Genomic DNA, 113,928 nt, shown 5'->3' on the forward strand with positions numbered 1-113,928 from the left:
GAAAAACAGGCCGCATAAGGTCAGATTGAAAACCCAAGACTCTCCTGAAAATTGGAGGGACGATGGGTCTCAGGTCAGTGGAGCTGACGGATATGATTCTCGGTGAACGAAATAGCTTCGTAAGCACTGAAGATCGTCTCCATCACCTCCGCATAGCCGGCAACCTCTTGCTCGTCGCGTGTCGTAAACGACCCCAAGCGGATGTTTGCCAAAAGCTTTTCGACCTCTCGGTCGGTGAGGCGCGCGCCTTCGATACGTGTGGAGGAACCGACGCTTTCGATCGTGGCCACACGCCGGAGGCTGGACAGCCGCTCGGGCGCGATCCGGCCGATCGCACGCCAAGCACCCTTGAATTCGTCGATTTCGGCGATCAGCGACAGGACTTCGGGCGTGATCCGGACCGGCACCGTATTTAAAAATTCCATTTACTCATCCGTTCCCACCCAATTCCCGAAAAGCTGTTATGCACTATTTGTCCATCCATTTCCATCCAATCTCCGCGGAGAGCTTGTCTGATCTGTTAGTAGTGAGCCAGATGAGTGGCAGTTCGGTTTCCTATGTCATGGACAAGGCACTGGCGACCGAGGACGAGGATTTCCAAGTCTCTGACGTCTCTAAGAGTTCGGATGAGATCAGCGATCTTCCAATTTGCGCTGTCGTTAACCGATCATGCGGGAAGATAACCTTCCATGCACCCTCTCATGTCAACGCCGGAGCAAATTATGGCGAGGCGGCGGAGTAAAACCAGGCCACTTGTGGCGCATGCATGAGACCTCCGGGAGGGCGTAGCCCGAGCGGGGGTCTCATGCATGCGTGGCGATTTTCAAGGAAGGTTTAGCCGGCCTTTCTGGCGCGGCTTTGGGCGAGACGATAGCTGTCGCCGTTCATCTCGAGGATATTGACGTGGTGGGTGATGCGATCGAGAAGAGCGCCGGTCAGACGCTCCGATCCTAAGGTCTCCGTCCATTCATCAAACGGGAGATTGCTGGTGATGAGAGTGGCGCCGCGCTCGTAGCGTTGCGAGATCAGCTCGAACAGCAACTCCGCCCCGGTCTTCGACAACGGCACGAAGCCCAGTTCATCGATGATGAGCAGCTTGTACGCTGCCATCTGCTTCTGGAAGCGCAGCAGACGTCGCTCATCACGCGCCTCGTCATCTCGCTGACCAAGGCAGCCGCTGTTGTGAAGCCGACGGACAGGCCCTTCTGGCAGGCGGCCAAGCCGAGCCCGAGCGCGACATGCGTCTTGCCCGTCCCGCTGGGGCCAAGAGCAATGACGTTCTCGCGGCGCTCGATCCATTCGCATCGCGCCAACTCCAGCACCTGCATCTTGTTCAGCTTGGGTATAGCGGTAAAGTCGAAGCTATCCAGGCTTTTGACGACCGGGAGCTTGGCCGCCTTGATCCGGCGTTCGACCTTGCGCCGGTCCCGCTCGATCATCTCCCGCTCGGCAAGCCGAAAGAGATATCCGACATGATCGACGCCTTCGGTGGCGCATAACCGGGCCAGCTTCTGATACTCGCGCTGGAAGGTCGGCAGCTTCAGGGCCTTGAGATAATGGGCGAGGAGGATGTCGGGTGCTTCGGTGCTCATGCCGCTTCTCCTGCATCAGGCGACAGAAGGCGCATATACGCCTTTGCAGAGGTCTTCTCGCCCGTCGCCCTCGGCAGGTACGGGTAGATCGACAGGTCCAATCGCGGCGGCCGGCGTTCTACGCGGCACACGATCAGATGCTTGACGGCGTCGAAGCCGATCGCGCCGAGCTGGATGGCCTGCTTCACGGCCGCATGCAGGTCGGCAAGGTCGAAGCTCTCCAGAAGACGGAGAACCTGCACATATTCCCGCCGCCCATGTTTTGCCATGCGGCCTTCCATCAGCCGGCGCAGCGTCGCGAACTCGTCCGGCAGATCCCAGCCCTGGAGTGGCGCTGCCTGATCCAGCGCATTGATCTTTTGCTCGATCAGCGGCAGGTAATGGACGGGATCGAAGACGACGTCTTCCCGTTCCCAGCATCGCGGATGACGCGCGATGATCTCGCCGCGGCAGCCGATCACCACCTGATCGATATAGCCCCGGACCCAGACGTCCTGATGGCCGTAGGCTACCGGTACGGAATAGTCGTTCGTTTTGTAGCGCACCAGCGACTGGGCTGTCACAACAGCGCTGGCCTGGTCGCAGGCATCAAACGGCGATGCCGGCAAGGGACGCATGGCCGCAAGATCGCGCTGCAGCCGTTCGCCAATCGTCTCGCTCTCGCCCCGCAGCTTGTCGCGCTGGCGTTTGCGGCACTGCTCTTCCAGAAAAGCATTGAACGCATCCCATGTCGGGAACTGTGGGATCGGTACCATGAAGTTGCGACGGGCATAGCCCACGAGACCCTCGACATTCCCTTTATCGTTGCCCTTTCCCGGACGGCCATAGCGATCCCGGATCAGGTAGTGGGACAGGAAGCCGCTGAACAGCGCTGCCCGCTTGCGTGTGCCGTCGGGCAGGATCTTTGCCACCAGGCAACGGTCGTTGTCATAGACGATCGACTGCGGCACGGCCCCGAAGAACGCAAAGGCGTGGACATGACCATCCACCCAGGCTTCGGCCACTGCCGCCGGATAGGCACGCACATAGCATCCGTCGCTATGAGGAAGATCCAGCACAAAGAAGCGAGCTTTATGCTCGACGCCGCCGATCACCACCGTCGCCTCGCCGAAATCGGCCTGCGCATGGCCCGGTGGATGCGACAACGGCACGAACACCTCCTGGCGGCGTTGATCCCGCTCGCGCATATAATCCTTGATGATCGTGTAGCCGCCCGTGAACCCGCACTCGTCGCGAAGCCGGTCGAACACCCGCTTGGCCGTATGGTGATGCTTGCGCGGCACCTTCAGGTCTCCATCAAGCCAATGTTCGATCGTTGACACAAACGCATCCAGCTTCGGACGCCGGATCGGCGAACGTCGCTGATAGCCGGGCGGTGTAGAATACGACAGCATCTTGGCCACGCTGTCGCGCGATATGTTGAAATGCTTTGCTGCCTGACGCTGCGTCATCCCTTCGGAAACAGCCAGCCGAACCCTCAGATAAAGTTCCACGGTGTAGATCCCCTGTCCCTCCTGCGTTCATTGCAGAAAGGAAATAGGGTGGCCGGATTTTACTCCGCCCGCGGCAGCATTATGCCGCCGCTACCGTGGCCGACTTTTGCACCGCCGCTTTCAGGTCTCCATGCTCTGTTGTTGCTCAACGCCGGTTGGGTGACGCTATCGGCTGTACATTCGGACTGTTCCCAAAGCGCATGGGCCCGCGTGACGGAGTCCAGATTTAGATCCATTGGACCGCATCAGCAGGCCAGCGCCTTGGCTAAAGCCTCGGTGGAGCGGTCCTATACGAACTGAGTTGAACTCATCTTAAAAAAGGAACCGAATGAACGCCGCAATCTACCGCCAGCGGTATCTATAAGACAGGCGTTTCCAACGAACTTGTTTAGGTATCGGCACGGCAATCTCCACGAGCCTCGGCACGGCGCTGGATCGTAGGATCAACAGAGACAAACTTCACGTTTTGAAATGAATGGCCACCGAATGAGTTCCTATTCTGTGCCAGTGCGAGTGTCTCTTCCAGAAAGCCCGTCCCAGACATTGCTCGACGACACACGAATCAAGGAGTTGACAGCATGAAAAATCCAGTTGCATTTTAACATCTCTGCGAGAACACAGCCCTCCGTGCAGGCGATGGCTTGTTATTCTTCGCGACTTGTTCGGCCAGGCCTTCTACTTTCTCTAGTGTTTGTCGGCTAGCATCGAATGGGTAGACTTCGCTGGAATGTCGCTGCTCCCAAGTTTCAATCAGAGCGGCTTATCTCATCCAGCCATGTCGATTTCGATACGGGAGTTGTCGAAGCAGCGTTGATGGGCGATGGCGGCGACACCTATGGCGCATTCATAGGGTTCGAGGCTGAAAAGGCGCACGTCCGGTGCAGGCAGGCCGGGAACGATGCCGGAAGCGACGTCGCGGCGCAGCTCCTCAAGGATGAGAGAAAGAACCGGGCCCAGCGCGCCACCGAGGAAGATCGTCGAAGGGTTGAAGATATTGGCAAGGCTAACGATGCCTAGCGTCAGCCATCCGGCAAGATCGGTAACGGAAGCTACGGCGGTGGGCTCGCCGGAAGCAAACCGCTCGGCCACCTCGGCGGAAAGTGCCTCGAATTGGGCTTCTTCGAGATCGTCCGTTCCCCAATAGGACCGCGCCAATGCGTCGAGCCCGACACGGCTTTCAAGACAACCACGGTGACCGCAACTGCATACGGCGCCGTCACGCGCGATGCGCATGTGGCCAAGCTCGCCTGTCGCGCCGCTCGCACCGCGCAGGAGGCGGCCGTTCATCACCGCCGCGCCGCCACATCCTCGACCTATGACGAGAAAGACCGAGCAACCGGTCTGGAGTTCCGGCATGGTATAGACAGAGCCGAACGCCGCCGCGCCCGCGTCGTTTTCCACGAAACAGGGCCGTCCGATGGCTGCCTGCAACGGCGTCAGGAGATCGACGCCCTTCCAGCCGAGGATCGGCAGATTGATGACAAAACCTTCCAGATTGACAACGCCAGGCACGGTGACACCGACGCCCTGGACGCGGCCGGCATAACGCAGGTCGCGCTCCAGCATCGCGACATGGGCGGCAATCGCGTCCACGACCTCCTCCGGCGTGATCGTTCTGCTGACATGCACATCGGATGTTGCAACACTGCTTGCCGTCAGATCGATCAGCGCATAGCGGAGAATGCCGACACCGATCTCGACGCCGAGAAAGTAAACGGCGCCAGGGTTGAGCGCGAGCGCGACGCCTGGCCGGCCGGCATCACGCGCTGCGCCGCGCATTTTAGCAAGCGGCTGCACCTCACGCACCAGCCCGCGCAGGGTTAGCCCGTTAACGAGCCGCGTCACCGAAGCCGGTGTCACCTCGAGATGACGGGCGATCTCGGCGCGGCTCGCCGACCCACTCAGTCGCAGGAAGCGAAGGATTTGCCGCTCATTGACTTCCTTGGCAAGCGTCTGGTCTGCCATCTCGAAATCCACCACCTCCCGATCTGCGATCCGCATTCCCTCCCTGAAATAATCGCATTTATATCTTTTGTAAAAAATATCTTTTCTGTTCCCAGGAAATCCCCAACGGGGGCTTCCTCGCTTTTCCAGTTTGCTGCCTAAAATATAGGCGTATGCAAATTATGTCAGCTATATTGACGCAATTCATGTTTGGAAGGCTCCGAAGAGATTAACCGTTGACAAGGAGCAACCCTTCATATTTCTTACTTTAAGAAAGATATCTATCCAGGCTCAGGGAGGAGGTTGGATGAGCAAGCTTGCCAGTCTCGAAAACATCGTCATGCAATTCGGCGCCATCCGGGCGCTCGACGGCGTGTCGATCGACATCAACCGCGGCGAAGTGCTAGGCCTTATGGGCGACAACGGCGCCGGCAAATCGACATTGGTGAAAACCATCGCCGGCAATTTCCAGCCCACCTCCGGCCGATACGTCTTCGAGGACCAGGAGGTCCGTCTCTCCGGTCCGGCCGATGCCCGCCGGCATGGCATCGAGGTGGTCTACCAGGATCTGGCGCTCTGCAACAATCTCACAGCCGCAGCCAACGTTTTCCTCGGACGCGAGCCGATGCGGCAGGTCGGGCCGTTCCGCGTGCTCGACAAGAAGCTGATGAACACGCGCTCGGCGGAAATCTTCCAGGAGCTGAAATCCGAGACACGGCCCGCCGATCTCGTCGATCGCATGTCCGGCGGCCAGCGGCAGGCCGTAGCGATCGCCCGTACCCGGCTTTCCAATTCCAAGCTGGTCCTGATGGACGAGCCGACCGCCGCCATCAGCGTGCGGCAGGTGGCCGAGGTGCTGGCACTGATCCGGCGAATGAAGGAACAGGGCCTCTCGGTCATCCTCATCAGCCATCGCATGCCCGATGTTTTCGACGTTTGCGACCGGGTTGTCGTCATGCGGCGCGGCCGCAAGGTCGCCGACAAACGCATAGACCAATCGAGCCCGGAAGAGGTCACCGGCCTCATCACCGGCGCCATCCAGGCCGCTTAAGGAGGAAGGAGAACCATGTCCCAGTCGAACGCCCCCGACATGAATGTCGACCTCCTGAAACGCCACGACCAGTCGCTTTTACGCCGGCTGATGCTGACGCAGGAAATGTGGATCGCGATTGCCATCGTCGTGCTCGGACTGGCCGTGTCGATGATCTCCGGAAAGTTCGCCACGTCCGGTAACCTGATGAACGTCCTGCAAAATGCCTGTTTCATCGGTCTGATGGCGCTGGGCATGACGCCCGTGCTCATCAGCGGCGGGATAGACATTTCCGTTGGCTCGATTTTGGGGCTGAGCGGTGTGACGCTCGGCATCCTGCTGAATGCCGGCGCACCGTTGCCGGTCGGCATCTTCGGGACGCTCGTCGTCGGCCTGGTCTTCGGCGGGCTCAACGGCGCAGTCATAACGCTCGCCAAGTTGCCACCCTTTATCGTGACACTAGCGACACTGTCGATCGGACGAAGTCTTGCGCTCGTCGTCAGCGACAATCAGGTGTTCTACGAGTTCGGCACCGCGACGGAATCGATCCTGGCGCTTGGCGGCGGCTACACGCTCGGCGTTCCGAACGTCGTCTACGCCCTCGTCGTCTTCGTCATCGTGCTGCACTGCCTTCTGACCATGACCCGCTGGGGCCGCTACATCTTTGCCATCGGCGGCAACGAGAGTGCCGCCCGTCTTGCCGGTATCTCGGTCGATGCGATCAAGATCTCGGCCTATGCCTTCAGCGGCCTGATGGCGGCTGTCAGCGCGATCTTCCTCGTCGGCTGGCTTGGCGCGGTCACCAACGCCATCGGCACGGGTTATGAGTTGCAAACCATCGCCTCGACCGTCATCGGCGGCGCGTCCCTGACCGGCGGTTTCGGGACTGCACTCGGTGCCGCGATCGGCGCGATCCTGATCGAGGTGATCCGCAACGCATTGCTGATCGCTGGCGTCAATCCTTTCTGGCAGGGCACCTTCGTTGGCGGCTTCATTCTTGCCGCAGTGCTTCTCGAACGCATTCGGTCGCTGCGCCGCTGACGGCCGCGCCCGCACACAGTCAGGGCGTGGAGGAGTGCCTCGCCGTGAAGAAGAACGTCTTTATCAGCGAACCAAGGAGGAGATACCATGTCGCTGTCAGGAAGCCTGAAATTGACCTTGTCGTCTGCCGCGATCGCGCTTTGCGCCTTTGCCTCGACGGCAAATGCTGCAGACCGGGAATTCGCGCTGGTCTTCAAGGTACTGAACAACGCCTTCAGCCCGCCGATCGACGCCGGCTGCAAGGAAGCCGCCAAGAAGCTCGGCGACGTGACCTGCACCTATGTCGGTCCGACCGAATATGACGAAGCCAAGCAGGTTCAGCTCGCGCAGGACATGATCACCCGCGGCGTCGACGGGCTCGGCATTTCCGCCGGCAACCCGAAGGCGATGGCGCGCATCCTCAAGATGGCGAATGACAAGGGTATCCCGGTCGTCACCTTCGACACCGATGTGCTGCCGGAGGATGCCGGCCTGCGCGCCACCTATATCGGCACCGACAACTACTCCTTCGGCGTGGAACTCGCCAAGAAGGTGCTGGAGAATAAGAAAGAGGGCGGTACGGTCTGCATTCAGTCGGGCGCGCCGGCATCTGAAAACCTGAAGGCGCGCGTTCAGGGCATCCGCGACACGCTCGCCGGTGCCTCGAAGGACAAGCCGGTCGACACGCTCACCGGCCAGAACGGCTGGACCGAGCCGGCAGGTTGCCCGGTCTACAACAATGACGACATCGCGCTTGCCGCCCAGCAGGTTCGCGACGTCATGACCAACCATCCCGACCTCTCCGCCTTCGTTGCGGTTGGCGGGTGGGCGCAGTATGCGCCGCAGGCCTACAAGCAGGCGATGGAGCCGCTGAAGGAACGTCTCGACAAGAAGGATCTCGTCGTGGTCTTCGGCGACAACTTCGGTCCGCAGCTTCCGCTGCTCGCCGAAGGCCTGAGCCACTACAACATCGGCCAGCGTCCCTATGACATGGGCTACGAGACCATCATTGCCCTCGACAAGCTGACCAAGGGCGAAAAGCTCGAGCCGTTCATCCAGACCGGCACCGAGACCTGCACCCCGGCCGATGCGCTGACCACCTGCGGCAAGGTTGCCGCCAAGTAAGTACGCTTCAAAGGGGATGGGCCGGCGGTCAACGTCGGCCCGTTTCATTCCAGACAGGACAGGAACATGAGAACGCTGAAACTGGGCATGGTCGGCGGTGGCAATGGTGCGTTCTTCGGCGCCGCACACCGCGCTGCTGCCGCGATGACGGGACGCTTTTCGCTGGTCGCGGGCGCATTTTCGAGCGATGCGGTGCGCGCACGCGAAAGCGGGAACGATCTCGGACTCGATCCGGATCGCTGCTATGCAGATTTTGAGACGATGGCACAGCGCGAGGCAACCCGCGATGGCATCGACCTCGTCGCTGTGGTAACGCCGAACCACCTGCATGCACCCGCCTGTCGCGCCTTCCTCAGTGCCGGCATCAACATCCTCTGCGACAAGCCGCTGACCGCCACGCTGGATGAGGCGCTCGCGCTCCAGAAGGTGGCCGAGGACAGCACCTCCCTTTTCGGTGTAACCTATACCAATGCCGGCTTCGACATGGTGCGCGAAGCGCGTGCGATCGTGGCGGCCGGCGAGATCGGCGCCGTGCGTCTGGTCCGCGTCGCTTTTCCGCAGGAATGGCTGGCGACCGCAACCGAGGCGACCGGCAACAAACAGGCCGAATGGCGAACCGACCCGGCGAGAAGCGGCGCCGGCAGCCTCGGCGACATCGGCACCCATGCGTTCCATCTTGTCGAATTCGTCACGGGCCTCACGGCAACATCCCTTTCGGCCGAGGTCGATACCTTCGTCGCCGGCCGCCGCGTCGATGACAATGTGACGGCGAAGCTGCGCTTTGGCGGCGGCGCGAAAGGACTGCTCTGGGCAAGCCAGGTGGCGATCGGCGAAACCAACGGGCTCAGGATCGATGTGCACGGCGACAAGGGCTCCCTCGGCTGGACGGTCGAGGCGGCGAACCAGCTGACCTTCGCGCCGCTCGGCGGCCGGCGCATGGTGATCGACCGCGCCTCGCACGGAACTGCCTTCAAGGGACTGATGCCCGCCGGCCATCCCCAAGGATTCATCGAGGCGCTGGCGCGACTCTACATCGACATGGCCGAACAGATCGAGGCGCGCCGTGACGGCCGGGCTCCGGCGGCTGATGCCCTGCTGCTGCCCGGCATCGGTGACGGCGTTCGCGGTTTGCGCTTCGTCGATGCCGCACTTCGCTCGGGCGCCGAAGACGGCCGCTGGACAGATATCTGACGTGAGACTTCTATGACCGGTAACAGTGCTCCCTTCCGCACCTTCATCATGGCACATCCGCGCCTCGTCGAAGACGTCTTCACAAACGCTCATCTCGCCCGGCTTCGTGCGCTGGGCGACGTCGTTATCCACGAGGGCGATGTACTAACCGACGAGGATTTCGAAAGGCATGTCGTGCCGGCCGATGTCGCGATGGGCATTTTCGACATGCCGGCCGAACGGCTGGCGCGCTGCTGCAATCTCAAGGCCTTCGTCAACAGCGAGGGAAACTTCCTGCCCAATATCGACTATCGCCATTGCTTCGAGCACGGCATCCGCGTGCTGTCGGCAAGCCACGTCTTTGCCGAACCGGTCGCCGAGATCGGACTGGCCATGGCTATCGATCTCGGCCGCGGTATCACCGAGGCCGACCGACTAATGCGGGAGGGCAAGGAAGAGTATGGATTTGCGGCCAACCGCAATGCGCTGCCGCTGATGCGTGCGCGGGTCGGGCTGATTGGTTTCGGCGATCTCGCCCGCGCGCTGTTGCCCTTGTTGAAACCGTTTACATCGACGATCGACGTCTACGACCCCTGGGTGCCCGGTCTGTTGATCGAGCAGGCCGGCTGCCGGTCGGTGTCGCTCGACGCGCTGCTTGGCGAGAGCGATTTCGTCTTCGTGCTCGCCGGCGTCACCTCCGACAATGCCGGTTTCCTCGACAGACGCGCGTTCGGGCTGATGAAACAGGGGGCGTGCCTGCTGCTCCTCAGCCGTGCGGCGGTCGCCAACTTCCCCGACATGCTGGAGGCCGCCGCTTCGGGCCGGATCCGGGTTGCGACCGACGTTTTCCCGATCGAACCGGTCGCGGCCGACGACCCGGTGCGACGGACGCCGAACATTATCCTGTCGCCCCACCAGGCCGGCGCAATGGAATCGACGTTGGGCGCCATGGGTGCATCGATCACTGCCGATATCGAGCTGATCGCCCGCGGCCTGCCGCCCGCCGTCTGCAAGGTGGCGCAGCCGGAGACCGCCGTGCGCTTCCGCAGCATGCCTGTGTCGAAGAGCTGATGAACAGGGCCGGTCTTGAAAGCGCCGGCCAGTATTGAAAGGACAAGCTGATGAACGAGGGTAAGCCGCTGCTGAAGGTCGGCATTCTCGGCTGCGGGCCGATCTCGCAGGCGGGGCATTTCGAAAGCGCCGTCAAAGCGCGCAATGTCGAGCTTTACGCCATCTGCGACGTCGCCGACGACCTGCGCGCCCGCATGGCTGCGACCCACGCGCCGAAGAAGGATTTCTCCGACTACGACGAGATGCTCGCAGATCCGGACGTCGAGGCTGTCATCATCGCGACGGCAGACGCCTTCCACGTCGCTGCGGCGGCTAAGGCGCTCGAAGCCGGCAAACATGTGCTGTGCGAAAAGCCGCTCGGCATGACGGTGGAGGATGTGGAGGGTCTTCGCCCCGTCGTCGAGAAAAGCGGCAAGGTCTTCCAGGTCGGCCATATGAAGCGCTACGACGCCGGCCTGCAAAGCGCCAAGACCTTCATCGACGCCGAGATGGGCGAGATGCTCGCACTGAAGGCTTGGTATTGCGATTCGACCCATCGTTATGCCGTCACCGACGCGGTGCAGCCCTACATGATCCGCAGCGCCAATGCGAAGAAGCCGTCGCGCAACCCGAAGGCCGATCTAGAGCAGTATTTCATGCTTGCCCATGGCAGCCACCTGCTCGATACCGCCCGCTATTTCGCGGGCCCGATCGTCGCGGTCGATGCGCGGCTGCGTCAGCGTTTCGGCGCCTATTCCTGGTTTGTCGACGTCGAGTTCGAGAACGGCGCCATGGGCCATCTGGACCTGACGGTTGCCGTGCGCATGGACTGGCACGAGGGCTTCCAGATCTACGGCGAGTACGGCAGCATTCTCGGCAAGACCTACAATCCTTGGCTGTTCAAGAGCAGCGAGGTGGACATCTTCAGCGAAAAGACCGGGGCGACCAGCCGCGTACTCGGCGCCGACGGTCAATTCTACCGGCGCCAGCTGGAGGGCTTTGCAGACACGATCCTTGATGGCGGGCCGCTAACGGGCGCAGGCATTGAGGACGGCATCGCCTCGGTGCGCGCCATGGCGGCAGTGATGCAGTCGGTGCGCGACAAGACGCCGGTAAACCTCGCAGATGCGCAGGGGAGTGTGTGATGCGAGCCGGCATCTTCGCCAAGACATTTGCCGGCACGACGCCGGACGTCGTGCTCGCCGCCGCCCGCGATGCCGGCTATGCGTCGGTTCAGTACAACTTCGCCTGCTCCGGCCTTGGCCCACTGCCGGAGGTCATCCCGGACGCAGTGGTTGCGGCGATCCGGGACGCATCTGCAAAGACCGGCGTCGCCATTGCGGCGATCTCAGCCACCTATAACATGATCCACCCGGATATCGGCACTCGCGACGCGGGACGGCGCAGTTTCGCAGAAATCGCTAGTGTGGCACATGGGGCTGGCTCGAATCTCCTGACCGTCTGCACGGGCAGCCGCGACGCCGCCGACCAGTGGCGCGACCATCCTGACAATCAGGGGACTGAGGCCTGGCAGGACATGATCGCCGAGTTCGGCCATCTGCTCGCGATTGCCGAACGGCACGACGTCTTCGTCGGCGTCGAGCCGGAGCTTGCCAATGTCATCAACTCCGCAGCTCAGGCGCGCCGGCTGATCGACACGATGGCGAGCGAGCGCATCCGCATCGTGCTCGATCCGGCGAACCTCTTCGAGCATGAGGACACGGATACGCGAGACCGCATCATCGACGAGGCGATCGATCTGCTGAAGGATAGCATCGCCATCGCACACGCGAAGGATCGCCATCCGGACGGTTCCTTCGCCACGGCGGGCAAGGGCGTCATCGACTATCCGCGTTACGTGGCCGCGCTGAAGAGGGCAGGATTCGACGGCGACGTGATCACCCACGGGCTTTCGGCGGCGGAAGCACCGGGCGTTGCCGCTTTCCTCGCGCCCCTCTTTGCCCCGGAGGGCCACGGCGCATGAATCCAGCCCGCCATTCCGTCGATGGGGTGAGCCTCGCGGTCTACGAGGAGGGCGAAGGCATGCCCTTCCTTTTCCAGCATGGCCTTTGCGGCGATCAGGCCCAGCCGGGTCAGGTCTTTCCGGAGGATGCCGGCTTTCGTCGCATTACCCTCGAATGCCGTGGCCACGGCGCCTCGGACGCAGGCCCGAAGACGGCCTTTTCGATCGCCACCTTCGCCAGCGACGTTGCCCGCTATCTTGACGCAAGGGGTACCGAGCGGCCGGTGGTGGGCGGCATTTCCATGGGAGCGGCGATCGCGCTCCGGCTTGCCGTGCGCCTGCCAGACCTGGTTCGGGCGCTGGTGATCGCCCGCCCGGCATGGATCTGCGCCGCCAACCCTGAAAACATGGCGCCGAACCGCATTGCCGGCGAGCTTCTCGATCGCTATCCGCCGGACGAGGCACGCCGGCAATATGAAGCGTCACCGCTGGCCGAAGAGCTGGAGCGGACCGGACCGGACAATCTCGCCTCGATCCGCGGCTTCTTCACCCGCGAGCCGATCGACGTCACCGCGGCGCTGCTCAGGGCGATCTCGATGGACGGCCCCGGTGTCACGGAGGCGGAGGTCTCGGCCATCGCCGTGCCGACGCTGGTGATCGGCCATGGGCGCGACGTCGTTCATCCGCTTGGCCATGCGCAGTTGCTCGCGTCGATGATCCCGGGCGCACGGCTGGTGGAAATCACGCCGAAGGCGGACGATGCCAGCGCCTATCGCGCTGATTTCCGTGCCGCACTTGCGGCGTTCCTCAAGGAGCTCTGAGATGCGGCCGCCTTCCGACTGGCTCGAAACCCTGCCCAAGGATCGGCTCATGGCCGAAATGTCGCTGTGGTCGGCCGATCTCGCCAGGCTTGGTGCGGAGATTGCTCGGATCGACCCCTTCACCGACATCTACCATATCGACGTCGCGGACGGCCATTTCTCGCCCGCTTTGCTGTTCTTCCCTGATCTTGTCGCCGTTTGCCGCCGCTGTTCGGCAAAACCGCTGCATATCCATTTGATGGCAGCAGATGCCATCCTCGAGGCCCAGATCCGCCAGTTCGCCGATGCCGGCGTCGATGCGATCAGCATTCATGCGGAGAATGGAAATCTCGAGGCAGGCCTCGACCTCATCGACCGTCTCGGGCTCGTCCCCGGTATCGTGCTGCAATTGCAAACACCAATTGCGGCCGCAGCCTCCTTTATCGAGCGCATCGGCCTGCTGACGCTGCTCGGCACGCGGATAGGGGCCAAGGGCCAGACGCTCGACCCGCAAGCCGAAAGCCGGCTCGGCGAGGCGCGCGCGCTGATCGCGAACCGGAGTGCGGCGGGCCGCATCCTGCTGTGCGCCGACGGCGGCATCCGCGAGCATACGGTGCCAAATCTTGCCCGGGCCGGCGCCCAGACCGTTGTCATGGGCTCGCTTGCCTTCGAGGCGACGGATCTGGTTCAACGCATGGCCTGGCTACACGCGCAACCGGTGGAACGATAAGAGGCCCGCATGAAGGACGATTTCACCATAGGTCTCGATCTCGGCGGCACGCAGGTTCGTGCAGCGCTGGTGCGAGCCGGCAAGGTTCTGGCGCGCACGGCGGTACGGACGGATGTCAGCGGCCCGGACGTGGTGATGCGTCAGTTTGGCGCGCTTGTCGAAGAGGTGTCGCAGGCGGCAGGCGGTGCGCCGATCCGCGCTGTCGGCATGTGCGCGCCGGGCCCGCTCGATACTGTGAGCGGCATTATCGACCATATTCCGACCCTTCCCGGCTGGGAGCAATTCCCCTTGCGCGACCGTCTGTCTGAGATTTTTGGCCTCCCGGCCATTGTCGAGAATGACGGCATCGCCGCCGCCTTCGGCGAATGGCAGCATGGTGCGGCGCGCGGGCTCGATCATCTCGTCTATGTCACGGTCAGCACCGGCATCGGCGGTGGCGTTGTCGTCGATGGCCGGCTGATGCACGGCGCGCGTGGGATGGGCGGCCATGTCGGCCATTTCACATTGGTTGCGGAAGGGCCGGTCTGCTCCTGCGGCCGCGTCGGCTGCTTCGAAGCGGTTGCCGCCGGGACGGCCTTCGGCAAGCGCTCCCGTGCGGCCGCGGCCGGAAATCCTCGCTCCTATCTCGGCAGGATAGCCGCGCGCGAAACGGTCGAGGGTCGCCACGCCGTGGAGGGCGCGCGGGCAGGCGATGCCACCTGCCTCGCCCTCGTTGCCGAGGAGGCAGATTTGCTCGGCTCGGGTTTCGCCAGCCTGCTGCATCTCTACAGCCCGCAAATGATCGTCATGGGCGGCGGCGTATCGGTCGCTTTCGACCTGCTCGAACCCGGCATCCGCGCGCGCATCCGCAAGGACGCCATGGCGCCCTTCCGCGAGGTGCCGGTCGTGCCTGCAATGCTCGGCGACGACGCCGGCCTCGTTGGGGTGGCCGATCTGGCCCTTATCAAGCAGGGCTAGGATAGGCTCGTGCCCAACAGCGGTGAAAAACGCTTGCCGAAACACATCGGCGGGTGCGAACGCCAAGGCACTTTGTGAACTCTGCGACACGACGTGCGGGTAAGCGGCGACTAACAGATCTGCAGACGGAGCACCATCGCGACCGTCTTGCCTCACCACACAGACCTTCCTTTGCTCACTGATTGACTTTCCCCTAAGTAATGGTATTTTTGAGAAAGAGATCGATCTCATTTCCAGGGAGGAGAGAAAATGAGCCGTTTTCGTCGTCTTTTTGCTATTGCCGCGATGTCCACTGTCGCGTTCGCCGCCACTGTCGCTCAGGCGCAGGAAAAGCTGACCGTCGCCTTTATTCCGGGTATCGCATCAGATCCGTTCTTCCTGGCGATGGAGAAGGGTGCGCGTGCCGCCGCTGAAAAGCTCGGTATCGAGCTGATCTGGCAGGGCAGTGCGTCCGAATATTCGCCGCAGAGCCAGTTGCCCTTCGTCGATGCCGCATTGGCGCAGGATATCGACGCCCTCATCCTCGTGCCGACCGACCCGGATTCGTTGCAGCCGAGCGTCCAGCGCGCGGAAGCCGCAGGCATCCCGGTCATCACGGTCGATACGACCGTCACCGACCAGGCCTATCTCACGTCTCACATCACCGGCGACAATGTCGACGGCGGCAGGCAGGCCGCCAAGACGCTTGCCGAGCAGATCGGCGGTGAGGGCAAGGTTTTCATCATGTCCGGTTCGCCGAGCGCCACGACAAACACCCTGCGCGAACAGGGGTTTCGCGAGGAGCTGGCGGCGAACTATCCGAAGATAGAGATCGTCGGGCGTGAATATGCCAACAGCCAGCCGGCGAATGCGACCTCGGCCATCAACACCGTGCTGCTCAACCATCCCGACCTCGTCGGCATCTTCGCCATCGATGGCACGAGCGGTACCGGGGCGGTCGCAGCACTTCGCAACAGCAACGTGGTCGGCAAGGTAAAGCTCGTCGGCTACGACGCCTATAAGGCCCAGGTCGATGCGCTCCAGGAAGGCGTGTTCACCGCGCTCGTCGCCCAGCAACCAGCGAGAGAGGCGGAACTGGCGCTGGAATATGCGAAGGCCAAGGTCACGGGCGAGGGGGCGGACAAGATCGAGAAATCGGTCGTCATCCCGAACGTCGTCATGACCAAGGACAATTTCGCGGAAACCGGCTCGTCCATCTATTCCGACTGAGCTCGGTCCTCCCAGCAAGCAAAAGAAGATGTCACGCGATATGGAAGCGCAAGCCCGGCCGCATTGGCTGAAAACAGTGATGGTGAGGCAGGATGTCATCCTGCTTCTCCTCTTCTGCATCATGATCGCCGCATTCTCGGCGGCAAATCCCCGGTTCTTCTCGATCCGGGCGATGGCCAATGTGTTGCAGGACTTTTCCCCCGTGGTGTTGATGGCGATCGGCCAGACCTTCGTCATCGCCTCGCGTGGCATCGACCTGTCCGTCGGCTCGGTCCTCGGCCTTGCCGGCGTTTCCATGGCGCTGGTCATCCGCGCTGCCAATGAAGGCGGCGTCGATCCGTGGCTGGCGATCACGCTCGGCATGGCGGTGGCGATCGGTGTCGGCGTCGTCGTCGGCTTAATCAACGGCCTGCTGATCACCTATTGCGGGCTCGTTCCCTTCGTCGCCACGCTCGCAACGATGGGCGCGGCAGCCGGCATGAGCCTGGTTTTGACCGGCGGCACGCAGATCGCCGGCGCGCCAAAGGAGGTGATCCTGCTCGGCAACGCCACCTATCTCGGCGCGCTGACGGTGCCGGTCATCGCGGTCTTCGTGATCATCATACTGTCCTGGGCCTTCCTGTCGCGGGCGCGTTTCGGCCGCTGGACCTACGCGATCGGCTCCAACCCCTTTGCCGCGCGCGGTGCCGGCATTTCCGTGGATCGACATCTGATCAAGATCTACCTGATCTCCGGTACCCTTGCAGCACTTGCCGGTGCCTTCGTCTATTTCCGCCTCGGCTCGGGATCGCCCTTGTCGGGTCGCGGCGGGGAGCTCAATGCCATCGCCGCGACCGTGATCGGCGGCGTCAGCCTGCAAGGCGGCACGGGCAAGCTCTCGGGCGTCGTGGTCGGTGCGCTGATCACCACCGCAGTGCTGAGTGGCCTCATCCTGATCGGTGTCCAGCCCAACTGGCAGCAGATCGTCGTCGCCGCGCTGATTGCGCTCGCCGTCGGCGTGCAGGGGCTCGGTGCGAGGGGAGGCCGCCGATGACAGCGCTTTATGAAGTGCGCGGCGTGGGAAAACGCTATGGCGGCGTGGTTGCGCTCGACCACGTGGATTTCGCGTTGAATGCCGGCGAAGTCGTCGGCCTTGTCGGCGACAACGGGGCGGGCAAGTCGACGCTGGTCAAGGTGCTTTCGGGCGCCCATGAGCCGGACAGCGGCGAGATCTATCTCGACGGAGAGCGCCGCAGCTGGAAATCGCCGCACGACGCGCTCGAAGCCGGCATCGAGACGCTCTACCAGGATTCCGGCATCGCGCCGGACCTGACGGTTGCCGCCAACGTCTTTCTCGGGCGCGAGATCCTTCGCAAGGACCTGCTTGGAAGGTTCGGGTTTCTCGACGAGGCGGCGATGCGCAAGCAGGCGCATGCCGAGCTGGAGCGTGTCGGCATCGCGGTGCCGGCGACGAGCCGGCCGGTATCGCGCCTTTCCGGCGGGCAGCGTCAGGCGGTGGCGATAGGCCGGGCGGTCGCCTGGGCCAACAAGGTGATCATCCTCGACGAGCCGACCAACCATCTCGGCGCCCGCCAGGCCGGCGAGGTGCTGGAAGTCATCCGACAAGCCAAAGCCAAGGGGTTCGGCGTCATCTTCATCTCGCACACGCTGCCGCATGTGTTGGATGTGACCGACCGCATCACCGTGCTGCGCCTCGGCCGTGTGGTCGCGGATGCGCCCTCTTCCAGTTTCACGCCTGACAGCCTTTTGAAGGCGATCACCGGCCTTTCGCAAGCCTAGAGGACATTTTCATGCTGCTTCAAGTCGCGCTCGACAAGCCCGAGCATTTCGGAATCCTGCCCGCCCTCAGAGGCGTGGCTGATATCATCGAGGTGGGTACGCCGGTTCTCAAACGCTTCGGCGTGGCCGCGATCACCACGGTGCGCGAACTGTGCCCGGACGTGCCCGTGCTTGCCGACACCAAGACCGTCGATGGCGGCGCCTTCGAGGCCAACATGGTGTTCAGCGCCGGCGCGTCCTTCATGACGGTGCTGTCCTGCGCCTCGCAAGCCACTTTCGAGGCCGTTGGCGCCGTTGCCACCACTTTCGGCGCAAATGTCATCATCGATACGATTACCGAGTCCGGCAAGCCTGTTCTGCTGCGCCCCGATATCTGCCTACCGGAAAGTTTCGCCTATGTTGCCGTGCATTCGCCGACCGACGCACGGCTCGCGGGCGATACCTCGACCAGCCATATCGAAGCCGTCGCGGCCATGCACGCGCGTGGCTTCCGCGTGTCGCTTGCCGGCGGCATCGGCCCGGCGACGCTCGACGCCGTCATCGTGGTCAAACCCGAAATTCTGGTGGTCGGCAGTGCGATCACCGAATCTGACAATCCAGGAAAGGTAGCATCATGGATCAAGGAACGTCTGCCCGAGCCGGAGCTTGGCTGGCCGTGGGACAGGAAATAGCCGAACTGCTTGAGCGCATCGATCCGGCCGCCTTTGCGGCTGTCGTGGAGGCCTTTGGCGATCCCAGCCGGCGATGGTTCTTTTCCGGCCAGGGCCGTTCGGGGCTCGCGGCCCAGATGTCCGCCATGCGCTTCATGCATCTCGGCCGAAACGTGCATTTCGTCGGCGAGGTGACGGGGCCGTCCATCCGCAAGGGCGACGGGCTGCTCATCATCTCTGGGTCCGGCGAGACGCCCGTCAGCCTGAGCTACGCAAAGATCGCAAAGGCCGAGGGCGCCACGGTGGTGACCCTGACGCACAAGCCGAAGGGCTCGCTTTCGCAGATCGCCGACGTCGTCCTGCCGGTGCCGGTCGTGGAGACCGCGCAGTTCGGTGGCAGCCTGTTCGAGCAGACGAGCCTGCTGCTGCTGGATGCCGTGGTGCTGGAAATGGCGCGCGCGCTGCCGGATGCCCATGCCACAATGTCTTACAGGCACACCAATCTCCAGTGAGCGCCGGATGCATTCCATCGTCACGATAGGTGACTGTATCATCGACGAAATCCGCTTCGAGACCGAGGACCCGCGTCGCTTCGCCGGCGGCGCGGGCCTCAATCTCGCGGCCGGCGTCGCAAAGCTGGGCTTACCCTCGACCCTCGTCACGCGGGTGGGGCAGGACCGGGAAGGTTATTATCTCCGGCGCTACGCCCGCGATCGGGCTGTGCGCATCATCAATACGCCCAGCGTCGATCCGACCGGCGTTGTGACCTCGACCCGGAAGAATGGCGAGCCGAGCTATGCTTTCGGCCCCGCAATGTTCCGGCGTCGCATCCTGTTCGACGTGGCAGTGAGCGACGCGCTCGCCGACGCCAGCGTCGTTGCCGTCAACTCATTTCCGTTCGACAATGCCGTACAGGCGGCCGCACTTGCTGCGGCATTCCAAAGTACGCCCCGCATCCGCATCGTCGATCCCAATCCGCGCCCGCGCCTGATCCCGGACATTGCACCCTATCGGCAGGGCTTCGAGGCGCTGCTGCCGACGGCGTCTCTGGTCAAGCTCAGCGATGAGGACGTGCAGGTGCTCTACGATGCGGACTGGCAGAAGGTTGCCTCGCATCTCTTCGAGCTTGGCGCCGAGACGCTGCTCTTTTCACATGGCGCACAGGGTGCTCGGGTGGTCGAGCGATCGGGCCTTGCCGTCCATGTGCCGGTGGTCGAGTTGCCAAGCCCGATCGTCGACACGATGGGGGCAGGCGATGCGACGCTCGCCAGTGTCATCGCATCGCTGGCCCGAAACGGCCGGCCGCAATCCGCGTCGAAGTGGCAGGCCTGCCTTTCTGAGGCCATGGTTGTGGCGGCGGCGACCTGCCGGCAGGCCGGAGCCGAGCTTGTTCTGCCCTAATCGTTTGGTCGGCGATTGCGTCGATATTCCACGCGCAGACGCACTTATGTTGTGCTATCGCAGCCGCAAGCGGCAAGAGGGGGACAGGCATGGCGCAAGCGCCGATCGACAAGGCGGCAAGGCTGATCGACGTTGCCGAACGGGCCAATGTCTCGCGCGCCACCGCTGCGCGCGTGCTCGGTGGGTACGGGCTGGTGACGGAGGTGACGCGTCAGCGCGTCATGGCAGCAGCCAACGAACTAAATTACCGCGTCAACGAATTGGCGCGCTCCATGCGCTCCGGGCGTACGTTGACGATCGGCGTCGTCGTCGCCGATATCGCCAACTCCTTCTTCAACAGCGCGATCCGAGCCATCATTGAAACGGCGTCGCGGGCGGGTTACCAGATCCTCGTTTTGAACACGGATGACGATATCGAGCGCGAGCGCAATGCCGTGCGGGTACTGATTGAGAAGCGAGTGGATGGCCTAATCGTCGTGCCCTCTTCACCGGATGAAATCGACCATCTGCTGGTCGAAAGCGAGCCGGAAGTGCCGGTTGTGCTGCTCGACCGCGACGTCAATTCCAGCAAGATCGATTTTGTGACGACGGACGACTTTGAAGCCGCACATACTGCAATCCTGCAATTTGCCAGCGTTGGCCATAACCGGATCGGGCTGCTTGTCGCGACCGCGAATGTAGAGACTCACAGCAGCACCATGCCAGCGCAGGTCGTGACAACAGTACGCAACCGCGTCTGTGGTGCAGAGATGGCGCTTACCGAATGCGGACTTGAGATTCGGTCGGAGTGGATCCGCTACAGCCAAAGCAATATGGACATTGCGCGTGAGGCGGCGATCAACATTCTCAGCCAAGAGACGAGGCCAACGGCCATTCTGGCAACGAACGAGGAAATGGCGCTTGCCGTGGTATCGGCGGCTGGCGACCTCGGCCTTACCATCGGTGTGGATCTCTCGATCATAGGGTTCGACGATGTTCCTTGGGCGCGTGTTTTCAACCCACCGCTCTCTGTAATACGTCGGCCAGTCGCACAACTGGGTGCGATGGCGGTGGAATTCCTTTTGAAGAAGATTGAAGATCCCACCGTTAGCCGCTCTCAAAAACTACCGGCGGAACTTGTAGCGCGCCGATCAGTCGGGCCACCTCCGTAAGCACGCGAATTGGTGGTCTCGCCACAGGCGGCCGAGAATGCGCGCTTCGGAACTCCGATCCGCGCGAAACATCAGGTCCCTTTTTATTGAGAACATGTCGCGGTAAAGCATCGACGCGCGCTGGATTGTAGCGACATTCCAGGCGCTTGCGGATCAAAAGCGCCACGTTTTACGAATGTGGCGCTGCAAAATCGAGCAGGGGCGCCTCCGCTCCAAGCGATAGTAGCCCAGTCGACGGCACGGGCGCCACGGCCCTTGCCGTCGGCCTCGCCCCCGGCGCATGGCGTTCCCTCGATTTGTCGCTGCCGACGAGTTCGAACACCCGAAACTCCTTTGGCTTCCGTGCGTTACTGGACTGTTACAATGACGGACGGCAGGGGCAGGCATGAATGCAGATTCTGGAGCGACCGATCCGAAAGGGCGCAACGCGGACGCACCTGGCGAAATCCCCGCGCTGGGACTTCGCGATGTGGCATGGCGGCTCTATGACAGCCTCGCCTCTGACCGGATTCTGTTGATCTCAGCCGGCGTGACTTTCTATCTGCTTCTGTCGATCTTTCCCGCCATCAGCGTGTTCGTATCGCTCTATGGGCTGGTCGCCGATCCCGCATCTGTCATCGACCGCTTGTCCTTCTTCGGGTCGGCTATGCCTGAACAGGCATTTGAACTGATCCTTGGGCAATTGCGGAGCCTGACCTCTGCGCCGCCGGCGAGCCTTTCCCTGACATTGCTCGGCAGTCTCGCGATTGCACTTTGGTCCGCCAACGCCGGGCTGAAGGCGCTGTTCGAGGCGATGAACGTCGCCTATGGTGAGAACGAGAAACGCGGCTTGATCCGGCTTAACCTCACCTCCCTTTTCTTCACATTCGCCAGTCTTGCTCTCGTCGTGTTAATCATCACGCTCGCTGGCGTCGTTCCGGCGATCCTGAACTACCTCTGGCTCGGTAGATGGACAGAACTGATCATCCGCCTGGCGCGTTGGCCGCTGCTGCTGGGGTTGATCGGCGCCGCGATCACAGCGCTCTATCGACTTGGACCAAGCCGGGAACCCGCAAAGCTGCGTTGGCTGAGTTGGGGCGCGGTCTTCTCGACTTTCGCTTGGCTTGCTGCCGCCCTCGCCATCACTTTCTATCTCGGGCACATCGCCGACTACAACGCAACCTACGGTGCTCTAGGCGCCTCGATCGGCTTCATGGTCTGGGTCTGGGTATCCGTTATCATCGTCATCCTCGGCGCTGAACTCAACGCCGAACTAGAACACCAGACGGCACGCGACAGCACCACCGGTCCGCCGCAGGAGATGGGTCGCCGCGGGGCGTACATGGCCGACACGATCGGCGAGGAGGCCTGATCAGTTATGAAAGACCAGGACCTTACAATCCGCGCTACCTGTACGGATCTCGTGTATGGATTGAAACAGCATGGGCAAAATCCTCAGGGGGACGATGTTCGTTCCCGGAGGCTTCGGATGGCCCAAGATATCCCAATAGACGACAGTTCCGCGTCCGCCTGATCGATCCGCGCGATGTCGCGCCGATGGTGTCTTGCTGGCCTCCGACGAAGCGCGCATGGTGTCTGGCGGCACCTACTCGATAGCCGCCGGGTACAGCGCCAACATCCTGAGCTGACGAGCGTGCAGGTGCAGTTTTTGTAACTCTAGAACGGCGAGGCCGTCAGCAGCACCGCGACGGGCACGCTGATCACCGATGCGGCTAGCGCTATCATCGATACCGACTTGATCAATTGCGCCCGCCGCGCACGGCCCGCATCCCATTCATACGCCATACTCGTGTCCTCCGGGCGAGCAATGAAGCATTCGCGCCGTCAGGAGTCCAGCCCGCTCTTGCGGCTCCACAGGAGGGGAAAATCGCTATAATCAGGTCCGGCGTTGCGGGCGACGAAACCTACCGGCAGAAGCGGCGTTGTCTGGTCTATGGCAACTCATTCCAAGGTGACGATGGTGAACCAAAGCACGACAACGAGAGACGGTGAGCTGCACAGCATCATCGATGAGAAGTTGACCGCTTTCATGCGCGAGATGCAGGAGGCTGGCTGGGGCGCCGAGGACGTCGCCTTCGCGATTGACGTCGTCTTGAGGGAAAGGTGGATCGATCGGGCCCTGGCGCATCGAGCCGCCCGCGAAGAGCTCCCGAAAGACTTTGTCTCCGATGGAAATGAAGGCTGACCCATCTCGGCGTATTCGAAAGGAATGATCATGGCAACAAGGTTTCAGGTTATCGCGCTGAGCTCGGTGGACCCCTTCGGAGAGGACCGGCGTGACGAGCCGACACTGCTCTACCCCGACGCGTTGAAGACCGCGCAAGCGTTGAAGGCTCAGGGAAAGGCGTTTCGCGTCTTTACAGATGGAGTTTCGACCGATGACCAGTGGCGCGCGTTCCGCGAGCTCGGCGGCGTGGAATAGCTGACGTTCCATCGTTTGAGGTATCAGCCGTGCCCGTACCAGGTATATGTTCCATCGTCCTGGAGGGGCGTGCGCGCATGTCTGCGCTGGAACCGTCTCTCCGCGATCGACGACGCCTTGCCCAGGAGATTGCACAGCCGACGGGTGTCTTCGTCGACCTGGCGAAGAACGTCCTCCAGCACGTTCGCTGCCGTTGTGCGCGTTGGACCGACGTTCGTCGCACAGGCCGGCGTCACGGAGATGCGCGTTCCGACGCGGTCCTGGAACTGGGCGAGGACATGACCGGCGGACGACAGCGCCTCTCGCACGTCGCCGCGTGCCTCCGTGGCGATCACGAGCCTGAAAGCGCTGATGAGAGAAGACTTACTTGCCGGCAGGCAACGCGCGTCGAGAATGTCCTTTCCCGGCCGCTCCAGCCGCAGAAAGTTCAGAAAGGTTTGGACGAGGTCGTGCGCCTTGGCGAGGATTTCGGTGTCCGACCATTTGGTCTCGGGATCGGATGGGTTTCCATATGCTCTGGCCACGCACTGTTCTCCGGTTTCGAACAGGTAATGTCGATGGACAGCAAAAGGTTTCGAGCAGCATGTCGATGCAGATCCGGTCGATCTGGATCGGGCATCCGACTTGTTTGGCTCAAAATGAGCGTTAGCTCTCTCGGAGTGACAACGCGGCGCCAGCAGGCGCAGCGCATTTGGGGTGACAGGTGAAAAGCATCGAGGACTTCGTCGTCTTGCCCGGGGACGTGCACACCCTTTCCGAGGGCGAGAAGCTCCGCCTCTCGGCCGCGCCTATGTCACAATACGGGAAGGCTGGCGAGTGCTGAGAGCTGACCTTCGTCCCGTCGCGAAGCGGGCCACATGACGGAACGGCCGAAACGTGGACGAAGACATCCGTTCCGCCGTTGTCCGGCGTGATGAAGCCAAAGCCCTTGTCTTGGGTGAAAAACTTGACCGTGCCGGTTGGCATGTAAGCCGTCATAGACGGAACGGCGGGAGCGCCGCGCCGACCATATTCGTCGCCGATCTTGATCGCAACCACGCTGCTGATGCGTGCACGGAACAACGATGGCGCAGGTGTGTTTTCATGTCGGCGCCGGCAAACCATTCTCGGGTGCCGTGAGCATCGACGTCGCGGGAGACAAACGCAATGACCGATATACGAGCGAAGGGCTTCGACAGCCCGGCCCAGCTGCGCGAACATCTCGCCGAGCTGGAGGAGGAGAGCCCTGCCGAGGATTCGGGCGTTGCAGACGAGAAACCTATCTCGGCAGAGCAGCAGATTGCAGCCCTTCGGCAGGAATTGGCCGATCTGCGCGCTCGGGTGGCCTTAATTCGAAAGCAGACCGACGGGATGGGTGCGCGGCCTTCGCGAGGTGACGTACACCCATGGCTCAGGGTTCTGGCCACGGCCACCACGACCTATCTCCTCGGCCGGCTCGTGTAGCGTCTCCGTCTCGGCGCGCCCGGCGCGGCAGCCGTGCCGATGATCTCCTCGCAGATCGATCGCAGGATCTGGTGAGGCGCGTCATGGCTGACAAGCTCTCGACCTAAAAGAAGAAGCGGGATTTCAAGCAGGCGCAGGAGCCGAGTGGCTCGACGACCGTCAAATCCTCGAACCGCCTGCGTTTTATCATCCAGAAGTACGACGCCACACGCCTGCATTACGATCTCCGCCTTGAACTGGACGGCGTGTTCAAATCTGTCGATCCTAATCTGCATCTCAACGCAATCAAGGTAAAGACGTGGGATTTCAGGTTGAGGAAAGAAACGTCGCTGGTTCGTATCCGTCCAAGAGCCTTTCGCCCTTCGATAATCAACGTCGAGTGGTTGTCAGCGGATCCGGGTACTTTGCTAGCGCTCGTGGACAAAGGGTATCCTAACTGCTGCGATGGTGACGAAGCCAAGGTAGGATTTCTTGGTCTTGCCATAGAGGGTAGCAACGCGCCGCCAGTTCTTGAGCTTGTTGAAGAGCCGTTCGATCTGGTTGCGCCATTTGTACTTGGCTTTGTCGTGCGGGATCGGCTCGCGCCTGTTGCTTTTTGATGGGATGACAGCCTCGACCCTGGCACTGGCGATTTCGTCGCGAATGGCTTCGGCGTCGTAACCCTTGTCGGCGAGGAAAGCCTCGATCCGATCGGAGATCATGCGGAACAAGGGCGCAAAGCCTTGGGTATCATGCGTTTGCCCGGGTGTCAGGACGAAGCCGAGCGGTCGACCTTTCGCATCGCAGCGGGCATGGATTTTAGTGGTGAAGCCGCCGCGCGATCGACCAAGCGCCTCGGTCTCCTGAGTCCGCTTTTATGCCGCCCGCACAATGATGCGCCCGGACAATTGTGCTGTCGGTCATGTCGGCGCTTCGATCCCGCCCGACCAGTTCAGCCAGAGTTTCGAGCATTGCTTCGAACGCACCGGTCTCGACCCAGCGTCGATATCGGCGGAAGACACTGTACCACTTGCCGTATTCATCAGGCAGGTGTCGCCATTGTGCACCCGTGCGCGCCATCCACATCATGCCTTCGAAATAGCGCCTATTGTCCTGAGCAGGGCGGCATCCGCGTCCTTGCTCGAGGGGAAGAAGCGGGCCGATCACCGCCCACTCCTCGTCCGTCAAACCGATCCGTTCACCCAAGTCTACCTCCAAATGAAAGCCTTGAATCAAAAACCGATCCCACAGTAAGCCTTTGTCCACGAGCGCTAGTAAACAAGCAGCGTCATTATAGTGCTTGCTGGAGCTCTCCGGGCTCTGACTACAACTCGGAATCTCTACCGCACTGTGAATCGCATGAATTTTCTTCTGTGAGCTCAGCTGCTAGAAGCTTCGACGAAAAAGATTGATATGACACCGGCCGAAGGAAGCGTGCTATCGCCAGGCTTCCGACGGAGGTCGCCCGGGAATCCGAGGTTGCAGGAAAGGGGCCGCCGTGAACCATGGCATGGCAAACCTCGACGCCGGTTCCAAACCCGTTGAGGATCAGGCGGCCTGCTTTCCGCTCGAACAGCGGGATGAAGCGGCGGGCTTCCTCATAGTCGCCTTCGTCCGCATGCATCGAGATCGTAAGCTGGCCTTCGAGCGCGGAAACGACCGCCCGCAATTCTCCAACAGTTGCGCACCGCACCACAAGCGTGGCCGCGCCGAAGACCTCTTCGTGTAGTTCCTTATGGGCGAGGAAGTTTGCGGCATCCGTCTCAAAGGCAGCTGCCTGGCCCTGAAAATTGTTGCCCGGAGCACCCTTGGCGATCATTTTGACAAAAGGGTTCGCTTCCAGCGCCTCGATGCCGTCGCGATAGCTCTTGCAAATCCCGGGCGTCAGCATTGTTGCAGCTTGCGACTGCTTCAGCGTGTCCGCCAGAGATGCCGTGAACGCGGCATAGCCGCTGTCCTCCAATACGATGACGAGGCCTGGATTGGTGCAAAACTGGCCTGCGCCCAGCGTCAAGGCGGCCACCAGGTCCCGGCCGATCTCGCCCCCTCGCGCCGCGAGCGCTTTTGGGAAGACAACAACGGGGTTGATGGAACTCATTTCCGCGTAGACTGGAATGGGTTCCGGTCTCGACGCCGCGATTTGCATGAATGCGGTTCCGGCCCGTCGCGAGCCGGTGAAGCCCACGGCCTTGATGCGATGATCGGCGACCAGCGCCTGCGAAATCTGCCGGCCGGTGTCGAATAGCAGCGAGAAGGTGCCTTGCTGCAAGCCGCAGTCTCGAACGGCGTTCTGGACGGCTTGGCCGACCAGTTCGGATGTGCCGGGGTGGGCGGAGTGGGCTTTTACAATGACCGGGCAACCTGCGGCCAGCGCGGAGGCCGTATCGCCTCCCGCGACCGAAAAGGCCAAGGGAAAGTTCGAGGCACCGAACACAGCCACCGGACCGAGCCCGATATGCCGAAGACGGATATCGGGACGGGGCGCCGGCGTGCGTTCGGGAAGCGCCTTGTCGATGCGGATGTCGAGGTATCCGCCGTCGCGGAGCACAGAAGCAAAAAGCCTCAATTGACCGACCGTTCTGCCGCGTTCGCCTTCCACTCTCGCCCGCGGCAGGCCGCTTTCTGCCATGCAGCGTTCTATCAGCTCGTCGCCGATGGCAAGAATGTTATCCGCGATCCGTTCCAGGAAGCGGGCGCGGTCATCCGGGGTCGTCTCCCGGTAGGCGTCGAAAGACGATGCCGCCAATGCGCAGGCATCCTCCAGATCCCCGAGTTCGGCGCCACCAAAACCTGGTTGGAGCCGCTCGCCGGAGGCGGCTTCGACGCCCCAGAGTTGGCTATTTCCGCCGCGACGGTTCTCAAGCCCGATCAGAAGCTCACCGGTGATGGTCATGTAGTCTCCAGATGTTCGGCAATGTCGCGCAGGATAAATCCACGCGTAAACCCTCGCCCGGCATATGGCGGGCGAGGGGCGTCTGCTCGGATGAAATCAAGCGGCCTTCTTGGCGCGCCCCGCGAGAACGGCGATTGCATGTTTCACGGTCGAGACAACGAAATCACGCTCAGCGCCGACGAGCGGCAGCCGGGGAGCGCGGGTCCATTCCGGAGCGCCGTAGACGAGGTTCTCGGCGAGCTTGATGTACTGGACAAGCTTGACATGCGTATCGAGATGGAACGACGGCGTCAGGATCCTGTAAAGGGCGCGCGCTTCGGCATAACGGTCTTCAGCGCAAAGGTTGAAGAGTTCGACACATTCGGCGGGCCAGACATTCGTCATGCCGGAAACCCAGCCGGTCACGCCAAGCGCAGAGCTTTCGACGATCAGGTCGTCGACACCACAGAAGATGCTGAAACGATCGCCGAAAGCCACATACATGTCGGTGACGCGGCGGATGTCGCCGGTCTCTTCCTTGATGCACACGATCTCCGGCACATCGACAAGATCCTTGAGAACATCGACGGTGCAGTCGACGCCGTACGCGATCGGGTTGTTGTAGATCATGATCGGCAGCGACGAGGCGCTGGCGATGCCCTTGTACCATTCGACGGTTTCACGGTTGTCCGTCTTATAGCCAAGGCTCGGGAATACCATGAGGCCCTGCGCTCCGAAGGATTCGTAGAGCTTCGCGTTCTTCTTCGCATTTTCCAGCGTGATTTCGGCGAGGCCGGAAAGGACGGGAACACGACCTTTCACCACATCGACGGCGGCCCGAATGACGGCTTCGCGCTCTTCCATGCTCATCGATGCATTTTCACCGAGCATCGGGAGAACGATAACGCCCGAAACGCCTGATTTCACGAGGCGGTCGATGCTCGCCTTGGTCTGCTCGATATCGACCTTGCCGTCCTGTGTCAGCTTTGTCGTCACTGCCGGAAAAACGCCTGTCCACTTCGCCATAGTCTAACCATCCTGTCCTGTTGGTCTTAAAAGAAAGATTGGATCCAATCTACAATCAAACAATCATGCTGTCCACTCCGCCCTTGAAACTTTTTTTGGCCCGTCAGGTTTCAGGTTGACCACATCAATTATTGGATCCAATCTACATTATGCCATGGCTCTGTTGAGAAGCCATGTCTAGTGCTGAGGCGAGGGAATAGTGCTGTCAAAACAGGTCGCAGTTGTTGGCGCAGGGATTGTCGGTCTCTCGGTGGCATATGCATTGGTCCGGATGGGAGCCAGCGTTACGGTCATCGATCGCGACGCCAATGGTGATAACGCATCCTCGGGCAATGCGGGTGGGGTTGCCGTTACCGAGGTGATGCCGGCGTCGATACCGGGTCTTTGGAAGAAAGTTCCCGGATGGCTCCTGGATCCTCTCGGCCCTTTGGCGGTACGCCCAGGTCATGCGTTTCGGTTGCTTCCATGGCTGGCCGCCTTCGCGCGTGCCGGCCGTTCTGAAGCCTTGCCACGGATTTCCGGGGCACTGGCCTCGATCAATGAGCGTGCCTATGACGATCTCGCCGCTCTGCTTCGCGATGTAGGAATGGCGCAGCACATCAGCCGCACCGGCGCGCTTACCGTCTATGAAAAGCCCGATGGTCTGGCGCGCGATCGGCTGGAGTGGGAGACGAAGCGAGGATGGGGGATCGAAGTGATCGAACTCTCGGCCTCCGAAGTTCGGGAACTCGAACCTGCTCTTGGCCCGCTCGTGGCATGTGGTGTCCTCACGCCTCAATGGGGGCAGATATCCGATCCGAAAGTGGTTTTGGATGGGCTGCGCGCGTGGCTGATATCCCAAGGCGTGACGTTTCTATGCGAGAACGTCGAACGTGTTATCCCCGAGCAAACACGGGTTGTTGCCCACACGGCCAGCAGAGATCTTCAATTCGAGACGCTCGTTATTGCTGCGGGTGCCTGGTCGGCTCAGCTTCTGGCATATCTGGGCGATCGTGTCCTCCTGGAAAGCGAGCGCGGCTACAACACCACCATCAAAGATGCTCCGGTCACGCTAAGGCGTGAGATCATCTTTGCGGACAGGAAGTTCGTGGCGACGCCCTTGAGCAGCGGCCTGCGACTTGGGGGTGCTGCCGAATTCGGCGGGCTCCGTGCCAAGCCGAACATGAAACGATGCCAGGCTCTCCTTACGCTCGCGGCGAAATATCTGCCGGGCATCAAGGGGTGCACGGGGTCGGAGTGGAGTGGGCATAGGCCGGCCACGCCGGATTCTCTGCCTGTGATCGGTCGGTCCTACAGGTCATCGCGCGTCATCTACGCGTTCGGTCACGGGCATCTCGGGCTTACCCAAGCTGCAACGACCGGCAAACTCGTTTCGCAGCTTGTTTCGGGGATGGTGCCATCCATCGATCTTGCGCCGTTTTCTGCCAATCGCTTCGCCATACAAGGGGATCCGCGTCTCAATGACTCGCCATACGTTTTTCTGCATTGACGCCCACACCTGCGGCAACCCTGTGCGCGTTGTCGCCGGGGGAGCGCCCTTTCTCCCGAATGTCTCGATGGCGGAGAAACGGGAACTTTTCCTTCGTGATCACGACTGGGTCCGTCGCGCGCTGATGTTTGAGCCGAGGGGACATGACGTGATGTCCGGGACGATCCTGTATCCGCCCTCCCGCCCCGACTGCGACGTCGGCGTGCTCTTCATAGAAGTGAGCGGCTGCCTTCCAATGTGCGGGCACGGCACGATCGGAACGGTCACCGCCGCACTGGAAACCGGTGTGGTTACGCCCAAGCGAAGCGGCAAGCTGTCACTCGAGACTCCGGCCGGGCGCGTCGATATCGAGTATTCAAAGTCACGCGGCAAGGTCGAGCAGGTGCGGCTTTTCAACGTCGCCAGCTATCTGCATGCGCAAGACGTCGAAATCGACGTCGAAGGCCTTGGAACGTTGACGGTCGATCTTTCCTATGGCGGGAATTTCTATGTCATTGTCGAGCCTCAGGCGAACTGGCCGGGACTTGACCGGATGAGTGCAAGCGAGATCGTCAAGCTCAGCCCGAAGGTTCGCGCTGCAGCGCAGGCAAAGCTTAGTCCGGCCCACCCGGACGATCGGCGTATCACGGGCGTTTCGCATGTCATGTGGTGCGACAAGCCTCGTGATGCCAAGGCGAATGCGCGCAATGCCGTCTTTTACGGGGATAAGGCGATTGATCGGTCACCGTGCGGAACAGGATCGTCGGCAAGAATGGCTCAACTAGTGGCGCGCCAGCGCCTCAATGTCGGCGAAACATTCGTCCATGAAAGCATCATCGGCACGATGTTCAATTGCCGCGTCGAGGCTGCGGCCAATGTGGGGTCTTTCTCCGGCATTCTTCCGAGTGTATCTGGTTGGGCGCGCGTGACGGGGCATAACACGATCTTTGTCGACGACCACGACCCGCTTCGCCATGGCTTCCAGATCGCATGAATCGTCATTCTTCCGGTTTTACCTCCCGCCAGCCGACTTATCCGGGCGGCTTTTCCGGCATCCCAAGGGAAAGCGCGGTTTCGGATGTGCTGGACATTGTCCAGTGGGCGCATGCAAATTACTTCGTCGAAGGCGCCAACGACGCGACGTCGCTGCCCTACGATCGCCGGCCGGTGAAGCAGGGAGACCCATATGACCTTGTTTCCATTGGCGCCGTCGGTTTCGGAATTCTGGCAATCCTGGTCATGGCCTCCAGGCAATGGATTGCGCATCCGGAAGCATGCCGCCGTATCGACAGGATCTTGGACAGCCTTGAGCAGATTCCACGGTTTAAGGGTGCCTTCCCGCATTTCGTTCGGGCGACGACACTGAAGGTCGAGCAATGGATTCCGAGGGACGACGGCGCCGATCTTGTCGAGACGAGCTTGCTGATTCAGGGGCTTATCTGCGCCCGCGAGTTCTTTTCCGGTGATACGCCGCTAGAGCGCGATTTGCGGCAGCGGATCAATCGCGTCTGCGATGCCGTCGATTGGTCTGGTTTCGTTCGCCCCGGTGGCCGGCCGTCCTTGTACTGGCACTGGAGCCCTAAGCACGAATGGCACCTGAACACGCCCATCACGGGCTGGAACGAGGCGCTGATCGCTTACGTGCTGGCGGCAGGTTCCGAATCCTCGCCGATCGATCCGGAAGTTTACCATGTCGGCTGGGCGAACGAAGGCAGGCATCGAAACGGACAGTCCTACTACGGTCATACCCTTCCGGCCGGCATGCCTTATGGCGGGCCGCTCTTCCTGTCGCAATATTCCTTCTGCGCCCTGGACCCTCGAAATCTTCGAGACGACTATGTCGATCATTTGCAGCAGGTCGTCGCGCATGCGCGCATCAATTTCGAGCACTGCAAACGCAATCCGAACGGTCACGTCGGCTATGGCGTGCACGGATGGGGCCTGACGGCTTCTGATGGGCCGTGCGGCTATCTGGTCAGCTGCCCTGAAAACGATCATGGGGTGCTGTCGCCGACTGCTGCTCTTTCGAGTTTCCCCTTTCTCCCGCTGGAAGCCGAAGCGGCCCTTCGTTCATTTCTTTCGTACGAGGATGGCCGGCTCTGGTCGAAATATGGCTTTGCCGATGCGTTTGCCCCAAGTGAGAACTGGATCTCAGCCTGGCATCTCGCGATCAACCAAGGCCCTATCGTCGCGATGATCGAAAACTATAGATCGGGGCTGCTTTGGCGCCTGTTCATGGGCGCTCCCGATGTGCAGCGCGGCCTGCGTCGTCTTGGTTTTCGCGACACGCGCATCTGATCTTTTTCCGGGCTCCATCGCGCTGCGATTTCCCCGAGTCTACACTAGACGCAGCTTTCGGAATATAATAGATTGGATCCAATAATGGCTCATGCTTGTTGGTTTAGCGGGTCGCGCCGTGACAAATAGCGGATGCCACCGGTTTACAACAAAAGGCGACGTCAATCATGCCGGGTGCGGCCAGCCTGACCGGAATTGTTAATTGGGGACATGAAATGCCAACTAAAACATACGATTACATCGTGGTGGGTTCGGGTGCTGCTGGATCGGTCGTCGCCGCACGTCTCGGTGAGGACCGCAACGTCCGGATCCTTGTCCTGGAGGCAGGGCCTCATGACAATTCGATCTACGTGCGCATGCCGGCGGCCATGTCCTATCCGCTGACGGACAAGGCCCGCACCTGGGAATTCGATACCGGGCCGGAAGCCGCACTGAACGGCCGGATGGTGCCGCATATCCGCGGGAAGATGCTGGGCGGCTCCGGCTCGCTCAACGGGATGGTCTACGTTCGTGGCAATCCGCGCGATTTCGATCGCTGGGCTGAGGATGGTTTGACCAACTGGTCCTATGCCCACTGCCTGCCATATTTCAAGAAGCTCGAGAACTACGACAAGGGGGCGAACCAGTATCGTGGCGGCGAGGGGCCGATCGCGATCACCACGCTCAAGGCGGAACTCGAGCCCTTCCAGGCATTTCTCGAGGCCGGACAGCAGGCTGGCCATCCTCTGAATGCGGACTACAATGCCTTCCGTCAGGAAGGCGTGCATGCCTACCAAGCCAATATCGACAACGGCATCAGGGCAAGCGGGGGACGTGCCTATCTTCGGCCGGCGATCAAGCGCGGGAACGTGGAGCTGCAACTCGGTGCGCTGGTTCACAAGGTCCTGTTCGACGGCAAGCGGGCCACCGGCGTGCGCTATGACCAGAAGGGGCAGATTGTCGAAGCGCGCGCGGCGCGGGAGGTCATCCTTGCCGGAGGTGCCTTCAACTCCCCGCAACTGCTTCTTCTGTCCGGCGTCGGCCCCGCCCATGAACTCGCGGAACATGGCATCACGTCGGTGTCGGACTTGCCGGGCGTTGGCAAGAGTCTCCAGGACCACGTCGCCGTCTCCATCAAGTATCGGGCGTCGCGAAAGGGCGTTTCGCCGGCCGTGGACATGAACCTGTTCAAGATGGCGATGATCGGCGCGCAATGGATGTTCCTGCGCAGCGGCCTTGGAACGACAAACCTCTGGGAAGTCGGCTCCTTCTTCAAAAGCAGCGACAGCGTCGATTATGCGAACATCCAGCACGAGTTCCTGCCCATGCTGGGTGAACTCATGCACGGCAAGGTCAATATCGAGGAGGGCTTCCAATATCAGGTCTGCCTCGGCCGGCCGAACAGCAAGGGTGCGGTCACGCTGCTGAGCGGGGATCCTCGCAAACATCCGTCGATCGTGCTCAATTATCTTTCGGACCAAGAAGATCGCCGCAACCTGATCGACGGCGTTCGGCATACGGATGAGATCATTCAGCAGCGTGGCTGGGACAAGATCAGGGGAGAAGCGATTTTCCCCGGTCTGCGCAAGTGGAGCGACGAGGATGTCTTCGCCTGGCTGCAGGAAAATATGGGCACCCAGTACCACCCATGCTCAAGCTGCCGCATGGGCAACGATGACCTGGCCGTCGTCGATGATGAAGGCCGGGTGCATGGTCTTGAAGGCCTTCGCGTAGTGGATGCATCCATCCTGCCGCGGATGACCAACGGCAACCTGCATTGCCCGACGATGATGGTCGCCGAGAAGATTTCGGACCGGATCAAGGGTATTCCGGCTCTTGCGCCGCAGTTCATCGCCTATGAGGGCCAGAAGGAAGCCGCCTGATCGGTCTCGACAGGAAAGTGTCCGCGCAGATGGCGCGGGCACCCGTCGTGACAATAGATTAGGACGCGACCTTCGTGCCGCGGTGTTGAAGGCCGCGGATAACGTCATCGCGGGCATCGGCGATATGCTTCTTGAGAAGTTTTTGCGCGGCGCTGCTGTTGCCATCTGCGAAATATTGGGCAAGCGCGCTGTGTTCCTCCAGGGCCTTCGTCTGTGCCGCCTTGGCGTCGATCTGGAGCCGGAGATACCTGTCAGCGGAATTGTAGAGCGTGGAGAGCACGGACAGAGACCGTGGCCTGTCGGCGGCGTAGGAAAGCGCGATGTGGAATGCCCAGTTCAATTGGCTGAGGATCGCCGGGCTTTCGCCGGCCAGAAGCGCTTTCTCGTAGTCGCGATAGGCGCTCTGGACGCGCTCGACGTCCTCGGGCGTCGCCTTTTCCATCGCTTTGGCGAGGATGAACGGTTCGAAGATCAGGCGCGCCTCGAAAATGTCGACGGCATCTTCCGGCGTAAGCTTAGCCACCACCGCGCCCTTGTGCGTATGGATGACGACGAGGCCTTCCGCCTCCAGCTGAACCAGCGCTTCGCGCACCGGAATGCGGCTGACGCCGACTTCGTCGGCAATCGCTTCCTGACGGATCTGATGACCACCCTCATAGTAGCCGGATATGATCCGGTCACGAAGCAGGTCCAGGACGGACGAGGTAACGGTGCGGCGCTTGATAGAAGGGGAGGCTTTCATCACGGACTCATTTACGATGCTGACCCGTATATTGAATACAAAGCCCTCGTTAAGCAAGCAACCGGCAGGCGGAATTTAGCGGATAGATCGATTTCAACACCGGATCCACACGCAGGACATGCGAAATGGCACATGGGAAGCACTTCCCCGATTGCGCCGACAGGCGGGCTTGTCGGCGCAACTGGATTCGATTTTCGTGGGCGACCTCAAGCGAACCATGTGTCCGACAGGCGGTAGCCTTCCGGGAACGGATCCTCCGGATCCACCCCGTAGTGGCTGACACCCGTAAGCCATGCTCGGCCGGAGACCTGCGGCGTGATGGCCGGGATTGGGCCGGCCGTGCCGGTTTCGAGGATTTCGCAGTCGAATACCGTGTCGAGGATCGAGAGGTGGCGGAATGTCTCGCCGACCGCCAGGTCTCCGCGGGCATGAAGCAGAGCCATGCGGGCTGATGTGCCGGTGCCGCACGGGCAGCGGTCGAGCCGACCTGGCGAGACCACCACGGCGTTCTTCGAAGTTTTCACCCCCCCCAAAACCTGCAGTGGGCCGGCGAATTCGACCTGGTTTATCGTGTGGATCTGCGGATTTTCGGGGTGGATGGACGGCAACTGGCTTGCCGCCGCTGCCTTGATCTTTTCACCCAGGTCCACAAGCAGGCGGGCTTCGCTGCGATCAAGCGTCAGGTTCAGGTCCTCAGCGTTCACGATGCAATAGATCATGCCGCCGTACGCGACATCCACCCGCAGCGTGCCGAGATCCGGGACATCGATCGTCGCGTCGCGGTGCATCACGAACGAGGGGATGTTGCGGAAGGTGATGCGCTTGCACTTGCCGTTCCGGCATTCCGCGGTGACTTCCACGAGGCCCGCAGGCGTGTCGACCCGGACGATCGTTTGTGGCTCGATCATCGGAATCATGCCGGCTTCAAGCGCCACCGTGACCGTGCAGATCAGATTTGAGCCGGACATGGGGACGAAATAGTCCGATTCCATCACGATCATGCCGAGATCGGCGTCGTCGCGGCACGGGGGCGTGATCAGGTTGACTGCGGCGTTGACGCTGCCGCGCGGATCGAAGAGCAGCATGTTTCGAAGCCAGGCGCCATCGCGTTCGAGGTTCTGCATCCGCTCGAACATGGTCTTGCCCTTGGGTGGCAAGACGCCGCCGGTGATCACGCGGCCAACTTCGCCTTCCGCATGGGCGCCTACGACGGTAATAACGCGATCAAGTTGCATGTCTTTCCTCTATTTCAAATGAATGCCGCTGGCGTCCTGAGGTGTCGGCGTGGATCACGGCGCCTTTTTCAGCATATTCAGGCTTTTCGTAACATCGTCTCGTGCGCCGGAAATATGCCGGGCCAGCAGGCGTTGCGCCAGCGCCGCGTCCTGCTGCACGAACGCGGCCGCGATTGCCCGGTGATCTTCAAGCGCGTTTCGCCGGGCCTCGGCATTGTCGATCTGCAAGCGCAGATATCGGTCTGCCGACTTGTAGAGAGATGAGAGGACGGCGAGTGACCGCCATCGTCCCGACGCGCTGGAAAGCGCCTTGTGAAACGCCCAGTTCAATTGGCTGAGTTGGGCTGGAGACGCGTCGTTGGCGACCCCGCGCTCGTATTCGTGCAGCGCTTTTCGCACCCGTTCGATGTCTTCCGCCGTCGCCTTCGTCACAGCCTGACGAAGAATGCTGGGCTCGAGGACGAGGCGCGCCTCGAAGATGTCGATGGCGTCTTCGACGGTCAGTTGGGCGACGACTGCGCCTTTGTGCGTGTGGATCTGCACGAAGCCTTCTGCCTCCAGCTGAACCAGAGCCTCACGGATGGGAATTCGCGACACGCCGAATTCCTCGGCAATGGCTTCCTGGCGGATCTGCTGGCCGCCTGGATAGACCCCTTCGACAATGCGGTCCCTGATCAGTTCAAGGACGGTCGCGGTTACCGTGTGGCGTTTTATGATGGAGGAGTTGGGAGTCATATCTTCAATGCTCAGTGGCTGGGGGATGCTGGCAGCACGACAGACCCGTCGTGGGGCCAGCAGACATGTACGCGGTCACCCACATTCGGTCTGTTCAGACCCGGCGTGTTCTGCACCTGGGCACGAAGCGCTTCTCCCCCGTCGCTGACGAGATGATAGAAGGACCGGCTGCCGGTGAAGAGCACGTCGGTCACGGTCGCCGGGATGGCGTTGTCCCGCGCGGGGTTTTCGGCGAACAGCGAAATCGCTTCCGGGCGCACCGACATGATGGCAGCGCTTTTCGAGGCGATCTGGTTCGTGGGCTGGTAGTGGAAGCTGCCCTCCGCCGACCTGAACGCCCTTTTGCCGGACGCGTCTTCGACGATGGTTCCATGCAGGATATTGGTCTCACCAAGAAACTTGGCGGAGAAAAGACAATTGGGCCGGTTGTACATATCCTGTGGCGTATCGACCTGCACGATCTGCCCGCGGTCGATCAGCACGACGCGGTCCGAAAGGATCATGGCCTCGTCCTGGTCGTGCGTCACATAGATGAAGGTTGCCCCGGTCTCCGCATGGATGCGCTTCATTTCCGTCAGCATGTGTTGCCGGATCTTCAGGTCGAGCGCGGCGAGCGGCTCGTCGAGAAGGAGAACCTTCGGCCCGTTGACGAGTGCGCGTGCAAGCGCAACGCGCTGGCACTGGCCGCCGCTCAGCTCGGTGATGAAGCGCTGTTGCAGGTGATCCATCTGCACGATGCGCAGCATATTGCGGACCCGTTCGCGAACTTCGTCCTTGCCGATGCCCTTTACTTTGAGGCCGTAGGCCACATTCTCGAAGACGTCCAGATGGGGGAAGAGGGCGTAGCGCTGGAAGACCATGTTGACCGGGCGCTTTTCCGGCGGAAGGTTGGAGACGTCCTTTCCGTCGATCTTGAGCGATCCGCTCGTCAGGCTCTCAAAGCCGGCGAAGATGCGCATCAGCGTCGTCTTCCCACAGCCGCTCGGGCCGAGCAGCGTGACGATCTCGCCCTGGGCGATGGAAAGATTGATGTCCTGAAGCGCCTTGAAGCTGCCGAAGGCCTTGTTGCCATCCGTGATTTCGATGATTGGGGACATGGGCGTTTTCCTTCAAGCGACGTCGCGGCTGGAGAGATTTGTCGCGCGTTTCATCGCGGCAATGGCAAGGGCGATGGAAATGATGGCGATGGTAAAAACCATCGCGAGCGTGGAAATCGCGTTGATGAGCGGCGTGACCGTGCGGCGCATCATCGACCAGATGTACATGGGCAGCGTCGTCTCGGTGCCCGATACGAAGGCCGTGACGACGAACTCGTCGAACGAAAGCGCGAAGCTGAGCACGGCACAGGAAATGAGCGTCGGCGCGATGAGGGGGAGGGTGACCCGGCGGAACGTGAGGACCTGGGAGGCGCCGAGGTCGCGCGATGCTTCCTCAAGGTTAGGGTCGAACAAGGCGAGCCTGGCGCGCATGGCGATCATCAGCATTGGAAGCGCCAGGACCACATGGGAGAGCACGATGGTGATCATCGAGAGTTGCACGCCGACCTGGGAAGCGAGCACCAGCAGCGACACGCCGAGGAACAGGCCGGGAAGGGCAATCGGAGTGATGCACAGGATTTCAAGCACGGTGCGGCCCTTGCGCCCCAGCCGCAGCCAGGCGAGCGACGCGGCGGCGCCGAGAAGGAAGGTGATGATCGCCGTCAGCGTCGCGATCCAGAAGCTCCTCCACAAGGCCGAACCGAGCTGCGGGTCCGAGAAGATCTGGGCATACCACCGCACGCTGTAGCCGGTGATGGGAAAGGTGAAGGAGGGGCTCGCGTTGAAACTGAACAGAACGATCAGCGCCAGCGGGATGAGCAGGAACGCCAGGATCAGGTAAACGGTGATGCGGAGGATCATCTACTTGTCCTGCGTTAAGATCGTCGTGCTCTTGCGAGAGCGGGTGAGGCCTGAAGCACGGGCAAGTGCCGTGATGACCAGGTAGATCAGGATCGACAGGGCAAACATGATGAAGGCCTGTGCCGCGCCGAGCGGCCAGTTGCCGGTCTTGCGGAACTGGTCTGCGATGAGGAGGCCGGTGGTCTGGCCCGAGGAACCGCCCACCATCTGCGGCGTCACGTAGTCGCTGGCTGCAAGAATGAAGGTCAGCATGAAGGCACCGATCAGGCCTTGCGCGGCATTGGGTGCTACGACCCTCATGAAGGCGCCGATCGGGCTTGTCCCGAGGTCGCGGGACGCCTCGATCAGCTCCTTCTTGATTTCACTCATCGCGGAAATCACCATCAGGACCGCGAAGGGGAGATAGATATGCACGAGGGTCACGCCCACGGCGAAGGGGCTGAAAAGAAAGGCCTCGATGGGTGTTGTGATTATGCCCAATTGCAGCAGTGCGGCGTTTAGAAGCCCGTTCGTGCCGAGCAGCGTGCGCCACGCATATATCCGCACCAGATAGCTGGAGAACCAGGTGATGAGGATGAGGTAGAAGATCACTTTGGAGCGGGTGACGTAGGTCAGATAGTAGGCGATCGGCAGCGACAGCAGCACCGAGATTGTCGCTGTGACGAGGCCGATAAGCAGCGCGTTGAGCGTGACCTTGAGAAACAGCAGGGACTGTATCGAAGAGAGATAATTCGTCAGGACGAAGTCCGGCACGATACGGAACGAGCTTGCCGTCCAGAAACTATAGGAAAACAGCAGCAGGCTCGGGGCGACGAAGAAAATCACCATATAGGTGACTGCCGGAGCCGCCAGGAACCCGCCCGTTTTTTGTGAACTAACCACCGAAATTTACTCCTGATACCGTTGCATTCCGGGCCACTTCGCAAGACGCAGCCCGGAATGCCGGTGCGCTTACATGCCGGCCTTGAACTGCTGCCAGGCCTGGATCCAGTCGTCGTAGCTGGCCACCTCGCCCTCCGCCTCGACGGGCGGAATGCCGGGAAGCCCCGCGGAGAAGATCTGGTCGATCTTCGAATAGTCGATGCGCTGGCGGGCGGCTTCGTCCAGAAGCTCGACCGCCTTCTTCGAGACCGGGGCCTGGTGGATGCTCATGCAGACATTTGCCTGCACCTGCGGGTCAAGCGACTGGTTGATGAAGGCATGCGCGGTTTCCACATTGTCCGCCGAGACCGGGATGAACCATGCATCGACCCACAGGACCGGGCCTTCTTCGGGAACAGCCATTTTCAGCGGTACGCCCTGCGCGGTGACCTGCTGGATGATCTGCGGGTCTGCCACGACCACGGCGAGCACCTCCTTGGATGCGATGAAGTTCGCGACATCGCCCTGGTTGATGGCGATCAGGCGGGCCTGGTCGCGGAAGGCGACGAAGCCGTCGAACGCGGCCTTCAGCTCATCCTTCGTGAGGGCGGGGTATTTCTCGCCGAAACCGGCCAGCCGGGCAATCAGTGGCCAGTTGCCCGTGGCGTCGTCCATGATGGCGATTTTGCCCTTGAGCTCCGGCTTGAGCAGGTCCTTGTAGGATTTCGGCTCCTCCATCTCGGCGGAGTTGTAGAGGAGCGTGTTGAAGCCCCAGATGTAGGGGGAGCCATAGAGCGTCCCGTCCTTGAACCATGTCGGCTTGTCGAAGAAGACGCTGAACAGGTTGTCGGCGTTGTAGTTCGGGATTTTCGAGACGTCGAGCGGCGAGACGATCTTGATCTGATCGATGTAAAGCTCGCTGTAGGCCTGGTTGTATTCGGCAAGGTCGAGCGGCGGCGGATTGCCGGCGATGAACTTGGTATGCACGTCATCCTGCGACGCGATCGACGTGGTTTCTACGGTGACACCGTTTTCCTCGCGCCACGTCTTGAGCTCGTTCGTCAGGTCATAGCCTTCCCACGCCATGACCTGAAGAGTGCCGCCCGTTGCGGCGGAGGCCGGCGTGGAAAACAGTCTTCCAAAGCTGACCGTCAGGCCGGCGGCTGCGCCACCGATCAGAAGCGCCCGGCGGGCTTCGCTGAAGTTTGGAGTTGCGTATTTCGGTCCCATGATCGTATTCCCCTTGCTTATAGGAGACAATATATTGGATACATTATGAGTGGTGTCAACGGTTTTTTAACGAGACCCTTGCCCCGAAATTTGGCTGGGAACCGCTGCGCACGGCGATTTGGCGGCTCGGCGCCGGGCGGCTTCTGGTGCCTTTGTATGCGAGAAATGAAGATTGGATATAATATAACAATAAGGCAATCCGAAATGCAATAGCTTGGCCCCGGCGGCATTGCTGATGCCGCCGGGATCGGGTTGGTGCTTCTTCAATCGTGCAATTCACGCGCGATCGGCGGCCCGATAACGAAGTCCTTGAAGCGGGCGGTGAAGCCGGCGCGCTGCGGCGAGCAGCACATGACGCCCACCTGTACCGTCTTCGTCGGCGGGAAATAGGCGAGACGGACCGGTGTCCAGGCGCCATTCTCACTGTTGAGATATTGGACCCGGATCGCCTCGCGATGGCGGGTCAGCCGAATGCGGATTCCACCGGGATCGACAGGCACTTGCACCAAAGACCAGTCGGATTGGTTGTTGGTAACGACGACGGAGAAAAACATCCGCCCGTCGGTGAATTCGATGCCGGTCTTGATCCAATGGCTCTCGCTCAGGCGCATCATCAGGCCGGCCTGATCGTAGAGAACCTCATAGTCGCCTTGAACCGTGACCTCGGCGCTGAAATCGCCCTCGACGTCCCGGGACAGGAAATGGCCGTCATCACGCCAGAAATCGTAGAAGGTTTCCCGCCAGTAATCCGTCTTGTCGCCGGTGACGACCTCCAGAGTGCCATACTGGTAAGAGCAGGATGACGGTTCGCTGTACCATTCGAGCTTCATTCCAAACGCATCCATGCGGCTTCTCCTTGTGTTGATGGGGCGGGTAGATGGTTTTGTTCCGGGCAGGTTTATGGGTGGGCCTGTGCCCGCCTGTTGCTGACGAGCAGCATCAGGATGATCGTGCTGCCGTAGATGATCAGTCGCAGCGCCTCGGGCGCCTGCATCAGGGAAAGGACGTTGGAAAGGAGCGTGAGCGCCAACACGCCCACGACGGTGCCGAGATACCTGCCTTCGCCGCCCGTCACCTTCGTGCCCCCGACGACGACTGCGGCGATGCTCGGCAGCAGCATGGGATCGCCCATGGCCTGAAAGGCCTGGCCTGAATAGCCCGAAAGCAGCACGCCCCCAACGGCGGAGCAGAGCCCGGCCCACAGGAAGGCGAAGAAAACCACGGCGCGCGTGCGGATGCCGGCGAGGTAGGCGACACGCGGGCTGCGGCCCATCGCATAAATCCAGGCGCCAAGCGGCGTCAATCTGAGAACCAAAACGAGGATGCCACCGACGAACATCCAGACCAGCGCGGCCACCGGCACGACGTCAAACACGCGCCCGACGGCGAGGTGGCGCATCAGGGGGGAAGCGTTCGTCTGCGGGCTGTAGCCACCTGCATAGACCACAGTCAATCCGAGCAGGATGGCATTGACGCCAAGCGTCCACACCATGGATGGCGCGCGCAGGATGGCAACGCCGAAAGCGTTGAGGCCGCCGATGGCCAGGCCCATTAGCAGGGCGACGGAGATTGCGGTGCCGTCGTTGGTCCAGGCCGCACCGCTGCTGAAAACCCCGCAAGCGAGCATACCGGCCGCGGTTGCGGTCCAGGGCATGGAAAGGTCGATCTCGCCGAGCAGGAGGACCACCATCGCGCCGCTGGCAAGAATGCCCACGAAGGCCGCGATCTGCAGTTGCTGCATGTAGTAATTCACCGAGACGGTCGCCGGATACATGATGCCGATTGCGACGCTCAGCGCGAGAACGAAGAGACAGGCGATCCAGATCGGCCTCTCCACGCGGAAAGCCACGGAAAACACGTTCATCATGGGAATGCCTTCAGGCGGTTGGGGTCGCGGACCAGCGTGAGGGAGGCTGCCGCCACCGCGGTGATCAGCACCATGCCTTCGAAAAGCGGCTGTGCCAGGGGCGGGGCACCGGTGAAAAGCAACACGGCGCTGATCGCGCGCAGCGCATGTGCTCCGAAGATCGCGCTGAGCGGCGAACCAGCGCCGCCCCGCAGCGACAACCCGCCGATGACGATTGCGGCGATGGAGTTGATCGTATAGGGCACGCCGATCGTCGCATCGCCCGAAAGGGTCTGAAAGCCGAGATAGAGGCCGGCAAGGGCGGAGAACAGCCCCGAAAGCACGTAGGCGGCGATAATCGATCCCTCGATGCGCAGGCCGGACAGCCGCGCAGCCTGTGGCGCGGATCCAGCGGCGAATATGCCGCGCCCGAGGGATGCCCGAGATATCGCAGCCCAGGTGCAGGAGGCGATGATCGCTATCAGCAGCGTCGAGACGGGCAGGACGCCGAACAGGATGGCCGTCATCGCGTAAGCAAGCCCTGTATCCACGTCGCCACCGGGAAAGGGCCTGATGAAGAGCGCAAGGCCGCTGAAGACCGCACCCGTGGCCAGCGTGCCGATGATCGGCTGGAGGCGACCATAGACGATGAGCGCGCCATTGAGCGCGCCGCAAACCGCGCCTGCGGCAAGCACGGTCAGGACGCCGAAAGCGATTTCGACGGGCGAACCCTGCACCAGTTCCGAGGCGAGTGCATTGGTCAGCGCCACCATTCCTCCCACCGAAAGATCGAGCCCGCCGGTCAGGACCGGAAAGGTCTGCGCCAGCGCGGCAAGGGCCAGTGGCGCTGCCGAATTGGCGTAGGACTGGATGACGAAGCTGGAAATGCCGCGTGGATGCACGGCGAGATAGACCGCCAGCACGATGATGAAAACCGCCGCGCCAAGCAGGACCGGCATGTGTCGTGATGTCAGGATTCTCATGGCCGGATTTCCGTATCCGCGGGGTTTCGGGTGGTCTCGGGACGCGTCATGTTGAGCGACGCTTCCATGATGTTGACCTCGTTGATGGCGTCGCCTTCGAGTTCGCGTCTGATGGCGCCGCCATAGAGAACGAGCACGCGGTCGCACATGCCGATGAGCTCTTCGAAATCGGTGGTGAGAAAGAGAACGGCCGCGCCGTGGTCCGCGAGTTCGCGAATGAGCGCATAGATTTCCTGCTTGGTGCCGACGTCGATGCCTCGCGTCGGATCCATGAGAATGTAGACCGCAGGCTCATTGAGCAGCAGCCGCGCGAGCAGAACCTTTTGCTGGTTGCCGCCGGAAAGCGACGAAACCGGCGCGTCGGGTGATGCAATCTTGATGGCCAGTTTCTGGGTAATCGCACGGCTATAGGCGGTTTCGGCAGCCTGGTCCCGCAGCCCGTATCTGCTGAGCTTCCCCGTCACGGAAAGCAGCATGTTGTCGCGGATCGATTCCGCCAGCAGCAAGCCGTCCGTCTTGCGATCCTCCGGAAGAAGCATCACCGGTCGCTGGCCCGCAATGGCCGCCGCCGGGCCGGCCGGCTTGAATGGCTTGCCATCAAGCGTCACCGAACCCGCCGTCGTGCGAATGGCACCATAGAGGGTTTGCAGGAGTTCCTTCTGGCCCTGTCCTTCGAGACCACCGATCCCGAGCACCTCGCCTTGCCGGAGTGCAAACGAGATGTTGCGGACCTTGTCGACCGCTGAAAGCCCCGAGACGTCCAGCACGATGGGCGCATCGGCCGGCACAGGACGCCGGGGCGGGAAAACCTGCGAGATCTCGCGGCCGGCAAGCATCCGGCATATCTCGTCATGCGAGCGCGCATGCGCGTCGAATGTCTCTATCAACTGGCCATTGCGCAGCACGCTGCACCGGTCGGCAATGCGCTCTATCTCGGTCATCCGGTGCGAGATGTAGATGACCGTCAGGCCCTCGCGCCTCGCGTCGGCGATGATGTTGAAGAGCCGGTCGACATCGTTGCCGGGAAGGGAGGCCGTCGCTTCGTCGAGGAGCAGGATGCGCGGCTTCTTGGCGAGCCCCTTGGCGATTTCCAGCAACTGTTTCTGGGTAAGGGACAACTGGCCGACATGGGTGCCCGGATGGACGTCGCCCAACCCGACTAGGTCAAGCCAGTGGTGCGATTCCGCACGCTGCCTACGCAGGTCGATCCAGCCGAATTTCGACCGCGGCGGATTGGACAGAAACAGATTGTCCTCGACAGAAAGGTGCGGGACGAGGGAAAGCTCCTGAAACACCGTTGCGAGCCCGAGTGTCTCGGCAACTTGCGGGCCGTCATGGTCGAGGCGCTCGCCGAAGAGATCGACAGTGCCCGTATCGGGCGCGAGGACCCCGGTCAAAATCTTGATGAGCGTGCTCTTGCCCGCCCCGTTTTCCCCGAGCACCGCATGCACCGTGCCGGCCTCGATATCGAGGCTGACATCGGCCAGCGCCCTGGTCGGACCGTAGGATTTGCCGACGCCCCGCAATCGTATCGCATTCACCCTCATTCCTGTCCCTTCTCGTCGGTTTCGGCCAAAGCCGGCGGGCTTAGGCACAGCCCGCCGGCGCCGCTTCACTTGGAGGTCAGTTCATCCGCGGTGAAGAGCAGGTTGCATTCCTTGAAACCCGTTGCGGTGTCGAAGGAGGCCGGGAGTTGCGAGAAATAGGCGACACCGTCCTTCCAGTCCGTCGACGGCAGCGACGGCGGTGGCAGCTTGATGCGCTGCGGCATCTGCTTTCCTTCGAAGGTCGAGAGGGCCGCGAGAATGGCCACTGCCGAAACAGAAGGCGAGGAGCCGATCGCAACGCCGGTGAAACCGTTTTCGGCGAGCATGCGCACGGCGCCGTTCATCGTGTCCGAACCGAAGGGGACGGCGGGATGCTTGGCGTCGAGCAGCGCCTGGATAGAGCCCATGCTGCCATAGGCATTGGCGACGCCGACAAATTTGCCGTGCGCGGCGACCGCTTCCGCCGTCACGCGCTGCGACGTGCCGACATCCCAGTTGCCGACGACCTCGACCACTTCAAAGGGTGTTCCCTCGAACACCTTCGTGAAGCTTTCGGTCTGCTGCTTCTCCGTTGCATTTCCCTGCAGGCCGCGAACCCAGAGCACCTTGCCTTCGGTGACGTTCTTCGCCTTCAGGTCATCGAGGATGGCCTGTGCCTTCTTGGCGGCGATGTCGCCGTGGTCGATATCGACGATGAGGTGGTTGTCGTTGAAGACCACATTGTCGAAGGAGACGAGGAGCGTGCCTGCCTGGTTGGCACGGCCGATCACGGCGTCGAAGGCCTCCGGGTTGACGGCGATGAACAGCACCGCGTCGTAGCCGGCTGCGACGTAATTCTCGATCGCCGCAATCTGTGCCGCGACGTCGTTGCCGACGCTGACAGCGGTGAATTCCTTGATCTTCGCGGCAATCTCGGGCCGCTTAACATAGGACTCCGCAGCGCGGATCATCTGGATGCGCCAGTCGTTGCCGGCAAAGCCGTTGACCAGCGCGATGCGATACGGGCCTTCGCGCGGCGTCACGGCAGACAGCTGTTTCGTGTCGGCGTCCCAGGCCGCAAAGCATTCCGGAAAATAGCTCTCCGCAGCCTTTGCGCCTGACGCGCCAAGACTGATCGCCAGTATCATCGCTGCCGTCGTCGATTTCCAAATTTTTCCCATCTGAAAGCTCCCTCTTGTTGGTCGGCTCAGCCGTACGGGCGAGAGAATAGTATCCAATATATTGATGTCAATATACGAAATTGGCAAATCAAGGACACTGGCGTGGCCTGCCCGTAGGCATCACTTCCCCGTGAAATAAATGTCCGGACCGCTTGACATAGGACGAAATTGGAGATTGGATGCAATCATACAATCAACAAAAATGAGGTGGAGCAATGAAAAAACTGCTTAAAATGACGACGCTTGCCGTTTCGGCCTTCTTTGCGGCCGTGGCCCCGTCGGCGGCTGCCGACAACCCCTACGGCGCGCCGCCGTGGACCATTGGTTTTTCGCAGGACACGATGGACCACCCGTGGCGGGCCTTCATGGTGACCAGCGCCGAGGCGCAGGCGAAAAAATATCCCGAGCTGATCAAGGAGTTCATCTACACCGACGCCAAGGGCACCAACGAAAAGCAGATCGCCGACATCGAAGACCTGATCGCCCGCGGCGTGGACCTTATAATGATGAGCCCGCGCGAAGCCCAGGCGCTCGTGCCGGCCGTCGAGGCGATCAAGAAAGCGGGTATTCCGCTCGTCGTGCTCGACCGCGAAATCGTCGGCGAGGACTATAATGTCTTCATCGGCGGCAACAATCTCTCGCTTGCCGAGGGTCTGGGCAAGCACGTGCTCGGCTCCGTCGGGGAGAAGTTCAGCTACCTCGAACTGGAAGGCATTCCGGGCGCCACGCCGACGATCCAGCGCCACCAGGGTTTTGCGGCTCAGCTCGAAGGCAAGGCTGATATCAAGCTGCTGGATGCGCGGCCTGCCAACTACGACCTCGCCCCGGCAATTCCGATCGTTGAAGACTGGCTGACGCGTTATCGTGACCAGTTCCAGGTCATCTACGCCCACAACGATCCCATGATCCTCGGCGCCATCAACGTGCTGAAGGAAGCCGGCTACAAGCCCGGCGACGTCTATCTCATTGGCGTCGACGGACAGCGCGAAGCCTTCCAGGCGATCAAGGACGGCTGGTTGCAGGCAACCTCGATCTACGCCACCGGCGGTGCGATCGGCCTGGATATGGCGGTGCGGGTGCTCAAGGGCGAGCCTGTTCCCAAACGGATCACCACGGAAACGCCGATCGTCACCAAGGACAATGTCGACGAGTTCTACAACGCCGACCTTCAATACGTGCGTTGAGGATTTCCGCTGGAGGCGCGGGCTGCTGGTTGATGCCAGCCGCCCGCGAACTCGCAGGAAGGTGAATTGTTGATGGCAAACAGAACCAACGGTCAGAGCCCGCATCTGAAGGCCGTCCCGAAGGGCGAGCCTGCCGTGCTTTTGACGATGGCCGGCATCTCGAAATCCTATCCGGGTGTGAAGGCGCTGTCGGATGTCGGCTTGCAGGTCCGGGCCGGCGAAATCCTGTCGCTGGTCGGCGAAAACGGGGCCGGCAAATCCACTATGATGAAAATCCTGGCGGGCGCGGTGAAGCCGGATGCGGGCACGATCTCTATCGACGGCAAGCCGGTCGAGCTCAGTGACACCTCGGTTGCCCATCGCATGGGCATCAGCACGATCTATCAGGAACTGATGCTCGTGCCCCATCTCAGCGTCGTCGAGAACCTCTTTCTCGGCAATCTGGTCCGCAACCGTTGGGGTCTGCTCGACTGGAAGGGCATGCGCGCGCGGGCTGTCGAGATCATGCGCGACCTCGGCTATCCGGGTTCGATCGATGTGGCGATCCGCGATCTGAGCGTCGCCGAGCAGCAACTGGTGGAGATCGGCAAGGCGATAACCCGGCCCTGCCGCCTGCTGATCATGGACGAGCCGACCGCACCTCTCAATCGCGAGGAGGTCGAGCACTTCTTCAAGATCGTCCGCAAGCTTCAGAAGGCGGGCACCTCCATCATCTTCATCACCCACCACCTCAACGAAATCTTCGAAGTCTGCGATCGCGTTGTCGTGCTGCGCGACGGCCAGATGGTCGGCGAGTCCGACGTTGCGCACCTTTCCGAGTCCCAGCTCGTCGAAATGATGCTCGGACGCAAGCTCAGCCTCGAAAAGCGCGAGTGGGATCGGGGCGTGGCGCCGGATGCCGACGTCGTGCTCGAGGTCGATGGCCTGTCGACCGAGGAACTCCTGAAGAACGTCTCCTTCAGGCTTCGCAAGGGCGAGGTCCTGGGCCTTGCCGGCCTCATGGGCTCCGGCCGCACGGAAATCCTGCGCAACATTTTCGGCGTCGACAAGCCAAGCGCGGGAACGATCCGTGCCGAGGGCAAGCGTGCAATGTTCTCCGGCCCGCGACAAGCGCTTGAGGGCGGTATCGGCCTTGGTCCCGAGGATCGCAAAAGCGATGGCCTCATCCTGTCGATGCCGATACGGCACAATGTGACGCTCTCGTCTCTGGCGCGCTATGCGGGGCCTCTTGCGCTACGGCGGGGCCGTGAAGTGGCTGCGGTCAAGGATCTCTGCCAGCGTCTCCAGGTCAAATACAGCTCGACCGAGGTGCCCGTCGGCAAACTCAGTGGCGGCAACCAGCAGAAGGTCATCCTGGCCCGGCTGCTCGATGCCAAGGTCGATATTTTCCTGCTCGACGAGCCGACCCGCGGCATCGATGTCGGCGCGAAGGGGGCGATCTTCGACCTGATCCGCCAGCTTGCGGCGAACGGTGCGAGCGTCATCATCGTCTCCTCGGTCATCGAGGAGCTGGTCCACGTCTGTGATCGCATCATCTGCCTCAATCTCGGCCGCGTGACCGGCGAGCAGGCGCGCGCCCAGTTCGACATGGCCGAGATCATGATCAATGTCATGGGTGGCCATTCCGAAGCTCCCCAGGCGCGCGTGGGAGATGCGCGATGAAGGAACGTCTTTCCATAAACAGCAATCTCGTGGTTTTGACCGTTCTGCTTGTCGTAGCAGGGCTTGCCTCGCCCTATTTGTGGACGATCGAGAACATCGTCAACCTGATCCGCGTCACCTCTCTCATCGGCATCATCGCCGTCGGGATGAACGTCGTCATCATTTCGGGCGGCATCGATCTTTCGGTGGGTTCGGTCGTGGCACTCGTCGGCACGCTCGCCGCCTCGCTCGCGACGGCAGGCTATCCGCTCGGCGTCGTCGTGCTTGTGCCCATCGCTGCCGCGCTCGTTGCCGGCCTCGTCAACGGCTCCCTCGTCGCGCTGCTTGGCTTCCAGCCCTTCGTCGCGACATTGGTGACGATGACCGTCTTTCGCGGTTCGGGCCTGGTCTACAGTGCCGGCCAGCCGATTTATGCGGATTATCCGGCCTTCATCGGGTTCCTCGCGCGGGGCACGTTCGGCGGCATCCCCGCGCCAGCCGTCCTGTTCCTCGCGATCGTTCTCGTCACCTGGTACGTGATGCGCTTTCGCGCCATCGGGCGCATGATCTACATGGTCGGTGCCAACGAGAAGGCGGCCTACTACGGTGGCGTGTCGGTATGGCGGGTGAAGCTTTTCACCTATGTCTATTGTGCCGCACTCGCCGGTATTGCGGGCCTGATCCTCACCGCGCGCATGGGATCCGGCGAGCCCGGGCAGGCCGGCGTTCTCTATGAGCTTGACGCGATCGCAGCCGTGGTGATCGGCGGCACGGCCCTTCAGGGCGGACGCGGATCGGTCTGGGGCGCGCTTGTCGGCGCGCTGGTCATCGGCGTCATGTCCAATCTCTTCAACCTGCTGGGTGTTGCGCCGGAGTGGCAGAATGTCTCCAAGGGCGCGGTCATCCTCGCTGCCGTCATCATGGCCGGTGCCGGCCCCTTCATCGGCGCGATCTTTGCCAGGAGGGCATCCAATGGCTAGCCCATACGTTATCGCATCTGTGCAAGACTCTCCCCTCCGGCCATGGGTGGCACCGTTTTCCCTCGTGCTATTCCTGTTCGCGGCCATGAACGGCGGCGCCTACGTCCTCGCGCCCACGCTTTTCCAGGCGGACCAGGCGCGTGGACCCTATACGCTCGCCAACAATTACGAACTGACTCGCGTCTACAGTCGCTCGCTCGAAGGCTATCAGCAGATCGTGCAGCAGTTCCCGGAAAGTGGCTATTACGATGCAGCGCGTATCGGCATCGCCAATTCGCTGATGGGGCTCGGCCGCCGCGAGGAAGCCATCGCGCAGTACCAGCAACTGCTGACGACCCTCAGCGCGGGCGAAACCCTCAAGGCCAATCGCCTCGCCGTGCTGTCCAAGCTCGCTTCAGCACTCGAAGAAGCCGGCGACATGACGCAATTCCCCGATGTGTATGCGCTTCTTGCGGCAGAATATCCCGATAGTTCCGCGACGGCGGACGCCAAACGGTATGCGGACACCATCGCGGCAGCCACGGCAAATGCAACCGAGTCGCAATCTGCCGGTGGGTCCGATCTCGTCGCGATCGACATCGCGCCAGCGGTGGTCGGGAAAGCCTTTACGATGTCGGTGCGCGTCGATCCCAAGGCGGTGCCCGCCGGCACCTTCTCCATCGCGCTCAACAGCAGCTTCGTCTCGGCCTTCGATGTCGTTTCGGTGAAGCCTGCCACAGGTGGCACCAGTGACTATTGGGGCAAGCGCTTCTTCCAGTTTTCCATGGCCGGCGAGCCGCTTGAGGTGGTGTTCACGCTCAAGGCAAAGGCCGCTGGTAAGCAGCTTCTCGATATCGATCTGGAGAGCAATTTCACGCTGGTCGAACTCAACACGACCATGTCCGTAGACGTGGCGGGGCAATGACCATGGCAAATATGCGCGCATTCATCTCCAGCCAGCCGATCATCCTGGTGCTCATTGTCCTCGTCGCGGTCTTCACGTTTGTTGCCGATGGCTTTGCCGACGCCGCCAATATCAGCAATGTGCTGAGACAGACATCGATGCTCGGTATCGTCGCGATCGGCATGAGCATCGTCGTCCTGACCGGTGGCATCGATCTTTCGGTGGGTGCGGTGGTGGCGCTGGCAACGGTTCTCGTCGCCGGCATCGCCAACACGCATCCGCCGATCCTGGGCATCAATCTCGCACTTATCGCCGGTGCGGCGGTAGGGTTCATCAACGGCATCCTGATCGCCGGCCTTCGCCTCCAGCCGATCATTGTGACGGTTTCGACAATGGCGATCGTGCGGGGCCTCGCCATGTGGCTGTCGGATTCGCGTCCCATTTTTGGCACGCTGCCAAAAGAGTTCTTTCAGCTTGCCGAAGGCTTGATCGCCGGCATTCCGGTGCCGGTCATCATTTTTGCCGCCCTCGCGGTCGCGACGATGCTTTTCTTGGGAAATACCCGGACCGGGCGTGCCATCTATCAGATCGGTGGCAACGAGGAGGCGGCGGTGCTCAGCGGCATCAAGGTGGGCGCCACCAAGGTGATTGCCTATACGCTCTGCGGCACGTTTGCGGCCGTTGCGGGCATCATCCTGACCGCCCGCATGCAATCGGGCGATGCGGTGCGGACCGGCATGGGCTGGGAACTCGACGCCATCGCTGCCGTTGCGGTCGGCGGCATCTCGCTGATGGGCGGCCGCGGCCATCTCGTCGGCGCCATCTGCGGCGTGCTGATCATCGGCTTCCTCGCCAATGCCTTCAACCTCATGGGCATCAACCCCTATTGGCAGCGCATCGTGATCGGCCTCGTGCTGGCCGTGGCGGTGGTTGCCTATAACGAGCGTATCCGCGCGTTCCTGCTCTCCCGGCGGCGCAGCCAACAGCTGGCCCAGGGCGTGCCGGCGCCCGCCGAATGATCCTATCGAATTCTTGAAACCAAACAGGTGTTTGCAATGTCTCATCGTCAATACGGGCTCTGGATCAACGGCGCGGTCGAGCGGCCCGCGGAAAACCGGACCTATGACCGACACTCTCCGGCCACCGGTGAACTGGTCGCGAGCGTTTGCCTCGCCACGCCGGAGGATGTCGGCCGGGCGGTCGCGTCCGCCAAGGCAGCGTTCAAGTCGGGCGTCTGGTCGAAAATGCCGGCGATCGAGCGCGGCAAGATCGTCCAGCGCTTTGCTGACCTGGTGATCGCCGAACTCGACCACCTCAGCGTCATCGAGGCAAACGAGGCGGGCAAGACAATGGCCGCCGCCCGCGGCGAGATCGAATGGTCGGTGGAACTCGCGCGCTTCGCCGCAACGCTGGCCTGGAACATCCCGGGCAGGGTGGTCAACCACGAGGGCGCCGAGAAGCTCGGCCTCGTGACCCATGAGGCACTGCCGGTCGTCGGCATGATCCTTCCCTGGAACTTCCCGACGGTCACGCTTTTCCAGAAGCTGCCCTATGCGCTGGTTGCCGGCTGCTCGGTGGTGATCAAGCCCTCGACCTTCACGCCGGGCACGACACTGGAATATGCCCGCATCGCCAAGGAGGCCGGAATTCCCGACGGCGTGATTTCCGTCCTGCCGGGCAATGGCGACGAAGTCGGCCGCACGCTTTGCCTCCATCCCGATATCGACATGATCTCCTTCACGGGCTCGACCAATGTCGGCAAGGAGATAGCCGGGCTCTGCGGGCAGACGCTCAAGAAGGTGGCGCTCGAACTCGGGGGCAAGGGCGCCAACATCGTCTTCGCCGACGCCGATCTCGACGCCGCCGTGGATGGCGCGCTCGCCGCCTTCACGATCAATCAGGGAGAGGAATGCTGCGCCGGCGCCCGCCTTCTCGTCGAGAAGTCGATTGCGGGCGATTTCGTCGAGCGCCTTGCCATCAAGGCTCGCGCCTTGAAGCTCGGCACGTCGAAGGATGCCGATGCGGATCTCGGCCCGATGATCCACGAGCAGCACCACGCCAAGGTGCTCTCCTATATCGAAATATCGAAACAGGAAGGCGCGACGCTCGTAACGGGCGGCGGCCGGCCCGCGGACCCAAAACTCGATGCGGGATATTTCGTCGAACCGACCATCTTCACCGGCATTAGGCCCGAAATGACCATCTTCAACGAAGAGGTCTTCGGCCCCGTTCTCGGGGTTACGACCTTCGAAAATGAGGCGGAGGCGATCACACTCGCCAATGCCACGCCCTATGGCCTGGCCAACGGGGTCTGGACGAAGGATCTCGATCGCGCCATGCATGTGTCCGCCGCGCTCGAAAGCGGCTTCGTCTATGTCAATTGTTATCTTGAAACCGTACCCCAGCTGCCCTTCGGTGGCGCCAAGGCAAGCGGGCTTGGACGCGAGAACGGGACGGAGGGCCTCCTGGAATTCATGCAGACCAAGTCGATCTTCATGCGCCTGCGCGCCACGCGCTGAGCGCCATCCGACCTCAAGGACATTATCAATGAAGCCAGTTCGTTTTGGTATCCTCTCGACCGCAAAGATCGCACGGGATTGGGTCATTCCCGCCATGAAGGCGGTGGACGAATGCGAGGTCGTTGCGATTTCCTCGCGCGATCCTGAGCGTGCGGCCTCCGTCGCATCCACGTTCGACATCCCGCACCACTATGCATCGCTCAGCGAGATGCTGCGCGACGATGCCGTCGAGGCCGTCTACATTCCCACGCCCAACAATTGCCATGTCGATGAAGCCATCGAGGCGCTGGAGGCTGGCCGGCATGTGCTCTGCGAAAAACCGCTCGGGCTCCATGCAAAACAGGCTGAACGTCTCCAGGCCGCCCAGCTGGCCACCGGCCTGCAGGTCTCCGAGGCCTTTATGGTGCGCTACCATCCGCGCTGGCTTGCAGCCCGCGATATCATCCGCAGTGGCAGGCTCGGCCGCGTCACGCAGATTCACGCCACCTACAGCGTCATGAACGACAATCCCGACGATATCCGCTTCCGGCCGGAATTGGGCGGCGGCGCGCTCGGCGATGTCGGGATCTATCCGGTCACGGCCGCACGCTTTCTCTTCGAAGACGAGCCGTTCGCTGCCACCGCCACCTTCGAAAAGGCTTCCTCCGACGGCGTCGACATCGCCGTAGCCGGCATGCTGGAATTTCCGGGTCACCGCAATCTCCTCTTTTCGGGCGCGCTGCTCCAGGCCTGGTCGCACTGGATCATGGTGACTGGTACCGAGGGATGGATGGAATTGCCGGTGTCTGTTTGGCCGTCCGCACAGCAGGAAACCGTCATCCGCCTGCGCGGCCGCGACGATCTCTATGACCAGAATGTGGAGACGATCCGTTTTCCGCCCGCCAACCAATATGAACATGAAGTGCGCACCTTCGCGCGGGCCGTGCGCGGCGAAATCGAACAGCCTTGGCCGATTTCGAACGCCGTGTCCGGAATGCGAGCGCTCGATGCGATAAAGCAGTCGGCAGCCATGGGCGCGCGAATCCGCATCGGTGGCTAGCTGAACACAATCACGGACAGTTTCACAATTCTGCGGATGTCGTAGTTGAACGGGAATAGGATATGGCGTTCCTGAAGAAGCCCCTTGGCGGATCGATTGCTGGCATTGCAGGGGATGCCAGAAATTTACATCCAGCGCCTTCTCGCTCTGGCCCGCATTCCGGTCACTGGCTTCAAGGCGATCTGGATCAAGCCCGCCATAGATGCCCTACATGCAGGTACGAAACACATCTACTGCCCCTACTGCAGGAACTGGTTGTATAGCCTGCCGAAAGATGCCCACAACTACGTTAACGTGCATCAGACACTGCTCGACGATATCGAATGATTTTCTCGGTTCGCGGATGTGCCTACCGCAGTGAAGGTGAGTTGGGCCTGCACGCCGGCCATACACAGTTTCGAGGGGTTCCCCGGCTCAGATCGTTCAAAAATTTCGTTGAAGAGTGCCGGTCTCGATAAGACCACGCGCCGCCATGCGGCCGTGGGTGCAGGTGTCTGCTGTACCTACGACGATACATGCACACCCGCCCGAGTTTTTCAGCCTGTCAGGACTTGTCTTGCGGAAGCCGGTTGGCGTCCCAGTAGGGTGGCAAGCGTGGGAGCGTTCGGGTAACTTCCCTGCTTGTGTTGCGCGGTACGGGCTCAGCGTTATGGCGATACCGCCGGCGGCAGGTCGCGCGCTGCAAGGCGCACTTCGAATTCTTCATTCGCCGGCGTGCTGCGGAGAATTGTCCGCTCGGAAATCTCGGCTAGAACACAGGCGATATCCCTGAAATCCAACGCGGTCAACGACGGGTTCGGGCCATCAAAGCGGCCTTCACTGGCGAGAATCTTCGCGGCTACCGCCGCCAAATCGTCCGTTATGGGCGGTCCAAGAGAACGTGCTTGTTGAATATCGGTCTGATTTGACCCATTTTTACATGCGGCGCTGCCCGAGTAACGCGGCACAAGGGCTTCTGTGAAAAAGAAGTTTTCTGGGTGAGCGCGGGTCAAGGTGAAACAAAAAATCGGGTTAATTTCAGATAATAATCAATAGATAGTCGAACAGATCGTGAAGGCTGCCAGTCACTCCCCCGCGAGGGACGAACCAATATTCGTTCGGCAGGGTGAAATCCCTATTGAATCGAAGTAAAGCACTTAGCAGATGTCACCAAGCGCGACGCTGTATCTCTTGTATTGGTAGAGGTTCCAGTAGCGATCTGCAGATCCCAGCTCACCAAGCCACACTACGATATCGCGTCCTTTGTCGCCGGCGCCGCCCTGCTGAATCTCGCTAACCCTGGGAACTTTCTGAGCGAGATATCTATCGGCGCACTCAAGGACAAAGCGTTCAAACTCTTCAGGGCTGAACGTACATAGTCGGCCGAGTGGATCCACGGGTAGGCCGAGCCAAACACCAAGGAGGCGTGCATTCGCATTCGGCCACTTAGAAGGCTTATCAATGGGTTTGAGATTTGGCTTAATGCGGATCCGACAGCAGAATGTTCAGCCGTAGGTAGCGATGTAGTGCGATTCTCCTGCACCACAAGCCAGTGGTTTCGCAGCAGCGGAAACAAGCCCGCTCCAGCGGCTACCAGCTCCTCTTTCGACACAGATCACGGCGTCGACCGGGTCGCCGATGGGTCTAGAATCCTTGATTTGCCAGCCTTGGAGGCTCACATCTGCCTCTGACGATTTCAAACAGATACTGTTTGCGACTACCGGGTCGACAGTTCACATCCCTTCAAGAGCACTAAAAGGATGCTTTCGGCTGTTCGATCGTCGATCGATCGTTTCCCCTTTTATTTCATCCCAGGCTACTAGTTGGACCTCTCAGCAAAAACCGTTCAGTTTAAGGATCCTATGCGCGTCGATCGATGCGCGAAGCTCGTCCTCGGAGAGGCGGTCTCCCTGGTTGGTGTCGGGATGGAGCATTTTGAGCCTTTCCTTATAACGGCTCTTGATTTCCTTTGGCGTCGCATCCGGCGAGAGTCCCAGGGTCTCGAAAGCCCTTGCTTCGAGGGCCTTGAGCTTCCGTTTCTGGAGATCGGCCTTTTGCGCCTGGCGTTGCGCAGCTGTCTTGCGCGCATTCAATGCTTTTGCCGAACCCGAGCGGGTGGTGGACGGCATCGGGATTTCGGTTGCCTGGTCGACTGCGGTCCCCCATGTCGGACGAGCCCCGGTTGTCGCTTCTCTCTGGTAGCGGGCGACGTCCGCGTGGGAAAGATCTGCCGTGAAATTGTACCCCTTGTTGTAGTCTTTCACATGCTCAAGACAGAACAGCAGATACAGGCCCTCGGCATCTCGCCCCACGGGTGCGCGGTGCGCGCCAATCTTTTCGCAACAGTCCCATTGGCATTTCGGGCCGGTGGAATTGCCGTGCGGAGAAGTTTTTTTGCGAGTGGACCGAAGGCCCACAAATATTTTCGAATCAAGCGTCATCGCGCCGGTATGGAGGCAGTGCGGGATCTTAGCAAGAATTAGCAGGATTTGCGGCCCGTGCCTCGCGCGCGCCGTGTCTCGACACTCCCCAGCACCAAAAAGAAAACCGCGTTAGCACTCTCCGCGCTTGATCGCTAAGAGTGCCTATCGGGATCGGGCATCGGGCCGTTTTCTCGCCAAAGAGTGTCGCGCCGACCAACGGTCTTGTCGAGCGCAAAGGGAAAGCCGCCCGCCTCGAAGAGAGACAAGCGGACAATCGAGACTTAGCAAATGAGAAATCAGCGCCAGGTGATCGAGACCGGCGCACCTTTGGCGAGTTTAACTGTAACTCTGTTCATCTTTCCGGAAGCGCTGGACGTCGCCCACCGGCCGCCGGTGCATACCAGCGTGTTGCCCTTCACCGAACATCCGGTGTGCGTCCCGCGAGTGGGAACAGAACCACGATATTTGTAGCTGCTGGTGATCGTCTTACCGTTGAAAGCAAGGCAAATGTCGGCGGTCGAACCAGAACGACCGATGCACGTCTTTCCGAACTTTACGGTTTCAGCGGCTGATGCCGGAATTGCAAATGTGGCAAAGGCTACCATTGCAGCAAAAATAGTACGTGTAAGCATTAGTGACTCCGTTAAAAACAATATTGCTACGCCCAGTAGATACTGGACGCGCTCGTCCCGCAACAAATTAGACGGTGCCACGTTTAACGTTATAGCATTAAGGTTATCGCGACCATCGATGCAACAAATGAGGCTCCTCGCCCCTGTTGGAGCGAGCATGCTAATGCCAAACGAAGGACATCTCAAAGCGCTCACCTTATATCGGCGGCAGAGATACTTTCTTACAATCGGAGATTCAACGCAAACGCAGAGGCTGCGTTTGCGTTTGCTTGTACAAAACAACGCAGACCGGCTGACTCAAAATTAAGCCGAGCGATTTGAAAGTGATTGGCTAAGCAACGCAATTCGGCGTCTGTCACACGAAATGACCCGCCGCGCGATTATCACGCTTTGTCGTGTTTATGTCTAGAAATTGATTTCCAGCCCGTCTTCGCAGAAATCGAACTTGGCAGGTTCGGATTCGGAGCCGTCCGCGTAACTTGCTTTGACCCATTGAGCGCAGCTTTCGCTATTTGTGCTTTGATCCCACACAAGGTTGGCAGTTGCGCCTGACTTGATACCGCTACCAATGTCAAAGTAGCCCCAATCCTTTTTGTTCTCAGAAACCAAGATTTCGGTGATCCCGGTATTGGTCGTGTTTGTTGCTGTAAAAGAGAACTCCGCGGCATAGGCGGAGGCGATGATTCCTGCATTTCCTACGATACTGAAGGCGAGAGCAACAAAACCCAAGCGTGCGCTATTCAAATTCATGTTTGGCCCCTAGATTAAATGTGTGTTCAACGATGTTGGTCTTGCACTTTCAGGCAGGGAAGTCGATGGACATAACTGGTCCAGATTCCTCTAATCTTTGGTAATGTTAACGGCCGGGCTCTGAGCCGATTACTTCCCAGTATGGACGGCCAGTGCTCGGCGGTGTGGCGATGGTAATGTAGCGTGGCCTCTCGTGTAAAAGACCGCGCATCGTGCCCTCAGGTGAGCAGCGGCACACTCAGAATTCATCTCGGATCCAACTGACATACCTCACCTAATCCGCCGCGCCGCGCTGTCGGTTGCAGGTCCTGCGGGCGAGCGCTACATCGTCGAAGCGGTGGGGCGATGTCACCTTAAATTATGCGACTTTCGAATGCAGAATCGAAATCGACGCGCAGCAATTTTCCATCGGTGCCAGCCATAGGTTCGGTCAAAAACTCTGCGCGCATTATCAACTCAGCATCCATCCACCGGTCCGTCCAATGTAAGCGTCATGGTCTTTTGCTGCATCGGGGACGTCGACATCAAGTGCACCCAGGAACGTGCGGATATTGGAAGCAATGAGATCGGCGAACGGCTTGTGTTCACCTCTCCCAAGGCGGTCCAGATGCCCGGCAAGTCTGTGTGCGACATCGCTGGCGAATTTCCTGAAGAGGCGCTGGCGTGAGGCAGCGCTCGAAATACCCAGACTATTGAGGAACAGATCGACATCGCCTGCACCCAGATCTTTGGGAGTTGTAGCCTCCCCAATCTTGTAAGCTAGGACCTGTTGACAAAGTGGATTCCCAAATCAGTAGAAGCATGATTCAAAACTGTCTTTTAGGAGGCGGTTTTGGCGCGCGGCGATCTGACGGATACGGAATGGCGGGTCATCGAGGGGCTGTTGCCTACCGAACGCGGCAGGAAGTCCCGGCCGTCGCACGATAATCGGCAGTATCTGAACGGTATGCTGCATGTTCTTCGGGTCGGCTGCCCCTGGCGTGACATGCATGAGCGCTATGGAAAGTGGAACTCCGTCTATGTCCGCTTTCGCCGCTGGGCCGAACAGGGTGTGTGGGACGCCCTCTCGGCTTCGTCCTGACAGGTGGCGAGGCTTCGGACTACAATGCCGTTCCGGACCTGCTGTCGATACCAGTCGGCAAACCGAGACTGTTCCTTGCCGACAAAGGATATGACGGTGATTTGCTACGCGAGGAACTCCTGATCCATGGGATCAGGCCGGTCATTCCGCCGAAGGCCAACCGGAAGAACCCGCCTGCCTGCGACTTCCGGGCATACAAGGATCGAAACCGCATCGAGCGAATGTTCAACCGCCTCAAGCACTTCCGTCGCGTTGCGACCCGATACGATAAGACACGAAAATCCTTCTCGGCATTCCTCGCCCTGGCTGCCGCAAAGATATGGCTGCCATACTTTGTCAACAGGACCTAAGGTGAAGAGCCGGAACTTTCATCGGGCTCCGTCGTGATGACAACGGTATTTTGCGACTAAGAAGCCTTCCACACGCGGGCGCGACCCATTGCCTTTCAACGGCTCCTGCTCAAGGCTTCTCTCAGTTGGACGCCATAGGTCCGTTCAATACGAGCAAAGCCGAACACATCTTTTTCCGCACCTTCTTCAAGGGTGTAGGCCTGAAACTCATTCATCAGAAGTGTTTCGCCTTCCGGGCCATCGAAATTGTAGGTGTCGGCCAAAAAGACGCGTATCTTATCGCGATCATCAGGGATGACATTTTCGTTCCAGAACTTTGTCACAACGCTTCTATAAGCCGGGCTTAGGTAATAGCGCGCATGAAGTATCTCGTGCGTCACATTGCTCATGAAGCCTTCACCCCGCGCCTCTACTGCAAGGATCGCGAAATCCGTGACCTGGCGTTCGTGCAGTGGTTTTATGACCTTCTCGAACAACTCCTTTTCGAGAGGGGAGACGCAAAGCTCCGGGTCTCCTGCACACTTTTCAGCACTCTTGGCGTAGAATGCGTTGATAAACTCCGCAACGGTGTCATGCCCGACATAGTGAGCCTGATCCGATTCCATAAACCTCGCATTTTTCGCGGATATGAGCTGGCCGCGGGGAGACGCTTCCTTAAAGAAAGACGCCCGTGCCATCAAGCGCGTCAGCAATTCGCTGGTCTGCGTGAGGCAGAGAAAGGCGTTGGCAATATCTGCAAGCTCCCGGCACTCGACATCACCCGACGATGCATCGCTCCAGGATTTGATTTCAGCCGTCTCGATAGGCTCAAGGATCGAAATATGAGATTCCAGAGCGGCTAAAGACGGTGTAGCGCTCATCGACACCAAGAGTGCCAGCAAGATTGATTTCATGACTGCGTCCCGCTCATTATGGTCGTCTGCGCACTGGCACGGATATTCGATTACGAGCTGCGTCCAAAGGCAAGGGACAAGACAGTGCGCATTGTGCTGGAGTTCGGCGAAGCACGAAGTACGGCGTCGTTCCATAAGTCAACGTTGTGCCACGACGCGGTTCTTTTTCAGATGCTTGAGCTATCTGCTCAACGGTCACGGATCGATCCTTTAAAGACCTAACTATCATACCGTTGCGGGCCGGGCCAAGAGGGCGAGAGCTCTCGGGCTCTTGCTTTGCATGGCGCCCGTGCGCGCTTTTAATCACCGGTCGTTCAACGAAGCAATCCGTCCGCGTCGAAATCCTCCCAACCCGGGAGGCCCGATGCGGGATCGCCTGTGCCATTGTCCGCCTTTTTCGACCGCTTGCTTTTCTTCGACGGCCGCGCCAGATAGGTGGCATTCCTCTTCTCCGCCCTCGCTTCGGCATCTTCCACCCGCCACTCATCGACAGCGCCACGATTGAGGAGCTCGTCCACCACTGACGGTTCGAAAACATGGAAGGTGATCTGGCGGGCCCGCCCGGCCAGCCTGACTGTCCTCGTCCCTGCGCTAGGTAGGCGCCCGTCCGCAAGCCAGCGATGCCGCTCGCTGGTCTTCATGCCGAGAATGTCTTGAATTTCGCGCGGGATGACAGGTAGGAATGGCGCATCATCCAGCGTTTGCGTGACCACAGACACCGCGGCGTTAAAAGCGGATCTTTCATCGGTCGGCATCGCGAGAACAAGATCCACTCCTTCGAGCGAGATCGCTTTCTTCGAGATAGCGGGCAGACGCGCTTGTACCTCCTGCAGGATACCCTTTGCGCGAACGGATGACCCCATCGTGGCATCGGGCGTTAGGGTCCACCTTCTCATCAACTCGACGTCGTTCTTTTCAGATTTTGGCATGTCGCCTAGATGGTGCGCCCGACATTAATGGTCAATGCACTGCCGAGCGGCCGCCGGTCGATCGTTTTCACATGTCACTGTGGAAATACCCGGCACAGGAGGGGCCATCTTCGAATTCGTATCGCTCATAAACCGTTGCCGAGGCGACGCGTTTTATGCCGTTGATACGGATGGAGGGACTCGGTCCGGCGCTGTCGATCTTGGCCAACCCCAAACCGACATTGCGATCTATGAGTCGCCGTCGCGTGAATATGCCTATGTCGTCCTCAACGAGGTGGTTGCTATCGTTCGTGAGACGGCTCTGCCTCGCCGACGCTCTTACCAGATGCTCGCCGCGCCCGGATCGCCGCGGCGATGAAGACGCGGGAAAGTCCGTGATAGAGCGGCTCGCGCGAGAGGATGCGCGATGTGAGGTAGCCGATCATCGAGACGGCCATCAGCGGGATGGCGGCTTCGTGGTCGCCGGTCATTTCGAGGATGATGACGAAGGCGGTCATGGGGGCCTGGACGACGCCGGCGAAATATCCTGCCATGCCGAGAATTGCCGCGAGCGTGAGACTGGTGCCGAGAAGCGAGCCGACGGTGCTGCCCAGTCCGCGCCAACGGCCAGCGACGGTGCAAAGATGCCGCCGGGAATGCCTGAAAGCATGGAGAGAAAACCGGCGGCGAATTTTTCCAGGAAGAAGAGCAGCGGAAGAGCCTCGCCTTGTACGGCGCCTCGTGCCTGTTCGTAGCCGGTTCCGAAGGTCTTGCCGCCGGAGACGACGCCGATGGTGGCGACAGCGATCCCGCAAAACACGGCAAGCATCACCATGCGTTTCAGCGGCGCCGGCTGCGCCCACCGGCGGATGCGCTGCCCGAAATGCAGTGCCATGCCACTGAAGGCCGCGCCCAACGCCCCGCCGCCAACACCGCAAATGAGCACGAGGCTCCAGTCCTGCAGCGTGCCCGGGGCCGCGGAAGCGGACCCGAAATAGTGATAGCTGCCGGAAAGCCCGAGCGCGGCGAGGCCGGACAGGATGACCGCGACGAGAACGAGGCCGTTCGCGCGCGCCTCGTAGGTGCGGCTCATTTCCTCGATGGCAAAGACGATGCCGGCAAGCGGCGTATTGAAGGCGGCGGCGATGCCGGCGGCCGAGCCCGCAAGGATCAAACCTCTCGCCTGCGCCATGCCGCCGAACCGGGCGACGGCCAGCATGATCGAAGCCCCCACCTGCACGGTCGGCCCCTCGCGGCCGATGGAGGCGCCGGAAAAGAGGCCGAGCACGGTCAGGAGAATCTTGCCGAAGGCGATGCGCAATGACAGCAGTTTTCCGCGATCCTCGTCATCCTTCAGGTGTCGGGCGGCGATTGCCTGCGGTATCCCGCTGCCCTGCGCGTTGGGGAAGAAGCGCATCGACAGATAGGCCGACAGCGCGAAGGCGAGTGGCGTCAGCAGCATCGGCAGCAGGAACGTCCAGTAGCCCGCCGTCGTGAGGCGCGTGAAAGCGTGCTGGGCGAAGTCGGCGAGTTTCGCAAAGCCGACACTGATCACGCCGGTCGCCAAGGCCCCGCACCAGAAGACGAGGCGCGGGCGCCAAAGGGAGAGAGAGCCCCGGAAAACCCGGGAACGCCGGAGCAGCTTCGATTTGCGGTAGAGGTCGGCCATCGTGTGGTTTTCAGCTTGTGTCTGTATCCGGCGGCTGTTCGGCGCATGGAATGTCAGATGGGCATGCCGTCTTTTTTGCACGAGTTTCGCCGCTTTGACATCACTTACTTCGAGCGGCGGGCTCTTTCGATTGCCCGGCGCGCCGGGGTGGCTTCGTCGAATGCAGGGTCTTACTTCGCTTCCAGCGGGCCTTTGCCCTGGCCGTCGATAAGCCAGGCGATGCTGATCTGGAGGATGCGCGCAAGCATGTCGAGACGGTTGGCGCGAGGTTCGGAGCGGTCGTTTTCCCAATTGGTCCACGTTTCGGTCGTCACGCCGACCACGCTGGAAATCTGCTCGACCGTCATGCCCATCGCGTCGCGTGCCAGCGAAATTCGGCCGCCGATCGTGTCGTCTCTAAGCCCGGCGGGCGCGGCGGGCATCAGGGTGTCTTCAGGATAGTCATGCATGGAAAGGTCCTTCCTGTTCATGATGAGTGCTCTGCGGGGCTGGCGCCCCACGGAGCTGGATTGGGTATCAAAACGCTGGCGTCAGCCTTCTTCCTTGCCGAGCCATGCCTTGACCTGGTCGGGATGGTCCGTGATGTATTTCTCGACGGCCTTTTCGTAGGAGGTCTCCTGGGCGTCGAACATTGCGGCCTCGAGATCGCCGATCGGCAGCTTCATGCGTGACAGGAAGCCGGCCACCTCCGGATTGTCTTCCTCGAAATCCTTGCGGGCGAGCACATCGACATGTTCGGCGTCGCCAAGCGCGCCCTTGGGGTCGGCGATGTAGCGCAGCTCGTATTTGCCGAACATCCAATGGGGGCTCCAGGAGGTTGCGACGAACCATTCTTCCTTGCGGATCGCCCGATCGACCGTCGTCAGCATACCGGCCTCGCTGGAAATCTGCAGCTTGTAGCCGTCAAGGCCGTAGTCCGTGACGGCCTTTTCCGACAGGCGCGTCAGGCCGGCCCCGGGATCGATGCCCTCGACGCGTCCCTTGAGCTTGGCCTTCACATCATCTTTCTTGAGGTCCTCGATCGAAGCGATCGCATCCTCTGGCACGTATTTGGGGACCACCCAGCCGAGCTTCGCGCCGTCATAGACGGTGCCGAGCGTCGTCACCTTGTCCTTCACCTTGGCGAAGTAGTCGGCGTGCGTGGCGGGCAGCCAGGCCATCATCATGGCATCGAGGTCGCCGCGGCTCACGCCCTGGTAGAGGGGGGCCACGTCGGTCTGCACCAGTTCAACCTCCTGGCCGAGTTCGTCCTTGATGAGCTTTGCGGCAAGCTTGGTCACGAATTCGGCATCGGACCAGGCGGCCCAGCCGATCTTCACCGGCGCCTTTTCTTCGGCGAAAGCCGTGCCGAAAGCAGCGGTGGCGAGGCCTGCGGTGAGGCTCATGGTAACGAGTGTCTTGAACATGTTTGCTCCTTTGAAGGTTCGCATTCGGCGGCGCGGGCGCCGCCATTTTTCAGCGCGAGCCGGACGTTCTCAGGCCGTGGCCGGGGAGTTCGCCTGCGGTTGCGCTGTCCGGCGGAAGAGGGTGCGCCAGATGCCGGCGCGCTCCTTTCCGAGGCTCTGCGTGATCCGGTCGAGGATCACGGCAAGGATGACGACGGCGATGCCGCCTTCGAAGCCGGTGCCGACATCGAGGCGCTGGATGCCGGTGAGTACCGTGTTTCCGATGCCGCCGGCGCCGATCATCGAGGCGATGACCACCATGGACAGCGACAGCATGATCGTCTGGTTGATGCCGGCCATGATCGAGGGCATGGCGTTCGGCAGTTGCACCTTGAACAGGAGCTGCGAGGAGGTGCAGCCGAACGCGTTGCCGGCTTCGACGAATTCCACATGCACCTGGCGGATGCCGAGATTGGTGAGGCGCACCACGGGCGGCATGGAGAAGATGACGGTCGCGATGGTTCCCGGCACGGCGCCGAGCCCGAAGAACATGGCCGCGGGGATCAGGTAGACGAAGGCCGGCATGGTCTGCATGAGGTCGAGCACCGGGCGTACGATTGCCGCGGCCCGGTTGCTGCGCGCCATGGCAATGCCGAGCGGGAGGCCGATCGCCATGGCGATCAGCGTCGAGGCGATCACCAGTGAAAGCGACTCCATCATCGCCTGCCACAGGCCCATATGGCCGACCAGCCAGAGCGAAAGGCCGGTGAACACGGCAAAGCCGAAACTGACGCGCCACAGCGACAGCAACACGAAGATTGCAAGGCCGACGGGTAGCGGCGTCGCGAGAAGCAGGTTCTGGATTCCGTCCGTCACGGTGCCGATCATCAGGGCAATGGTGTCCAGCAACGGGCTGAAATTGTCGAGGATGTAATTGACGACGCTGTCGACGCCGTCTCCGATATCGAAAGTCATGGAAAAATCTCCGGGCTGGCGGATCAGGCGGTGCGGTCGAGCGTTTCGAGAAGCACGGATTTGCTGATGGAGCCGAGATAGCGGTTGCTGTCGTCGACGACCGGGACCGGCCAGGCGCTGGAGGCGACCTTGCCCAGCACGTTGGACAGGCTTTCGGCGGCCGGGATCGGCTCGATGTCCGGCAGAAACGCCCGCTTGTACGGGTCGCTCGCGTCCTTGCCGGCGGTTTCGATCAGCGACGCGCGGCTGACCATGCCGTGGTAGGTCTTGTCGCGACCGAGGATGATCGCGACCTCCCGGTCGAAATGCTTCATGCGTTCGAGCGCGGCCGCAGCGGACACGCCCTGGCGCTCAATGATCGTCACCTGCGTCTTGCGCGCGACGTCACCGGCGCGGAAGACCTGCGAGACGTCGACATTGCGAAAGAAGGATCGAACATAGTCGTTTGCCGGCTTGAGCACGATCTCGTCGGGCGTGCCGACCTGAACGACTTCGCCGTTCTGCATGATGCAGATGCGGTCGCCGATGCGCATGGCCTCGTCCAGGTCGTGGCTGACAAAGATGATGGTGCGGCTGTGCTCGGCCTGGAGACGCACCAGCTCGTCCTGCATCTCCGTGCGGATGAGGGGGTCGAGCGCCGAAAAGGCCTCGTCCATCAACAATACCGCCGGCTCGGCGGCGAGCGCGCGGGCAAGGCCGACGCGCTGTTTCATGCCGCCGGAAAGCTGGTCGGTCCGGCTGTCGTCATGGCCTTCGAGGCCGACGGCCTTCAGGGCGGCGCGGGCGCGCTGCTTGCGCTCGGCCTCACTGACGCCGGCGACTTCCAGGCCGAAGGCGGCATTGTCGAGAACGGAGCGATTGGGCAGCAGCGCGAAGGACTGGAAGACCATGCTGATCTGGTGGCGCCGGAGTGCGATCAGTTCGCTGCGTGAAATCCGAGTGACATCGCGCCCGTCGATCTCGATCGTTCCCGAGGTCGGCTCGATCAACCGGTTGATAAGGCGCAACATGGTTGATTTGCCGGACCCGGACAGGCCCATGATGACGAAGATTTCGCCGGCGCGGATATCGAAGCTGGCGTCGTTGACGCCGATCGTGCATCCGGTCGCGGCGTGGATTTCCTGCTTGGTCTTGCCCGCATTGAGAAGGTTGAGGGCCTGTTCCGGACGTACGCCAAAAACCTTGAAGACATTCCTGATGCTGATCTTGACCGGTCGTTCGTCGCCCGGAAGGTCGCGCTCAGTTGCAAAAGCCATATTGTGTCGGGCCCGGCTCCGGAAGCGAGGCACTCTCCTTTGTTTGATGTATGCTGGTTCGAGCGACCTATAAGCGAGATCTGTTACAAATCGATGTCGCAAATGAAACACTGTCGCAACAAGGACATTATTTGGCACATTGCTGCCGCAATGTCTACCGTAGTGGAAGAAATTTCTACCGAATGGTAAAAATTGCCATTCCGTTAAAACAATTTGGCGTTACGTGCGGCGAGCGTGCCGGGTGATTTTTCGTCCGGGAAGCCCGGCGTTTCCATGGGAGTAGATCGACCGCGGCTATGATGCGGGCGACGCTGTCCGGCGTCGTATTGTTGACGAAACCGGTGTTGGCTGCGACAACGCCCCCATGCAGACACCGATCAATATCGACCCGGATTATCTCAGGGCTCGGCTGGAAGCACTGCTCGCCATCCCGAGCCCCACTGGTTTTACCGACGAAGCCGTACGCCACACAGCGCGCGAACTGGAGCGCCTCGGGCTGGAGGTCAAGCTGACACGGCGCGGCGCAATCCGTGCGCGTCGTCCTGGCGCTGCGGAGCGGCCGGCCCGTGGCATCGTCTCGCATCTCGATACGCTGGGTGCGCAAGTGAAGGCGCTGAAAGACAACGGCCGGCTCGAACTCGTGTCGATCGGCCATTGGTCGGCGCGGTTTGCCGAAGGCGCGCGCGCCTGGATCTTTTCCGGCAAGGGGATTTATCGCGGCTCCATCCTGCCGCTGAAGGCGTCGGGCCACACCTTCAACGAGGAGGTCGACACGCAACCGTCGGGCTGGCGGCATATCGAGTTGCGTATCGACGCGCTTGCGCGTGACCGGAAGGACATCGTGCAGCTCGGCATCGACATCGGCGATATCGTCGCCATCGATCCGCAGCCGGAATTTCTCGACAACGGTTTCATCGTTTCCCGCCATCTCGACGACAAGGCGGGGGTGGCGATCATGCTCGCAGCACTCGAGGCCATGCAGCGGGAGGCCATTGAAACGCCGGTCGATACCTATTGGCTTTTCACGATCGGCGAGGAGGTCGGCGTCGGTGCATCGGCGGCTCTGGTGCCGGATATCGCCTCGCTGGTCGCCATCGACAACGGCACGACCGCACCGGGCCAGAATTCCGACGAGTTCGGCGTAACGCTCGCCATGGCGGACCAGACCGGCCCGTTCGACTATCACCTGTCGAAAAAGCTCTATGAGCTGTGCGGCGAGCACGGCATCCGCGTCCAGAAGGACGTCTTTCGCTATTATCGCTCCGACGCCGCTTCCGCCGTGGAAGCCGGGCATGACGTGCGCACCGCGCTCCTGGCCTTCGGCGTCGATGCCTCGCACGGCTATGAGCGCATCCATCTCCATGCCCTGATGTCGGTTGCAAAGCTGGTGGTGCACTATGCTGCGAGCGAGGTGCAGATCGAGCGCGACGCCGAGGAAGTCTCGGGCCTGCGCGGCTTCACCCGCCAGAAAGTCGAGCGCGCCGAGCAGGATCTCAGTGCGGACGAGCCCGGCGGGTCCTGATCAGTTTTCCGCGGAGCGCGAGAGGCGCGTCAATCCACGGTTTCGGAATTTAATCATGATAAATTATTGCACCGAGTGTATTTGTAGTTATAAATAGCAGCTCACGAACGATGCCAAATCGAAAGGATCTTCCCCATGAAGAGGCTGTTTCGGAGCGCCCTTGCGGCTGCTGCCCTTGCCTGCGCCGCGCTTGCCACGGGGCCGGCCGCCGCACAGACACCACCCAATGTTTTGGTCGTCGGCCAGATCGCCGAGCCCCAGTCTCTCGATCCGCACACGGTTACCGCGACCAACGATTTCCGGATCCTCGTCAACATCTATGACGGCCTCGTGCGCTTCAAGGACAGCACGCTGGAGGTCGAGCCGGCGCTTGCCGAAAGCTGGGACATTTCCGACGACGGCAAGACCTACACGTTCAAGCTTCGCCAGGGCGTGAAGTTCCATGACGGTTCGGATTTCAATGCGGAGGCGGTGAAGTTCAACTTCGACCGCATGCTGAAGAAAGACCACCCCTTCTACAACACCGGGCCATTCCCGCTGTCGTTCAACTTCGCTTCGGTCGAATCCGTCGACGTGATCGATGCGCAGACCGTCGAGTTCAAGCTGAGCGAGCCCTTCGCACCGTTCCTTTCCAATCTGGCCTATCCGACGGGTTTGATCGTCTCGCCTGCCGCGGTTGATCAGCATGGCAAGGACTATGGTCGCAGCCCCTCGGGCACCGGGCCGTTCAAGTTCGTCGAGTGGCTGTCGAGCCAGCGCGTCGTCATCGACCGCAACCCAGATTACTGGGATGGTGCGGCGAGCCTCGAGGCCGTCGTGTTCCGGCCGATCACGGATGCCAATACGCGCGTCGCGGAGATGATGGCCGGTGGCATCGACGTCATGGTGGAGGTCCCGCCGGACAATCTCGCGACCTTCAAGCAGGACGCCAATTTCGCCGTTGCGGAACAGGCCGGCCCGCATGTCTGGTTCGGCATTCTCAACACCAAGACCGGCCCCTTCGCCGACAAGCGTGTGCGCCAGGCGGCCAACTATGCCGTGAACAAGGAAACGCTCGTCGACGACGTCCTGCAGGGCACCGCGACGGTGGCGGCCGGCCCGATTCCGCCGGCCTTCAACTGGGTGGAAAGTGCTGTCGAGCCTTATGCCTACGATCCCGAAAAGGCCAAGGCGCTGCTGGCCGAGGCGGGTGTCGAAAATCCGCAGCTGACCTTCTACGTCACCGAGGGCGGTTCCGGCATGCTCGATCCGATCACCATGGGCGCAGCGATCCAGGCGGACCTTCAGGCCGTCGGGTTCACGGTGAAGATCGAGACCTACGAGTGGAACACCTTCCTCGGCCGTGTCAATCCCGGTCTCGAGGGCAAGGCGGACATGGCCGAAATGGCGTGGATGACCAACGATCCGGACACGGTGCCCTACCTGACGCTGCGCACGGACGCGATGCCGGACAAGGGCGGCTTCAACTCGGGCTATTACTCGAACCCGAAGGTGGACGAGCTTCTGCAACAGGCACGCGTATCGACGGATCAGGCCGAGCGCGGCAAGCTCTACGGCGAGGTGCAGGCGATCGTGCATGACGATGCGCCCTGGCTCTTCGTTGCCAACTGGAAGCAGAATGCGGTCACCACCGCGGCCGTACAGGGCTTCAAGCTGCAACCCTCCTTCCTGCTCAATCTCCATGGCGTGACAAAGCAGTAGTCCTCGTCTGTAAAGCCACTGCCGGCAGAAATGCCGGCAGTGCCGCGGATGTCCCGGAGGTCCCATGTCGGCCTATATCCTGAAACGGCTGATCGCCGTCGTGCCCGTGCTGTTCGGCCTTTCCGTCATCGTCTTTCTGGTGATGGCGCTGATCCCGGGCGATACCGCCACGGCCATTCTTGGCGCTTATGCCACGCCGGAAAACGTCGAGCGCATCAACCGCGACCTCGGTCTCGACAAGCCCTTGGTGCAGCAATATCTGATCTGGATCGGCAACGTCCTTCATGGCGATTTCGGCCGGTCCTTCGCCCTCAACCGCCCCGTGCTCGACGAAGTGCTGGAGCGTTTTCAGGCAACGCTCGTGCTGGCTGGCGTGTCGCTCGTGCTGTGTTCCGTAATCGGCCTGCTCGCGGGCGTGGTTTCGGCGGTGCGGCAGTTCGGCTGGGTGGACCGGGCGATCACATTCTTCGTGCTCGCCGGCATCTCCATGCCGTCCTTCTGGCTCGGGCTCCTGCTTATCTATCTGTTCGCCGTGCACTGGCGCATTCTGCCGGCGTCCGGCATGTATGCGGTCTATGGCGGCGGGGATCTCAAGGACCTCCTGATCCACCTGATCCTGCCGGCAACCACGCTGGCGGTCGTTGCCGCCGGGGTTATCGCCCGGCTGACGCGTGGCGCCATGCTGGAGGTGCTGCGGCAAGACTATGTGCGCACGGCGCGTGCCAAGGGCCTGCCTGAACGGCGCGTGATCTACGGCCATGCCTTCCGCGCGGCGCTTGTCAGCATCATTCCCGTCATCGGCATCCAGGCCGGCTTCGTGCTGGGCGGTGCCGTCTATATCGAGACGGTGTTCCAGTGGCCGGGCATCGGCGCCATGCTGGTGAAGGCGATCTCGACCCGCGACATCCTTCTGGTGCAGGGCGGCGTCCTCGTGGTCGCAGCGAGTTACGTCCTGTTCAATCTCGTCGCCGACGTGTTTCAGTCCATGCTCGATCCGAGGATCCGCACATGAGCGCGCTTGCCGAAGCGCCGGCGTCGAAAGCGCCCCGGCGGATCACCTCCTGGCACCTGCTGCTCAACAATCGTCTGGCGACGGCAGGGCTGGTGCTGCTCGGCCTGATCGCCCTCATGATCCTGCTGGTGCCGATCCTGCCGCTGCCCGATCCCGACGCCACGGCGCCGGCCGACCGGCTGAAACCCCTGCTGACGGCCGGCCACCTGCTCGGCACGGACCAGCTCGGCCGGGACATCCTGAGCCGCTTGCTCTGGGGTACGCGCATATCCATCGCGGTCGGTTTTGCCGCAACCCTGATAGCCGCCCTCATCGGTTCGGCAATCGGCATCGTGGCGGGCTATGCGGGCGGGCGCACCGACAATGCGATGATGCGCGGCATCGATATGCTCATGGCCTTTCCTTATATCCTGCTGGCGCTGGCGATCGTCGCGGCGCTTGGTCCGGGCCTGATGAACGCGCTTTATGCAATCGCCGTCGTCAACATCCCCTTCTTCGCCCGCAACGTGCGCGGTGTGACGCTCGGCTACGTACACCGCGAATTCGTCGATGCGGCGCGGCTTTCCGGCAAGGGCAACCTGTCGATCATCCTCACCGAGGTGTTGCCCAACGTCCTGCCGGTGATCGTCATCACCATGTCGACGACGGCGGGCTGGATGATACTCGAGACGGCGGGCCTCAGCTTCCTCGGCCTCGGCGCGCAGCCGCCGCAGGCCGATCTCGGCTCCATGTTGGGCGAGGGGCGGGCACAGCTGTTCACTGCGCCGCATGTCTCCATCGTTCCGGGCGTGATGATCTTCTTCATCGTCATCAGCCTGAACGTTCTCGGCGACGGCGTCCGCGACGTGCTCGACCCGCGCCTACGCTCGGGTGCGCTTGCGCGGCCGGGGCCGGTGACCGAAGTCGCAAGCGGCCGCGCCATGCCGGCAAATGCCGTAGCGGATGCTGCTCTTTCGATTGCGAGCCTCGAAACCGGCTTCCGGCGCGGCGGCGCGGTCGTGCCGGCGGTGTGCGGTGTCTCGCTGCATGTGAAGCCGGGCGAATGCCTCGGCCTCATCGGCGAAAGCGGCTCGGGCAAGAGCGTCACGGCGCTGTCCGTCATGGGGCTGGTGGCGTCTCCGCCGGGGCTGATCTGCAACGGGGCGGTCTATCTCGGAAACGAGGACGTGCTGGCGATGCCCGAGACGCGCCTGATCGCCAGCCGTGGCAGCCGCGTTGCATATGTCTTCCAGGACCCGCTGACGACGTTGCACCCGATGTATCCGGTCGGGCGGCAGGTGGAGGAGGCCATCGCCGCGCACCAGTCGATCGGTGCTGCGGCGTGCCGGGAAAGGGCAGTTGCCCTTCTGGACAAGGTTGGCATCCCGGAGGCGCGGGAGCGGGCAAAACACTATCCGCACCAGCTTTCGGGCGGCCAGCGCCAGCGTGTAGGCATTGCCATGGCGCTTGCCAACGACCCGGACGTGATCGTCGCAGACGAGCCGACGACGGCCCTCGATGTCACCGTGCAAGCCCGCATCCTCGAACTCCTGCGCGATTTGCAGCGCGAGCGCGGCATGGCCCTGCTGTTCATCACCCACGATTTCGGCGTCGTCTCGGAAATCTGCGACCGGGTGGCGGTGATGAAGGACGGCGAGATCGTCGAGACGGGTGAAACCCGCGCGGTGCTTGCCAATCCGCAGCATGCCTATACCAAGCGACTGATCGCCTGCGTGCCCGAACTCGGCACGGGGGAGCGTTTCCTGGAGCGTGTCGCCGGGCTCTTCGCGGGCAGCAAGGAGCAGGCATCATGACCGTATCCGCCATTCAGATCCGCAACCTTTCCAAGACGTTCGGCGGCGGCAGGAGCCTGCTCGGCAAGGCGCGCCATGAGGTCAGGGCCGTGAAATCCGTCTCGCTCGATGTTGCGAGCGGCGAGACGCTTGCCGTCGTCGGCGAAAGCGGCTCCGGCAAGAGCACGCTCGCCCGAATGCTTGTCGGCCTTGAAGCGCCCACCGCCGGCAGCCTGATGATCGGCGGAAAGGATGCGGGCGCATTGCGGCGCGAGGGGCCGCGCGCCTTCGGCAAGATGATTCAGTACGTCTTTCAGGATCCGGTCGCCTCGCTCAATCCGCGCAAGACGATCCGCGATATCCTCGACACGCCGCTCAAACTCCTGTGCGGCTACGAGGCGGCGAGGCGTACCGCGCGGATGAGGGAATTGCTCGACGCAGTGCAGATGCCGGAAGATACGCTCACCCGGTATCCGCACGAGTTTTCCGGCGGTCAGGCGCAGCGCATCGCGATTGCCCGGGCACTGGCGGCGGAAGCCGAAATCATCGTACTCGACGAACCGGTCAGCGCGCTCGACGTCTCCGTGCAGGCGCAAGTCCTGTTGCTGCTGCGCGACCTGAAGGTGCGCTTCGGTCTATCTTATCTCTTCATCAGTCATGACCTCGCCGTCGTCGAGGCGATCTCCGACCGTGTCGCCGTCATGTATTTCGGCGAGGTGGTCGAGACGGCGCCCGCGGCGCGTCTCTTTGCCAATCCCGGGCACGCCTATACACAACGGCTTGTCGCGAGCGCGCCTCGCATCAGAAGAGAGTGACGGGCATGCCAGGCATCAGGGAAAAACGCAGTACGATCGGCGAAGATGGCAAACGCCTCTTCACGCCCGCCGGCAAGACGAAGCGGCGGCCGGAGGCGATTGCCGACCGGATGAAAGATTATATCCGCTCGGAAGGCCTCGCCCCCGGCGACCGCCTGCCGCAGGAGCGCGAACTGATCGATCGGTTCAAGGCGGCCAAGGGCACCGTGCGGGAGGCCATGAAGACGCTGGAGACGCAAGGCATGGTCTTTACGCGCAGTGGCCCAGGTGGCGGCGCGTTCGTTGCCGCGCCCTCCGCCCAGCACGCCATGGAGTTGCTGTCGACCCACTTCTTCTTCGACCAGCCGAGCCTGTCCGACATCTATGCCATCCGTAAGGCGCTGGAGCCCGAAATAGCGGCCCTGCTTGCGGGCCGGGTGACGGCCGAGCAACTCGCTTTGCTGGAAAATACGATCCGCATCTACGATCATCCGCCGCGCGATCCCGATGAGCAGTATCGCCAGCGCGTGGCAGAACTCGACTTCCACTCGCAACTCGCACAGATCTGCCCCAACCCGTTGCTCGGGTTCCTCTGCGGGCTGATGCACAACCTGTTACGCGAGTTGCCGTTGGCGCGACGGATCTATGCCGATCCGGCGTCCAGCTCCCGTGAGGAAGGGCTGTCCTTCCAGTATCGCCTGATGGCCGCGTTGAAGGACGGGAGGACGGACGATGCGCGCCGCATCGCCGCCGAGCATATGGCATTCGCTGAGGACTATATGCTGGCGCGTGCAAAGACGATCGGGGGATGAAGCCAGCTCCGGAAGGGAACATCGTGCCGCGTCGGACATTGGGTTTTCATACGACGTCAGGGCCGTGGAGCTTTTCACGGCCCTGACGTCGCATTTTGTACCAACAATGGAGGTTTTGACCCAGTATATGTGTGGAATTTGCGGAGAAGTCAGGTTCGATGGCGGGTCACCGTCGGTTTCAGCGGTCTCGATCATGGCGGACGTTCTCGCGCCTCGCGGGCCGGATGGATCGGGTGTCGTGGTTCGAGGGAATGTGGGACTCGGACACAGGCGATTGCGCATCCTCGACCTGTCCGACAAGTCGCAGCAGCCAATGGTCGATCCCGACCTCGGCTTGTCGATGGTCTTCAACGGCTGCATCTACAATTTTCGTGAACTCAGGTCGGACCTCGAAGCCAAGGGCTATCGGTTCTTCTCCGACGGCGATACCGAAGTCATCCTAAAGGCATGGCATGCCTGGGGCGAAGACTGCGTTTCGCGCTTCCACGGCATGTTCGCCTTTGTCATTCATGAACGCGACAGCGGCCGCGTCATCATGGCTCGCGACCGCTTCGGCATCAAGCCGCTCTATGTCGCGGAAGTTGCGGGGGCCTTGCGCTTTGCGTCCAGCCTGCCGGCGATCGTGAAGGCAGGTGGTGTCGACACGTCGATCGACAAGGTGGCCCTGCACAACTATATGACCTTCCATGCAGTCGTGCCGCCGCCGCGCACCATCCTGAACGGCGTGCGCAAACTACCCCCCGCGACGATCCGCATCTTTGGACGCGATGGCAGTTTCGAGGATCGCCGCTACTGGGATCCACCATACCGGCGCCAGCCCGCCGATGCCGCGATCCGGCGTGAGGACTGGCAGGGCCAGCTTCTCGAAGCCCTTCGCCTCGCCGTCAAGCGTCGCATGATCGCCGACGTGCCCGTTGGCGTACTGCTTTCCGGCGGGGTCGATTCCAGTCTGATCGTCGGTCTGCTCGCGGAAGCGGGCCAACATAATCTTATGAGCTTTTCCGTCGGCTTTGAGGAGGCCAACGGCGAGAAGGGCGATGAGTTTGTCTATTCGGATCTCATCGCCGAACATTTCGGCACAGATCACCACAAGATTTTCGTGCCTTCATCTGACCTGATGGGGGCGTTGCCTGGCACGATAGCGGCAATGTCTGAGCCCATGGTGTCATACGATAATGTCGGATTCTACCTGCTCTCCAAGGAGGTCTCGAAGCACATCAAGGTGGTGCAGTCCGGCCAGGGTGCGGACGAGGTTTTTGGCGGCTATCACTGGTATCCGCCTCTGGTCGACTCCAACGATGTCGTCGCCGATTACGGCAAGGCATTCCGCGATAGATCGGATGACGTTCTGCGAACACAGTTGTCGGAAGCGTGGATCGCGGATCACGATGCCAGCGGCGCATTGCTCAGAGAGCATCTGCTGCGAGACGGCGCCGATACGCCCGTCGACCAGGCGCTCCGTCTCGACAGCAATGTCATGCTGGTCGACGACCCCGTGAAGCGCGTCGACAACATGACCATGGCCTGGGGGCTGGAAGCCCGCGTGCCGTTCCTCGACCATGAGCTGGTGGAGCTTGCCGCGCGCATTCCGCCGGAAGAGAAGCTGCGCGACGGCGGCAAGGGCATCCTCAAGGACGTGGCCCGCAAGGTCGTTCCAAGCGAGGTGATCGATCGCAAGAAGGGCTACTTCCCGGTTCCGCAGCTCAAATATATCGCCGGTCCCTATCTCGACATGATCCGCGACACGCTGCATTCGCAGAAGGCGCGCGAGCGCGGCTTCTTCCGCGAGGACTATCTCGACCGTCTGCTCCTCAAGCCGTCGGACCACATCACGCCGCTTCGCGGCTCCGAACTCTGGCAGGTCGGGCTGCTGGAAATGTGGCTCCAGGCCCAGGGGGTTTGACATGAAGAAGGTAGGGGATGCGACGTTGCCGCGCCAGCGCAGCAAGGGAACCAAGGCAGTCACCCATCGACTGAAGCAGTTGCGCACGCGCGCCCAGCCCGACCGGCATGTCGGACGGCCGGAAACCTCCGGCACGCAGAAGAAGGACGTGGTGCTGGACTGCGGGTGGGGGCGACTGGTCTTCGCCCAGACCTTTTCCGACCACGAGACGCTGTTGTCGGAGCTGCGCGACGAAGCGCCGTCCAGCCGGGATATCGCATTCTATGTGCGTGATCCGCATGTGCTTCTATCGCGGGCGCCGCAGGAGATTTTCCTCGACCCCTCGCACACATTCCGGCTCAACCTGTCGACCTATCGGGCAAAACCGCGCCGCATGCGCGGCATCACCATCCGCCGGCTGGCGACCGAGGCCGATGCCGAGGGCATCAATCATGTCTATGCCGCCTGCGGGATGGTGCAGATCCGCTCGGACTTCTTCTCCTCCGAACGGGACAACCGGTCGCTCACCTATTTTGTCGCCCAGGACGATGCCTCCGGCGAGATCGTCGGCACGGTGACGGGCATCGATCATCAGCGGCTGTTCGACGATCCGGATCGGGGTGCCTCGCTCTGGTGCCTTGCCGTGCATCCGCATGCGCGCCAGCCCGGGATCGGCGAGAAGCTGCTTTGCAAGCTGGCCGAACATTTCCAGGCGCGTGGCCTCTCCTATGTCGACCTGTCGGTGATGCACGACAATGAACTGGCGATAAAACTGTACGAGAAACTCAACTTCCAGCGCATGTCGCTCTTCACCGTCAAGCGGAAGAACGCCATCAACGAGAAGTTCTTCGCGATGCCGCATCAGTCCTACGATGCCCTCAACCCCTATGCGCGGCTGATCGTGGACGAAGCGACGCGGCGCGGCATCCATGTGGATATCACGGATGCCGGAGGCGGGTTCTTTCGCCTGACCCATGGCGGCCGATCCATCCATTGCCGCGAGAGCCTCTCGGAACTGACATCCGGGGTGGCGATGTCGATCAGCGACGACAAGGCCATCGCGCGCCGCATCGTCTCGTCTGCGGGCCTTGCCGTCCCGGAGCAGATCGAGGTGGGTGAAGATAGAACGGCCCTTCAGGCCTTTCTGGAAAAACACCGCAAGGTTGTGGTAAAGCCCGCGCGCGGCGAGCAGGGGCGCGGCATCTCGATCGGCATCACGACGATGGAAGGGCTGGACGCGGCGATCGCCTCGGCGCGCCAGGTCTGCGAGCGGGTGTTGCTCGAAGCGTGTTTCGAGGGGCAGGACCTGCGCCTCGTGATCATCGATTATGCGCTGGTCGCCGCCGCCGTGCGACGTCCGCCCGCCGTCATCGGCGATGGCCACAGCACGATTGCCTGCCTCATCGAGCGGCAATCCCGCCGCAGGCAGGCCGCGACGGGCGGAGAGAGCCGGATCCCGATCGACGCGGAAACAAAGCGCTGCCTTGGAGGTCAGGGGCTGAATCTCGAAACCGTGCTCGACGAAGGGCGTGAGATCACGGTGCGCAAGGCCGCAAACCTGCATACCGGCGGGTCGATCCACGATGTCACGGACACGGTGCATTCGGATCTTGTCGCAGCCGCCTGCCGGGCCGCACGCGCAATCGACATTCCGGTCGTCGGCATCGATTTCATGGTCCGCGACCCCTCGCAACCGGATTATGTGTTCATCGAGGCCAATGAACGCCCGGGCCTTGCCAATCACGAACCGCAACCGACGGCGGCCCGCTTTGTCGACCTGTTGTTTCCCGGCACGCGCACGATGGCCTGACCCATGGAACTTCCCTTGATGAGAACCGTCTTTCTTCTGATCTTCATGCTCGTTGCAGGCATCATGCCCGCGGCCGCGCAGCAATCCCTCCTGCCGGGCGCCACCCAGGACCAGCCGGCCGAGGCTGCGAAGCTTCAGGATCTCATCGACGTCCTTCGCGACGACAAGACACGCGAGACGTTCCTTGGTGAGTTGCAGAAAGCCGCGGATGGTGAAAAGGCGCTTTCCGCCGATGCCGCGCAACCGCCGGCGGCACAGGATACTTCGCTCGGCCAGAAGATCGCGGAGGTCACACGACAATCCGCTGAGAGGGCCGTTTCTTCAGTCATCGTCTTCTCAAGGCAACTGTCGGCCGCGCCGGCAACATTTGCCAATCTGAGCGGTGCGGAAGGCGAAGTGCTGTTGCGCACGTTGCGCGACCTAGCCCTCGTGATCGTCGTCACCTACGGGGTCTTCATGGCCTTGCGCCTGGTTACGCGGCGGATCGACCGTTCGTTCGGAAAACGCTCCGCCTCGGCCGGGTTTTTCGAGAAGGCCATTCTCATTGCAGCCTCGGCCGCGCTCGATATCGGCATTGTCGTTGTCGCATGGGGCGCCGGATATGTGGCGGCGCTCACGGTCTTCGGCGAATTGGGGCGCATGGATATCCAGCAGACGCTCTACCTGAATGCGTTCACGGTGGTACAACTGGCGAGGGTGGCGATCAGAACCGTCCTTTCGCCCTCGGCCGGCGAATTGCGGCTGGTGCGCATATCGGATGAGGCCGCCCGGAAAACCAGTCGGATCCTTGGCTGGATCGTCAGCATTCTCGGCTATGGGCAGCTTCTCCTCCAGCCGGTTCTCTCGCAAGCGGTGTCCCTCGCTTCCGGTCGGGCGATCTCCGCACTCGTCGCGCTCATTGCCCTGATCATCGCCATATCGGCGACCTTCATGAACCGCCAGGCGGTGACCGACTGGCTCCTGACGACCCCGGACCACAGCCCTCGCCACCGTCAGGCCCGCTTCATGGCGACACGCTGGCATTGGCCGGTGATCGTTTATCTCGCATTCCTCTTTTTCGTCGTGCTGATCGGGCCGGCCGAACGGCTGTTTTCCGTGCTGGCCGCGAGCGCCCAGGCCTTTGCAGCCATCATCATCGGCTTTGTCGTCGCGGACTGGCTGGCGCGCACGGTGACGCGTGGCGTTCGGCTGCCGGTCAATGTCAACGAACGCCTTCCGCTTCTCGAAAGACGCGTCAACGGTCTCGTTCCGCGCTTCCTGACGATCCTTCGCATCGTCATCCTGGCGGTGGTTCTCGGGATCGTGCTTTCGGCGATGGGTATTTTCGACATCGCGACGATGATGCAATCGCGCATCGGGCTGGCCTTCACCAGCGCGATCGCCTCGGTCTTCGTCATCCTGCTGGTCGCCTATATCTTCTGGCTCGCGTTGACGTCCTGGGTCGACTATCGTCTGAACCCCGCCTTCGGCTCCATTGCGACCGCACGCGAGACAACTCTACTCACACTCCTCAGAAATGCGGCGACCATTGCGATCGTAGTGATCGCTCTCATGTTTTCGCTTTCGCAAATGGGACTGGATATCGCGCCACTTCTGGCATCCGCCGGCGTGATCGGTCTGGCGATTGGCTTTGGCGCTCAAAAGCTTGTGCAGGACGTCATCAACGGCGTGTTCATTCAACTCGAAAACGCGATCAATGTGGGTGACGTCATCACGGTCGGCAGCACGACGGGCACGGTAGAGCGATTGACGATCCGCTCTGTCAGCCTGCGAGACGTCCGGGGCGCGTACCACATTATTTCGTTCTCCTCGGTGGAGATGGTCACCAATCTCATGCGTGACTTCTCCTACCATGTCGGCGATATTGGTATCGCCTACCGCGAGGATGTCGAGATCGCTCGCGCGGCCCTGTTTGATGCATTCGAGGAACTGCGTGGTGATGCGGAGATCAACGGCGTCATTCTGGGCGAGATGGAATGGTTTGGCGTGCAAGAGCTTGCCGACAGTGCTGTCATCTTGCGCGTGCGTATCAAGACGCTGCCCGGGAAACAATGGGCTGTTGGTCGGGCTCTTAATGGCGCAGTAAAACGCGTATTCGATGCACGCGCGATCGAAATTCCGTTTCCGCATCAGACGATCTATTTCGGGGTCGACAAGAACGGAGAGGCTCCGCCCGCCTTTGTGTCCATGCGCGAGCGAGAGCCTGCTCAGAAGGACCCTCGTAGAGTCAAGTCGGCCAAGGTTTCGGAAGTCGCGTCAGATGCTGAAGATCTTGAGAACTGAGGCGGCGATCGAGCCGAGCGACCGTGCAGCGGGCGATGTCGTAGCGTTCGCGTTGCAACTGCCGCCAGACTTTACGCGCGCCGTAGACCTGGAAGTTATCATTGAACACCCGACGTATCTCGATCTTCAGGCCGCTATCGCTGCGGGCGCGAACCGACAGGCGGTCCACATCCAGGCGCTTGGCGACGTTCTCGTAGTAGGTTGATGGGGCAATCGGCAAAAGCCTGCAGATCGGCTCGACCCCGAACACGCTACGGTGTTCGTCAATGAACGAGATCATCGTTTGAAGGGGCGGTTGAGCTCCGCCATCGCGAAATAAGCAGACGCCTTGCGCAAAATCTCGTTGGCCTGACGAAGCTCGCGGTTCTCCCGCTCAAGAGCCTTCATCTTCTCGGCTGCGTCGCTCGGCAAGCCTGCTCGTTTGCCGCTGTCGACCTCGATCTTCCTCACTCCGTGCCGCCAATCGAGAGCGGCACCAGCAGCACTTCCGGCAGCTCGATATTCGCGTCAGATACCCAACTGTAGGCCCATTCCGGATGACGCGCGAGCGTGGGGCGAAGAGTATCAAGTGTCACGCCACAAGGGCTGTAATTGCGCGGAGTCGTTGCACCCTCGAAGGCAGCAAGCTCTCCGCACATATGAAGCCATCGGAATGACTTGCCAGCTTCATCATGGATGCTCAATCCTGCCGACTCGCCGCCGGTCATCTGCATCGCGAGTTGGACGAAGCGTGGAAGCACGGCATCCGGATCGATAACCATCCGTGCCGCCAGGTCCTGAATTGCAATCTTTTCCTTCAGGAAATCGGCGCGTTCGACTGGCCTGCTTTCCAGTTCGTCCGTTATGAATATCTTGGAAAAGAGGTCTTGTGGAATGTTCTGCAGCATGGTCGTGGTGCGCCCCGCCGCGCAGAAACTTTCATTTTCCAATCTCTACAGCGCTAGCGCCATTCATTCCAGCGATACAGTGACTGGAACAATGGCGCGCCGAGGCTTCCCAAAGTTCGGGTGAAATGCAATGGTGTTTGTCTGGTTAAAACTCAAGAAAGCAAAGCGTGCCGCCGCCTCCTTACACAACAGATGCGACGCGCCTTGCAAGCCTCGCCAGTTACGACATCCTCGATACGCCACCCGAGCAAGGCTTTGACGACATCGTCGGCCTCGCTTGCCTTCTCTGTGAAACACCAGTCGCTCTCGTGAGCCTTGTTGCCGGGAACCGCCAGTGGTTCAAGGCGAGGATCGGCTTCGAGCCATGCGAGACCGATCTCGACCGCTCGGTCTGCGCTCATGCTCTTGTCGAGGATGATCTTCTCGTTATCACAGACCTCAGGAATGACGAACGAACGCGTGAAAACCCCCTTGTTACCGGCGAGCCGCACATCCGTTTCTATGCGGGAGCACCTCTTCGCGACGTTGATGGAAACGTCCTTGGCAGTCTCTGCGTCATAGACGGCACACCGCGCCCTGGAGGACTAACGGCAAGCCAGGCCGATGGACTGAGAGCCTTGGCCCGTCAGGTCATGACGCAAATGCATCTGCGAAAGGCTGTCCTGGAACGTGATACTGCGATGTCGCGTCAGAAGGAGGGCGACCGGAAGCGGTACGAAAGCGAAGAGCAGTACCGGCTTTTGTTCGAAGCCATTGAGGATGGTTTTTGCATCGTCGAGATGAAATTCGATGGTGACGTCCCTACCGATTATCGCTTCGTCGAGATCAATCCGGCATTTGCGACCCAGACAGGTTTGGTGGACGCTCAGGGCAAATGGATGCGCGACCTCGCTCCAAATCATGAGCAACATTGGTTCGATATTTATGGCGGCGTCGCGCTTAGTGGCGAGCCGGTGCGGTTCGAGCACGTCGCCAAAGAGTTGAGTGAACGCTGGTTTGACGTTCACGCGTTTCGCGTTGGCGACCCGAATAGCCACCGTGTCGGTATCCTCTTCACGGACAAATCTGAACGGAAGGAAGCGGAAAACCTGAAATGGCTTGCAGAGGAGGCACAGACCGTTCGCAACGAGGAACTCAGCCATCGCATGAAAAACACCTTTGCCATGGTCCAGGCGATTGCCACGCAGACTCTGCGCAGCGTCGCCGACCGAGCCCCCGTTGATGCATTCACGGACCGGCTTCACGCGCTCTCGACCGCACATGATGTCCTTCTGCAGCAAAGTTGGTCGAATGCGAGCCTTGGTGATGTTGTCAGCGCGGTCCTCGCGAACTTCATGAGTGCGAAGAACCTGGCGGTCGATGGGCCTTCGGTTGACCTTGGTCCAAGAGCCACGCTGTCTATCTCTCTTCTTTTGCATGAGCTTGCCACCAATGCTACCAAATACGGCTCACTCCTGAACCCGGACGGCCTCGTCATAGTCACCTGGCACCTGCGAGACCTCGGCGGCGAAGATGAGCTGGTGTTCAATTGGAAGGAGAAAGGCGGACCTCCTGCCGTCGAACCGAATGGCAAGGGATTCGGTTCGAAGCTGATTCGTATTGGTTTGGTTGGAACAGGTGGCGTTGACGTTCGTTTCGAACCATCGGGCTTTCAAGCCGAATTCCATGCACCACTCGCTCAGGTGCAGATGTCCTAGAGCGACGGAGCATTCTTATGTCCTCAGCAATCATTCTTGTGGTCGAAGACGAGCCTCTTCTGCGGATGGCCGCGATAGATTTGATTGAATCGGCTGGGTTCGAAGCAGTGGAAGCTGCCGATGCCACTCAGGCGGTGGAAATTCTGCAAAACCGTCTGGATATCTCGATTGTATTTACCGACATCGATATGCCGGGCGGTATCGACGGACTGTGTCTCGCCGCCATGATACGCGACCGTTGGCCGCCCATTCATGTGATCATCACCTCCGGCCACACCAAACCACCACAGGGTAGCTTGCCGTCGGACGTGGTGTTCTTTTCCAAGCCTTATCGCGAAGAAGAGGTAGTTGCGACGATGATGCGAATGGCGGCGTAGTCCCGACATCCGAGCTCTTGGAGAAGTTCAGCCCCGTCAGGGATTGGCTACGGCCGCTCGACAAGGTGCCAACGAGCCACCGCTTACGAAAAACTTTGCACAAAGGGAGATCGATTGCCCAACAGCTGCGGCGTGGAAACGCTGTTGACGGGAACTGGTTGCGGCTGATGCGTCGATTAAAAGGGCCGCCTTCCTCCAGAAACCGGACCCCGTACGACCTTCGCGCGCAGCAAACAGATACGCGTTGAACCGGGCTTTCCAGGCCACACTAACAGATTGTGGCGATGGAGCTTGTTTCTGGGAATGGGCAGCTTTGTTCACATTATCAATTGACACGCCAACGCGCTCACGGAAGCAACCTTAGGCTTTCCAGCCGCCTGCCGAGTTCGGGCATTGTATTCTTGCGTCGATGCCCGTTCATAATTTCTACAGCCCGCTTGCAAATGGCCTGGGCCGTATCAACCAACGGCCAAAAGCCCGTCACTATCGGGATATCGCGGGCGGCCAGCAGAGACATTTCTTTGGGAACGGCTTGGTCGCTCGAAAGAGGGGCATATTCCTTGCAGACACCGGCAACCGTCTTAAGTGAAAGACCGATCTTTTGCGCGATTGCGACATAGGTCAGGCGGTGTGCGCAAAGCGCCAAAATGCTCTGATCCAGTATGATTGCATGATTGAAAGAGGCTTTCTACAGAGCGCTGGTTCGGGTCCCATCAAGAGCGAGATCGCCCGTCTGGCGATCTCGCTGAATTTGATCGTTTCGACGTCGCCGATGACGGCCGGACGACAAGGGTGGGCGGGGCGAGTGCCTGCGGCGTGGCCGCTCCGTCTCCCAGATGCGCGAGCAGTAAGTCGACCGCGGCGGCTGCGACGTGATCGAGGTGAAGGTCGACTGCGGTGAGCGGAGGCGTCGCCAGTTTGGCGCGCATGCCGTCGTAGCGGGTGGCAAGGCGGAGGTCTTCAGGAACTCTGCGACCCAAAGCCCGCGCCGCGTCCAGAACGCCGGTCGCGAAGGCATCGACCGGCACGCACAGGGCCGAAATGGAGGGTTCTGCACGCAGGAGGCGTTCGGCGGCTTCGGCGGCAGCCTGCTCACCGCCATTTTCATCTATCCGGATCGCGGTGGGGGAGGCGCCTGTCTCTTCTATCCGCGCCGCATAGGCGGCTTCCATCTCGATATAGGAGTTGCGCCGCTGCTGACCGGTGATCAGGCCGACATTGCTGTTGCCGGAAAAGAGATGATCAAGCAGAAGCCGCGCCGTCGCACCGCTCTGCAGGTCCACGAAAGGCAGGTCGTCCCGACCCGGCGCGCGGCCGATGCACACGACATTCACGCCGCGATCGGAAAAGAAGTCCAGGACCGGATCGTCACGTTCCGGCTCCATGACGATTGCGCCGTCCACTTCGAGCGCTTCCAGGCTGTCACGGGGCCCAAGTGGCGGCACGAGACAAAGGGATATGCCGCGTGAAAAGGCAGTAACGGCTGCGGCTGCGGCGATTTCCATCAGGAAGCCCAGCCGGGAGGGGCCTGCGGCTACGGCGAACGGCATGGATGAGACGAGGGCGATGGATCCTGCCCGTCCGGTTCGCAAACGCTGGGCGCGGTGATTGGGACGGTACCCGATCTCCTCTGCGAGCGCTTCGATGCGCCTGCGCGTTTCCGGCTCGACATGCCGCCGTCCGCTAAAGGCATGCGACACGGTGGTGACGGAGACGCCTGCGGCGCGCGCAAGGTCGGTGATTGTCGGTTTTCCCATGATGCCTCCAGTGGCATTCGTCCTAACACGTCGAAAGCGTTCAAGCAAAACGATTTGCAAAAGGCAAAAAGCGTGATAGGAAACGCGCAATGCAAAACGATTTGCATAAGCGGCTTGAGGTGGCCGGGAGGAGGAAATCATGAAAAGTGAATGGAATAGCGTGGTCGATCCAGCCGACGAGAAGCTGCCTTTGCGCAGCCTGATGCTGTTTGGCCTGCAACATGTGTTGGTGATGGCAGCGTCGCCGATCACCGCAGTCTTTCTCGTCAGCAAGGCGCTCGGTTTTTCCGACGCGGTGACGGTATCGTTGATCAGTGCAACATTCTTCGTCTGCGGTCTGGGCTCGATGCTGCAGAGCTTCGGACCGAAGGGGTTTGGCGCGCGTCTGCCATTCGTCATGGTACCCGGTGGTGCGCCCATCGCCATTTTTCTGGCGATCGCGCAGCAGACGGATGTTCAGACGGCCGTCGGCGCGGTCATCATGACGGCGCTGTTCTACTTTCTCGCTCTGCCGGTCTTTCGCCGGCTGCTCCGATATTTTCCGCCGATCGTCGTTGGAACCATGCTTCTGCTGGTCTCCGTCAATCTCGTGCGCATCTATGGCGTGACGATTACCGGCAAACCCGGAACGGAGGGTTTTGCCGCGCCGGTCGAAGTGGGGCTCGCTCTCATTACAATCGTTCTCACGATCATCGCCGCGCGCGTCTTTTCCGGCACGCTTCAACGGCTGGCCGTCATGCTCGGCCTTGTCGGGGGCTCGCTCGTCGCGTTTGCGCTCGGCCATATCGACATGTCCGGCGTGTTTTCCGGCCCCGTGATTGCCGTTCCGCAGTTGTTTCCCTTCGGCATGCCGAAATTCGATCTCATCGCCGCCATTCCATTGATCGTTTTCTCGATCATTTCCATGGCGGAAGCGACCGGCCAAACCATTGCGACGGCGGAGATTGTCGGGCGGCGTGGTGACGCGCATGCCATCGTCCCGGCAACCATTCGTGGCGACGCGCTGATGTCGCTGGTCGGCGGCCTGTTCGGCACATCGCTGATCATCACCAGCGGCGAGAATGTCGGCATCGTGCGGGCGACCAATGTCAAATCGCGCTACGTGACGGCGATGGCCGGTGCGATTCTCGTGGTGATCGCCCTGTTTGCACCGATCGGACGTATGGCGACGGCCTTGCCGGAGGCAGTTGTCGGCGGCACGGCGGTGATCGTGTTCTCCATCATTGGCGTCATCGGCATCGATCTCTTGCGCCGCGTCGATCTGCGGGAGCATGGGCCGATGTTCACGCTCGCCTCCGCGCTGTCGCTCGGGCTGCTGCCGATCTTAGTGCCGGGTGTCTACAGTCAATTCCCGCAGTGGGTCCAGATGATCCTCGGCAATGGTCTTGCCGCCGGCACCATCACGGCCGTCGTCGTCAATGCCCTCTTTTCCAATCACGGCGCCGGCCGGAATTCCAAGGAGACGGCGCCTTCCCTGCAAAGCACCGCCCAAGGAGCAAGCGAGTGAGCGCGATCCGCGAAAAACTGTCCAGAACCGGTGATCTCCTCCTGCATCCCGGTCAGGTTCTGCTGCCGGAAGGGCCCTGCGCCAGCATGGCGGTGGTCGTGCGAGGCGGAACGTTCAACAGGATCGATACCGTAGAGATCGTGGCGCGAGACTATCCGGATCTGACGCCGGTCGATCTGCCCGATCACCTGCTGATGCCGGGCTTCGTCGACACGCATACGCATCTCACCCAGTCGCTCGGCAAGTCACTGGTCTTCGGTGAGCCGTCGGAAATTTTCCGGCGAATCTGGGTGCCGCTGGAGGGCAGCCTGGACGAGCGCATGGTCTATCTCTCGGCGAAGCTCGCCGCGCTCGAATGCCTACGGGGCGGTTTCACCACCGCTGTCGATGCCGGTACGCGTTCGCAGGGCCATGTCGGCGCGCTGGTCCGGGCAGCGCGGGAGGTTGGGCTTCGCAGCGTGGTGGGCTTCATCTGCAACGACCTTGGCGGAACCGCGCAGATACCTGACGCCGACGTCATTTTGAGCCAGGCCGAAGAACATCTCGCGACCTACAGGCAGGATCCGTTGATCCATCCGTCGCTCGCGATCTCCATTCCGGAAGCAGCGAGCGACGGAATGCTGAAGGCGGTGTCCGACATGGCGGCGGCGAACGGGGTCGTGTTCCAGACGCATGTCAACGAACACCTCGTCGCCGTCGAGCGCTCTCTCGTGGCGCGTGGGCGCCGGCCGATCGACCATCTGGCCCATCTCGGAGCGCTCGGTTCCCACGTCCTGCTTGCGCACTCGACGCTCATCACGCCGCATGAACTCAACCTCCTGCAGAAGACCGATACCGCCGTCGCCTACAATCCGGTGGCGAGCCTCTGGAAAGGGAATGCGGTGGCGCCGGCACTGCAGATGGCGGCACTCGGCATTCGCTTCGGGCTGGGCACGGATGGAACGCGCGCCGATGGCTTCCGGCTGATGGATGCGGGCGAGGGGCTGCAACGCGCCGGTTTCGGCCTCATGACGGGTGATTCGTCCTGCGGTGGCGGCTGGCTCTGGCTCGATCGGGCGACGACGGGCGCCGCGAACGCCGCCGGTCTTTCGGGCCTGACCGGCGCTATCGTCGAGGGACTTGCCGCCGATTTTCTGCTCGTCGATCTCGACCGGCCGGAGTTCACGCCCACGCATGATCTGATGTGGGAACTTGTGCGCTACGGCAACCGCGACCAGATCGACGCCGTCTTCACCGGCGGGCAGCTACGGCTGTGGCAGGGCTGGCCGGTCGATTGGGATGCGCGAGCCTTGCTGGCAGAGGTGCGTGGCGATACGGCCGCCGCCATCGCGAAAGCGCCGATCCAGCGCATTCACCCGGTTTCGCAAACCCATCGCAGTCTCGGACACTATCAATGAGCATGAGCCTCCTCGCCATCCTGGCGATCGTGACCTTCATTTCCGCTTTCATCCAGGGATCGCTCGGAATTGGCTTCGCGCTGATCGTCGCGCCTGTCGTCGGGATGCTGAAACCCGACCTCCTGCCCGTTACCCTATTGCTGCTGATGCTGCCGCTCAATCTGCATGTTGCGGTGCGTGAGCGCGACCATGTCGACTGGTCGGGCGCCAAATGGATCACAGTCGGTCGCTTTGCGGGTACGTTCGCAGGTCTATGGCTGCTGGCTGCCCTTTCGGTCGACCAACTCGACCTCGCCGTCGGCATCTTCACGGTGGTTGCCGCGGGTGCGGCCCTGGTCGCCCCGCCGTTCTCGCCGAACAAGCCGAGCGCCCTGGGCGTCGGCCTGTTTACCGGGGTGACCGAAACCGCCACCGGCATCGGCGGACCGCCGCTCGCTCTTCTTTACCAGCACGCCAAAGCGCCGGTTCTGCGGGCGACAGTTGCGCTTTGCTTCTTCGTCGGCGAGATCATGTCGCTGGTCGTATTGGCTTTTTCCGGGCGCATCGGGTCCGAACAGCTGCTGGCCGCGCTCTACCTGACGCCGCCGGTCCTCCTGGGCAGCGCCGCCTCCCGACTGGCGCATCACCGCATCGGCGGGCGCGGGCTGCGGCTCGGCGTACTGGCATTCGCCATCGTGAGCGGGCTGTTTCTTATCCTGCGCTGAAGCTTGATTGGCCGCGCAATAGGGGACCGATACTCCGTTCATGGTCGACCGTCAGCGCCGAGCTGCGGAAAATGTTGTCTACCACAGTGTGTTTCGTGCCGCCCATTCTCGGAAATGGCTTCCAAGTGCTTTGTTCGAGAACATTTTATGCTTCCATTCGCGTGCATCGCAGTACCCAATTCGACTTTGAAAGCTCCCAGCCCGTCGACCAGACCCGTTTACGGGAACTGACGTCAGAGGTTCCTGCTTGTGAGGGGTGGGGATTCGAGCTTACGCGGCCTTCCAAATCTGGCGGCCAGTGCAGCCTTGTCTTGTGGCAGGAAGCGACCGTAGTGTTGCTGCACGACATCGAGCGTGCCTTGAATGGCATAGCTCGCCTGCTCGTAGGACCCGGTCTGCTTCAGAATATGCGTCGCAAGAATGTCCCGCGGGTTATGCGGGCCATGCAGCAGCAAGCCCTTGTTGCACCTCGCCCCGCGTAGGGATTGTAGCACTCGTGGACAAAGGGTATCCATAGTTTGACTGCTGCGATGGTGACGAAGCCAAGGTAGGATTGCTTGGTCTTGTCGTAGCGGGTGGCAACGCGCCGCCAGTTCTTGAGCTTTGTAAAGAGCTGTTCGATCTGGTTACGCCATTTGTATTTGGCTTTGAGTGACGCATTACGTTTTACTCAGATGCATCGGTATATTGGTGCCTAGAAATGCACATCAAACCTGTGCATTGCCGCAAACGCGGTCGCCCGAGGCACACGAGTTTTATAAAGCCGGCGTTTTGCTGAAATAATGTCTTTTCAGATGCTTAAGCTATCTGGGCGACGGCTGGACCGTCCATATCCACCAGATCGGGTTTGAGCCAAATCGGCAGGCGTCTCGCTTCAGGCGCTGGTGGAGATGATCGAGGGTTCCGGCTGTACCGCGAGTTCACCTCATGGCGCACGACTAAGTGTAGCTGCCTCTCGGTGCACTATGGAATTCCTCTCCTCATTTTGAGGATAATAATCGCTTCTGCTGCTCTTTTTGAAGGAAGATAAGATCGTCCGCCCTCGTATCCTCCTCTCCACAACCGAGCGTGGGAGGAGCGATCGTGAGCGAAACGGAAAGAGCACCGGCCAATCGGACCATCGACTCCGTCGAATTGCGCCGTGCATTCGGCACCTTCGCAACCGGGGTGACGATCATCACCACGTTGGATGAAAGCGGCGCGCCGAGAGGCATGACGGCGAATTCTTTCACGTCCGTCTCGCTCGATCCGCCTCTCGTTCTTATCTGCGTTGGAAAGTCGGCGGCGAGCTGCGAAGTCTTCGAGAAATGCAGCGCCTTCGCGGTCAATGTCCTGCATGAACGGCAGGCTGGCGTTTCCAGCGTCTTTGCCTCGAAGTCCGCCGACAAATTCAGCAATGTCGACTATTGCGCCGTGCACACCGGAGCCCCGGTGCTGACGGACAACCTCTCCTGGTTCGACTGCACGGTCTATGACAAGCACGTCGCCGGTGATCATCTCATCCTGGTCGGTCAGGTCCAGGCCTTTGGGGCCAGTCCCGCAGCGCCGCTGGCGTTCTGCCGGGGACGTTATGCGCATATCCAGAACGCGCTGCCGGATGGCTGGCTTCCCTCGCGCGGCATGATCACCGGTTACCTCATCGAAAAGGAGGGCAGTGTGCTCCTGCGCTGTGACGCCGAGGGTCGGCTTCTTCTTCCGGTGGCGAGCAAGCGCAAGCCTGGAAGCCGGCTGGAGCTCGCCGATGGGCGGGAGATCGAGATCCTGCCGGACACGGCTTTCCTCTATTCGGTGTTCGATGTCGCCGACAGCGACCCCGGTTACCTCGTCTACCGCGCGGCCTTAGCGCCGGGCTTCAGCTCTCAGGACCTGCCGCCGGAACTGCAATTCTTCCCGCTCGACGACCTTCCGGACGACCGGGTGGCGAGCCAGGAGTTGAGGGCCGTTCTGCGGCGCTACGCCCGTGAACGCCTCGACCATCGCTTCGGCATCTATGTCGGGCATCCCGAGGGCGGTCGCATCGCGATGCTCGAGGCCGAAACCCCTTCGAATTCCTTCCAACCATGATTGCGAGACTGCCATGAAGCGAGCCGTAAGCTCTCTCGAAGGATCCCGTCAGGGACTTTATATCGGCGGAAAGTGGCTTGAGCCGAAGAGCGGCGAATACCTGCCGAGCTACGATCCAACCACCGGCCGGCAATGGTACGAGTTCGCCGATGCCGGTGCGGACGATGTCAACGCGGCCGTGCGGGCCGCCCAGGATGCCTTTGTCGATCCGAAATGGCGACGCATGACGCAGACGGATCGCGGCAAGCTGGCCCGCAGGCTGGCTGAACTGTTCCTGGAAAACGCCGATACGCTCGCGGAAATCGAGACCCGCGACAATGGCAAGCTGATCAAGGAGATGCGAGCGCAGATGCGCGCCCTGCCGGACTCCTACACCTATTTTTCCGGCATGGCCGACAAGCTCCAGGGCGATACCGTGCCTGTGAACAAGCTCGACATGCTGAACTTCACGATGCGTGAGCCCATCGGCGTGGTGGGCATGATCACGCCCTGGAATTCGCCGCTGATGATGCTGACGGGCACGCTGGCACCGTGCCTTGCGATCGGCAACACCGTCGTCATCAAACCGTCCGAACATACCTCCGCCTCCACGCTGGCGCTGATGGAGCTTATCGAAGAGGCGGGCTTTCCGCCCGGCGTCGTCAATGTCGTGACCGGCGCGGGCCGCACGGCGGGCGAGGCGCTGGTGCGCCATCCGGGGCTTGCCAAGGTCGTCTTTACCGGCAGCACGGAAACCGGACGCAAGATCGCCGCGAATGCGGCGGCCAATCTCGTGCCCTGTCAGATGGAGCTTGGCGGCAAGTCGCCGCATGTCGTCTTCGGTGACGTGGACATCGAGCGGGCCGTCAATGGCGTCGTGGCCGGCGTCTTCGCCGCGGCGGGGCAGACCTGCGTCGCCGGTTCGCGCTGTTTCGTCGAGCGGTCGATCTACGACCGTTTCGTCGAAGCGCTGGTCGAGCGCACGAACCGCATCGCGATCGGCCATCCGATGAGCGAGACGTCCGACATCGGGCCGCTCGCGCTTTCGGAGCAGGTCACGAAGGTGAAGACCTATGTCGCCTCGGGCCTTGCCGAGGGCGCACGGGTCGCGGCCGGCGGCAAGCAGCCCCGGCGCGAGGACCTCGCGGATGGCTGGTATTTCGAGCCGACCGTGCTGACCGACGCCAGCAACGACATGGGATTCATGCGCGACGAGCTGTTCGGGCCTGTCGTCGGCGTCATGCCCTTCTCCTCGGAAAGCGAGATGATCGCGCTGGCGAACGACACGCGCTACGGGCTCGCTTCCGGCATCTGGACCAAGGATATCGATCGCGCGATGCGCTTTGCCCGCGCCGTCGATGCGGGAACGGTTTGGATCAACACCTACCGGTCCGCCTCCTTCATGTCGTCGATGGGGGGCTTCAAGGAAAGCGGCTACGGCCGACGCGGCGGTTTCGACGTCATGCGGGAGTTCTCGCGCGTGAAGAACGTGGTGCTCGATTATTCGGGCGCGATGCAGGACCCCTTTGTCATTCGCCTGCGCTGAGCGCGGTTTCTTCGGAGTTGAACATGAAATTCTCAGTCTCTCTCTATCTCGAGCGCAAATCGCCCGACATGCTTATGACCGAGGTGGCGCAGAATGCGCTTGCGCTTGCCAAGCTGTCCGACCAGGGCGGTTTCGAGATGATCTGGACCGCCGAGCACCACACGATCGAACTGACGGTCGCGCCCAATCCGTTCACCTTCCTCACCTGGATCGGCCAGCATACCGAGCAGATCCGCCTCGGCACGGCGACGGTCGTCGCCCCCTACTGGAGCCCCATCCGGCTGGCCGGCGAGGCGGCGCTCTGCGACCATCTCACGGGAGGGCGTCTCGAACTGGGCATCGCGCGCGGCGCCTACCAGTACGAGTTCGACCGCATGGCCGGCGGCATCCCGCAGCAGCAGGGCGTCGCCTACATGAAGGAGTTGGTTCCCGCAGTGAGGAAGCTGTGGGAAGGCGACTATGCGCATGCCGGCGAGATCTGGAATTTTCCGACTGCGACATCCGTGCCCAAGCCGCTCCAGCAGCCGCATCCGCGCATCTGGGTGGCTGCGCGCGATCCGGGGACGTTCGATTGGGCAATCGCGCAAGGGGCCAACATCCTGTCGACCCCGCTCGCCGCGCCGAATTCCGAAATTGCGGTGCTCGGCGAGAAGTTCAGGAAGGCCTGTGCCGACCATCCGGAAATGCCGCGTCCGCGGTTCATGATGCAGCGCCGCGCCTGCCTCTACACGAAGCCCGAGGAGCGGGAGACGGCGATCCGGTGCAGCATGGAATATGGCCGGCTCTTCGAAAACCTCTTCCAGAACCTCGGCGCGGTCACCAACGGTTTTCCCGAAGCGGTTCCTTACGAGGCCGTCGCCGGCAAGGAAAATTACGATCCGGAGAACATCGAGCGAAATTTCCTCTTCGGCACGCCCGACGAGGTGATCGAGAAACTGCTCGACTACGAGGCCGCCGGCGTGGACCAGGTGAGCCTCGGCATCAACTTCAACGTTCCCTTCGAGCTGCAGAAGAAGACGATAGAGCTCTTCGCCAAGGAGATCATCCCGTTCTTTGCTGCGAGGGAAAGCCGGTCCGCGTTGGAAGCCGCGCAATGAGCGATCTCGAACACGTCACGAACGATGTGGCGATCCGCTACAGGATCCACGGCGACGGCCCTGAGCCGCTGCTGTGCATCCACGGGGTCGGCGCGTCCGGTGAATCCTGGGAGGACGTCGCCGCGCGCCTGTCGGATCGCTTCACGATCGTGACATTTGACCTGAGGGGACACGGGCGGTCGACGAAGGTGAAGGGGCGCTATGAAATTGACGACTTCGTCGAAGATGCGCTCTCGCTTGCCGACCATGTCGGGTTTTCCGATTTCAACCTCGCCGGATTTTCCCTCGGAGGGCTGATCGCCCAGCGCATGGCGCTGACGCACGCCTCCCGGGTGCGCCGCCTGTTCCTGTTTTCGACGGTGGCGAACCGGACCGAGGAGGAGCGCGAGCGGGTCCTGGCGCGGTTGCACGCGCTGAGGACGACCGAGCGCGGATCGCACTACGATGCGTCCATGTCCCGCTGGTTTTCCGATGCGTTTCGCGCGGCAAACCCCGAGCTTATGGCGCAACTGCGCGCGCAGAACGCCAAAAACGACCCGGAAAGCTACGCCGCTGCCTATCGCGTGCTGGCGGAAACCGATTTCGGCGGCCTGCTCGACCAGATTCGCTGCCCGACGCTGATCGCCACCGGCGAACATGACATCGGGTCCAACCCGCGCATGGCGCGTACCATGCATGAAGCGATCGTCGGCTCGGAGCTGGCCATTCTGGAGGGCCTTCGGCATTCGATCCTCGTCGAGGCGCCGGATGTCGTCGCAAGCCTCATCGGCACCTTCGTAAGCGGCAAGACGGTCCGCCGACGGACGTCCGATGCGTTGCGGGAGGAGCGCGCGCGATGATCGTCGAAGAGCGCAGCTACCGAATTCGTGGCGGAATGATGGGCGCCTACCTTCGCTTGGTGGAAGAGGAGGGGTTGGCCATCCAGCAGCCGATCCTGGGCGATCTCGTCGGCTATTTCGTCACCGACATCGGCCCGCTCAATCAGGTCGTGCATCTCTGGCGATATCAGGACCTGGAGGATCGGACGCAGCGGCGCAAGCGCCTTGCCGATGATGAACGATGGCAGGCGTTCACGCCGCGGCTTTCCGCCTGTATCGCGCAGATGGACAACAGGATACTCATTCCGACCGCATTTTCGCCGATGAAATAAGGCGCCCGGTCGGGCGGTGAAGGCAAATGCCGGAGACGGGAACCTCCGGCAGGCATCGAACTGGGATAGGGAACATGAGCGAGCGGCTAAAGATAGACAATCTCTACAAGATATATGGCGGCTCCCCGGAGCCCGCGATTTCCCGCCTCCGCAACGGGGCGACGAAGGACAGGGTCCTGGCCGAAACCGGGCTCGTTGTGGGGCTGAACAATGTCAGCCTCTCGATCGAATCGGGCTCGATCTACATGATCATGGGCCTGTCCGGCTCGGGAAAATCCACCCTTGCGCGCTGCGTCAACCGGCTGAATGAGCCGAGCGCCGGCAAGATCCTGCTCGATGGGCGCGACCTCGTGGCGCTCGACGAACAGGCGCTGCGTGAGGTGCGGCGCACGCGGGTCTCGATGGTGTTCCAGCACTTCGCCCTGCTGCCCAACCGCACCGTCCGGGAGAATGTCGAGTTCGGCCTAAAGCTGCGCCGTATCGCGCCGGCCGTGCGCCGCCGCAAGGCGGAGGAAATCCTCGCCGTCGTGGGCCTCGCGGCCTGGGGAGAGCGGATGCCGCATGAACTGAGCGGCGGCATGCGCCAGCGCGTGGGGCTTGCCCGTGCGCTGGCGACCGATGCCGACGTGCTCATCATGGACGAAGCCTTCAGCGCGCTCGATCCGCTGATCCGCGCGGAAATGCAGGATGAGCTGCTGCGCCTCCAGCGCACGCTCCAGAAGACCATCCTCTTCATCACGCACGATTTCCAGGAGGCGCTGAAGCTCGGCACGCGCATCGCCATCATGGCCGATGGGGAGGTCGTGCGGGAAGGCGAACCGCAGGACATCGTGCTCGATCCGCAAAGCGACTATGTCGCGGAGTTCACGCGCGACGTCGATCGGTCCCGGGTGTTCGACGTCCGCTCGGCCATGTCGGCTGCCGCGGCCGCCGACCTCATCGGCGGGCATCGCGTGGTGCTCTGCGCAAACGGCGGCTTCGCGATCGATGGAGACGGCCGCATCAAGGGACACATCGCCCGCGCAAGGATCGACGATCTGCGCGCCGGCGCCGACATCGCGCCCCTCATGGCGTCGAGCTTCAGCGCAATCTCCGCGGACGCCAAGCTGCTCGATGTGTCCCGCGTCTTCACGGCGGGCCAGCCTGTCGCTGTCCTGGATGGGGACGATTGCATCATCGGCACGGTTTCGCCGGAAGCGGTTCTGCGCCAGCTGTCCTCCTCTCCCGCCGCGCCGAAAAGCAAGGAAAAAGCACATGTTTGACGCAAACGATCTCGCAGTCCTGCCGGTCGCCCGCTGGATCCAGGCCGGCGTGGAGTGGCTTTCCTACAATTTCCGGCCGGTCTTTATCGCCATCAAGTGGCCGATCGAGAACGGGCTTGCGCTGACCGATGCGGCGCTGCAGTCGGTGCCGTTCCCGATCACGGTCCTGCTTTTCTCGGCGGTTGCATGGAAGCTGGCCGGTCGGTCGACCGCGCTCTTCACGGCCGTTTCGCTGGTCGTTATCGCCGCCCTCGGCGTCTGGTCCGAGGCCATGACGACGCTCGCGCTGATTGCGACCGCCATCGTCGTATGCGCGGTCATCGGCATCCCTGTCGGCATCTGGTCGGCGCGCAACGACCGGGTGTGGAACGTCGTCCGGCCGATCCTCGACATCATGCAGACGACGCCCACCTTCGTCTATCTGATCCCCGTCGTCATGCTCTTCGGCGTGGGCACGGTTCCCGGCGAGGTCGCGGTGATCGTGACTGCCGTCCCCCCGCTGATCCGCTTCACCAATATCGGCATCCGCCAGGTCGACAAGGAGATCGTCGAGGCCGGGCATGCCTTCGGCGCCGACTCGCGCCAGTTGCTCTGGGAAATCCAGCTTCCGCTCGCAGTGCCAACCATTCTCGGCGGCCTGAACCAGACCGTTCTGACCGCCATGGTCATGTCTGTGGTCATCGCCATGATCGGTGCCGAAGGGCTTGGCCTGGTCGTGATGCAAGGGCTTGGCCGGCTTGACGTAGGCCATGCCGCCATCGGCGGCATTGCGATCGTGCTGCTTGCGATGATCCTCGACCGCGTCACCCAGGGCATGGCCTCCAGGAGCGGACGGCCGAACCGATCGGCTGCGAAGGCCGGATTCTGGGCCCGGCTTTTCTTCCCGCACAAGCTGGAGGAGATCAAGACCTAATGACCATCTCATCGTCACCACAACGAGAAAACCTGAAAACCGCCAAAAAAGGGGAACGAAAATGCATAAGCTTTACAAGATGCTGACGGCCACGGCGTGCTGCGTCGCGATCACTCATGGCGCCTTTGCGCAGAGCCTGCCGGGCGAGGGCAAGACCATACGGTTCGCCCGCGGCGACAGCCTCGGCGCGAACTATATCCAGGACGACATTCTCATCCAGGGCTTGGAGAAGCTTGGCTATGACGTCAAGCTGACGACGGTCAGCACGATCGCGTTCTTCCAGGCCGCCTCGCAGGGCGACCTCGACGTGGCTGCGGACATCAACATCCCGCAGGAGATCGCCGCCTACGAGCCTGTCAAGGACACGGTCGAGCTTGTCGGCGACGGCAACATCGTCGGCGGGGGAACGAACGGCTATCTCGTCGACAAGAAGACGGCGGAGACCTACAACCTCACGAATTTCGAGCAACTCAAGGACCCGAAGATCGCAGCGCTCTTCGACGCGAACGGTGACGGCAAGGCCGATCTCGTCAATTGCGATCCGGGCTGGCAATGCGGCGACGTCGTCGACTACCAGGTGGAGAAATTCGGCCTCGCCGACACGGTGAAGACCGTCCGCGGCAAATACGAGGTCCTGCTCGCCGAAACCTTTGCGCGCTTCAAGCGCGGTGAGCCGACCCTCGTCTACACATGGCAGCCGTCGTGGGTCACGGACACGCTGAAGCCCGGCACTGAAACCGTCTGGCTGCCGATCCCCTACGACGCCATGCCCGACAATATCCATGCCACGAACGGGCACCTCGTGAAGGGTGTCGTTGGTTGCGCGGGCGGGCAGGATCCGTGCCGCATGGTAACGGGCTCGTGGAACTGGATGTCCGCCGCCAATCGCGACTTCATAGCGGAAAACCCGGCGGTGCGCGCTTTCCTTGCCGAGGCGAAGTGGCCGACCTCCACCTGGGCGGAGTGGGAATCGGAACTCAACAAGGACACGTCCGACCGCGCGATCAAGACGATCGCGGACGGGTGGATTGCGAAGAACCAGGCGCAGTTCGACGCGTGGGTGGAAGCTGCGGCGAAGGCCGTTGACTAGAGAAATTCCAGCAAAAGTGCGAAGCAGTTTTGCGTCCGGAATTACGTAAAAACAAAGAGGTAGAGCGTGTTCGCCATTCGAAGAATGGCGGAAATGCTCTGCGAATGTGGCAATCCCGGTGGAGGGCTCGTCGAGACCTCCACCCGAAGGAGTGAAAGGGAGATCGGAAATGAACATCGAGGTACGGCACGAGCTTGGCGACGAAGGCCCGAAAGACGCCGCGCGCCAGCACCTGATCAATCCGTCGGAAGAGATGGCCAAGCTTGGCCGGTCCGACCGGCCGCTTTTCACGCATGCGGATGGCATCTATGTGTGGGACGACGCCGGGCGCAAGCTGATCGACGGGCCTGGCGGCATGTGGTGCACCCAGATCGGTTACGCCCGCCGGGAAATCGCCGACGCCATCCGCGACCAGGCGATGACGCTCAGCTACAACTCGCCCTGGTACTTCGTGAACGAGCCGGCGGCGGAGCTTGCGCGCCGCATCGCCGAACTGGCGCCGGGCGACCTGAACCATGTGTTCTTCACGACCGGAGGATCATCCGCCGTCGATTCCGCACTCCGCTTCATGCAGTTCTACAACAATGTGCTCGGGCGGACGAACAAGAAGGCGATCATCTGCCGCATCGACGGCTACCACGGCAGTACCCAGTTGACGGCGGCCTGTTCCGGCCGCGCCTGGAACCGGCCGAACTTCGACCTCGCCTCCGACCAGATCGCCTTCATCTCCGCGCCCAACACCTTCCGCCGGCCGCGTGGCATGTCGGAGGCGGCCTTTCTCGATTTCCTCGTGGAGGAATTCCGATCCAAGGTCGCCGAGTTCGGACCGCAGAATGTCGGCGCTTTCCTCGCCGAACCGCTTCTGGCGTCCGGCGGCGTCATCGTGCCGCCGAAGGGCTACCACAAGCGAATCCTGGAGATCTGCCGCCAGCACGACATCCTCTATATCTCCGACGAGGTGGTCACGGCCTTCGGACGGTGCGGTCATTGGTTCGCGTCCGAGGATGTCTTCGATATCGTTCCCGACATCATCACCTTCGCCAAGGGCGTCACGTCAGGCTACCTGCCGCTCGGCGGCCTCGTGATCTCGGATGCCGTCCTTGGTCGCATCAGCGGGGAAAATGCGAAGGGCAGCTTCTTCACCAACGGCTATACCTATAGCGGCCATCCGGTGAGCTGCGCCGCGGCACTCGCCAATATCGATGTCATTTCCCGCGACCGCATACTTGAGCATGTGCGCGAGACAGCGCCATACTTCCAGGAAAGAATCGGGTCGCTGCGGGACCTGCCGCTTATCGGCGATACGCGCGGAACAGGGCTGCTCGGATGCGTGGAATGTGTGACCGATCCTTCTTCCGAGCAAGCGACCAAGCTCGACGCCGAAATGGCCCTTCGTGTTGACCGCGAATGCTACGAGGCCGGTCTTATCGTGCGGCCGATCTCGAACATGTGCGTGCTCTCCCCGCCGCTCATCATCACGCGTGAGGAGATCGACACGATCGTCGGCATCCTCCGGCGCAGCATCGAAAAGGTCACGAAAGAGCTTCGGGTCGAGGGCCGGATCTGAAAAACGCCGCCGCCGCGCCATGGGCGCGGTGGCGGTTTCCTATTCGTCGAGAAGCTTTGAAATCCTCAACGCCAGCTCGAATTCAAAACGCTTCTGCGACGATTCAAGATCGAGGCCGAACAGGTCGACGATCCGCGAGAGCCGGTAACGCAGCGTGGTGACATGGATGGCCAGCTGGTCCGCGCACTGCTGGTTGCGATAACCCGCATCCACGAAGCTCGAAAGCGTCTCGTAGAATTTCGTATCGTGCTCGCGGTCATGGAGAATGATCGGGCCTAATGAAGCGTTGATATGCGTTCTGATCTGCTGCAGATCGGCGGTGACCAGAAGCATGCTCAGCGGACCAAGCATCGAGGCGGAGACGACGCCGCGTTTTGCAAGCGAGAGGGCGATGTCCATGACGCAGGACAGCCGCTCGAATTGCAGCGCATAGTCGGAAAGCCGCTCGCAGGGATCGCTGATCGCGATCGTCGGCGTGTCGCGATGGTGGCGCATCACTTCCTGCATGATCTTCGCGGTGACGGTCTTCAGGTAGGCGGGGCTCGGCGCCTCGGGCTCCGGCAGCCAGACGACGATGCCATTCTGCCTGGCGATGACCACCGCGCGCGGTTCGAAATGTTCCGCCAGAAAGGAAAGGCCGCGCAGGATCCCGTCCCGCACCTGGCTCCGGATCGCGTCGGCATTGATGTAGGACACATAGAGAAGCCGGTGGCGCGCGCCGGTCCTGATGCCGAATTTCAAGGAGCGCTGCGCGATGTCATTTTCGCTTTTCCAGCTGCCTTCGATCAGTTCGATGAACAGCGCATCGAGGGAGCGCTGTTCGAACTGGAAGCGGATCTGGTTGCGCATCAATTGAACACTGAGGGCCTGCTTGGCGCTTTCGATGAGCAGAAGGTCGATTTCCGGAATTTCTTCGTCGCCGATGAAGATCAGCGCCCCGACCGCCTTTCCGTCTACAGTCAGGCCGTGCATGCGGGCGACCGCCGTGGTGGTCTGCGTCCCCTTCGTATAGTGGAAATCGACATTGGCGGTCGCGCCACCGGCGAGGCTTTCCGAGGCTAAGGTAAGGATTCTATCGCCCAGTTCGCTCTCGACATAATGCCGCCATTCATCATCGTCGTAGAAGCGCGGGTCCGGGCTCTTGCTCGGGAGGATCGTGTTCGTCGTCCAGTCGACCACAAGAAGCGGCTGCTTGAAGATCGGATCGATCGTGGCAGCGAGATTGCGCACGGAGTCGTCGGAGAGCGCCTGGTTCATCCACTGTATGTGTCGCCCCAGAACCTCTCCCTTCTGCTCCGCGGCAGTCTTCTGGGCCAGAATGTGCTTCTGTTTCTCCAGTGCTGCGGTTCCCAGCTGCACGATCAGCTTGATGAGGGACAGGTCATCCTGCGTGAGTTCCTTGATCTCGCGCGAGACGAGGGTGAGGACGATCGGGCGCCCCAGCAGATCGGTGCAGGCCATGGGCGTCACGAGGACGCTGCTGTAGTCCTTCTCGATCGATTCCCGCTGGAAGCCCGGAAACTCGGCGGATGTCTTGGCGTTGGGAATGAAGACCGGTTCGTTGTAGCGCAGGGCGACCAGGGAGGGGCTCGTTGCCAGTGCCCAGTTCGTCGCCCCGTCGTTCGGCACCAGTGCCGGGTCGTAGCGGACCGTGACATAGGCGTAACCGCTTGCCAGATCGATGCTCATGATCGTCCCGCGATACCAGTTGAGATGGTGGCATGCCGCGCGGATCAACTGCCTGAGGATGGTGTCGGTATCCTGCTCGGCATTGATCGACGTCGCGATATCGCTCAACGACGCGATAAGCTGGCTTACGTCCATGTCTCTCCCCCGGCTTCAGAAGCTCCTATTATTCTATAGCACGTTATCGCAAGCTTCCTCTTTTTTGAGGAAGATCAAGCGCCCTGTTTCCCTAGTCTTTGGCCATCCGAAAGCCAGGCATGGAGGTTGTGTGATGGCGCCCGCAATTCGAAAGTTCGTGACGTTTATCGAGGAGACCTTCATTGAAGGGGGACGACATTCAGACCGGCCCGTCACCGCCGTCGGCGTTGTCGCCATTCTGGAAAACCCCTGGGCGAACCAGCCCTTCGTCGATGACCTCAGCCCGATCATCAATGCCTATGCGCCCATTCTCGGCGAGGAGATGACACGTCGTCTCGTTGCCGTGCTGCCGGCGGAGCGCATCGAGGCCTATGGCAAATGCGCGGCCGTGGGGCTGAATGGCGAGGTCGAGCACGGTTCGGCGCTCATCCACACCCTGCGGTTCGGCAATATCTTCCGTCATGCGGCGCAGGGTAGCAGCTACTTGAGCTTTGCCAACACGCGCAATGCTGCCGGCGCGCTGCTCTCGCTGCCGATGACGCACAAAAGCGTTACGGGCACCCGCTCGCATTTCCTGACCCTGAACCTGCAGGTGGCGGATGCGCCTCGGGAAAACGAGGTCCTCATCGCGATCGGCGCGTCCGATGGCGGAAGGCCGCATGCACGCATCGGCGACCGCTTTCGCGACATGGAGGAGATGGGGATCAAGGCGTGACCTTGAACCCCGCAAACGGCAAGTGCACGGAGAGGGCGGACGGGATGCTGGACAGAAGACAATTCTATATCGACGGAAAATGGTGTGCGCCTGCGCAGGAAAGGACGATGGAGGTGCTCAATCCGGCGACGGACGAGCCCTTTGCCGTCATTTCCTCCGGCTCGGAGCAGGATGTCGACCGGGCCGTCGCCGCTGCCCGGTCCGCCTTTGCGTTCTGGAGCAAGGTCGGACTGACGGAAAGGCTCGGCTATATCCGCCGGATCGTCGATATCTACCAGTCCCGTCTCGCCGAAATGGGGAAGGCCATCTCGCAGGAAATGGGCGCGCCGATCGACTTCGCGACCCACTCCCAGGCTGAAGCCGGCCTCTACCACGCAAGGGCCTTTCTGGCGGCGCTCGACGAGTATCGTTTTGAAGAGCTCTTGCGGCCGGACCTGCCCGACCAGAGGATTCTTCACGAACCCATTGGCGTCTGCGGCCTCATCACGCCGTGGAACTGGCCCATGAACCAGCTGGCGCTGAAAGTCATACCGGCAATCGCGACGGGCTGCACCGTTGTTTTGAAGCCCTCCGAAATCGCGCCGATTTCCTCCATGCTGTTTGCCGAATTCGTCGACGCTGCCGGGCTTCCCGCCGGCGTCTTCAACCTCGTCAACGGGGAGGGGGCGATCGTCGGCGAGGCGCTGAGCCGCCATCGCGACGTCGACATGATATCGTTCACGGGCTCCACCCGTGGTGGCGCGGCAGTGTCGCGCGCCGCTGCGGCAACCGTGAAGCGTGTGTCGCTGGAACTCGGAGGCAAGTCGCCGTTCATCGTCTTTGCCGACGCGGATGTGCAGACCGCCGTGGCACGCGGCGTCATGCAATGTTTCAACAATACCGGGCAATCCTGCAACGCCCCGACGAGGATGCTCGTCGACAAAACGGTGTATGACGAAGCCGTCGCGGTCGCAAAGGCGACAGCCGAGGCCGTTGCCATCGGCCAGCCGGACGAACCGGGCGATCATCTAGGCCCACTAGCCTCGCACGGCCACTATGCACGGGTCCAGGACCTGATCGACGTCGGCATAAAGGAAGGCGCGCGCGTCGTCGTCGGGGGGCTTGGCCGTCCCGATGGATTCGAGAAGGGAAGCTTTGTCCGGCCGACGGTCTTTGCCGATGTGGACAATACCATGACGATCGCCCAGGAGGAGGTGTTCGGCCCGGTCCTCACGATCATTCCGTTTTCCGGCGAAGACGAGGCTATCGCCATAGCCAATGACACTCGCTTCGGCCTTGCCGCATTCGTCGAAACCGCGGACCTCGACCGGGCGCAGCGGGTGGCGCGACAATTGCGCGTCGGCATGGTCCAGATCAACGGCACGCCCAAGGCGGCCGGCAGCCCGTTCGGTGGCTACAAGCAGTCCGGAAACGGGCGCGAAGGCGGCAGATGGGGCCTTGAGGACTACCTTGAGGTCAAGCTCATCAGCGGTTGAACGAATGGCTGATCGCGACATGGAAATGGTCGCGATCGGTGTTCACTCCGTTCCAGCAGCCGTCAGGCGTATCGCGCAACGGCAAGGTCCCTGGCATCAATATCCGGTTTCCTGCCAGAGACGATGTCGGCAATGACGCGGGCGGAACCCGAGCTCATCGTCCAGCCAAGCGTACCGTGGCCGGTGTTGAGGAAGAGGCCGGCGATCTTCGTCGCACCGATGACCGGCGTGCCGTCCGGCGTCATAGGCCGAAGGCCTGACCAGAAGGTGGCCTTGCCGGTATCCCCGCCAGGGAACAGGTCCATGACGGAATGCTCCAGTGTGCGGCGACGGGTCAGGCCGAGATCGTTGGTGTAACCTGATATCTCTGCCATGCCGCCGACGCGGATGCGATCACCAAGGCGGGTGATCGCGATCTTGTAGGTCTCGTCCATCACCGTCGATTCCGGCGCACGCGCCGCGTCCGTGATCGGGATGGTCAGTGAATAGCCCTTGACCGGATAGACCGGCAGGCGAATGCCGAGGGGACGTACCAGCAGCGGCGAATAGCTGCCGAGCGCCACAACCACCGCGTCGGCTGACAGCTTTCCCGTGCCGGTCGCAACGCCACGCACCCTTCCTGCGTCAACGTCGAGGGCATTGATTGCGGTGTTCCACATAAAGCGAACGCCGAGCGCCTCTGCCTTGGCCGCCAATGCATTGGTGAACTTGAAACAATCGCCGGTCTCGTCCTTCGGCGTCAGCAGGCCGCCGACAATTTTTTCGCGCACATGCCTGAGCGCCGGCTCCACACGGATGCAGCCCTCTGGGTCGAGCACCTCATAGGGAATGCCGTCGGCGGCGAGCGCCTTGATGTCCTTGGCGGAGGCGTCGAGCTGCGCCTCGGTGCGGAAGAGCTGCAACGTACCCTGCATGCGTTCGTCATACGCAATGCCGGTTTCCTCGCGCAGGGCGGTGAGCGCGATGCGGCTATAGTCGGCCAGCCGCAGCATGCGGCTCTTGTTGATGGCGTAGCGCCGCGAGGTGCAGTTCGTGAGCATCTGCGCCATCCAGGAAAGCATGGCGGCATCGATCTTGGGCCGCAGGATGAGCGGCGCGTGCTGCATGAACAGCCACTTCATCGCCTTCATGGGTATGCCGGGAGCGGCCCAGGGCGAGCAGTAGCCGAAAGAGACTTCGCCGGCATTGGCGAAACTCGTCTCCAGCGCCGGGGCCGGCTGGCGGTCGATGACCGTGACCTCGTGGCCGGCCCTGGCAAGCTGATAGGCCGACGTGACGCCGATAATGCCGGCGCCCAGAACGATGACTTTCATGTATCCTCACTTGGAAAGAAGGGGGTCAGCGGTATTGCCGCTCGTATCGGCGGCCGAGACCGGTCAGAATTTCGTAGGAAATGGTGCCGGCGTCGCGTGCGACATCCTCAAGCGTCTGGTGAGGTCCGAGCACCTCCACGAGACTGCCGCATATCAGGCGGCCCGCCGGCAGGGCGGAGATGTCGATGATGATGCTGTCCATCGAGACGCGTCCGATGATTGGCAGGCGGATACCGTCGCAATAGACCGCGCCCCGGCCACTGAGACTGCGCGGCAGACCGTCCGCATAACCGGCGGCAATGGTGGCAAGCCGCATCTCGCCCGTCGTGACATGGCTGGCGGCATAACCGACACGCGTGCCAGCCGACACGGTGCGTGTCTGCACGACGGCGACATCGAGGCGCACGACCGGCTCCATTGGGTTGTCACGCCCGGCGGTTGGCGCGCCGCCATAGAGCGCGATGCCGGGGCGGGCGAGTGCACCATGGTAGACCTTGCCGAGAAAGATGCCGCCCGAATTGGCGAAGCAAACGTCGAATTCGGGAAACTCGACCGAGATGCGCTCCATCTCGGCACGTTGGTCATCGTTCTGGCCGCTGTCGACATCGTCGGCGGAGGCGAGGTGACTCATGATGAAGAGGACCTCAATCCGGCCGTCGGCCTCGACGTATTCTGAAAGCATCGCCCGGTCTTCCGGCGGCACGCCGAGGCGCGACATGCCGCTGTCGAATTGCAGCACCGCCGGCAGCGTGCGCCTGAGCACCTTTGCGGCGGCAGACCATTGCCGCCACTGTTCCAAAGAATTGATCACCGGCACGATGCCGCTGCGTGCGCAGGCGAGTTCGTTTTCGGGCTGCAGGCCGTTCAGCACGAAGACTGCGGCGTCCGCGGCAAGAAGCGGCCGCAGGTGGAGGGCTTCGACAAACTGGGCGACGAAGAAATGACGGCAGCCCTGCGCGTAAAGCTCGGGCGCGACCCGATTGGCGCCGAGGCCATAGGCATCCGCCTTGACGACCGCCGCCGCGCGCGCGGGCGCTACCTCCGTGACCAGCTTTTGGTAGTTGCGGGCAAGTGCGGCAAGATCAATGGTCAGATAGCCCGTTGCGCCGCCCGTGCGGATCGCCTCGTTCTGCGCGTCTTCCTGAATTCCGATATGCATTTCCAGCCCCCAACTTCAGCGGAGCCTATTGAAACGATCGCGAAATTAGGCACTAAATGGCGCTTGATTATTGTGCTAGATCACGATTTTTGAATGAAACAACGAAGATTTGGAATGATCTGCGATGATGGCTCTGGACGCAATCGACCGCAATATCCTTAGGCTCCTCCGGCTGGATGCGCGCATGAGCAATGCGAGCCTCGCCGTCGAAGTGGGTCTTTCGCCTTCGGCCTGCCTGCGGCGGATCAAGCTGATGGAGCAGACGGGCGTCATCCGCGGTTATACCGCGCTCGTGGATGCGGGAAATGTCGAGTCCACAATTGCCGTCATCATCAACGTCACGCTGGAACGGCAAACGGAAGACTACCTCGATCGCTTTGAGGCGGCCGTTCGCAAATATCCGGAAATTCGAGAGTGCTTCCTGATGACGGGCGGCTCGGACTACCTGCTGCGCGTTGAGGTCGCCAATGCAGGCGAGTTCGAGCGCATCCACAAGGAAATCCTCTCGGCCATGCCGGGTGTTTCACGGATCCATTCAAGCTTCGCAATCCGCAACGTGCTCGCGACACGGCCAAGGAGACAATCAAAGCGCGTCTGAATGGAAACAGGTGGGGCTGTTGCGATGCCACAGTTGGCGGCGACGGCGACGCCTCCTGATCCACAGCGCGCCACAGCCAGTGCTTCTTGCCACGGATCGAAACGAAATGGCTTGATCTCGTGTCATCCATGACGCCGAGTCTCGCCGTGGAAGAGAATCGCGTCCAACGACCTTTCGGAATCGGTTCGCGCGGATCGATTCATGCGCGTGATGGGTTCGCGATGTTAACAGGTGTCAACGCGGCCGTGGTGAATCCGGTGGATGACCGCGGAGGCGCCAGGGGCGAAAAGCCCGGTTTTCCAGCCTCGCGCCGGGTTCGGCGTTAAGATTTCGTTAACCAAAAAACGCTTGACGCGACTCGGAAGCTGCCGCACCGTCCCTAACGGAACCGGGCGAAGATTGTGACTTTCGCCGTAACTGCCAAAAGCATCTGTAGATTCTCCCGTCCTCGCATATCCCCGGGGTGGAGAATCGGAGACACTATAGGCGAGACGATCCGCCCGATCATGACGGGACAGGGGGATTGGCGCGACGACTAAGCCCAGGGATTGGGCAAGGAACGGAGACTGCGGATGGCCAAGCCGTCGGAGACAGCGTTGGGAGAACAGGTGCCGCTTCGCCCGGCCGACGAGACCATTGCGGAAGATGCGCATGCGCTTTCCGTGCAGCTCCAGGCGATGCGCGACCGGCTCTTCCCGCCGACCTCGCAGAAGACGCTGCGCAGCTTCACCTCCGGCGAGGCGGCGCGGCTGATCGGCGTGTCGGACGGCTACCTGCGGCAGATCTCGCTGGCGGGGGAGGGGCCTGAGCTTGCGACCGGCCCCGGCGGCCGGCGCATGTATTCGCTCGCCGATATCGACGCGCTGCGCCATCACCTCGCCGAGCAGGCCCGTGCCAAGGGCAATGCCGCCAAGGCCCGCGCCTATGTGAAATGGCGCGACCCCGCGCGCGGCGAACACCTGCAGGTCATCTCCGTCACCAACTTCAAGGGCGGCTCCGGCAAGACGACCTCCTCCGTGCATCTCGCCCAGCATCTCGCGATGACCGGCCACCGGGTGCTCGCCATCGACCTCGATCCGCAGGCCTCGCTTTCGGCGCTCTTCGGCTACCAGCCGGAACTCGACCTCGTCGGCAACGACACGATCTACGGCGCGATCCGTTACGACGCAGAGGTGCGCCCGCTGTCGGCGATCATCCGGAAAACCTATTTCCACAATCTCGACCTGGTGCCGGGCAACCTGGAGCTCCAGGAATTCGAGCATGCGACGCCGCGTGCGCTGACCGAGCGCAAGGCCGGCGAGGCGCACGGCCTGTTCTTCACGCGGGTGCAGGCAGCGCTCGCCTCGGTCGCCGACGACTATGACGTGGTGGTGATCGATTGCCCGCCGCAGCTCGGCTACCTGACGCTGTCGGCGCTTTGCGCCTCCACCTCGGTCATCGTCACCGTGCATCCGCAGATGCTCGACGTCGCCTCGATGAGCCAGTTCCTGTTCATGACCTCCGACCTGCTCGGCGTGGTGCGTGAGGCGGGCGGCCAGCTCAATTTCGACTTTTTGCGCTACCTCGTCACCCGCTACGAGCCGCATGACGGGCCGCAGGCGCAGATCGTCGGCTTTTTGCGCTCGCTCTTCGGCAACCGGGTCCTGACCTCGGCCATGCTGAAATCCACCGCCGTCTCGGATGCCGGCCTCACCAAGCAGACGCTCTACGAGGTCGGCCGCGAAAACTTTTCGCGCGGCACCTATGACCGGGCGATGGATTCGCTGGAGGCCGTCAACAGCGAGATCGAACAGTTGCTGCACACTGCATGGGGACGCGCATGATGACCGGCCGCGACCGCAAGAATTCCATCAAGGCCTTGTTCGGCGGCGATATCCTGCCGGCGGGCGAGGTGGCACCCGAGACGAAATCGCTGCCCGCCGCCGGCGAGCCCGGCCGCACGTCGTCCGGCGCCGTCAAGGCGATGGGGCTGACGCTGTCCTCGATCACGCGCGAGGCCGAAGAGGCCCGCGCGCTGCGCCAGGCGCTGGAGGAGGGCGAGCGCATCGTCGCGCTCGATACCGACCGCATCGAGGCGTCCTTCGTCAACGACCGGCTTTCCGACGAGGAGCGCGACGACGCGGATTTTCTGGCGCTGGTCGACAGCATGCGCGACAGCGGCCAGCAGGTGCCGATCCTCGTTCGCCCCGCACCCGCCACGGATGGAGGAGGGGAGGGCCGCTACCAGGTCGCCTATGGTCATCGCCGCCTGAAGGCCGCGCGCCGCCTCGGCCAGAAGGTCAAGGCGATCGTGCGGGCTTTGTCCGACGAAGAGCTGGTGCTGGCGCAGGGCAAGGAGAATGCCGAGCGGCGCAACCTGAGTTTCATCGAGCGCGCGCTGTTTGCCCAGGCGCTGGTGGCGCGCGGCTTCGAGCGCCGGCTCGTGGGCGACGCGCTCGCCGTGCAGAAGAGCGAGCTGTCGCGCCTGCTTCAGGTGGCCGACAGCGTGCCCATCCGTTTCGTGCGCGAGATCGGCCCGGCGCCGAAGGCGGGGCGCGAACGCTGGATGGCGCTGGGCGCGCTGTTCGAGAACGGCAACGGCGCGGAAATCGAGAAGGCCGACGACGAGGTCACGTCCGAGCAGTTTCGCCGGGTCGGCAGCGACGAGCGGTTCCAAAAGCTGTTCGACCGGCTGATGCATCGCGAACCGAAGGCGGCGCCGGCGGTGGAAGAGATCCGCAAGGCCGATGGCGGGCTTCTCGCCAGGGTGGAGCGCAAGGGCAAGGCGGTGCGCATCGCGTTCCCGCCGGATGTCGACCCGGCCTTCATCGCGCGGCTCACGGCGCGGCTAGAAGAGGATTATGCGGCTTTTCTCGCGGGGAAAAGCTGAGCCCGAGACACACTGATTCGGCCGTGTGAACGGCCGGCAACACCCAGAGAAACCAGCGGAAGGAAGCGCGGAGACAAGAAAAAAGGCCCCCAAAACGTCACCATTTCGGAAGCCCTCTTCTATGTAGCAATTCGAGAGAATCACTTCCAAGGGTCAAAGTCAAGCGTCGTCGGCATCTGATGCTGCACGGCACAAGGGACTTCGCCTGCCTGACCGGCGGCGTTGACGGGACCTCCTTGCCTCTCAAAAGAGGACCCGACCATGATGGAGCAGATTGCAACGACGCCTTTCGGCGGCGGACGGATGAGTGCGCGCCTTTTCATGCGGCAGCGCGAGGCGGCGGAGCGGCAGGAAAAGCTGCGCGCCGGGGGCGGCGGCAATGACAATGGCCGCGCCGACAAGTGGCAGCTGATGCGCGCCGTGACGGAGGCGCGCGGCGTCTACGGCATCGGCGACCGCACGATCAGCGTGCTGGAGGCGCTTGTCTCCTTCGCCAATGAGCGCGAGCTCGACGGCACGGCGCCGATCATCGTTTTCCCGTCCAACCGCGAGCTTTCGCTGCGGGCGCGCGGCATGGCCCCGGCGACGATCCGGCGGCACTTGGCGGCGCTCGTCGAGGCCGGCCTGATCTTCCGCCGCGACAGCGCCAACGGCAAGCGTTTCTGCCGGCGCGACGAAAAGGGCGCGCTGGAGGATGCCTTCGGCTTCGATCTCGCGCCGCTGGCGCTGAAGGCCGGCGAGATCTTCGAGGCGGCCGAGCGTGTGCGTGCCGAGGACAGGGCCATGCGGGCGCTGAGGAGCGAAGTGACGCTGCACCAGCGGGATATTGCCAAGATCATCGCCACGGCGCTGGAAGAGGGCAGGGCGGGCGATTGGCTCGGTCTTGCCGCCCGTCTCGCCGATCTCGTGGCAGGGCTCGGACGCCGCACCGCCGCAGACATCCTGGCCACACGCCGCGATAGCCTGCAGCGTCTTCGGGCCGAAGTGGAAAACGCTTATCTCTCAAGCCTTTCAGAGCAAGAAATGAGCGGCAGTGAGCATCAATCTGAGCAGCATATTCAGAATTCAAACACAGACCAACCAATTGAACCATATGGCCGGGAAAATGAAACGGCGAAGGCGGCACCCGAGCAGAAGATGGCGATCAGCCTCGACCGGCTGATGCGGCTCTGCCCGCAGATTGCCGATTATGCCCGCAGCGGCGTGAAAAGCTGGACGGACCTCGTGGCGGCGGCGGATCTGGTGCGCTCGATGCTGGGCATTTCGCCCGATGCCTGGCGCAAGGCGAAGGCCGCGATGGGGGATGCGGCGGCCGCGGTGGTGATCGCGGTGCTTCTGGAGCGCGGCGAAGCCATCCGCTCGCCCGGCGGCTATCTGCGCGACCTCACCGACAAGGCGGAACGTTCGGCCTTCAGCATCTATCCGATGGTGCAGGCGCTGGAACGCGGGCAGGGGCGGGCGTGAGGCGGTTGACAGCTGTCACAGGCCGGTGCGCTCCCGGCAAATTGCGCGCAAAAAAAAGGGCCGACGGAAAACCGTGGCCCTTGAAGTGTGAAGGTCAAAAACCTCCAGAGGGGAACAGCTGATGCGATGGACTGGGAGGAACCATCACGTGCATCAACTGCAGGCACTATGCCCAACTTTTGACCTTTTGATAAACATTTTTTGTGCAGTGCAGCTATGCAGGAACGCGAGGGCTGGTTGCCCTCACTTCAGCCGCACATCCAGCCCGAGCGCCTCGGCGATGAAGATGGTCTGGTCGATGGTGATGATGGCGTCCTTGAGGTGGATGGTTTTGAGCTCGATGGCGCTGAGATCGCTTCCCCTGAGGTCGCAGCCGGTGAAATCGGCATTGTGCAGGAGCGCGCCGGAGAGGTCGGCATTGCGGATCGAACCCGCGCGGCACTGGGCGCCCGTCAGGTCCGCCTCGCGCAGCCTCGTGCCGAAAAACGAGGCGCGGCCGAGATCGGCATGGGCGAGGCCCGCAAAGGACCAGTCGCCCTCCACCACCTTGATCGTGTCGAAGGCGCAATCCTCGAAACGGCTGCCGATGAATTTGCAGTTGGTGAAGCTCGCATCGAAGAACTTGCAGGCGATGAAGGTGCAGTTGACGAAAGCGGCATCGCGGTGGGCCGAGGCGTTGAAGCGGGCGCTGCGGAACACGCAGTCGGAAAAGACGCTGCCGATATTCTCCGCCTCCGTCAGGTCGAGATCGGAAAACAGCGTGTCCGCGTGACGCTCCCGCTCAAGTTTGCGGCCGTACCAGTCGGCGCGGGTGATCGTCGTTTCCGGATGCTGGCCGCTCACAGCTCCTCCAGCGTATCGCCGAAGCGTTCGATGCCGCGCAGGCGGGTGCGGCCGGCAGCGCCGGCGCGTTCGATCGCGCGGGTGGTGATGAGGTGGCAGACGGCCATGACGGAGACGTGGTTGAAGAGGGGGCCGGGGGCGAGCGTCTGGCAGCGGAAGTGCCAGGTGGCGCTCGCCCGGTGGGCGACGCCCTCGTCGGTAATGTAGAGCAGTTTCGCGCCGCTCTTTTCGATGGCCGACAGGATCGCCTCCATCTGCGCGATGCGGCGGCGCAGGCCGAAGACGATGGCGACGTCGCGCTCGGTGACGCTGACCAAGTGCTCGCCGAGCGTCTGGCCGGCGCCGGGGATGGCGACGATGTTTTCGGCGACCTGCGTCATCTGCCATTGCAGGTAATCGGCAAAGGGGTGGGAGCTGCGAAAGCCCACCACCCAGGTCTTTCGCGCTTCCAGCACGGCGTCGGCCACGGCGTTGACTTGAGCGTCGGTGATGGTGGCGAAGGTGCCTTCGAGATTGGCGATGCCCTGGGCGACATGGGCTGCCACCGACTGGTCGCCTGCCGCATCCGTCGAGGTGGCGAGGAACAGGCGCGAGCCGGTCTGACGCTCGTCGCGGGCGTGGCGGCGCGCCTCTTCGTAGTTCTCGTAGCCGAGGCGGCGCACGAAGCGGGTGACGGTGGCGTTCGAGACCTGGGCGAGCCGCGCCAGTTCGGAGGCGGAATAGCTCGCAAGCTCGCCCGGAAAATCGCAGACGAAATCGCCGAGCCGCCGCTCCGCCGGATGCAGGTCGTCCAGCGCATCCCTCACCCGAAACAGGAACGAACGATCCGTCGAACTCATCTCACCCCACCGCAGCCTTTGCCATCGCCTGCTTGTAACGGAGGGACCGGCCTTCGGGAAGAACAGAGCGCCCACAAGTTTCTCTTGAAAAACTCATTTCTTGAAGGCATAGTGTGAAAATTGATTTTCACGCTGATGCCAGGAGGAGGAGACTATGGCAGCAGAAGGTATGGTACAGTCCGGCAAATCATCGCCGGTCATTCGGCAACTGGAAGGCGCGCTCACCCGGATTGGAGTGACCGGGGCGCACAAACAGATCATCGCATTGGTGCTGATCGGCTGCCTGTTCGACAGTTTCGAGCAGAACACGATCGGCGTGTCCGGCCCGCTCCTGAAGGAGCACTGGGGCCTGACGGGCACGGATATCGGCTTCCTGAACACGATCACCTTCGGCAGCGCTGCCATCGGCCGCCTGCTTTCGGGCATTCTCGGCGACCGCTACGGCCGCCGCGTCATGCTCACCGTCAACCTGCTCCTGTTCTCGCTGGGCTCGGCCGCCTGCGCGCTGGCGCCGGACTTCATGTTCCTGTGCATTGCGCGCGCCATCGTCGGCTTCGGCGTCGGCGGCGAGATTTCGACCGCCGTCACCATGCTGTCGGAATTCTGCTCGCCAAAGTTCCGCGGAACGGCGGCCGGCCTCGTCAATGTCGGCGCCGGCGGCTTCGGCAACTTTCTCGCACCCGTCTACGGGCTGATGATCTTCAGCATCTTCCCCGGCGAAGACAGCTGGCGCTGGCTCTTCGCCTCGCTGGCGCTGCCGGCCCTGCTCGTCGTGTTCTACCGTCGCTACGTGCCGGAAACGCCGCGTTTCCTTGCCTCGCAAGGGCGGATCGACGAGGCGAACAAGGTGCTCTCGGTGCTGGAATCCGGTTCGCTGCGGCCGAAAAACCTGGTGGTGCGCGAGCACCTGACGAAGGACCAGGCGACGGATGCGCCGCCGACCAAGGGCGCCTGGAAGGAACTGTTCCGCGCTCCCTTCCTCGGCCGCATCGTGCCGGTGTCGATCGCGATCCTGATGAGCTATGGCGC

Annotated in this window: 103 protein-coding genes, 7 pseudogenes and 1 other annotated feature (1 of these 111 only partly in view); of the genes and pseudogenes, 65 read left to right on the forward strand and 45 right to left on the reverse strand. The window is 61.7% G+C overall.

What is annotated here, in order from left to right:
- Nucleotides 1-74: 74 nt before the first annotated feature.
- The 4 genes and pseudogenes from AC1Q6Z_RS25745 to AC1Q6Z_RS25760 form a co-directional block, all read right to left on the reverse strand.
- The gene (locus AC1Q6Z_RS25745; protein ID WP_492649741.1) at nt 75-425 is read right to left on the reverse strand and encodes a Fic family protein; all 351 of its coding nucleotides are present in this window, start codon (nt 423-425) and stop codon (nt 75-77) included.
- A gap of 409 nt (nt 426-834) precedes the next feature.
- Nucleotides 835-1,592: pseudogene (gene istB / locus AC1Q6Z_RS25750) on the reverse strand (IS21-like element helper ATPase IstB).
- Nucleotides 1,589-3,085: an IS21 family transposase gene (gene istA / locus AC1Q6Z_RS25755; RefSeq protein ID WP_492649742.1), complete on the reverse strand. Its 1,497-nt coding sequence runs from the start codon at nt 3,083-3,085 to the stop codon at nt 1,589-1,591. The pseudogene istB and the gene istA overlap by 4 nt, the downstream one beginning before the upstream one ends.
- Nucleotides 3,086-3,850: 765 nt before the next feature.
- Nucleotides 3,851-5,086, reverse strand: coding sequence for an ROK family transcriptional regulator (locus AC1Q6Z_RS25760; protein WP_492649743.1), 1,236 nt, complete (start codon nt 5,084-5,086; stop codon nt 3,851-3,853).
- A gap of 250 nt (nt 5,087-5,336) precedes the next feature.
- On the opposite strand from AC1Q6Z_RS25760, the gene AC1Q6Z_RS25765 reads away from it, so the two are divergent.
- From AC1Q6Z_RS25765 to AC1Q6Z_RS25850, 18 genes are all read left to right on the forward strand, one after another.
- Nucleotides 5,337-6,080: an ATP-binding cassette domain-containing protein gene (locus AC1Q6Z_RS25765; protein ID WP_492649744.1), complete on the forward strand. Its 744-nt coding sequence runs from the start codon at nt 5,337-5,339 to the stop codon at nt 6,078-6,080.
- 39 nt (nt 6,081-6,119) lie between these two features.
- The gene (locus AC1Q6Z_RS25770) at nt 6,120-7,100 is read left to right on the forward strand and encodes an ABC transporter permease (RefSeq protein ID WP_492649877.1); all 981 of its coding nucleotides are present in this window, start codon (nt 6,120-6,122) and stop codon (nt 7,098-7,100) included.
- Nucleotides 7,101-7,187: 87 nt separating this feature from the next.
- Nucleotides 7,188-8,204 carry a sugar-binding protein gene (locus tag AC1Q6Z_RS25775; RefSeq protein WP_256119939.1) on the forward strand — a complete coding sequence of 339 codons (1,017 nt, stop codon included), beginning with the start codon at nt 7,188-7,190 and terminating at the stop codon, nt 8,202-8,204.
- A 66-nt stretch (nt 8,205-8,270) separates the two neighbouring features.
- Nucleotides 8,271-9,395, forward strand: coding sequence for a Gfo/Idh/MocA family protein (locus AC1Q6Z_RS25780; protein WP_492649745.1), 1,125 nt, complete (start codon nt 8,271-8,273; stop codon nt 9,393-9,395).
- A 12-nt stretch (nt 9,396-9,407) separates the two neighbouring features.
- Nucleotides 9,408-10,445: a hydroxyacid dehydrogenase gene (locus AC1Q6Z_RS25785; RefSeq protein ID WP_492649746.1), complete on the forward strand. Its 1,038-nt coding sequence runs from the start codon at nt 9,408-9,410 to the stop codon at nt 10,443-10,445.
- Nucleotides 10,446-10,495: 50 nt separating this feature from the next.
- Nucleotides 10,496-11,569 carry a Gfo/Idh/MocA family protein gene (locus tag AC1Q6Z_RS25790; RefSeq protein WP_492649747.1) on the forward strand — a complete coding sequence of 358 codons (1,074 nt, stop codon included), beginning with the start codon at nt 10,496-10,498 and terminating at the stop codon, nt 11,567-11,569.
- Entirely contained in the window at nt 11,569-12,408 is an 840-nt protein-coding gene (locus AC1Q6Z_RS25795; protein ID WP_492649748.1) for a sugar phosphate isomerase/epimerase family protein, read from the forward strand. Before AC1Q6Z_RS25790 ends, AC1Q6Z_RS25795 begins: the two co-directional genes overlap by 1 nt.
- Nucleotides 12,405-13,208 carry an alpha/beta fold hydrolase gene (locus AC1Q6Z_RS25800; protein ID WP_492649749.1) on the forward strand — a complete coding sequence of 268 codons (804 nt, stop codon included), beginning with the start codon at nt 12,405-12,407 and terminating at the stop codon, nt 13,206-13,208. Before AC1Q6Z_RS25795 ends, AC1Q6Z_RS25800 begins: the two co-directional genes overlap by 4 nt.
- Before the next feature lies 1 nt (nt 13,209).
- The gene (locus AC1Q6Z_RS25805) at nt 13,210-13,917 is read left to right on the forward strand and encodes a ribulose-phosphate 3-epimerase (RefSeq protein WP_492649878.1); all 708 of its coding nucleotides are present in this window, start codon (nt 13,210-13,212) and stop codon (nt 13,915-13,917) included.
- A 9-nt stretch (nt 13,918-13,926) separates the two neighbouring features.
- Entirely contained in the window at nt 13,927-14,874 is a 948-nt protein-coding gene (locus tag AC1Q6Z_RS25810; RefSeq protein ID WP_492649750.1) for an ROK family protein, read from the forward strand.
- Between the two features lie 249 nt (nt 14,875-15,123).
- Complete coding sequence (locus AC1Q6Z_RS25815) at nt 15,124-16,083, forward strand: ABC transporter substrate-binding protein (RefSeq protein ID WP_492649751.1); 960 nt, start codon at nt 15,124-15,126, stop codon at nt 16,081-16,083.
- Nucleotides 16,084-16,111: 28 nt separating this feature from the next.
- Nucleotides 16,112-17,116 (forward strand): ABC transporter permease, encoded by a 1,005-nt coding sequence (locus tag AC1Q6Z_RS25820; protein WP_492649752.1) that lies wholly within the window; start codon nt 16,112-16,114, stop codon nt 17,114-17,116.
- Nucleotides 17,113-17,862, forward strand: a complete 750-nt coding sequence (locus AC1Q6Z_RS25825) for an ATP-binding cassette domain-containing protein (protein WP_256119950.1) — start codon at nt 17,113-17,115, stop codon at nt 17,860-17,862. The genes AC1Q6Z_RS25820 and AC1Q6Z_RS25825 overlap by 4 nt, the downstream gene beginning before the upstream one ends.
- An 11-nt stretch (nt 17,863-17,873) precedes the next feature.
- Nucleotides 17,874-18,533: an orotidine 5'-phosphate decarboxylase / HUMPS family protein gene (locus tag AC1Q6Z_RS25830; RefSeq protein ID WP_492649753.1), complete on the forward strand. Its 660-nt coding sequence runs from the start codon at nt 17,874-17,876 to the stop codon at nt 18,531-18,533.
- Complete coding sequence (locus tag AC1Q6Z_RS25835; RefSeq protein ID WP_492649754.1) at nt 18,518-19,024, forward strand: SIS domain-containing protein; 507 nt, start codon at nt 18,518-18,520, stop codon at nt 19,022-19,024. Before AC1Q6Z_RS25830 ends, AC1Q6Z_RS25835 begins: the two co-directional genes overlap by 16 nt.
- 7 nt (nt 19,025-19,031) lie before the next feature.
- Entirely contained in the window at nt 19,032-19,913 is an 882-nt protein-coding gene (locus AC1Q6Z_RS25840) for a PfkB family carbohydrate kinase (protein WP_492649755.1), read from the forward strand.
- Between the two features lie 89 nt (nt 19,914-20,002).
- Nucleotides 20,003-21,064, forward strand: coding sequence for a LacI family DNA-binding transcriptional regulator (locus AC1Q6Z_RS25845; protein ID WP_492649756.1), 1,062 nt, complete (start codon nt 20,003-20,005; stop codon nt 21,062-21,064).
- A 385-nt stretch (nt 21,065-21,449) separates the two neighbouring features.
- Nucleotides 21,450-22,415, forward strand: a complete 966-nt coding sequence (locus AC1Q6Z_RS25850; RefSeq protein ID WP_492649757.1) for a YihY/virulence factor BrkB family protein — start codon at nt 21,450-21,452, stop codon at nt 22,413-22,415.
- A gap of 305 nt (nt 22,416-22,720) precedes the next feature.
- On the opposite strand, the gene AC1Q6Z_RS25855 is transcribed toward AC1Q6Z_RS25850, so the two are convergent.
- Complete coding sequence (locus tag AC1Q6Z_RS25855) at nt 22,721-22,849, reverse strand: hypothetical protein (protein WP_492649758.1); 129 nt, start codon at nt 22,847-22,849, stop codon at nt 22,721-22,723.
- A 148-nt stretch (nt 22,850-22,997) separates the two neighbouring features.
- Here AC1Q6Z_RS25855 and AC1Q6Z_RS25860 point away from each other — a divergent pair, with 148 nt between their 5' ends.
- Nucleotides 22,998-23,249, forward strand: a complete 252-nt coding sequence (locus AC1Q6Z_RS25860; RefSeq protein ID WP_492649759.1) for a hypothetical protein — start codon at nt 22,998-23,000, stop codon at nt 23,247-23,249.
- Between the two features lie 30 nt (nt 23,250-23,279).
- Nucleotides 23,280-23,486 (forward strand): hypothetical protein, encoded by a 207-nt coding sequence (locus AC1Q6Z_RS25865; RefSeq protein WP_256119959.1) that lies wholly within the window; start codon nt 23,280-23,282, stop codon nt 23,484-23,486.
- Nucleotides 23,487-23,509: 23 nt separating this feature from the next.
- On the opposite strand, the gene AC1Q6Z_RS25870 is transcribed toward AC1Q6Z_RS25865, so the two are convergent.
- A complete protein-coding gene (locus AC1Q6Z_RS25870) occupies nt 23,510-24,010 on the reverse strand; it encodes a hypothetical protein (protein ID WP_492649760.1) in 501 nt (166 codons plus the stop codon).
- A gap of 301 nt (nt 24,011-24,311) precedes the next feature.
- Nucleotides 24,312-24,452: pseudogene (locus tag AC1Q6Z_RS25875) on the reverse strand (cold-shock protein); the annotation flags it as partial.
- Nucleotides 24,453-24,632: 180 nt separating this feature from the next.
- Here AC1Q6Z_RS25875 and AC1Q6Z_RS25880 point away from each other — a divergent pair.
- Both AC1Q6Z_RS25880 and AC1Q6Z_RS25885 read left to right on the forward strand, forming a co-directional pair.
- Complete coding sequence (locus AC1Q6Z_RS25880) at nt 24,633-24,929, forward strand: hypothetical protein (protein ID WP_492649761.1); 297 nt, start codon at nt 24,633-24,635, stop codon at nt 24,927-24,929.
- An 83-nt stretch (nt 24,930-25,012) separates the two neighbouring features.
- Nucleotides 25,013-25,186 (forward strand): annotated as a pseudogene (locus AC1Q6Z_RS25885) (DNA polymerase ligase N-terminal domain-containing protein); the annotation flags it as partial.
- A gap of 150 nt (nt 25,187-25,336) precedes the next feature.
- Here AC1Q6Z_RS25885 and AC1Q6Z_RS25890 read toward each other — a convergent pair.
- The 3 genes and pseudogenes from AC1Q6Z_RS25890 to AC1Q6Z_RS25900 form a co-directional block, all read right to left on the reverse strand.
- Nucleotides 25,337-26,174 (reverse strand): annotated as a pseudogene (locus AC1Q6Z_RS25890) (IS5 family transposase).
- Between the two features lie 58 nt (nt 26,175-26,232).
- A complete protein-coding gene (locus AC1Q6Z_RS25895; protein WP_492649762.1) occupies nt 26,233-27,801 on the reverse strand; it encodes an aldehyde dehydrogenase (NADP(+)) in 1,569 nt (522 codons plus the stop codon).
- A gap of 96 nt (nt 27,802-27,897) precedes the next feature.
- Nucleotides 27,898-28,806: a dihydrodipicolinate synthase family protein gene (locus tag AC1Q6Z_RS25900; protein WP_492649763.1), complete on the reverse strand. Its 909-nt coding sequence runs from the start codon at nt 28,804-28,806 to the stop codon at nt 27,898-27,900.
- 199 nt (nt 28,807-29,005) lie between these two features.
- On the opposite strand from AC1Q6Z_RS25900, the gene AC1Q6Z_RS25905 reads away from it, so the two are divergent.
- From AC1Q6Z_RS25905 to AC1Q6Z_RS25920, 4 genes are all read left to right on the forward strand, one after another.
- Entirely contained in the window at nt 29,006-30,295 is a 1,290-nt protein-coding gene (locus AC1Q6Z_RS25905) for an NAD(P)/FAD-dependent oxidoreductase (protein WP_492649764.1), read from the forward strand.
- Nucleotides 30,267-31,268 (forward strand): 4-hydroxyproline epimerase, encoded by a 1,002-nt coding sequence (locus tag AC1Q6Z_RS25910; protein WP_492649765.1) that lies wholly within the window; start codon nt 30,267-30,269, stop codon nt 31,266-31,268. Before AC1Q6Z_RS25905 ends, AC1Q6Z_RS25910 begins: the two co-directional genes overlap by 29 nt.
- Nucleotides 31,265-32,572 carry a glucoamylase family protein gene (locus AC1Q6Z_RS25915; RefSeq protein ID WP_492649766.1) on the forward strand — a complete coding sequence of 436 codons (1,308 nt, stop codon included), beginning with the start codon at nt 31,265-31,267 and terminating at the stop codon, nt 32,570-32,572. Before AC1Q6Z_RS25910 ends, AC1Q6Z_RS25915 begins: the two co-directional genes overlap by 4 nt.
- Nucleotides 32,573-32,739: 167 nt before the next feature.
- Nucleotides 32,740-34,434, forward strand: a complete 1,695-nt coding sequence (locus AC1Q6Z_RS25920) for a choline dehydrogenase (RefSeq protein WP_492649767.1) — start codon at nt 32,740-32,742, stop codon at nt 34,432-34,434.
- 58 nt (nt 34,435-34,492) lie between these two features.
- Here the strand turns inward: AC1Q6Z_RS25920 and AC1Q6Z_RS25925 are convergent, their stop codons facing one another.
- The 12 genes from AC1Q6Z_RS25925 to AC1Q6Z_RS25980 all read right to left on the reverse strand — a co-directional run bounded on the left by AC1Q6Z_RS25925 (nt 34,493) and on the right by AC1Q6Z_RS25980 (nt 46,671).
- Complete coding sequence (locus AC1Q6Z_RS25925) at nt 34,493-35,176, reverse strand: GntR family transcriptional regulator (protein WP_492649768.1); 684 nt, start codon at nt 35,174-35,176, stop codon at nt 34,493-34,495.
- 206 nt (nt 35,177-35,382) lie between these two features.
- A complete protein-coding gene (locus AC1Q6Z_RS25930; RefSeq protein ID WP_492649769.1) occupies nt 35,383-36,411 on the reverse strand; it encodes a proline racemase family protein in 1,029 nt (342 codons plus the stop codon).
- Between the two features lie 54 nt (nt 36,412-36,465).
- Nucleotides 36,466-37,146, reverse strand: coding sequence for a GntR family transcriptional regulator (locus AC1Q6Z_RS25935; protein WP_492649770.1), 681 nt, complete (start codon nt 37,144-37,146; stop codon nt 36,466-36,468).
- Between the two features lie 11 nt (nt 37,147-37,157).
- Nucleotides 37,158-38,243 carry an ABC transporter ATP-binding protein gene (locus AC1Q6Z_RS25940; protein ID WP_492649771.1) on the reverse strand — a complete coding sequence of 362 codons (1,086 nt, stop codon included), beginning with the start codon at nt 38,241-38,243 and terminating at the stop codon, nt 37,158-37,160.
- Nucleotides 38,244-38,255: 12 nt separating this feature from the next.
- Entirely contained in the window at nt 38,256-39,044 is a 789-nt protein-coding gene (locus AC1Q6Z_RS25945) for an ABC transporter permease (RefSeq protein ID WP_492649772.1), read from the reverse strand.
- Nucleotides 39,045-39,926, reverse strand: a complete 882-nt coding sequence (locus AC1Q6Z_RS25950) for an ABC transporter permease (RefSeq protein ID WP_492649773.1) — start codon at nt 39,924-39,926, stop codon at nt 39,045-39,047.
- 69 nt (nt 39,927-39,995) lie between these two features.
- On the reverse strand, nt 39,996-41,135 hold the full coding sequence (locus tag AC1Q6Z_RS25955) for an ABC transporter substrate-binding protein (RefSeq protein ID WP_492649774.1): 1,140 nt from the start codon (nt 41,133-41,135) through the stop codon (nt 39,996-39,998).
- A 263-nt stretch (nt 41,136-41,398) separates the two neighbouring features.
- Nucleotides 41,399-41,965, reverse strand: coding sequence for a DUF1349 domain-containing protein (locus tag AC1Q6Z_RS25960; protein WP_492649879.1), 567 nt, complete (start codon nt 41,963-41,965; stop codon nt 41,399-41,401).
- A gap of 68 nt (nt 41,966-42,033) precedes the next feature.
- The gene (locus AC1Q6Z_RS25965; protein ID WP_492649775.1) at nt 42,034-43,002 is read right to left on the reverse strand and encodes an ABC transporter permease; all 969 of its coding nucleotides are present in this window, start codon (nt 43,000-43,002) and stop codon (nt 42,034-42,036) included.
- Nucleotides 42,999-43,964 (reverse strand): ABC transporter permease, encoded by a 966-nt coding sequence (locus AC1Q6Z_RS25970; RefSeq protein WP_492649776.1) that lies wholly within the window; start codon nt 43,962-43,964, stop codon nt 42,999-43,001. The genes AC1Q6Z_RS25965 and AC1Q6Z_RS25970 overlap by 4 nt, the downstream gene beginning before the upstream one ends.
- Nucleotides 43,961-45,505, reverse strand: coding sequence for a sugar ABC transporter ATP-binding protein (locus AC1Q6Z_RS25975; RefSeq protein WP_492649777.1), 1,545 nt, complete (start codon nt 45,503-45,505; stop codon nt 43,961-43,963). Before AC1Q6Z_RS25975 ends, AC1Q6Z_RS25970 begins: the two co-directional genes overlap by 4 nt.
- A 71-nt stretch (nt 45,506-45,576) precedes the next feature.
- A complete protein-coding gene (locus AC1Q6Z_RS25980) occupies nt 45,577-46,671 on the reverse strand; it encodes a substrate-binding domain-containing protein (RefSeq protein ID WP_492649778.1) in 1,095 nt (364 codons plus the stop codon).
- Nucleotides 46,672-46,886: 215 nt separating this feature from the next.
- Here AC1Q6Z_RS25980 and AC1Q6Z_RS25985 point away from each other — a divergent pair, with 215 nt between their 5' ends.
- From AC1Q6Z_RS25985 to AC1Q6Z_RS26020, 8 genes are all read left to right on the forward strand, one after another.
- On the forward strand, nt 46,887-47,855 hold the full coding sequence (locus AC1Q6Z_RS25985) for a substrate-binding domain-containing protein (protein ID WP_327507409.1): 969 nt from the start codon (nt 46,887-46,889) through the stop codon (nt 47,853-47,855).
- A gap of 72 nt (nt 47,856-47,927) precedes the next feature.
- A complete protein-coding gene (locus AC1Q6Z_RS25990; RefSeq protein ID WP_492649779.1) occupies nt 47,928-49,517 on the forward strand; it encodes a sugar ABC transporter ATP-binding protein in 1,590 nt (529 codons plus the stop codon).
- Nucleotides 49,514-50,476, forward strand: a complete 963-nt coding sequence (locus tag AC1Q6Z_RS25995; protein WP_492649780.1) for an ABC transporter permease — start codon at nt 49,514-49,516, stop codon at nt 50,474-50,476. The genes AC1Q6Z_RS25990 and AC1Q6Z_RS25995 overlap by 4 nt, the downstream gene beginning before the upstream one ends.
- Nucleotides 50,469-51,380: a tetratricopeptide repeat protein gene (locus AC1Q6Z_RS26000; RefSeq protein WP_492649781.1), complete on the forward strand. Its 912-nt coding sequence runs from the start codon at nt 50,469-50,471 to the stop codon at nt 51,378-51,380. Before AC1Q6Z_RS25995 ends, AC1Q6Z_RS26000 begins: the two co-directional genes overlap by 8 nt.
- 2 nt (nt 51,381-51,382) lie before the next feature.
- Nucleotides 51,383-52,378 carry an ABC transporter permease gene (locus tag AC1Q6Z_RS26005; RefSeq protein ID WP_492649782.1) on the forward strand — a complete coding sequence of 332 codons (996 nt, stop codon included), beginning with the start codon at nt 51,383-51,385 and terminating at the stop codon, nt 52,376-52,378.
- 36 nt (nt 52,379-52,414) lie between these two features.
- Complete coding sequence (locus tag AC1Q6Z_RS26010) at nt 52,415-53,878, forward strand: aldehyde dehydrogenase family protein (protein WP_492649783.1); 1,464 nt, start codon at nt 52,415-52,417, stop codon at nt 53,876-53,878.
- A 28-nt stretch (nt 53,879-53,906) separates the two neighbouring features.
- Nucleotides 53,907-54,917, forward strand: coding sequence for a Gfo/Idh/MocA family protein (locus AC1Q6Z_RS26015; RefSeq protein ID WP_492649784.1), 1,011 nt, complete (start codon nt 53,907-53,909; stop codon nt 54,915-54,917).
- 84 nt (nt 54,918-55,001) lie between these two features.
- The gene (locus AC1Q6Z_RS26020; protein WP_492649785.1) at nt 55,002-55,244 is read left to right on the forward strand and encodes a hypothetical protein; all 243 of its coding nucleotides are present in this window, start codon (nt 55,002-55,004) and stop codon (nt 55,242-55,244) included.
- Between the two features lie 320 nt (nt 55,245-55,564).
- Here the strand turns inward: AC1Q6Z_RS26020 and AC1Q6Z_RS26025 are convergent, their stop codons facing one another.
- The 4 genes from AC1Q6Z_RS26025 to AC1Q6Z_RS26040 all read right to left on the reverse strand — a co-directional run bounded on the left by AC1Q6Z_RS26025 (nt 55,565) and on the right by AC1Q6Z_RS26040 (nt 58,701).
- Entirely contained in the window at nt 55,565-55,909 is a 345-nt protein-coding gene (locus AC1Q6Z_RS26025; RefSeq protein ID WP_492649786.1) for a hypothetical protein, read from the reverse strand.
- Nucleotides 55,910-56,728: 819 nt separating this feature from the next.
- The gene (locus AC1Q6Z_RS26030) at nt 56,729-57,337 is read right to left on the reverse strand and encodes a J domain-containing protein (RefSeq protein WP_492649787.1); all 609 of its coding nucleotides are present in this window, start codon (nt 57,335-57,337) and stop codon (nt 56,729-56,731) included.
- Nucleotides 57,338-57,615: 278 nt separating this feature from the next.
- Nucleotides 57,616-57,951, reverse strand: a complete 336-nt coding sequence (locus AC1Q6Z_RS26035; protein WP_492649788.1) for a hypothetical protein — start codon at nt 57,949-57,951, stop codon at nt 57,616-57,618.
- A 405-nt stretch (nt 57,952-58,356) separates the two neighbouring features.
- Nucleotides 58,357-58,701 (reverse strand): hypothetical protein, encoded by a 345-nt coding sequence (locus tag AC1Q6Z_RS26040; RefSeq protein WP_492649789.1) that lies wholly within the window; start codon nt 58,699-58,701, stop codon nt 58,357-58,359.
- Between the two features lie 832 nt (nt 58,702-59,533).
- Here AC1Q6Z_RS26040 and AC1Q6Z_RS26045 point away from each other — a divergent pair.
- A pseudogene (locus AC1Q6Z_RS26045) lies at nt 59,534-60,132 on the forward strand (IS5 family transposase).
- A 95-nt stretch (nt 60,133-60,227) separates the two neighbouring features.
- On the opposite strand, the gene AC1Q6Z_RS26050 reads toward AC1Q6Z_RS26045, so the two are convergent.
- From AC1Q6Z_RS26050 to proV, 7 genes and pseudogenes are all read right to left on the reverse strand, one after another.
- Nucleotides 60,228-61,025 carry a hypothetical protein gene (locus AC1Q6Z_RS26050; protein ID WP_492649790.1) on the reverse strand — a complete coding sequence of 266 codons (798 nt, stop codon included), beginning with the start codon at nt 61,023-61,025 and terminating at the stop codon, nt 60,228-60,230.
- 314 nt (nt 61,026-61,339) lie between these two features.
- Entirely contained in the window at nt 61,340-61,954 is a 615-nt protein-coding gene (locus AC1Q6Z_RS26055) for a hypothetical protein (protein WP_435269153.1), read from the reverse strand.
- Nucleotides 61,955-62,235: 281 nt separating this feature from the next.
- A pseudogene (locus AC1Q6Z_RS26060) lies at nt 62,236-63,602 on the reverse strand (chloride channel protein).
- 170 nt (nt 63,603-63,772) lie between these two features.
- On the reverse strand, nt 63,773-64,072 hold the full coding sequence (locus AC1Q6Z_RS26065; RefSeq protein WP_435269151.1) for a helix-turn-helix domain-containing protein: 300 nt from the start codon (nt 64,070-64,072) through the stop codon (nt 63,773-63,775).
- Between the two features lie 60 nt (nt 64,073-64,132).
- Nucleotides 64,133-65,008 (reverse strand): glycine betaine ABC transporter substrate-binding protein, encoded by an 876-nt coding sequence (locus AC1Q6Z_RS26070; RefSeq protein ID WP_492649791.1) that lies wholly within the window; start codon nt 65,006-65,008, stop codon nt 64,133-64,135.
- 69 nt (nt 65,009-65,077) lie between these two features.
- Entirely contained in the window at nt 65,078-65,962 is an 885-nt protein-coding gene (locus AC1Q6Z_RS26075) for an ABC transporter permease (RefSeq protein WP_439617343.1), read from the reverse strand.
- A gap of 23 nt (nt 65,963-65,985) precedes the next feature.
- Nucleotides 65,986-67,218: a glycine betaine/L-proline ABC transporter ATP-binding protein ProV gene (proV, locus tag AC1Q6Z_RS26080; protein ID WP_492649792.1), complete on the reverse strand. Its 1,233-nt coding sequence runs from the start codon at nt 67,216-67,218 to the stop codon at nt 65,986-65,988.
- A gap of 364 nt (nt 67,219-67,582) precedes the next feature.
- Here proV and AC1Q6Z_RS26085 point away from each other — a divergent pair, with 364 nt between their 5' ends.
- From AC1Q6Z_RS26085 to AC1Q6Z_RS26125, 9 genes are all read left to right on the forward strand, one after another.
- Nucleotides 67,583-68,740 (forward strand): osmoprotectant NAGGN system M42 family peptidase, encoded by a 1,158-nt coding sequence (locus AC1Q6Z_RS26085; protein ID WP_492649793.1) that lies wholly within the window; start codon nt 67,583-67,585, stop codon nt 68,738-68,740.
- A gap of 135 nt (nt 68,741-68,875) precedes the next feature.
- Nucleotides 68,876-70,441 (forward strand): ABC transporter substrate-binding protein, encoded by a 1,566-nt coding sequence (locus AC1Q6Z_RS26090; RefSeq protein ID WP_492649794.1) that lies wholly within the window; start codon nt 68,876-68,878, stop codon nt 70,439-70,441.
- A gap of 64 nt (nt 70,442-70,505) precedes the next feature.
- Nucleotides 70,506-71,453: an ABC transporter permease gene (locus AC1Q6Z_RS26095; RefSeq protein WP_492649795.1), complete on the forward strand. Its 948-nt coding sequence runs from the start codon at nt 70,506-70,508 to the stop codon at nt 71,451-71,453.
- On the forward strand, nt 71,450-73,246 hold the full coding sequence (locus AC1Q6Z_RS26100) for an ABC transporter permease subunit (RefSeq protein ID WP_492649796.1): 1,797 nt from the start codon (nt 71,450-71,452) through the stop codon (nt 73,244-73,246). The genes AC1Q6Z_RS26095 and AC1Q6Z_RS26100 overlap by 4 nt, the downstream gene beginning before the upstream one ends.
- The gene (locus AC1Q6Z_RS26105; RefSeq protein ID WP_492649797.1) at nt 73,243-74,040 is read left to right on the forward strand and encodes an ATP-binding cassette domain-containing protein; all 798 of its coding nucleotides are present in this window, start codon (nt 73,243-73,245) and stop codon (nt 74,038-74,040) included. The genes AC1Q6Z_RS26100 and AC1Q6Z_RS26105 overlap by 4 nt, the downstream gene beginning before the upstream one ends.
- A 5-nt stretch (nt 74,041-74,045) precedes the next feature.
- Nucleotides 74,046-74,831 (forward strand): FadR/GntR family transcriptional regulator, encoded by a 786-nt coding sequence (locus tag AC1Q6Z_RS26110; protein ID WP_492649798.1) that lies wholly within the window; start codon nt 74,046-74,048, stop codon nt 74,829-74,831.
- 127 nt (nt 74,832-74,958) lie between these two features.
- Nucleotides 74,959-76,734 (forward strand): N-acetylglutaminylglutamine amidotransferase, encoded by a 1,776-nt coding sequence (locus AC1Q6Z_RS26115; RefSeq protein WP_492649799.1) that lies wholly within the window; start codon nt 74,959-74,961, stop codon nt 76,732-76,734.
- A 1-nt stretch (nt 76,735) separates the two neighbouring features.
- Nucleotides 76,736-78,523, forward strand: a complete 1,788-nt coding sequence (ngg, locus tag AC1Q6Z_RS26120; protein WP_492649800.1) for an N-acetylglutaminylglutamine synthetase — start codon at nt 76,736-76,738, stop codon at nt 78,521-78,523.
- A 3-nt stretch (nt 78,524-78,526) separates the two neighbouring features.
- The gene (locus AC1Q6Z_RS26125) at nt 78,527-80,806 is read left to right on the forward strand and encodes a mechanosensitive ion channel domain-containing protein (protein WP_492649801.1); all 2,280 of its coding nucleotides are present in this window, start codon (nt 78,527-78,529) and stop codon (nt 80,804-80,806) included.
- On the opposite strand, the gene AC1Q6Z_RS26130 is transcribed toward AC1Q6Z_RS26125, so the two are convergent.
- The 3 genes from AC1Q6Z_RS26130 to AC1Q6Z_RS26140 form a co-directional block, all read right to left on the reverse strand.
- Nucleotides 80,751-81,086, reverse strand: a complete 336-nt coding sequence (locus AC1Q6Z_RS26130) for an IS3 family transposase (protein WP_492649880.1) — start codon at nt 81,084-81,086, stop codon at nt 80,751-80,753. The genes AC1Q6Z_RS26125 and AC1Q6Z_RS26130 overlap by 56 nt on opposite strands.
- Nucleotides 81,012-81,128: a sequence feature (AL1L pseudoknot), on the reverse strand. (Overlaps the previous gene by 75 nt.)
- On the reverse strand, nt 81,083-81,256 hold the full coding sequence (locus AC1Q6Z_RS26135; protein ID WP_492649887.1) for a hypothetical protein: 174 nt from the start codon (nt 81,254-81,256) through the stop codon (nt 81,083-81,085). It overlaps the preceding feature by 46 nt. The genes AC1Q6Z_RS26130 and AC1Q6Z_RS26135 overlap by 4 nt, the downstream gene beginning before the upstream one ends.
- Nucleotides 81,253-81,693: a hypothetical protein gene (locus tag AC1Q6Z_RS26140; RefSeq protein ID WP_492649802.1), complete on the reverse strand. Its 441-nt coding sequence runs from the start codon at nt 81,691-81,693 to the stop codon at nt 81,253-81,255. Before AC1Q6Z_RS26140 ends, AC1Q6Z_RS26135 begins: the two co-directional genes overlap by 4 nt.
- 167 nt (nt 81,694-81,860) lie before the next feature.
- Between AC1Q6Z_RS26140 and AC1Q6Z_RS26145 the strand changes: the two genes are divergently transcribed.
- On the forward strand, nt 81,861-83,390 hold the full coding sequence (locus tag AC1Q6Z_RS26145) for a sensor histidine kinase (protein ID WP_492649803.1): 1,530 nt from the start codon (nt 81,861-81,863) through the stop codon (nt 83,388-83,390).
- Nucleotides 83,391-83,407: 17 nt separating this feature from the next.
- On the forward strand, nt 83,408-83,767 hold the full coding sequence (locus AC1Q6Z_RS26150) for a response regulator (protein ID WP_492649804.1): 360 nt from the start codon (nt 83,408-83,410) through the stop codon (nt 83,765-83,767).
- A 346-nt stretch (nt 83,768-84,113) separates the two neighbouring features.
- Here AC1Q6Z_RS26150 and AC1Q6Z_RS26155 read toward each other — a convergent pair whose 3' ends face one another.
- Both AC1Q6Z_RS26155 and AC1Q6Z_RS26160 read right to left on the reverse strand, forming a co-directional pair.
- Nucleotides 84,114-84,413 (reverse strand): hypothetical protein, encoded by a 300-nt coding sequence (locus tag AC1Q6Z_RS26155; RefSeq protein ID WP_492649805.1) that lies wholly within the window; start codon nt 84,411-84,413, stop codon nt 84,114-84,116.
- A 67-nt stretch (nt 84,414-84,480) separates the two neighbouring features.
- Nucleotides 84,481-85,524, reverse strand: a complete 1,044-nt coding sequence (locus AC1Q6Z_RS26160) for a substrate-binding domain-containing protein (RefSeq protein ID WP_492649806.1) — start codon at nt 85,522-85,524, stop codon at nt 84,481-84,483.
- A gap of 139 nt (nt 85,525-85,663) precedes the next feature.
- Here AC1Q6Z_RS26160 and AC1Q6Z_RS26165 point away from each other — a divergent pair, with 139 nt between their 5' ends.
- Genes AC1Q6Z_RS26165 through AC1Q6Z_RS26175 form a run of 3 tightly spaced genes read left to right on the forward strand, consistent with a single transcriptional unit; the run spans nt 85,664 to nt 89,132 of the window.
- The gene (locus AC1Q6Z_RS26165) at nt 85,664-87,031 is read left to right on the forward strand and encodes a uracil-xanthine permease family protein (protein ID WP_492649807.1); all 1,368 of its coding nucleotides are present in this window, start codon (nt 85,664-85,666) and stop codon (nt 87,029-87,031) included.
- The gene (locus AC1Q6Z_RS26170) at nt 87,028-88,428 is read left to right on the forward strand and encodes an amidohydrolase family protein (RefSeq protein WP_492649808.1); all 1,401 of its coding nucleotides are present in this window, start codon (nt 87,028-87,030) and stop codon (nt 88,426-88,428) included. The genes AC1Q6Z_RS26165 and AC1Q6Z_RS26170 overlap by 4 nt, the downstream gene beginning before the upstream one ends.
- Nucleotides 88,425-89,132 carry a sulfite exporter TauE/SafE family protein gene (locus AC1Q6Z_RS26175; protein ID WP_256119126.1) on the forward strand — a complete coding sequence of 236 codons (708 nt, stop codon included), beginning with the start codon at nt 88,425-88,427 and terminating at the stop codon, nt 89,130-89,132. The genes AC1Q6Z_RS26170 and AC1Q6Z_RS26175 overlap by 4 nt, the downstream gene beginning before the upstream one ends.
- 233 nt (nt 89,133-89,365) lie before the next feature.
- Here AC1Q6Z_RS26175 and AC1Q6Z_RS26180 read toward each other — a convergent pair.
- Nucleotides 89,366-89,622: pseudogene (locus tag AC1Q6Z_RS26180) on the reverse strand (hypothetical protein); the annotation flags it as partial.
- 490 nt (nt 89,623-90,112) lie between these two features.
- Nucleotides 90,113-90,364 carry a hypothetical protein gene (locus AC1Q6Z_RS26185; protein ID WP_492649888.1) on the reverse strand — a complete coding sequence of 84 codons (252 nt, stop codon included), beginning with the start codon at nt 90,362-90,364 and terminating at the stop codon, nt 90,113-90,115.
- On the opposite strand from AC1Q6Z_RS26185, the gene AC1Q6Z_RS26190 reads away from it, so the two are divergent.
- The 9 genes from AC1Q6Z_RS26190 (at nt 90,252) to AC1Q6Z_RS26230 (ending at nt 99,800) form a co-directional block, all read left to right on the forward strand.
- Nucleotides 90,252-91,196, forward strand: coding sequence for a flavin reductase family protein (locus tag AC1Q6Z_RS26190; protein ID WP_492649881.1), 945 nt, complete (start codon nt 90,252-90,254; stop codon nt 91,194-91,196). The genes AC1Q6Z_RS26185 and AC1Q6Z_RS26190 overlap by 113 nt on opposite strands.
- Before the next feature lie 13 nt (nt 91,197-91,209).
- Complete coding sequence (locus AC1Q6Z_RS26195; protein ID WP_492649809.1) at nt 91,210-92,721, forward strand: aldehyde dehydrogenase; 1,512 nt, start codon at nt 91,210-91,212, stop codon at nt 92,719-92,721.
- 23 nt (nt 92,722-92,744) lie between these two features.
- Nucleotides 92,745-93,818, forward strand: a complete 1,074-nt coding sequence (locus AC1Q6Z_RS26200) for an LLM class flavin-dependent oxidoreductase (protein ID WP_492649810.1) — start codon at nt 92,745-92,747, stop codon at nt 93,816-93,818.
- Nucleotides 93,815-94,657, forward strand: coding sequence for an alpha/beta fold hydrolase (locus tag AC1Q6Z_RS26205; protein WP_492649811.1), 843 nt, complete (start codon nt 93,815-93,817; stop codon nt 94,655-94,657). Before AC1Q6Z_RS26200 ends, AC1Q6Z_RS26205 begins: the two co-directional genes overlap by 4 nt.
- Nucleotides 94,654-94,968, forward strand: coding sequence for an NIPSNAP family protein (locus AC1Q6Z_RS26210; protein WP_256119130.1), 315 nt, complete (start codon nt 94,654-94,656; stop codon nt 94,966-94,968). Before AC1Q6Z_RS26205 ends, AC1Q6Z_RS26210 begins: the two co-directional genes overlap by 4 nt.
- A gap of 74 nt (nt 94,969-95,042) precedes the next feature.
- Nucleotides 95,043-96,230, forward strand: coding sequence for a quaternary amine ABC transporter ATP-binding protein (locus tag AC1Q6Z_RS26215; protein ID WP_492649812.1), 1,188 nt, complete (start codon nt 95,043-95,045; stop codon nt 96,228-96,230).
- A complete protein-coding gene (locus AC1Q6Z_RS26220; RefSeq protein WP_492649813.1) occupies nt 96,223-97,143 on the forward strand; it encodes an ABC transporter permease in 921 nt (306 codons plus the stop codon). Before AC1Q6Z_RS26215 ends, AC1Q6Z_RS26220 begins: the two co-directional genes overlap by 8 nt.
- 61 nt (nt 97,144-97,204) lie before the next feature.
- Nucleotides 97,205-98,233: a glycine betaine/L-proline ABC transporter substrate-binding protein ProX gene (gene proX, locus AC1Q6Z_RS26225; RefSeq protein ID WP_492649814.1), complete on the forward strand. Its 1,029-nt coding sequence runs from the start codon at nt 97,205-97,207 to the stop codon at nt 98,231-98,233.
- Between the two features lie 169 nt (nt 98,234-98,402).
- Nucleotides 98,403-99,800: an aminotransferase gene (locus tag AC1Q6Z_RS26230; protein WP_492649815.1), complete on the forward strand. Its 1,398-nt coding sequence runs from the start codon at nt 98,403-98,405 to the stop codon at nt 99,798-99,800.
- Between the two features lie 39 nt (nt 99,801-99,839).
- On the opposite strand, the gene AC1Q6Z_RS26235 is transcribed toward AC1Q6Z_RS26230, so the two are convergent.
- Nucleotides 99,840-101,624, reverse strand: a complete 1,785-nt coding sequence (locus AC1Q6Z_RS26235) for a helix-turn-helix domain-containing protein (RefSeq protein ID WP_492649816.1) — start codon at nt 101,622-101,624, stop codon at nt 99,840-99,842.
- Between the two features lie 133 nt (nt 101,625-101,757).
- On the opposite strand from AC1Q6Z_RS26235, the gene AC1Q6Z_RS26240 reads away from it, so the two are divergent.
- The gene (locus tag AC1Q6Z_RS26240) at nt 101,758-102,339 is read left to right on the forward strand and encodes an amino acid synthesis family protein (RefSeq protein ID WP_492649817.1); all 582 of its coding nucleotides are present in this window, start codon (nt 101,758-101,760) and stop codon (nt 102,337-102,339) included.
- 44 nt (nt 102,340-102,383) lie between these two features.
- Complete coding sequence (locus AC1Q6Z_RS26245) at nt 102,384-103,814, forward strand: aldehyde dehydrogenase family protein (protein WP_256119137.1); 1,431 nt, start codon at nt 102,384-102,386, stop codon at nt 103,812-103,814.
- Nucleotides 103,815-103,876: 62 nt separating this feature from the next.
- Here AC1Q6Z_RS26245 and AC1Q6Z_RS26250 read toward each other — a convergent pair whose 3' ends face one another.
- Both AC1Q6Z_RS26250 and alr read right to left on the reverse strand, forming a co-directional pair.
- A complete protein-coding gene (locus tag AC1Q6Z_RS26250; RefSeq protein ID WP_492649818.1) occupies nt 103,877-105,127 on the reverse strand; it encodes a D-amino acid dehydrogenase in 1,251 nt (416 codons plus the stop codon).
- 25 nt (nt 105,128-105,152) lie between these two features.
- Nucleotides 105,153-106,286, reverse strand: coding sequence for an alanine racemase (alr, locus tag AC1Q6Z_RS26255; RefSeq protein WP_492649819.1), 1,134 nt, complete (start codon nt 106,284-106,286; stop codon nt 105,153-105,155).
- A gap of 124 nt (nt 106,287-106,410) precedes the next feature.
- On the opposite strand from alr, the gene AC1Q6Z_RS26260 reads away from it, so the two are divergent.
- From AC1Q6Z_RS26260 to repC, 4 genes are all read left to right on the forward strand, one after another.
- Nucleotides 106,411-106,884 carry an Lrp/AsnC family transcriptional regulator gene (locus tag AC1Q6Z_RS26260; protein ID WP_256119140.1) on the forward strand — a complete coding sequence of 158 codons (474 nt, stop codon included), beginning with the start codon at nt 106,411-106,413 and terminating at the stop codon, nt 106,882-106,884.
- A gap of 572 nt (nt 106,885-107,456) precedes the next feature.
- The gene (gene repA / locus AC1Q6Z_RS26265) at nt 107,457-108,707 is read left to right on the forward strand and encodes a plasmid partitioning protein RepA (protein ID WP_256119141.1); all 1,251 of its coding nucleotides are present in this window, start codon (nt 107,457-107,459) and stop codon (nt 108,705-108,707) included.
- The gene (gene repB / locus AC1Q6Z_RS26270; protein WP_492649882.1) at nt 108,707-109,753 is read left to right on the forward strand and encodes a plasmid partitioning protein RepB; all 1,047 of its coding nucleotides are present in this window, start codon (nt 108,707-108,709) and stop codon (nt 109,751-109,753) included. Before repA ends, repB begins: the two co-directional genes overlap by 1 nt.
- A 261-nt stretch (nt 109,754-110,014) precedes the next feature.
- Nucleotides 110,015-111,217: a plasmid replication protein RepC gene (gene repC, locus AC1Q6Z_RS26275; RefSeq protein WP_492649820.1), complete on the forward strand. Its 1,203-nt coding sequence runs from the start codon at nt 110,015-110,017 to the stop codon at nt 111,215-111,217.
- A gap of 243 nt (nt 111,218-111,460) precedes the next feature.
- Here repC and AC1Q6Z_RS26280 read toward each other — a convergent pair whose 3' ends face one another.
- A complete protein-coding gene (locus AC1Q6Z_RS26280) occupies nt 111,461-112,060 on the reverse strand; it encodes a pentapeptide repeat-containing protein (protein WP_492649821.1) in 600 nt (199 codons plus the stop codon).
- Nucleotides 112,057-112,899, reverse strand: a complete 843-nt coding sequence (locus AC1Q6Z_RS26285; RefSeq protein WP_435269117.1) for a MurR/RpiR family transcriptional regulator — start codon at nt 112,897-112,899, stop codon at nt 112,057-112,059. Before AC1Q6Z_RS26285 ends, AC1Q6Z_RS26280 begins: the two co-directional genes overlap by 4 nt.
- A 154-nt stretch (nt 112,900-113,053) precedes the next feature.
- Between AC1Q6Z_RS26285 and AC1Q6Z_RS26290 the strand changes: the two genes are divergently transcribed.
- Nucleotides 113,054-113,928: the 5' portion of an MFS transporter gene (locus tag AC1Q6Z_RS26290; protein ID WP_439629469.1), read on the forward strand. Its footprint extends 583 nt past the window's final position; the window shows 875 of its 1,458 coding nt (coding positions 1-875); its start codon is at nt 113,054-113,056; its stop codon lies off the right edge, out of view.

This window comes from Shinella sp. GW835-FHT14H05, from assembly GCF_058793575.1.

Coding starts and splice junctions, on each gene's coding strand:
- AC1Q6Z_RS25745 (WP_492649741.1), bottom strand. CDS start 425: ATGGAATTTTTAAATACGGTGCCGGTCCGGATCACGCCCGAAGTCCTG.
- AC1Q6Z_RS25760 (WP_492649743.1), bottom strand. CDS start 5,086: ATGCGGATCGCAGATCGGGAGGTGGTGGATTTCGAGATGGCAGACCAG.
- AC1Q6Z_RS25765 (WP_492649744.1), top strand. CDS start 5,337: ATGAGCAAGCTTGCCAGTCTCGAAAACATCGTCATGCAATTCGGCGCC.
- AC1Q6Z_RS25770 (WP_492649877.1), top strand. CDS start 6,120: ATGAATGTCGACCTCCTGAAACGCCACGACCAGTCGCTTTTACGCCGG.
- AC1Q6Z_RS25775 (WP_256119939.1), top strand. CDS start 7,188: ATGTCGCTGTCAGGAAGCCTGAAATTGACCTTGTCGTCTGCCGCGATC.
- AC1Q6Z_RS25780 (WP_492649745.1), top strand. CDS start 8,271: ATGAGAACGCTGAAACTGGGCATGGTCGGCGGTGGCAATGGTGCGTTC.
- AC1Q6Z_RS25785 (WP_492649746.1), top strand. CDS start 9,408: ATGACCGGTAACAGTGCTCCCTTCCGCACCTTCATCATGGCACATCCG.
- AC1Q6Z_RS25790 (WP_492649747.1), top strand. CDS start 10,496: ATGAACGAGGGTAAGCCGCTGCTGAAGGTCGGCATTCTCGGCTGCGGG.
- AC1Q6Z_RS25795 (WP_492649748.1), top strand. CDS start 11,569: ATGCGAGCCGGCATCTTCGCCAAGACATTTGCCGGCACGACGCCGGAC.
- AC1Q6Z_RS25800 (WP_492649749.1), top strand. CDS start 12,405: ATGAATCCAGCCCGCCATTCCGTCGATGGGGTGAGCCTCGCGGTCTAC.
- AC1Q6Z_RS25805 (WP_492649878.1), top strand. CDS start 13,210: ATGCGGCCGCCTTCCGACTGGCTCGAAACCCTGCCCAAGGATCGGCTC.
- AC1Q6Z_RS25810 (WP_492649750.1), top strand. CDS start 13,927: ATGAAGGACGATTTCACCATAGGTCTCGATCTCGGCGGCACGCAGGTT.
- AC1Q6Z_RS25815 (WP_492649751.1), top strand. CDS start 15,124: ATGAGCCGTTTTCGTCGTCTTTTTGCTATTGCCGCGATGTCCACTGTC.
- AC1Q6Z_RS25820 (WP_492649752.1), top strand. CDS start 16,112: ATGTCACGCGATATGGAAGCGCAAGCCCGGCCGCATTGGCTGAAAACA.
- AC1Q6Z_RS25825 (WP_256119950.1), top strand. CDS start 17,113: ATGACAGCGCTTTATGAAGTGCGCGGCGTGGGAAAACGCTATGGCGGC.
- AC1Q6Z_RS25830 (WP_492649753.1), top strand. CDS start 17,874: ATGCTGCTTCAAGTCGCGCTCGACAAGCCCGAGCATTTCGGAATCCTG.
- AC1Q6Z_RS25840 (WP_492649755.1), top strand. CDS start 19,032: ATGCATTCCATCGTCACGATAGGTGACTGTATCATCGACGAAATCCGC.
- AC1Q6Z_RS25845 (WP_492649756.1), top strand. CDS start 20,003: ATGGCGCAAGCGCCGATCGACAAGGCGGCAAGGCTGATCGACGTTGCC.
- AC1Q6Z_RS25850 (WP_492649757.1), top strand. CDS start 21,450: ATGAATGCAGATTCTGGAGCGACCGATCCGAAAGGGCGCAACGCGGAC.
- AC1Q6Z_RS25855 (WP_492649758.1), bottom strand. CDS start 22,849: ATGGCGTATGAATGGGATGCGGGCCGTGCGCGGCGGGCGCAATTGATC.
- AC1Q6Z_RS25860 (WP_492649759.1), top strand. CDS start 22,998: ATGGCAACTCATTCCAAGGTGACGATGGTGAACCAAAGCACGACAACG.
- AC1Q6Z_RS25865 (WP_256119959.1), top strand. CDS start 23,280: ATGGCAACAAGGTTTCAGGTTATCGCGCTGAGCTCGGTGGACCCCTTC.
- AC1Q6Z_RS25880 (WP_492649761.1), top strand. CDS start 24,633: ATGACCGATATACGAGCGAAGGGCTTCGACAGCCCGGCCCAGCTGCGC.
- AC1Q6Z_RS25895 (WP_492649762.1), bottom strand. CDS start 27,801: ATGACCATCACCGGTGAGCTTCTGATCGGGCTTGAGAACCGTCGCGGC.
- AC1Q6Z_RS25900 (WP_492649763.1), bottom strand. CDS start 28,806: ATGGCGAAGTGGACAGGCGTTTTTCCGGCAGTGACGACAAAGCTGACA.
- AC1Q6Z_RS25910 (WP_492649765.1), top strand. CDS start 30,267: ATGACTCGCCATACGTTTTTCTGCATTGACGCCCACACCTGCGGCAAC.
- AC1Q6Z_RS25915 (WP_492649766.1), top strand. CDS start 31,265: ATGAATCGTCATTCTTCCGGTTTTACCTCCCGCCAGCCGACTTATCCG.
- AC1Q6Z_RS25920 (WP_492649767.1), top strand. CDS start 32,740: ATGCCGGGTGCGGCCAGCCTGACCGGAATTGTTAATTGGGGACATGAA.
- AC1Q6Z_RS25925 (WP_492649768.1), bottom strand. CDS start 35,176: ATGAAAGCCTCCCCTTCTATCAAGCGCCGCACCGTTACCTCGTCCGTC.
- AC1Q6Z_RS25930 (WP_492649769.1), bottom strand. CDS start 36,411: ATGCAACTTGATCGCGTTATTACCGTCGTAGGCGCCCATGCGGAAGGC.
- AC1Q6Z_RS25935 (WP_492649770.1), bottom strand. CDS start 37,146: ATGACTCCCAACTCCTCCATCATAAAACGCCACACGGTAACCGCGACC.
- AC1Q6Z_RS25940 (WP_492649771.1), bottom strand. CDS start 38,243: ATGTCCCCAATCATCGAAATCACGGATGGCAACAAGGCCTTCGGCAGC.
- AC1Q6Z_RS25945 (WP_492649772.1), bottom strand. CDS start 39,044: ATGATCCTCCGCATCACCGTTTACCTGATCCTGGCGTTCCTGCTCATC.
- AC1Q6Z_RS25955 (WP_492649774.1), bottom strand. CDS start 41,135: ATGGGACCGAAATACGCAACTCCAAACTTCAGCGAAGCCCGCCGGGCG.
- AC1Q6Z_RS25960 (WP_492649879.1), bottom strand. CDS start 41,965: ATGAAGCTCGAATGGTACAGCGAACCGTCATCCTGCTCTTACCAGTAT.
- AC1Q6Z_RS25965 (WP_492649775.1), bottom strand. CDS start 43,002: ATGATGAACGTGTTTTCCGTGGCTTTCCGCGTGGAGAGGCCGATCTGG.
- AC1Q6Z_RS25970 (WP_492649776.1), bottom strand. CDS start 43,964: ATGAGAATCCTGACATCACGACACATGCCGGTCCTGCTTGGCGCGGCG.
- AC1Q6Z_RS25980 (WP_492649778.1), bottom strand. CDS start 46,671: ATGGGAAAAATTTGGAAATCGACGACGGCAGCGATGATACTGGCGATC.
- AC1Q6Z_RS25985 (WP_327507409.1), top strand. CDS start 46,887: ATGAAAAAACTGCTTAAAATGACGACGCTTGCCGTTTCGGCCTTCTTT.
- AC1Q6Z_RS25990 (WP_492649779.1), top strand. CDS start 47,928: ATGGCAAACAGAACCAACGGTCAGAGCCCGCATCTGAAGGCCGTCCCG.
- AC1Q6Z_RS25995 (WP_492649780.1), top strand. CDS start 49,514: ATGAAGGAACGTCTTTCCATAAACAGCAATCTCGTGGTTTTGACCGTT.
- AC1Q6Z_RS26000 (WP_492649781.1), top strand. CDS start 50,469: ATGGCTAGCCCATACGTTATCGCATCTGTGCAAGACTCTCCCCTCCGG.
- AC1Q6Z_RS26005 (WP_492649782.1), top strand. CDS start 51,383: ATGGCAAATATGCGCGCATTCATCTCCAGCCAGCCGATCATCCTGGTG.
- AC1Q6Z_RS26010 (WP_492649783.1), top strand. CDS start 52,415: ATGTCTCATCGTCAATACGGGCTCTGGATCAACGGCGCGGTCGAGCGG.
- AC1Q6Z_RS26015 (WP_492649784.1), top strand. CDS start 53,907: ATGAAGCCAGTTCGTTTTGGTATCCTCTCGACCGCAAAGATCGCACGG.
- AC1Q6Z_RS26030 (WP_492649787.1), bottom strand. CDS start 57,337: ATGACGCTTGATTCGAAAATATTTGTGGGCCTTCGGTCCACTCGCAAA.
- AC1Q6Z_RS26035 (WP_492649788.1), bottom strand. CDS start 57,951: ATGCTTACACGTACTATTTTTGCTGCAATGGTAGCCTTTGCCACATTT.
- AC1Q6Z_RS26040 (WP_492649789.1), bottom strand. CDS start 58,701: ATGAATTTGAATAGCGCACGCTTGGGTTTTGTTGCTCTCGCCTTCAGT.
- AC1Q6Z_RS26050 (WP_492649790.1), bottom strand. CDS start 61,025: ATGAAATCAATCTTGCTGGCACTCTTGGTGTCGATGAGCGCTACACCG.
- AC1Q6Z_RS26055 (WP_435269153.1), bottom strand. CDS start 61,954: ATGCCAAAATCTGAAAAGAACGACGTCGAGTTGATGAGAAGGTGGACC.
- AC1Q6Z_RS26065 (WP_435269151.1), bottom strand. CDS start 64,072: ATGAACAGGAAGGACCTTTCCATGCATGACTATCCTGAAGACACCCTG.
- AC1Q6Z_RS26070 (WP_492649791.1), bottom strand. CDS start 65,008: ATGTTCAAGACACTCGTTACCATGAGCCTCACCGCAGGCCTCGCCACC.
- AC1Q6Z_RS26075 (WP_439617343.1), bottom strand. CDS start 65,962: ATGACTTTCGATATCGGAGACGGCGTCGACAGCGTCGTCAATTACATC.
- proV (WP_492649792.1), bottom strand. CDS start 67,218: ATGGCTTTTGCAACTGAGCGCGACCTTCCGGGCGACGAACGACCGGTC.
- AC1Q6Z_RS26085 (WP_492649793.1), top strand. CDS start 67,583: ATGCAGACACCGATCAATATCGACCCGGATTATCTCAGGGCTCGGCTG.
- AC1Q6Z_RS26090 (WP_492649794.1), top strand. CDS start 68,876: ATGAAGAGGCTGTTTCGGAGCGCCCTTGCGGCTGCTGCCCTTGCCTGC.
- AC1Q6Z_RS26095 (WP_492649795.1), top strand. CDS start 70,506: ATGTCGGCCTATATCCTGAAACGGCTGATCGCCGTCGTGCCCGTGCTG.
- AC1Q6Z_RS26100 (WP_492649796.1), top strand. CDS start 71,450: ATGAGCGCGCTTGCCGAAGCGCCGGCGTCGAAAGCGCCCCGGCGGATC.
- AC1Q6Z_RS26105 (WP_492649797.1), top strand. CDS start 73,243: ATGACCGTATCCGCCATTCAGATCCGCAACCTTTCCAAGACGTTCGGC.
- AC1Q6Z_RS26110 (WP_492649798.1), top strand. CDS start 74,046: ATGCCAGGCATCAGGGAAAAACGCAGTACGATCGGCGAAGATGGCAAA.
- AC1Q6Z_RS26115 (WP_492649799.1), top strand. CDS start 74,959: ATGTGTGGAATTTGCGGAGAAGTCAGGTTCGATGGCGGGTCACCGTCG.
- ngg (WP_492649800.1), top strand. CDS start 76,736: ATGAAGAAGGTAGGGGATGCGACGTTGCCGCGCCAGCGCAGCAAGGGA.
- AC1Q6Z_RS26125 (WP_492649801.1), top strand. CDS start 78,527: ATGGAACTTCCCTTGATGAGAACCGTCTTTCTTCTGATCTTCATGCTC.
- AC1Q6Z_RS26130 (WP_492649880.1), bottom strand. CDS start 81,086: ATGATCTCGTTCATTGACGAACACCGTAGCGTGTTCGGGGTCGAGCCG.
- AC1Q6Z_RS26140 (WP_492649802.1), bottom strand. CDS start 81,693: ATGCTGCAGAACATTCCACAAGACCTCTTTTCCAAGATATTCATAACG.
- AC1Q6Z_RS26150 (WP_492649804.1), top strand. CDS start 83,408: ATGTCCTCAGCAATCATTCTTGTGGTCGAAGACGAGCCTCTTCTGCGG.
- AC1Q6Z_RS26160 (WP_492649806.1), bottom strand. CDS start 85,524: ATGGGAAAACCGACAATCACCGACCTTGCGCGCGCCGCAGGCGTCTCC.
- AC1Q6Z_RS26165 (WP_492649807.1), top strand. CDS start 85,664: ATGAAAAGTGAATGGAATAGCGTGGTCGATCCAGCCGACGAGAAGCTG.
- AC1Q6Z_RS26175 (WP_256119126.1), top strand. CDS start 88,425: ATGAGCATGAGCCTCCTCGCCATCCTGGCGATCGTGACCTTCATTTCC.
- AC1Q6Z_RS26195 (WP_492649809.1), top strand. CDS start 91,210: ATGAAGCGAGCCGTAAGCTCTCTCGAAGGATCCCGTCAGGGACTTTAT.
- AC1Q6Z_RS26200 (WP_492649810.1), top strand. CDS start 92,745: ATGAAATTCTCAGTCTCTCTCTATCTCGAGCGCAAATCGCCCGACATG.
- AC1Q6Z_RS26205 (WP_492649811.1), top strand. CDS start 93,815: ATGAGCGATCTCGAACACGTCACGAACGATGTGGCGATCCGCTACAGG.
- AC1Q6Z_RS26210 (WP_256119130.1), top strand. CDS start 94,654: ATGATCGTCGAAGAGCGCAGCTACCGAATTCGTGGCGGAATGATGGGC.
- AC1Q6Z_RS26215 (WP_492649812.1), top strand. CDS start 95,043: ATGAGCGAGCGGCTAAAGATAGACAATCTCTACAAGATATATGGCGGC.
- AC1Q6Z_RS26220 (WP_492649813.1), top strand. CDS start 96,223: ATGTTTGACGCAAACGATCTCGCAGTCCTGCCGGTCGCCCGCTGGATC.
- proX (WP_492649814.1), top strand. CDS start 97,205: ATGCATAAGCTTTACAAGATGCTGACGGCCACGGCGTGCTGCGTCGCG.
- AC1Q6Z_RS26230 (WP_492649815.1), top strand. CDS start 98,403: ATGAACATCGAGGTACGGCACGAGCTTGGCGACGAAGGCCCGAAAGAC.
- AC1Q6Z_RS26235 (WP_492649816.1), bottom strand. CDS start 101,624: ATGGACGTAAGCCAGCTTATCGCGTCGTTGAGCGATATCGCGACGTCG.
- AC1Q6Z_RS26240 (WP_492649817.1), top strand. CDS start 101,758: ATGGCGCCCGCAATTCGAAAGTTCGTGACGTTTATCGAGGAGACCTTC.
- AC1Q6Z_RS26245 (WP_256119137.1), top strand. CDS start 102,384: ATGCTGGACAGAAGACAATTCTATATCGACGGAAAATGGTGTGCGCCT.
- AC1Q6Z_RS26250 (WP_492649818.1), bottom strand. CDS start 105,127: ATGAAAGTCATCGTTCTGGGCGCCGGCATTATCGGCGTCACGTCGGCC.
- alr (WP_492649819.1), bottom strand. CDS start 106,286: ATGCATATCGGAATTCAGGAAGACGCGCAGAACGAGGCGATCCGCACG.
- AC1Q6Z_RS26260 (WP_256119140.1), top strand. CDS start 106,411: ATGATGGCTCTGGACGCAATCGACCGCAATATCCTTAGGCTCCTCCGG.
- repA (WP_256119141.1), top strand. CDS start 107,457: ATGGCCAAGCCGTCGGAGACAGCGTTGGGAGAACAGGTGCCGCTTCGC.
- repB (WP_492649882.1), top strand. CDS start 108,707: ATGACCGGCCGCGACCGCAAGAATTCCATCAAGGCCTTGTTCGGCGGC.
- repC (WP_492649820.1), top strand. CDS start 110,015: ATGATGGAGCAGATTGCAACGACGCCTTTCGGCGGCGGACGGATGAGT.
- AC1Q6Z_RS26285 (WP_435269117.1), bottom strand. CDS start 112,899: ATGAGTTCGACGGATCGTTCGTTCCTGTTTCGGGTGAGGGATGCGCTG.